The organism is Vibrio sp. 5S239 (genome assembly GCF_041439575.1).
Lineage (GTDB): Bacteria > Pseudomonadota > Gammaproteobacteria > Enterobacterales > Vibrionaceae > Vibrio > Vibrio kanaloae.
The window spans coordinates 57,672-173,014 of the sequence record NZ_JBGOOM010000004.1 but is presented as its reverse complement, the minus strand read 5'-3'; the positions used below and the strand labels follow the sequence as shown (position 1 = coordinate 173,014).

99 protein-coding genes, 1 tRNA gene and 1 other RNA gene (2 of these 101 cut by a window edge) are annotated in these 115,343 nt (G+C 44.6%); 62 read left to right on the top strand and 39 right to left on the bottom strand.

What is annotated here, in order from left to right:
* Positions 1–318, bottom strand: the 5' portion of a protein-coding gene (locus ACED48_RS05370; RefSeq protein ID WP_017055955.1) for a PhoH family protein. The gene continues 1,062 nt to the left of window position 1, outside the view; 318 of the gene's 1,380 nt are visible here — the first part of the coding sequence; it begins with the start codon at positions 316–318; its stop codon lies beyond the left edge, outside the window.
* A gap of 467 nt (positions 319–785) precedes the next feature.
* Here ACED48_RS05370 and rapA point away from each other — a divergent pair, with 467 nt between their 5' ends.
* Entirely contained in the window at positions 786–3,695 is a 2,910-nt protein-coding gene (rapA, locus tag ACED48_RS05365; RefSeq protein ID WP_017055956.1) for an RNA polymerase-associated protein RapA, read from the top strand.
* A gap of 92 nt (positions 3,696–3,787) precedes the next feature.
* Here rapA and ACED48_RS05360 read toward each other — a convergent pair whose 3' ends face one another.
* Positions 3,788–5,065 (bottom strand): NRAMP family divalent metal transporter, encoded by a 1,278-nt coding sequence (locus ACED48_RS05360; protein WP_017055957.1) that lies wholly within the window; start codon positions 5,063–5,065, stop codon positions 3,788–3,790.
* Between the two features lie 159 nt (positions 5,066–5,224).
* On the opposite strand from ACED48_RS05360, the gene ACED48_RS05355 reads away from it, so the two are divergent.
* Positions 5,225–5,959 (top strand): pseudouridine synthase, encoded by a 735-nt coding sequence (locus ACED48_RS05355; protein ID WP_017055958.1) that lies wholly within the window; start codon positions 5,225–5,227, stop codon positions 5,957–5,959.
* Between the two features lie 37 nt (positions 5,960–5,996).
* Positions 5,997–6,959 (top strand): D-2-hydroxyacid dehydrogenase, encoded by a 963-nt coding sequence (locus tag ACED48_RS05350; RefSeq protein ID WP_017055959.1) that lies wholly within the window; start codon positions 5,997–5,999, stop codon positions 6,957–6,959.
* 165 nt (positions 6,960–7,124) lie between these two features.
* On the opposite strand, the gene ACED48_RS05345 is transcribed toward ACED48_RS05350, so the two are convergent.
* From ACED48_RS05345 to argR, 4 genes are all read right to left on the bottom strand, one after another.
* Positions 7,125–7,562: a universal stress protein gene (locus ACED48_RS05345; protein WP_017055960.1), complete on the bottom strand. Its 438-nt coding sequence runs from the start codon at positions 7,560–7,562 to the stop codon at positions 7,125–7,127.
* Between the two features lie 110 nt (positions 7,563–7,672).
* Positions 7,673–10,252, bottom strand: coding sequence for a TRAP transporter permease (locus tag ACED48_RS05340; protein WP_017055961.1), 2,580 nt, complete (start codon positions 10,250–10,252; stop codon positions 7,673–7,675).
* A gap of 246 nt (positions 10,253–10,498) precedes the next feature.
* Positions 10,499–11,467, bottom strand: coding sequence for a TAXI family TRAP transporter solute-binding subunit (locus ACED48_RS05335; protein WP_017055962.1), 969 nt, complete (start codon positions 11,465–11,467; stop codon positions 10,499–10,501).
* 332 nt (positions 11,468–11,799) lie between these two features.
* On the bottom strand, positions 11,800–12,270 hold the full coding sequence (gene argR / locus ACED48_RS05330) for a transcriptional regulator ArgR (protein WP_017055963.1): 471 nt from the start codon (positions 12,268–12,270) through the stop codon (positions 11,800–11,802).
* Positions 12,271–12,602: 332 nt separating this feature from the next.
* Between argR and mdh the strand changes: the two genes are divergently transcribed.
* Positions 12,603–13,538: a malate dehydrogenase gene (gene mdh, locus ACED48_RS05325; RefSeq protein WP_017055964.1), complete on the top strand. Its 936-nt coding sequence runs from the start codon at positions 12,603–12,605 to the stop codon at positions 13,536–13,538.
* A gap of 128 nt (positions 13,539–13,666) precedes the next feature.
* Complete coding sequence (locus ACED48_RS05320; protein WP_017055965.1) at positions 13,667–13,861, top strand: hypothetical protein; 195 nt, start codon at positions 13,667–13,669, stop codon at positions 13,859–13,861.
* Positions 13,862–13,970: 109 nt separating this feature from the next.
* Here ACED48_RS05320 and ispB read toward each other — a convergent pair whose 3' ends face one another.
* On the bottom strand, positions 13,971–14,942 hold the full coding sequence (ispB, locus tag ACED48_RS05315; RefSeq protein WP_017055966.1) for an octaprenyl diphosphate synthase: 972 nt from the start codon (positions 14,940–14,942) through the stop codon (positions 13,971–13,973).
* A 268-nt stretch (positions 14,943–15,210) separates the two neighbouring features.
* On the opposite strand from ispB, the gene rplU reads away from it, so the two are divergent.
* The 6 genes from rplU (at position 15,211) to folA (ending at position 19,220) form a co-directional block, all read left to right on the top strand.
* The gene (rplU, locus tag ACED48_RS05310; RefSeq protein ID WP_004740823.1) at positions 15,211–15,522 is read left to right on the top strand and encodes a 50S ribosomal protein L21; all 312 of its coding nucleotides are present in this window, start codon (positions 15,211–15,213) and stop codon (positions 15,520–15,522) included.
* Between the two features lie 19 nt (positions 15,523–15,541).
* Entirely contained in the window at positions 15,542–15,799 is a 258-nt protein-coding gene (gene rpmA / locus ACED48_RS05305; RefSeq protein WP_004735905.1) for a 50S ribosomal protein L27, read from the top strand.
* A gap of 324 nt (positions 15,800–16,123) precedes the next feature.
* Entirely contained in the window at positions 16,124–17,296 is a 1,173-nt protein-coding gene (cgtA, locus tag ACED48_RS05300; RefSeq protein WP_017055967.1) for an Obg family GTPase CgtA, read from the top strand.
* A 167-nt stretch (positions 17,297–17,463) separates the two neighbouring features.
* On the top strand, positions 17,464–18,231 hold the full coding sequence (locus tag ACED48_RS05295) for a threonine/serine exporter ThrE family protein (protein WP_017055968.1): 768 nt from the start codon (positions 17,464–17,466) through the stop codon (positions 18,229–18,231).
* On the top strand, positions 18,231–18,704 hold the full coding sequence (locus ACED48_RS05290; protein WP_017055969.1) for a threonine/serine exporter family protein: 474 nt from the start codon (positions 18,231–18,233) through the stop codon (positions 18,702–18,704). The genes ACED48_RS05295 and ACED48_RS05290 overlap by 1 nt, the downstream gene beginning before the upstream one ends.
* Before the next feature lie 36 nt (positions 18,705–18,740).
* Positions 18,741–19,220 (top strand): type 3 dihydrofolate reductase, encoded by a 480-nt coding sequence (folA, locus tag ACED48_RS05285; RefSeq protein ID WP_017055970.1) that lies wholly within the window; start codon positions 18,741–18,743, stop codon positions 19,218–19,220.
* 79 nt (positions 19,221–19,299) lie between these two features.
* On the opposite strand, the gene ACED48_RS05280 is transcribed toward folA, so the two are convergent.
* From ACED48_RS05280 to lptD, 6 genes are all read right to left on the bottom strand, one after another.
* Positions 19,300–20,103, bottom strand: a complete 804-nt coding sequence (locus tag ACED48_RS05280) for a symmetrical bis(5'-nucleosyl)-tetraphosphatase (protein WP_017055971.1) — start codon at positions 20,101–20,103, stop codon at positions 19,300–19,302.
* Between the two features lie 157 nt (positions 20,104–20,260).
* Positions 20,261–20,641 carry a Co2+/Mg2+ efflux protein ApaG gene (gene apaG / locus ACED48_RS05275; protein ID WP_017055972.1) on the bottom strand — a complete coding sequence of 127 codons (381 nt, stop codon included), beginning with the start codon at positions 20,639–20,641 and terminating at the stop codon, positions 20,261–20,263.
* A 96-nt stretch (positions 20,642–20,737) separates the two neighbouring features.
* Positions 20,738–21,553, bottom strand: coding sequence for a 16S rRNA (adenine(1518)-N(6)/adenine(1519)-N(6))-dimethyltransferase RsmA (gene rsmA, locus ACED48_RS05270; protein WP_017055973.1), 816 nt, complete (start codon positions 21,551–21,553; stop codon positions 20,738–20,740).
* A complete protein-coding gene (gene pdxA / locus ACED48_RS05265) occupies positions 21,550–22,539 on the bottom strand; it encodes a 4-hydroxythreonine-4-phosphate dehydrogenase PdxA (RefSeq protein ID WP_017055974.1) in 990 nt (329 codons plus the stop codon). Before pdxA ends, rsmA begins: the two co-directional genes overlap by 4 nt.
* A complete protein-coding gene (gene surA / locus ACED48_RS05260; RefSeq protein ID WP_017055975.1) occupies positions 22,529–23,824 on the bottom strand; it encodes a peptidylprolyl isomerase SurA in 1,296 nt (431 codons plus the stop codon). The genes pdxA and surA overlap by 11 nt, the downstream gene beginning before the upstream one ends.
* A gap of 43 nt (positions 23,825–23,867) precedes the next feature.
* Complete coding sequence (lptD, locus tag ACED48_RS05255; RefSeq protein ID WP_032547886.1) at positions 23,868–26,216, bottom strand: LPS assembly protein LptD; 2,349 nt, start codon at positions 26,214–26,216, stop codon at positions 23,868–23,870.
* Positions 26,217–26,365: 149 nt separating this feature from the next.
* Here lptD and djlA point away from each other — a divergent pair, with 149 nt between their 5' ends.
* Both djlA and ACED48_RS05245 read left to right on the top strand, forming a co-directional pair.
* Positions 26,366–27,220 (top strand): co-chaperone DjlA, encoded by an 855-nt coding sequence (djlA, locus tag ACED48_RS05250; protein WP_017055977.1) that lies wholly within the window; start codon positions 26,366–26,368, stop codon positions 27,218–27,220.
* A 57-nt stretch (positions 27,221–27,277) separates the two neighbouring features.
* The gene (locus ACED48_RS05245) at positions 27,278–27,823 is read left to right on the top strand and encodes a DUF924 family protein (protein ID WP_017055978.1); all 546 of its coding nucleotides are present in this window, start codon (positions 27,278–27,280) and stop codon (positions 27,821–27,823) included.
* A gap of 100 nt (positions 27,824–27,923) precedes the next feature.
* On the opposite strand, the gene ACED48_RS05240 is transcribed toward ACED48_RS05245, so the two are convergent.
* The 5 genes from ACED48_RS05240 to leuA all read right to left on the bottom strand — a co-directional run bounded on the left by ACED48_RS05240 (position 27,924) and on the right by leuA (position 33,747).
* Positions 27,924–28,706, bottom strand: a complete 783-nt coding sequence (locus tag ACED48_RS05240) for a DUF547 domain-containing protein (RefSeq protein WP_017055979.1) — start codon at positions 28,704–28,706, stop codon at positions 27,924–27,926.
* Between the two features lie 156 nt (positions 28,707–28,862).
* Positions 28,863–29,465, bottom strand: coding sequence for a 3-isopropylmalate dehydratase small subunit (gene leuD / locus ACED48_RS05235; RefSeq protein WP_017055980.1), 603 nt, complete (start codon positions 29,463–29,465; stop codon positions 28,863–28,865).
* Between the two features lie 14 nt (positions 29,466–29,479).
* The gene (gene leuC / locus ACED48_RS05230) at positions 29,480–30,892 is read right to left on the bottom strand and encodes a 3-isopropylmalate dehydratase large subunit (protein ID WP_017055981.1); all 1,413 of its coding nucleotides are present in this window, start codon (positions 30,890–30,892) and stop codon (positions 29,480–29,482) included.
* 118 nt (positions 30,893–31,010) lie between these two features.
* Positions 31,011–32,102, bottom strand: a complete 1,092-nt coding sequence (gene leuB, locus ACED48_RS05225) for a 3-isopropylmalate dehydrogenase (protein ID WP_017055982.1) — start codon at positions 32,100–32,102, stop codon at positions 31,011–31,013.
* Positions 32,103–32,199: 97 nt separating this feature from the next.
* On the bottom strand, positions 32,200–33,747 hold the full coding sequence (leuA, locus tag ACED48_RS05220) for a 2-isopropylmalate synthase (protein WP_017055983.1): 1,548 nt from the start codon (positions 33,745–33,747) through the stop codon (positions 32,200–32,202).
* Positions 33,748–34,315: 568 nt separating this feature from the next.
* Here leuA and ACED48_RS05215 point away from each other — a divergent pair.
* From ACED48_RS05215 to ilvN, 9 genes are all read left to right on the top strand, one after another.
* Positions 34,316–34,975 carry a TetR/AcrR family transcriptional regulator gene (locus tag ACED48_RS05215; protein ID WP_029626927.1) on the top strand — a complete coding sequence of 220 codons (660 nt, stop codon included), beginning with the start codon at positions 34,316–34,318 and terminating at the stop codon, positions 34,973–34,975.
* Positions 34,975–36,312: an efflux RND transporter periplasmic adaptor subunit gene (locus tag ACED48_RS05210; RefSeq protein ID WP_017055985.1), complete on the top strand. Its 1,338-nt coding sequence runs from the start codon at positions 34,975–34,977 to the stop codon at positions 36,310–36,312. The genes ACED48_RS05215 and ACED48_RS05210 overlap by 1 nt, the downstream gene beginning before the upstream one ends.
* Complete coding sequence (locus tag ACED48_RS05205; protein ID WP_017055986.1) at positions 36,309–39,416, top strand: efflux RND transporter permease subunit; 3,108 nt, start codon at positions 36,309–36,311, stop codon at positions 39,414–39,416. The genes ACED48_RS05210 and ACED48_RS05205 overlap by 4 nt, the downstream gene beginning before the upstream one ends.
* Before the next feature lie 210 nt (positions 39,417–39,626).
* The gene (locus tag ACED48_RS05200; RefSeq protein WP_017055987.1) at positions 39,627–40,151 is read left to right on the top strand and encodes a phosphatase PAP2 family protein; all 525 of its coding nucleotides are present in this window, start codon (positions 39,627–39,629) and stop codon (positions 40,149–40,151) included.
* A 53-nt stretch (positions 40,152–40,204) separates the two neighbouring features.
* A complete protein-coding gene (locus ACED48_RS05195) occupies positions 40,205–41,260 on the top strand; it encodes an MJ1255/VC2487 family glycosyltransferase (protein WP_017055988.1) in 1,056 nt (351 codons plus the stop codon).
* A gap of 346 nt (positions 41,261–41,606) precedes the next feature.
* On the top strand, positions 41,607–42,566 hold the full coding sequence (gene leuO / locus ACED48_RS05190; RefSeq protein WP_017055989.1) for a transcriptional regulator LeuO: 960 nt from the start codon (positions 41,607–41,609) through the stop codon (positions 42,564–42,566).
* 200 nt (positions 42,567–42,766) lie between these two features.
* Positions 42,767–44,575: a long-chain fatty acid--CoA ligase gene (locus ACED48_RS05185; RefSeq protein WP_017055990.1), complete on the top strand. Its 1,809-nt coding sequence runs from the start codon at positions 42,767–42,769 to the stop codon at positions 44,573–44,575.
* A gap of 459 nt (positions 44,576–45,034) precedes the next feature.
* Positions 45,035–46,774 carry an acetolactate synthase 3 large subunit gene (locus ACED48_RS05180; protein WP_017055991.1) on the top strand — a complete coding sequence of 580 codons (1,740 nt, stop codon included), beginning with the start codon at positions 45,035–45,037 and terminating at the stop codon, positions 46,772–46,774.
* A 1-nt stretch (position 46,775) separates the two neighbouring features.
* Positions 46,776–47,270 carry an acetolactate synthase small subunit gene (ilvN, locus tag ACED48_RS05175; RefSeq protein WP_029626929.1) on the top strand — a complete coding sequence of 165 codons (495 nt, stop codon included), beginning with the start codon at positions 46,776–46,778 and terminating at the stop codon, positions 47,268–47,270.
* A 675-nt stretch (positions 47,271–47,945) separates the two neighbouring features.
* Here ilvN and pykF read toward each other — a convergent pair.
* Positions 47,946–49,358, bottom strand: coding sequence for a pyruvate kinase PykF (gene pykF, locus ACED48_RS05170; RefSeq protein WP_017055994.1), 1,413 nt, complete (start codon positions 49,356–49,358; stop codon positions 47,946–47,948).
* Positions 49,359–49,787: 429 nt separating this feature from the next.
* Between pykF and ACED48_RS05165 the strand changes: the two genes are divergently transcribed.
* On the top strand, positions 49,788–50,558 hold the full coding sequence (locus ACED48_RS05165; protein ID WP_029626931.1) for a DeoR/GlpR family DNA-binding transcription regulator: 771 nt from the start codon (positions 49,788–49,790) through the stop codon (positions 50,556–50,558).
* A gap of 101 nt (positions 50,559–50,659) precedes the next feature.
* Positions 50,660–52,492: a glutamine--fructose-6-phosphate transaminase (isomerizing) gene (gene glmS, locus ACED48_RS05160; RefSeq protein ID WP_017055996.1), complete on the top strand. Its 1,833-nt coding sequence runs from the start codon at positions 50,660–50,662 to the stop codon at positions 52,490–52,492.
* Positions 52,493–52,596: 104 nt separating this feature from the next.
* Here glmS and ACED48_RS05155 read toward each other — a convergent pair whose 3' ends face one another.
* From ACED48_RS05155 to rpsU, 6 genes are all read right to left on the bottom strand, one after another.
* Positions 52,597–53,865, bottom strand: coding sequence for an O-acetylhomoserine aminocarboxypropyltransferase/cysteine synthase family protein (locus tag ACED48_RS05155; protein ID WP_017055997.1), 1,269 nt, complete (start codon positions 53,863–53,865; stop codon positions 52,597–52,599).
* Between the two features lie 204 nt (positions 53,866–54,069).
* Positions 54,070–54,145 (bottom strand) — tRNA-Ile (locus tag ACED48_RS05150).
* Positions 54,146–54,310: 165 nt separating this feature from the next.
* The gene (gene rpoD / locus ACED48_RS05145) at positions 54,311–56,152 is read right to left on the bottom strand and encodes an RNA polymerase sigma factor RpoD (protein ID WP_017055998.1); all 1,842 of its coding nucleotides are present in this window, start codon (positions 56,150–56,152) and stop codon (positions 54,311–54,313) included.
* 99 nt (positions 56,153–56,251) lie between these two features.
* On the bottom strand, positions 56,252–58,003 hold the full coding sequence (gene dnaG / locus ACED48_RS05140; protein ID WP_017055999.1) for a DNA primase: 1,752 nt from the start codon (positions 58,001–58,003) through the stop codon (positions 56,252–56,254).
* A gap of 119 nt (positions 58,004–58,122) precedes the next feature.
* The gene (locus ACED48_RS05135; protein WP_017056000.1) at positions 58,123–58,566 is read right to left on the bottom strand and encodes a GatB/YqeY domain-containing protein; all 444 of its coding nucleotides are present in this window, start codon (positions 58,564–58,566) and stop codon (positions 58,123–58,125) included.
* Between the two features lie 25 nt (positions 58,567–58,591).
* The gene (rpsU, locus tag ACED48_RS05130) at positions 58,592–58,807 is read right to left on the bottom strand and encodes a 30S ribosomal protein S21 (protein ID WP_004396009.1); all 216 of its coding nucleotides are present in this window, start codon (positions 58,805–58,807) and stop codon (positions 58,592–58,594) included.
* Positions 58,808–59,065: 258 nt separating this feature from the next.
* On the opposite strand from rpsU, the gene tsaD reads away from it, so the two are divergent.
* Positions 59,066–60,085, top strand: coding sequence for a tRNA (adenosine(37)-N6)-threonylcarbamoyltransferase complex transferase subunit TsaD (gene tsaD, locus ACED48_RS05125; RefSeq protein ID WP_017056001.1), 1,020 nt, complete (start codon positions 59,066–59,068; stop codon positions 60,083–60,085).
* Between the two features lie 98 nt (positions 60,086–60,183).
* Positions 60,184–60,999, top strand: a complete 816-nt coding sequence (locus tag ACED48_RS05120) for an alpha/beta fold hydrolase (RefSeq protein WP_017056002.1) — start codon at positions 60,184–60,186, stop codon at positions 60,997–60,999.
* A gap of 92 nt (positions 61,000–61,091) precedes the next feature.
* On the opposite strand, the gene plsY is transcribed toward ACED48_RS05120, so the two are convergent.
* The gene (gene plsY, locus ACED48_RS05115; protein ID WP_017056003.1) at positions 61,092–61,688 is read right to left on the bottom strand and encodes a glycerol-3-phosphate 1-O-acyltransferase PlsY; all 597 of its coding nucleotides are present in this window, start codon (positions 61,686–61,688) and stop codon (positions 61,092–61,094) included.
* 138 nt (positions 61,689–61,826) lie between these two features.
* Here plsY and folB point away from each other — a divergent pair, with 138 nt between their 5' ends.
* Genes folB through ACED48_RS05100 form a run of 3 tightly spaced genes read left to right on the top strand, consistent with a single transcriptional unit; the run spans position 61,827 to position 63,483 of the window.
* Entirely contained in the window at positions 61,827–62,186 is a 360-nt protein-coding gene (gene folB, locus ACED48_RS05110; RefSeq protein WP_017056004.1) for a dihydroneopterin aldolase, read from the top strand.
* A complete protein-coding gene (gene folK / locus ACED48_RS05105) occupies positions 62,183–62,665 on the top strand; it encodes a 2-amino-4-hydroxy-6-hydroxymethyldihydropteridine diphosphokinase (protein ID WP_017056005.1) in 483 nt (160 codons plus the stop codon). Before folB ends, folK begins: the two co-directional genes overlap by 4 nt.
* Before the next feature lie 14 nt (positions 62,666–62,679).
* Positions 62,680–63,483 carry an undecaprenyl-diphosphate phosphatase gene (locus tag ACED48_RS05100; RefSeq protein WP_017056006.1) on the top strand — a complete coding sequence of 268 codons (804 nt, stop codon included), beginning with the start codon at positions 62,680–62,682 and terminating at the stop codon, positions 63,481–63,483.
* 100 nt (positions 63,484–63,583) lie between these two features.
* Here the strand turns inward: ACED48_RS05100 and ACED48_RS05095 are convergent, their stop codons facing one another.
* The gene (locus tag ACED48_RS05095) at positions 63,584–64,900 is read right to left on the bottom strand and encodes a multifunctional CCA addition/repair protein (RefSeq protein WP_017056007.1); all 1,317 of its coding nucleotides are present in this window, start codon (positions 64,898–64,900) and stop codon (positions 63,584–63,586) included.
* A 36-nt stretch (positions 64,901–64,936) separates the two neighbouring features.
* Here ACED48_RS05095 and ACED48_RS05090 point away from each other — a divergent pair, with 36 nt between their 5' ends.
* Complete coding sequence (locus ACED48_RS05090) at positions 64,937–66,607, top strand: ExeA family protein (RefSeq protein ID WP_198928345.1); 1,671 nt, start codon at positions 64,937–64,939, stop codon at positions 66,605–66,607.
* Positions 66,607–67,551, top strand: coding sequence for a general secretion pathway protein GspB (locus tag ACED48_RS05085; protein ID WP_017056009.1), 945 nt, complete (start codon positions 66,607–66,609; stop codon positions 67,549–67,551). Before ACED48_RS05090 ends, ACED48_RS05085 begins: the two co-directional genes overlap by 1 nt.
* A gap of 120 nt (positions 67,552–67,671) precedes the next feature.
* Here the strand turns inward: ACED48_RS05085 and ACED48_RS05080 are convergent, their stop codons facing one another.
* The 3 genes from ACED48_RS05080 to ACED48_RS05070 all read right to left on the bottom strand — a co-directional run bounded on the left by ACED48_RS05080 (position 67,672) and on the right by ACED48_RS05070 (position 70,561).
* The gene (locus ACED48_RS05080) at positions 67,672–68,283 is read right to left on the bottom strand and encodes a TIGR04211 family SH3 domain-containing protein (RefSeq protein ID WP_017056010.1); all 612 of its coding nucleotides are present in this window, start codon (positions 68,281–68,283) and stop codon (positions 67,672–67,674) included.
* Positions 68,284–68,488: 205 nt separating this feature from the next.
* Positions 68,489–69,751, bottom strand: coding sequence for an inorganic phosphate transporter (locus tag ACED48_RS05075; protein ID WP_017056011.1), 1,263 nt, complete (start codon positions 69,749–69,751; stop codon positions 68,489–68,491).
* A gap of 129 nt (positions 69,752–69,880) precedes the next feature.
* The gene (locus ACED48_RS05070; RefSeq protein WP_017056012.1) at positions 69,881–70,561 is read right to left on the bottom strand and encodes a TIGR00153 family protein; all 681 of its coding nucleotides are present in this window, start codon (positions 70,559–70,561) and stop codon (positions 69,881–69,883) included.
* Between the two features lie 207 nt (positions 70,562–70,768).
* Here ACED48_RS05070 and ACED48_RS05065 point away from each other — a divergent pair, with 207 nt between their 5' ends.
* A complete protein-coding gene (locus tag ACED48_RS05065) occupies positions 70,769–72,286 on the top strand; it encodes an inorganic triphosphatase (protein WP_017056013.1) in 1,518 nt (505 codons plus the stop codon).
* Positions 72,287–72,325: 39 nt separating this feature from the next.
* Here ACED48_RS05065 and ACED48_RS05060 read toward each other — a convergent pair whose 3' ends face one another.
* The gene (locus ACED48_RS05060) at positions 72,326–73,075 is read right to left on the bottom strand and encodes a potassium channel family protein (RefSeq protein ID WP_017056014.1); all 750 of its coding nucleotides are present in this window, start codon (positions 73,073–73,075) and stop codon (positions 72,326–72,328) included.
* Between the two features lie 97 nt (positions 73,076–73,172).
* Between ACED48_RS05060 and ACED48_RS05055 the strand changes: the two genes are divergently transcribed.
* The 3 genes from ACED48_RS05055 (at position 73,173) to hldE (ending at position 79,048) form a co-directional block, all read left to right on the top strand.
* Positions 73,173–74,429: a methyl-accepting chemotaxis protein gene (locus tag ACED48_RS05055; protein ID WP_017056015.1), complete on the top strand. Its 1,257-nt coding sequence runs from the start codon at positions 73,173–73,175 to the stop codon at positions 74,427–74,429.
* 218 nt (positions 74,430–74,647) lie between these two features.
* Positions 74,648–77,497 carry a bifunctional [glutamate--ammonia ligase]-adenylyl-L-tyrosine phosphorylase/[glutamate--ammonia-ligase] adenylyltransferase gene (gene glnE / locus ACED48_RS05050; protein WP_017056016.1) on the top strand — a complete coding sequence of 950 codons (2,850 nt, stop codon included), beginning with the start codon at positions 74,648–74,650 and terminating at the stop codon, positions 77,495–77,497.
* A gap of 120 nt (positions 77,498–77,617) precedes the next feature.
* Entirely contained in the window at positions 77,618–79,048 is a 1,431-nt protein-coding gene (gene hldE, locus ACED48_RS05045) for a bifunctional D-glycero-beta-D-manno-heptose-7-phosphate kinase/D-glycero-beta-D-manno-heptose 1-phosphate adenylyltransferase HldE (RefSeq protein WP_017056017.1), read from the top strand.
* Between the two features lie 136 nt (positions 79,049–79,184).
* Here the strand turns inward: hldE and tolC are convergent, their stop codons facing one another.
* Positions 79,185–80,510, bottom strand: coding sequence for an outer membrane channel protein TolC (gene tolC / locus ACED48_RS05040; protein ID WP_017056018.1), 1,326 nt, complete (start codon positions 80,508–80,510; stop codon positions 79,185–79,187).
* A 227-nt stretch (positions 80,511–80,737) separates the two neighbouring features.
* Here tolC and nudF point away from each other — a divergent pair, with 227 nt between their 5' ends.
* The 6 genes from nudF (at position 80,738) to parC (ending at position 87,715) form a co-directional block, all read left to right on the top strand.
* A complete protein-coding gene (gene nudF, locus ACED48_RS05035) occupies positions 80,738–81,367 on the top strand; it encodes an ADP-ribose diphosphatase (protein ID WP_017056019.1) in 630 nt (209 codons plus the stop codon).
* Positions 81,368–81,371: 4 nt separating this feature from the next.
* Positions 81,372–81,812 carry a DUF1249 family protein gene (locus tag ACED48_RS05030; RefSeq protein ID WP_017056020.1) on the top strand — a complete coding sequence of 147 codons (441 nt, stop codon included), beginning with the start codon at positions 81,372–81,374 and terminating at the stop codon, positions 81,810–81,812.
* A gap of 59 nt (positions 81,813–81,871) precedes the next feature.
* Positions 81,872–82,696 (top strand): 3',5'-cyclic-AMP phosphodiesterase, encoded by an 825-nt coding sequence (cpdA, locus tag ACED48_RS05025; RefSeq protein ID WP_017056021.1) that lies wholly within the window; start codon positions 81,872–81,874, stop codon positions 82,694–82,696.
* Between the two features lie 31 nt (positions 82,697–82,727).
* Complete coding sequence (yqiA, locus tag ACED48_RS05020; protein ID WP_017056022.1) at positions 82,728–83,333, top strand: esterase YqiA; 606 nt, start codon at positions 82,728–82,730, stop codon at positions 83,331–83,333.
* A 239-nt stretch (positions 83,334–83,572) separates the two neighbouring features.
* Positions 83,573–85,453, top strand: a complete 1,881-nt coding sequence (parE, locus tag ACED48_RS05015) for a DNA topoisomerase IV subunit B (protein WP_017056023.1) — start codon at positions 83,573–83,575, stop codon at positions 85,451–85,453.
* 3 nt (positions 85,454–85,456) lie between these two features.
* Complete coding sequence (parC, locus tag ACED48_RS05010) at positions 85,457–87,715, top strand: DNA topoisomerase IV subunit A (RefSeq protein ID WP_017056024.1); 2,259 nt, start codon at positions 85,457–85,459, stop codon at positions 87,713–87,715.
* Positions 87,716–87,868: 153 nt separating this feature from the next.
* Here the strand turns inward: parC and degS are convergent, their stop codons facing one another.
* The 3 genes from degS to zapG all read right to left on the bottom strand — a co-directional run bounded on the left by degS (position 87,869) and on the right by zapG (position 91,081).
* Positions 87,869–88,933 carry an outer membrane-stress sensor serine endopeptidase DegS gene (degS, locus tag ACED48_RS05005; RefSeq protein ID WP_017056025.1) on the bottom strand — a complete coding sequence of 355 codons (1,065 nt, stop codon included), beginning with the start codon at positions 88,931–88,933 and terminating at the stop codon, positions 87,869–87,871.
* Positions 88,934–89,143: 210 nt separating this feature from the next.
* The gene (locus ACED48_RS05000; RefSeq protein WP_017056026.1) at positions 89,144–90,499 is read right to left on the bottom strand and encodes a DegQ family serine endoprotease; all 1,356 of its coding nucleotides are present in this window, start codon (positions 90,497–90,499) and stop codon (positions 89,144–89,146) included.
* Positions 90,500–90,625: 126 nt separating this feature from the next.
* Entirely contained in the window at positions 90,626–91,081 is a 456-nt protein-coding gene (gene zapG, locus ACED48_RS04995) for a Z-ring associated protein ZapG (RefSeq protein WP_017056027.1), read from the bottom strand.
* Between the two features lie 219 nt (positions 91,082–91,300).
* Between zapG and zapE the strand changes: the two genes are divergently transcribed.
* The 8 genes from zapE (at position 91,301) to sspB (ending at position 97,640) form a co-directional block, all read left to right on the top strand.
* Positions 91,301–92,404 (top strand): cell division protein ZapE, encoded by a 1,104-nt coding sequence (zapE, locus tag ACED48_RS04990; RefSeq protein ID WP_017056028.1) that lies wholly within the window; start codon positions 91,301–91,303, stop codon positions 92,402–92,404.
* A 247-nt stretch (positions 92,405–92,651) separates the two neighbouring features.
* On the top strand, positions 92,652–93,080 hold the full coding sequence (gene rplM / locus ACED48_RS04985) for a 50S ribosomal protein L13 (protein ID WP_017056029.1): 429 nt from the start codon (positions 92,652–92,654) through the stop codon (positions 93,078–93,080).
* A 13-nt stretch (positions 93,081–93,093) separates the two neighbouring features.
* The gene (gene rpsI / locus ACED48_RS04980; protein ID WP_004740758.1) at positions 93,094–93,486 is read left to right on the top strand and encodes a 30S ribosomal protein S9; all 393 of its coding nucleotides are present in this window, start codon (positions 93,094–93,096) and stop codon (positions 93,484–93,486) included.
* 331 nt (positions 93,487–93,817) lie between these two features.
* Positions 93,818–94,408: a ubiquinol-cytochrome c reductase iron-sulfur subunit gene (gene petA / locus ACED48_RS04975; protein WP_017056030.1), complete on the top strand. Its 591-nt coding sequence runs from the start codon at positions 93,818–93,820 to the stop codon at positions 94,406–94,408.
* Positions 94,408–95,673, top strand: coding sequence for a cytochrome bc complex cytochrome b subunit (locus ACED48_RS04970; protein WP_017056031.1), 1,266 nt, complete (start codon positions 94,408–94,410; stop codon positions 95,671–95,673). Before petA ends, ACED48_RS04970 begins: the two co-directional genes overlap by 1 nt.
* The gene (locus ACED48_RS04965; RefSeq protein WP_017056032.1) at positions 95,670–96,407 is read left to right on the top strand and encodes a cytochrome c1; all 738 of its coding nucleotides are present in this window, start codon (positions 95,670–95,672) and stop codon (positions 96,405–96,407) included. The genes ACED48_RS04970 and ACED48_RS04965 overlap by 4 nt, the downstream gene beginning before the upstream one ends.
* Before the next feature lie 97 nt (positions 96,408–96,504).
* A complete protein-coding gene (gene sspA / locus ACED48_RS04960) occupies positions 96,505–97,140 on the top strand; it encodes a stringent starvation protein SspA (RefSeq protein ID WP_017056033.1) in 636 nt (211 codons plus the stop codon).
* A gap of 5 nt (positions 97,141–97,145) precedes the next feature.
* Positions 97,146–97,640, top strand: coding sequence for a ClpXP protease specificity-enhancing factor (sspB, locus tag ACED48_RS04955; protein WP_032547888.1), 495 nt, complete (start codon positions 97,146–97,148; stop codon positions 97,638–97,640).
* Between the two features lie 90 nt (positions 97,641–97,730).
* Here the strand turns inward: sspB and ACED48_RS04950 are convergent, their stop codons facing one another.
* Genes ACED48_RS04950 through ACED48_RS04935 form a run of 4 tightly spaced genes read right to left on the bottom strand, consistent with a single transcriptional unit; the run spans position 97,731 to position 101,148 of the window.
* Positions 97,731–98,336 (bottom strand): BON domain-containing protein, encoded by a 606-nt coding sequence (locus ACED48_RS04950; RefSeq protein WP_017056035.1) that lies wholly within the window; start codon positions 98,334–98,336, stop codon positions 97,731–97,733.
* 16 nt (positions 98,337–98,352) lie between these two features.
* Entirely contained in the window at positions 98,353–98,943 is a 591-nt protein-coding gene (locus ACED48_RS04945; RefSeq protein ID WP_010434705.1) for a phosphoheptose isomerase, read from the bottom strand.
* A 2-nt stretch (positions 98,944–98,945) separates the two neighbouring features.
* The gene (locus tag ACED48_RS04940; protein WP_017056036.1) at positions 98,946–99,344 is read right to left on the bottom strand and encodes a YraN family protein; all 399 of its coding nucleotides are present in this window, start codon (positions 99,342–99,344) and stop codon (positions 98,946–98,948) included.
* Positions 99,331–101,148 carry a penicillin-binding protein activator gene (locus ACED48_RS04935; protein ID WP_017056037.1) on the bottom strand — a complete coding sequence of 606 codons (1,818 nt, stop codon included), beginning with the start codon at positions 101,146–101,148 and terminating at the stop codon, positions 99,331–99,333. The genes ACED48_RS04940 and ACED48_RS04935 overlap by 14 nt, the downstream gene beginning before the upstream one ends.
* 61 nt (positions 101,149–101,209) lie before the next feature.
* Between ACED48_RS04935 and rsmI the strand changes: the two genes are divergently transcribed.
* The 13 genes from rsmI to ACED48_RS04870 form a co-directional block, all read left to right on the top strand.
* Complete coding sequence (gene rsmI / locus ACED48_RS04930; RefSeq protein ID WP_017056038.1) at positions 101,210–102,076, top strand: 16S rRNA (cytidine(1402)-2'-O)-methyltransferase; 867 nt, start codon at positions 101,210–101,212, stop codon at positions 102,074–102,076.
* 182 nt (positions 102,077–102,258) lie between these two features.
* An RNA gene (rnpB, locus tag ACED48_RS04925) (RNase P RNA component class A) lies at positions 102,259–102,698 on the top strand.
* A gap of 227 nt (positions 102,699–102,925) precedes the next feature.
* On the top strand, positions 102,926–103,876 hold the full coding sequence (gene rsmH, locus ACED48_RS04920; protein ID WP_017056039.1) for a 16S rRNA (cytosine(1402)-N(4))-methyltransferase RsmH: 951 nt from the start codon (positions 102,926–102,928) through the stop codon (positions 103,874–103,876).
* A 3-nt stretch (positions 103,877–103,879) separates the two neighbouring features.
* The gene (gene ftsL, locus ACED48_RS04915; protein ID WP_017056040.1) at positions 103,880–104,197 is read left to right on the top strand and encodes a cell division protein FtsL; all 318 of its coding nucleotides are present in this window, start codon (positions 103,880–103,882) and stop codon (positions 104,195–104,197) included.
* The gene (locus ACED48_RS04910; RefSeq protein WP_017056041.1) at positions 104,194–105,951 is read left to right on the top strand and encodes a peptidoglycan glycosyltransferase FtsI; all 1,758 of its coding nucleotides are present in this window, start codon (positions 104,194–104,196) and stop codon (positions 105,949–105,951) included. Before ftsL ends, ACED48_RS04910 begins: the two co-directional genes overlap by 4 nt.
* Before the next feature lie 18 nt (positions 105,952–105,969).
* Positions 105,970–107,454 carry a UDP-N-acetylmuramoyl-L-alanyl-D-glutamate--2,6-diaminopimelate ligase gene (gene murE / locus ACED48_RS04905; RefSeq protein ID WP_017056042.1) on the top strand — a complete coding sequence of 495 codons (1,485 nt, stop codon included), beginning with the start codon at positions 105,970–105,972 and terminating at the stop codon, positions 107,452–107,454.
* Positions 107,454–108,827 (top strand): UDP-N-acetylmuramoyl-tripeptide--D-alanyl-D-alanine ligase, encoded by a 1,374-nt coding sequence (gene murF, locus ACED48_RS04900; RefSeq protein ID WP_017056043.1) that lies wholly within the window; start codon positions 107,454–107,456, stop codon positions 108,825–108,827. The genes murE and murF overlap by 1 nt, the downstream gene beginning before the upstream one ends.
* Positions 108,824–109,906 (top strand): phospho-N-acetylmuramoyl-pentapeptide-transferase, encoded by a 1,083-nt coding sequence (gene mraY, locus ACED48_RS04895; protein ID WP_017056044.1) that lies wholly within the window; start codon positions 108,824–108,826, stop codon positions 109,904–109,906. The genes murF and mraY overlap by 4 nt, the downstream gene beginning before the upstream one ends.
* Positions 109,907–109,968: 62 nt before the next feature.
* The gene (murD, locus tag ACED48_RS04890; protein ID WP_017056045.1) at positions 109,969–111,285 is read left to right on the top strand and encodes a UDP-N-acetylmuramoyl-L-alanine--D-glutamate ligase; all 1,317 of its coding nucleotides are present in this window, start codon (positions 109,969–109,971) and stop codon (positions 111,283–111,285) included.
* A gap of 22 nt (positions 111,286–111,307) precedes the next feature.
* Positions 111,308–112,504, top strand: coding sequence for a cell division protein FtsW (gene ftsW / locus ACED48_RS04885; RefSeq protein ID WP_017056046.1), 1,197 nt, complete (start codon positions 111,308–111,310; stop codon positions 112,502–112,504).
* A 12-nt stretch (positions 112,505–112,516) separates the two neighbouring features.
* A complete protein-coding gene (gene murG, locus ACED48_RS04880; protein WP_017056047.1) occupies positions 112,517–113,578 on the top strand; it encodes an undecaprenyldiphospho-muramoylpentapeptide beta-N-acetylglucosaminyltransferase in 1,062 nt (353 codons plus the stop codon).
* A 13-nt stretch (positions 113,579–113,591) separates the two neighbouring features.
* A complete protein-coding gene (gene murC / locus ACED48_RS04875; protein WP_017056048.1) occupies positions 113,592–115,052 on the top strand; it encodes a UDP-N-acetylmuramate--L-alanine ligase in 1,461 nt (486 codons plus the stop codon).
* Positions 115,053–115,243: 191 nt separating this feature from the next.
* Positions 115,244–115,343, top strand: the beginning of a protein-coding gene (locus ACED48_RS04870; protein ID WP_029626943.1) for a cell division protein FtsQ/DivIB. Its footprint extends 680 nt past the window's final position; the window shows 100 of its 780 coding nt (coding positions 1–100); the start codon lies at positions 115,244–115,246; its stop codon lies off the right edge, out of view.

The window sequence follows — 115,343 nt, the reverse complement described above, 5'->3', positions numbered from 1 at the left end:
GGCGAAGGCCTTAATGCTTTCTTGAAGTTCGTAGTCAGCGAGTATGGAAATACTGCCGGATGCGTTTATTTCTTTAGAGAAAGGAATGCCTTCCGAGATTTGATCGGGTGTGGTTTCCCTGAACAGATCTTCGAGCGTGCGAATCGCAATTCTCGCATCTCGAGCAACGTCTCTTTTACTGTCTTTGATTCTGTCGAGTTCTTCTAGCACTGTCATGGGGATAACGACATCGTGCTCTTGGAAAGAAAATATAGCGAAGGGTTCGTGAAGTAGGATATTGGTGTCTAAAACAAATAGCTTCCGGTTGGTCTCGCCCATAGCATCTCCTTGCCGACGTGCGGCTTGCCTTGCATTCATTGAACGTAGATAAAGCTCATATAAAGATTAGTATCTGATTCTGCAGATAGTCAACTACTTACCTAAACTTCATCTTGAGGAACAGCGCCATATCGTTGTCGATGGATATGACGTATTCGTCTGAGAGCAGCAATCTGCTACCTATAGATTAACCATGATTTTTTTACAGTTTGATTGCACTAGCGAAAACAGAAAAAAAGCATGAAATCATTGCCTTTAGGCGTGACCTAAATCACAGCATCGAGTAAGATTAGCGACCTTTTTCTGCACCATTTCCTCAAGATATTTATTATCTAGAGCGCACTTAAAAAGTGGCTGCAAACTAGGCGTTTTTGGCTATATTTTCAGTTCGGGAGTGAGAACGCTCGTGTTTAAAAATGCAGTTAAAAAAGACCAAATTCCAACTATAAGATTGAGGTAGTCGATTCATGACATTTGCTTTGGGGCAACGCTGGATAAGCGATACGGAGAGCGATTTAGGTTTAGGTACCGTTGTAGCAATGGATGCTCGCACAGTGACACTAATGTTTGCAGCGTCAGAAGAAAACCGTGTTTATGCACGTACTGATGCTCCCGTAACCCGAGTAACGTTTAATGTAGGCGATGTCATCGAATGCCAAGAAGGTTGGTCTCTGTCTGTCGAGGAAGTTATCGAAGACAAAGGGCTGCTAACCTACTTAGGTACTCGCGAAGATACCCAAGAAACAGAAGTCACCCTGCGTGAAATCTTTTTAAGCAATCAGATCCGCTTTAACAAGCCACAAGATAAGCTGTACGCAGGTCAAATCGACCGTATGGATAATTTTGTGTTGCGTTACCGTGCGCTGAGCAACCAGTACAAACAACACAAGAGCCCTATGCGTGGCTTGTGTGGTATGCGTGCTGGCTTGATCCCTCACCAACTATACATCGCCCATGAAGTGGGTCGTCGTCACGCTCCGCGTGTTTTACTGGCTGATGAAGTTGGCCTAGGTAAAACCATTGAAGCGGGCATGATCATCCACCAACAGGTGTTGTCTGGCCGTGCTGAACGTATTCTGATTGTGGTTCCTGAAACTCTACAACACCAATGGTTAGTCGAGATGATGCGCCGTTTCAATCTGCACTTCTCTATCTTTGACGAAGAGCGTTGTATTGAAGCGTTTGCTGAATCGGACAATCCATTTGATACCCAGCAATACGTTCTGTGTTCTTTGGACTTCCTACGTAAGAGCCGTAAGCGCTACGAGCAAGCACTTGAAGGCGAGTGGGACTTGTTGGTTGTCGATGAAGCGCACCACCTTGAGTGGAGCCAAGACAAACCAAGCCGCGAATACCTAGTGGTTGAAGGATTAGCTGAAAATACTTCTGGCGTACTGCTACTGACAGCAACCCCTGAACAACTAGGTCGTGAGAGTCACTTTGCGCGTCTACGTCTGCTTGATCCTGACCGCTTCTACGATTACGAAGCATTCGTTGAAGAAGAAGACCAATACGCACCGGTTGCTGATGCAGTAACGGCTCTGTTTTCTGGCGTGAAGCTTGAAAACAGCGCGAAAAACCAGATTACGGAACTGCTTTCTGAGCAAGATGTTGAGCCTCTGTTCCGTGTGATTGAAGGTGATAGCAGCGAAGAAGAGCAAGCGTTAGCTCGCCAAGAATTGATTGATAACCTTATGGATCGCCATGGTACAGGTCGTGTTCTTTTCAGAAACACACGTGCAGCAATCAAAGGCTTCCCCAAGCGAAATGTAAACCTACTGCCGATGGACATTCCAACGCAGTACACAACCTCAATGCGTGTATCTGGCATGATCGGTGGCAAGATGGCTCCAGAAGCTCGTGCAATGAAGATGCTGTATCCAGAAGAGATCTTCCAAGAGTTTGAAGGTGAAGATTCAAGCTGGTGGCAGTTCGACTCACGTGTTAACTGGTTGATTGAAAAGATCCAAGATAAGCGCAGCGAAAAGATCCTAGTGATCGCATCACGTGCAAGTACTGCTTTGCAATTAGAGCAAGCACTGCGTGAGCGCGAAGGTGTACGTGCAACCGTATTCCATGAAGGCATGTCGATTCTAGAGCGTGATAAAGCGGCGGCTTACTTTGCTCAAGAAGAAGGCGGCGCTCAGGTTCTTATCTGTAGTGAGATCGGTTCTGAAGGCCGTAACTTCCAATTCGCTAACCAATTAGTGATGTTCGATCTACCGTTCAACCCTGACTTGCTTGAGCAACGTATTGGTCGTTTGGACCGTATCGGTCAGCTACGTGATATCGACATTCATGTCCCTTACCTAAAAGGCACATCACAGGCGATCCTTGCGCGTTGGTTTGATGAAGGTCTGAATGCGTTCGCTGAGACCTGTCCAACGGGGCGCACGGTTTACGACAAGTACTCTGATGTACTTATCGAAATGCTGGCTTCTGGTAATACAGAGCAGCTTGATGAAGTGATTGAAGAGTCTGCCAAGCTAAACCAAAGCCTAAAAGCGGATCTAGAGAAAGGCCGAGATCGCCTGCTAGAGATGCACTCAAACGGTGGCGACAAAGCGCACGACATTGCAGAGATGATTGCATCGACTGATGGCGATACTAACTTAGTAACGTTTGCACTGAGCCTGTTCGACACGATTGGTTTGAACCAAGACGACAAGGGTGAAAATGCGCTAGTTGTGACACCATCTGAGCACATGATGGTACCAAGCTACCCAGGTTTACCTTATGAAGGCGCAACCATCACGTTCGACCGTGATACCGCCCTTTCTCGTGAAGACATGAACTTCATCAGCTGGGAACACCCAATGATTCAAGGCGGTATCGATCTGCTACTGAGTGAAGGTGTTGGTGCGTCAGCGGTATCACTGCTGAAAAACAAAGCGTTGCCTGTAGGTACTATCCTGCTTGAACTGGTTTACCTTGTGGATGCGCAAGCACCGAAACGCAGCGGTATCAGCCAGTTTTTACCTAAAACGCCAATTCGCTTGATGATGGATGGCCGTGGTAACGATTTATCTGCTCAGGTTGAATTCGATAGCTTTAACCGTCAGTTAAGCCCGGTAAACCGTCACTTAGCAAGTAAGCTAGTAAATTCGGTACAAGGTGAGATTCACAAGCTTATCGAAGCGGGTGAGACGCATGTACTTCCGAAAGTGGAAGAAGTGCGTGAACAAGCTCAACGAGACATGCAGACTAATCTAAACGGTGAATTAGAGCGTTTACAAGCGCTTAAAGCGGTTAACCCTAATATTCGTGATGAAGAGCTAGAGGTTATCGAAGCTCAAATCAATGAACTGACCGGTTACATCAGCAAAGCTCAAGTTCAGCTAGATTCATTACGCTTGATTGTGGTTTCTCACAACTAATTTTGAATCAGCGAAATGCTTTAACAAAAGAAGGCCTTCATGATGAAGGCCTTCTTTTTATCTCGCGTTTGAAAGGTGTAAGAGCCGAGGAATTACATTAACCACTTCCACCAAACAAATACCGCTAGGAAGCCAAATAGGTAAACAAGACCCGCAACTGACAACCATTTCAGTTTTGCACCAATCGCCAGCGCTTCTGGTAGTTTGGCTTTGCTTACCAAAATGAAGTTAAGCAGAGCGAAGAAGGGTGTCGTTGCAAACGCAAGCACCATCGCAAAATCAAGCATTGTCATCAATGCGGCACTGAAGAACATCACAATTGCGAGTGCTGTGATAGATACGATAACGATCCAACCCTGTAGCATTTTTGGGCTGCTTTCTTTTTTAAGCAATAGACGTTGTGATTCAGCAAGCACGCGTGAGTAGCCGTCGATAACGGTAATCGTACTACCAAAGATACAGAAGAAAGCGATAAGAGCGATCAGTGGGCGAGACCATTCCCCAATGGTAGAGGCGTAAATGCCGACTAATTGATGAGTGAAGCCAACGCCAGAACGAGACAATTCAACACCTGAACCGTGAAGGACCAGAGCGCCTAAAGCAACAAATACCAGTGCCAGCAATGCCGTGCCAATATAACCTATATTGAAGTCGAACAGCGCTGATTGAGCGGTTACTTCTTGTTTCTCTTTTTGGCTCTTTAGCCACATTGAAGTGATGCTTGAGATCTCGATAGGCGCCGGCATCCAACCCATGATTACCACGATAAAGCCGATAGCAGCCAATGACCAAGGCGACGGTGGAACAAAAGCCGCGTCAGGCTCGACTGGAGATCCGATAGCAATGGCAACCGCGGCTAAGGTTGTGATGGTCAGGATCGCCATGATGGCCTTAGATAGGGTGTCAAGCGCACGATAATGGCCAGCAAACAGAATGATCAAACAGGTTGCTAGTACGATCATGCAAAGCGTGCTAGTCGCTAGATCAAAAGGAACAAAGTAGCTAAGTAGGCTCGCACTGAATAGTAACAAAGCAGCCGTGTTCACGACGGCGGAAATGGCGCTCAGCATCGAAAAGATCACTAGATATGGACGGCCTAGGTTAGAGTAACCTTCAACTAAACTTTGACCTGTGCCTAGAGTATATTGAATGCCAGCTCTAAAAAATGGGTACTTAAATATATTAACGAGGATAATAAGAGCAGCGAGCTGCCAGCCATAAATGGCACCAGCTTTGGTTGAGGCTACTAAATGAGAGCCTCCCACCGCCGCCGCAGCCATCATGATACCTGGGCCAAGAGACTTAATTAAGCTTGATAGGGGAGTAGAGGTTTGTGCTTTTTTTGTGGTTGTTTTAACCGTACTTTCCATTATTTTTCCTTTAATGCTGACTTCTTATTTTCCATTCCCCCTATCAATACCATGTTTTGTAAAGTCGTCAACTTTTATGTACGAAAATGTTGAAAATCGTATTTATTAATAAACGGGTTAACCATAAGTTATTTATTCACCAGCAATTAAGAGGCTCCAATGGCGTTAGAAGAGTACACACCACCACGTGAACCGTGGATTGATATTGTTTATCAAGATGACGATATTCTTGTGGTGAACAAGCCAGCAGGTCTGCTTTCTGTGCCGGGGAGATTACCAGAGTATTACGACAGTATGTGGAGTCGGCTTGTTGAGGAGTTTGCTGATATTCAAGTCGTGCATCGATTGGATATGTCGACATCGGGCTTGATGCTGCTCGCTAAACACAAACAAGCTGAGTGCCATTTGAAGAAGCAATTCCAATATCGGCTGACCCATAAGCTCTATTACGCACGAGTATGGGGAAAGGTAGAAGGAAGGGAAGGCGTGATCGACCTTCCGCTTATTTGTGATTGGTCAAACCGCCCTCGTCAGAAAGTGTGTTTTGACGAGGGAAAACCATCACAGACTCGGTATGTGGTGGAGCAAGAAGAGGCTCAAACGACCTTATTGAAGTTATTGCCGATTACCGGTCGTTCTCATCAGCTGCGTGTGCATTGTATGGAAATAGGTGCGCCTATTGTTGGCGACGAGTTTTATGCAACGCCAGAAGCGTTTGAGTATAGCGATCGGCTGGCTTTGCATGCGTCTGAACTGAGCTTCTATCATCCAGCGACTAATCAACGCTTCAAAATCTTTGTTCCTTGTGAGTTTTATCCTCAAGCTTTACCACAAATTGAACAGCACTTTGAAATTGCGCCAGAGCTTCCAGACTACAGTAAGCTAAAAGCTTAGAATAAGACCATTCAATCGACTGAACCAAGGAAGTACAATGCCGAAGTTGAAAGTGGTTTTTCTCGACCGAGCCACCATCCCATCTCAAATTATTTTAAAACCTCTTAGCTTTGACCATCAGTGGGTTGAGTATAATTTCACCGCGCCAGAGCAAGTGTCTGAGCGAATTGAGGGAGCGGATATCGTGATCACCAATAAAGTGGTGCTCAGTGAATCGAATTTGGCTCAAGCACAACAGCTTAAGCTCATAGGCGTTTCAGCGACGGGTGTGAACAATGTCGATGTTGGCTACTGTAAAAGTAACAACATCGCAGTGGCTAACGTACAGGGCTACGCGACTCAATCGGTACCGGAACATGTTATCGCGATGCTATTTGCGTTAAAGCGTAACCTCGTTGGTTATCATCAAGATATTGAAGCGGGAGAGTGGCAAAAGGACAAGCAGTTCTGCTTTTTTACTCATCCGATTCAAGATGTGGCGGGCAGCACATTGGGTTTAATCGGTAGTGGTAGCTTAGGGCAAGCGACTGCGATACTGGCTAAAGCGATAGGTATGAACGTCATCTTTGCTGAGCGTAAAGGGGCTGAATCTTGTCGAGAAGGGTACCTGCCTTTTGAGACTGTGTTGCAGCAAGCGGATGCGATCAGCTTACATTGTCCGTTGACCGAAGCGACTCGAAACCTGATTTCAGAGCGAGAGTTAGCAATGATGAAACCAAGCGCGGTACTAATTAATGCTGGGCGTGGTGGGTTAGTGGATGAGCAAGCCTTAGTTGAGGCTTTGAAAAATCATGAGATAGCCGGCGCGGGGATGGATGTGTTCACACAAGAACCGGCAGACAACTCGAATCCACTGTTAGCTAACAGTCGCTTACCTAATTTACTGCTGACACCTCACGTGGCATGGGGGAGCGATAGCTCCATTCAAAAGCTGTCTGATATCTTAATGGATAACATAGATGGGTTTGTTGCGGGTAAGCCACAAAATCTCGTTGGTTAATTGAGATTGTATTCAGCACTCTGTGCTTGATGAAGTAGAAATAAAAAAGGTTGGCTTTTAGGCCAACCTTTTTAAGTCTTTTATTTCAGCTCGACAGGGCTTATTAGCTTATTAGCTTATTAGCTTATTAGCTTATTAGCTTATTAGCTTATTAGCTAGGAGCCATTAGCCTTGAGGCTTAACTACCAATACATTGATTGGCGAGTTCTGTACTACTTTGCTCGCAACAGAACCAAGCATAACTTTGTCAATTTTTGAACGCTTATGACTTGGCATCACGATAAGGTCGGCGCCAAGCTTTTCTGCGTAATCTAGAATTGTTGTGTAAGCCTTGCCTTCTGCAACGTGAACCTTATACACCACATTATCGTCGATGTGTTTGTTTGCAAACTCTTTGAGCTGGTTTTTAACATCAATCTTCATTTGGTTCGCCGCATCTTTCGGGAAGTAAGATGCAACCATTGACATGTGAATGCCCGGTAGTACGTTTAAAATATGTATTTCAGCATTACTGTGTTTTGCGTGCCATACCGCTAGCTCGACTGCTTTATCAGAAAAGCCTTTGTCGTTAAGATCGACAGGAACAAGGATTTGTTTATACATGTCTTCGTCTCATTTTAAGCAGCGCCCAGTCGTATTCCCCAAGCGCTGTCATTATCTTTTCCATGTAATCAAAAAGCCAAATAGAGTTGAGCGCTACCTGGCTCTATCCATTACGCGCTAATCTCATCCTTACGAGCACGTCGTCTTTGGTTCATCGCTAAACCAATTAAAATGAGTAGGGCCGGTAAGAATACCCACTCTTTCATTGGTCGTTCTGCATCTTGGATTACAGATTTAATTTCCCAATCAAAGTCAATTCCAGCGGCTTCAGCTGGGCTACCAAATTCAACCATATCGACAATCATCTTGCCTTCAGTTTCTGTCAGCATTAAGCCCATTGAAGCGATGCGGTCTTCACTTGTTGTTGCAGAATCTTCAAATGGAAGACGAACTGTTTTCTCAGAATAGTCACCTTCTAAGTTCTCGCCACCCACTCTTAACTCCACAGATTGTCCCACAGATAGGTTTTCTGTGATTTGAGCTATCTCAACTCCAGGTGAAAGAACTTTCGCTGGATAGATCATGTCCCACCAGAAACCAGGGCGGAAGAACGAGAAAGTCAGAACCAACAATAGTATTGTTTCCCACAACTTGTTTTTGGTAAACCACCAACCTTGTGTAGCTGCGGCAAAGATAAGTACCGCAGTCACAGAAGATAAGATGGTTAGCGCTAAATGCCACCATGAGTCAATGCCCATCAATAGTAGCTGAGTGTTGAAAATAAACATGAATGGTAAGATCGCAGTACGGATATCGTAGGTGAAACCTTGAATACCTGTGCGAATTGGATCTGATTTCGCAATCGCTGCCGCTGCAAAAGCAGCGAGACCAACCGGAGGCGTATCATCCGCAAGAATCCCGAAGTAGAACACGAACAAGTGAACGGCAATCAGTGGAATGATTAGGCCGTGTGCTGCGCCTAGGGTAACAATTACTGGGGCCATCAGTGTTGATACAACGATATAGTTTGCTGTGGTTGGTAAGCCCATGCCTAAGATTAAGCTGATTACCGCAGTAAATAGCAGCATAAGAATGATGCTACCACCTGAGATAAATTCAACGAAGTCGGTCATCACAAGGCCGATACCGGTCAGCGTTACCACACCAACAACCGTACCAGCAGCCGCTGTTGCGACACCGATACCTATCATGTTACGTGCGCCTGAAACTAAACTCTCTGCTAAGTCAACGAAGCCCGCTTTAGTTTGTTCAGCAAGATCGTTTGATTTGTTCATCAGAGTCATTAAAGGACGTTGAGTGAGCAAAATAAAGATCATGAATACCGTTGCCCAGAAGGCAGAAAGACCTGGAGAGAATCGCTCTACAGTCAGACACCAAACAAGAACCACGATAGGCAGTAAGAAGTGCAGGCCAGATTTAATGGTTGGGCCTGGATCTGGTACTTCGGTTAGTTCGGCATCGATGTCCATGCCGCCTTCAGCGGCGTATTTTGCAGATACACGAACTAGAGCAACATAAGCAATCAATAGCGCAACTGTCACTATTGGTGTCGCTGCATCGCCAAAGACATCTTTTGTCCAGCCGACACCGTAGTAAACAGCAGCACTGATCACACATAGCCCAAGAATGGTACCTGTGAACGAAAGCAGGCTGTGCAATATCGTTGGCGTGTGGCGGCGAGGTAGGCCTGTCATACCTGCTTTACATGCTTCTAAGTGAACAATGTAAATTAGGGCGATGTAAGAAATAAGAGCGGGTAATAGCGCTGCTTTAATAACCTCGACGTATGAGATACCTACATATTCGACCATTAAGAAGGCCGCGGCACCCATGATTGGCGGGGTTAATTGACCATTGGTTGAAGCGGCAACTTCTACAGCTCCGGCTTTTTCACCTGAGAATCCTACTCTTTTCATTAGAGGGATCGTGAAAGTCCCCGTCGTTACCACGTTAGCAATAGATGAGCCAGAAACTAGACCGGATAGGCCAGATGCTACAACGGCTGCTTTTGCTGGGCCTCCTTTCATGTGACCAAGCAGTGAGAATGCAACCTTGATGAAGTAAGCACCAGCGCCAGCACGTTCTAGCATTGCACCAAACAGTACAAACAAGAATACAAATGACGTTGATACGCCAAGAGCTACACCGAATACACCTTCTGTTGTTAACCACAAATGCGACATCGCCTTATTTAGGCTCGCCCCTTTATGGGCAATAACGTCTGGCATGTGTGGACCGCCAAAGGTGTAAAGTAGGAATACTGCTGCCACAACCATAAGAGGTGGACCCAAAGCGCGTCGTGTTGCTTCCAGCAGTAGAACCATACCAATGACAGCCGCAACAATATCGAATGTTGTCGGGGCCCCCGAACGACCGGCAAGCTCAGTATAGAAAATATAAATATAAGAAGCTGAAAAACTACCAGCAAGTGCTAATACCCAATCGACTGCAGGGATGCGATCCCGAGGCGAGTTCTTCAAAGCTGGGTAAGCGGTAAAAGCTAGAAAAATAGCAAACGTCAGGTGAATTGCTCGAGCTTCGGTATCATTTAAAATAGCGAAGTTAAAAATAAACGGTAGCGGAGATGCATACCAAAGTTGGAACAGTGACCAACATAAAGGCACAAACCATAAAATACGGCCTTGGATACCGCGAGGGCTACGCGCACCAGTGTCTGATTGTGCCACCATTTCTTGCACATCTGGAGACGGTGATGTTGTCTGCGTCATGTACTTTATCCTTATTATTGATGGTCTGCCTTTCTTGAGAACAATGAGACGTTACTTACTCCCTATCTAGTGTAGTGAACTGGTAGGGAAATGCGTCTTTGTTTGTCTTAGGCTTGATATGAAGGTAAGTCCTCCAATTTGGAGAAACTTAAAGGCTTGTCATTTTTCTCTTAGGTTATTTTTATAAACATGAAAAGCCAATAAGGAGGGCGTGCCTCCTTATTGGTTGAGTAGGTTTAAGTAGAGTTACTTAAGAAGACCTACTTCTTTGTAGTATTTTACTGCACCAGCATGAAGGGGGATGGAGATACCCGCTTTAACCATGTCTTCTTTCTTCAGGTTTGCAAATGCAGGGTGTAGGCGCTTGAAAGTGCTGAAGTTTTCAAATACAGCCTTAGCAACGTTGTATGCCACTTCTTCAGAAACGTCTGAAGTTGTTACCATAGTTGCAGCAACACCGAAGCTATTTACGTCAGCGTCTGTACCACGATACATACCTGCTGGAACTGTACTGTATGCGTAATATGGGTTTTCAGCGACGATTTTGTCGATCTGAGGACCAGTTGCTGAAACCAATTTTGCATCACAAGACGTTGTTGCTTCTTTGATTGATCCGTTCGGGTGACCAACCATGTAGATGAATGCATCAATCTTGTTATCACAAAGTGCTTGTGAACGCTCAGAACCTTTCAGTTCAGAAGCAAGTTTGAAGCTGTCATTAGTCCAACCCATAGCGTCCATTACAACACCCATGGTTGCACGGTCACCAGAGCCTGGGTTACCAATGTTTACACGCTTACCAGCTAGGTCAGACACATTGTTGATACCAGCATCGGTACGAGCGATGATGTTGAACGGTTCTGTATGTAGAGAGAACATAGCGCGAAGTTTCTTGTATTCGCCCTGATCTTTAAATTTACTTGTACCGTTGTAGCCGTGGTATTGCCAGTCCGATTGAACAACACCGAAATCTAGTTCACCAGCACGGATAGTGTTAACGTTGTATATTGAACCACCAGTAGACTCTACAGAACAACGGATGTTGTGGTCTTTGCGGCCCTTGTTCACTAGTTTACAAATTGCACCACCAGTAGGGTAGTAAACACCTGTAACTGAACCAGTACCAATTGTGATGAACTCTTGAGCGTTAACTGCGCCAGCGCCCATTACAGCTGCTGCAATAGCACCAACTTTAACAAGTTTGGTAAATGCCATGAATTTCCCTTCCTTTACTCATTATTAACCCTGAAACAAGTGTAGTCGTTTCTGGAGTTTCCTATTTGGAAACGGCATCTTTTTCAATCCATGTGATGAAAAAGTGTCTGAATAATATCAAAAATTGGCAGAAAATTACTCAAATGTTAAAAGATATAGCTAAAAAATCTAACAAATGATGCATAGATCTCATGTTTAATTTGCTATTGAGCTTTTTAAAATCAATGACTTAGTGTTATTGGCTTAGGGGGAGGTAGATATTCTAGGATGTGATTCGGATCACGAAGTAGATAGATATTCGTGATCCATTAATGCAATTGATAGCTGTGAAATTACCCAGCGTATTCAAACAGTTCGCAAACGGAATCAAACAGTTGCTTAGTCGTCACTGCTAAGGTTGGAGTAATAAAGATAGTGTCATCGCCCGCAACTACGCCCAGTATGCCTTCTGACTTACCTAATGAGTCTAGCAAGCGAGCAATAAGTTGTGCGGCACCAGGACCCGTGTGTATCACAACTAACGCATTGTTGTGATCAATATCCAGTACTAATTCTCTAAGAGAGCTAGAAACGGTTGGAACCCCAAGCTCAGCAGGAAGGCAGTAAACCATTTCCATTTTTGCGTTACGAGTTCGAACTGCACCAAACTTGGTTAACATACGCGAAACTTTAGATTGATTGATGCTTTCAAAGCCTTCGTGTTTGAGGGCATCAACAATTTCACCCTGCGATCCAAAACGTTCTTCTTTTAATAACGATTTAAAAGCGCGAACTAAGTTGTCTTGTTTTTCTGTATTGCGCATATGTAATTCTTATTCATTAACAAATATATTTGCATATTCTCGCATACATATTCAGATTTAGCCAAAATATCCCAACGATTTGTTAGTCATATCACTGTAAATATTTAATAGAATAATGTGTTATTTACGGCGGCTTATTTTGTTATTTCAGTCAATTATCGCCATAATGCGAATTCGCTGTGTAGCACGGTTTTATTGACTTGCGCGAAGTCGCAAAGCTGGCGTTAATTGATTGTAATCACTTTGTGATTAATATAGCTTTTTAACGATAATTTAGCTCAAGCACTACCCTACCAAAAATTTATAAGAGAAAGCTCTCAAGGAGAATAACAATGAAAGTAGCTGTTATTGGTGCCGCTGGTGGCATCGGTCAAGCCCTAGCCCTACTACTTAAGAACCGCCTACCTGCTGGTTCAGATCTTGCACTTTACGACATTGCACCGGTTACTCCGGGTGTCGCTGCTGATCTTAGCCATATCCCAACGCCTGTTTCGATCAAAGGTTATGCGGGTGAAGATCCAACACCAGCACTAGAAGGTGCGGATGTTGTGCTTATTTCTGCGGGTGTTGCTCGTAAGCCGGGTATGGATCGTGCGGATCTTTTCAATGTGAATGCTGGTATTGTTAAGTCTCTTGCAGAGAAAATTGCAGTTACTTGTCCTACTGCTTGTGTTGGTATCATCACTAACCCAGTAAATACTACAGTGCCAATTGCTGCTGAAGTTCTTAAGAAAGCGGGCGTTTACGATAAGCGCCGTTTGTTCGGTATTACGACTCTCGATGTGATCCGCTCTGAAACGTTTGTTGCTGAATTGAAAGGTAAAGATCCAAGCGACATCCGTGTTCCTGTTATCGGCGGTCACTCTGGGGTTACGATCCTTCCTCTGCTATCTCAAGTTGAAGGTGTAGAGTTCACAGACGAAGAAATTGCAGCGCTAACAACTCGTATCCAAAATGCGGGTACTGAAGTAGTTGAAGCTAAAGCTGGCGGCGGCAGTGCAACTCTATCGATGGGTCAAGCAGCTTGTCGCTTCGGTCTTGCTTTAGTGAAAGCGCTTCAAGGCGAAGAGAACGTAATTGAATGTGCATACGTTGAAGGTGAAGGCGAGCACGCACCGTTCTTCGCACAACCAGTGAAACTAGGCAAAGAGGGCGCAGAAGCGATCCTTAGCTACGGTGAGTTGAGCGACTTCGAGCGTAATGCATTAGATAGCATGCTAGAAACGCTAAATGGCGATATTGAGATTGGTGTTGAATTCGCTAAGTAAGCGATACAGCATTTAATTCAGTTTAAAATCGTTAGTTAATAGAGCCGATCATTATGGTCGGCTTTTTTGATCTTAGCATTTGTCCCATTCGTAAATAGTGTTTTAAAGATACGAGTGGAGCAACAGCGATGAGCCGTATTCAAAAAGGAATGAACGTACATTTTCATTTAGGTCGTTTGGGAAAGATCCTAGTTATAGATGAACAAGAACAATTTGCCTTGATCGAGTCTTATAACAGCCACGAGCAGTATGCTGTGCCGCTGGCAGAGATAGAAGAAGTTGAAGCTCAGCTTCCATTGTCGCTAGAATCGAGTCGCTATTGAAACTGGTTCGGATACCAATTTTGTTAGGATAAAAAAAAGAGCCCTAAGGCTCTTTTTGTCTATCTATATAAGACAGTGCTTTTAAGATGGAGTATTCATCTTAACTCGGTTACTTACTGCGTTTAACGGCCAAGTGTGCGAGGGTTATTAGGGCTTGCTTATATTCGGAATCAGGAACTACGGATAGTTCAGCAATCGCTTTATCTGCTTCTTCATACGCCTTATTTGTCGTGTATTCCAAAGAGCCTGTCTCTTTCATTACAGACATAATGTCGTCGAGACGTTCCATCCCGTTGGCTTTTTCAATCGCTTCACGAATCATACTCGCTTGTACTGGAGCAGCGTTGTGCATAGCGTACAATAGAGGCAGTGTTGGTTTGCCTTCAGCAAGATCGTCACCAACGTTTTTACCCATCTCTTTACCATCAGCAGTGTAATCCATCACATCATCAATCAGTTGGAATGCAGTGCCTAGGTATTTACCGTAGTTTTGCATTGCCGTTTCGACTTCAGGTGAAGATTCTGAAAGAATTGCGCCGATTTGTGTCGCAGCCTCAAATAAGCGAGCGGTCTTAGAGTAGATCACCTGCATGTAGCTTTCTTCTGTGGTATCCGGATTGTTGCAGTTCATCAATTGTTGAACCTCACCCTCGGCAATCACGTTTACCGCTTCACTCATTAGCTCAAGGATCTTTAAGGATCCTAAGGTTGTCATCATTTGGAACGAACGAGTGTAAATAAAGTCACCAACCAAAACACTAGCGGCATTACCAAAAGCGGCATTGGCTGTGGCTTTACCGCGTCTCATATCCGATTCGTCGACGACATCATCATGAAGCAGAGTCGCGGTGTGAATAAACTCAATAAAGGCTGCAGAAGTAATATGAGCTTCACCTTGATAACCAAGTGCGCGAGCAGATAAAAGAGCAAGCAAAGGGCGTAGGCGCTTGCCACCACCGCTAACGATATAAAAACCAAGCTGGTTGATTAAACTTACGTCAGAATTAAGTTGGGCTTGAATTGTTTCATTCACTTTTGCCATTTCATTGGCAGTAAGCGTTTGGATAGCTTTAAAATCCATTGTTCATCCGGCTGAAGTTAGACCCTGTAAGGCTTATACGTTGTGTTTAATTGTTGAATAATACACTAAAAAACGTTGATTAATACATCACTTAAAGGCATGATTGCCGCACTTTTCTTTGGCGAACAGGTTTTCGCCAATTTTTTAAAAATATGGCTTGTCATAGCGGCATGATTCCCGTAGAATCTGCGCCCTATTGATTAGTTTAGCGCACACCCGAGTTGTACAAATAACAACCATAGGCTGTGCGGAAAAAGCGGAGTAAAATATGTACGCTGTTTTCCAATCTGGTGGCAAACAACACCGAGTAAGCGAAGGTCAAACACTTCGTTTAGAGAAATTAGACGTTGAAACTGGTGCAACTGTTGAATTTGATAAAGTTCTTCTTGTTGCTAACGGCGAAGAAATCGCTGTTGGTGCACCTCTTGTTGAAGGTGGCAAGGTTACTGCAGAAGTAGTACAACACGGTCGTGGCGATAAAGTAAAAATCGTTAAGTTCCGTCGTCGTAAGCACTCGCGTAAGCAAGCTGGTCACCGTCAGTGGTTCACTGAAGTGAAAATCACTGGCATTAACGCTTAAGTATTAGGAGAGTTTAACAATGGCACATAAAAAAGCTGGCGGTTCTACTAATAACGGCCGCGATTCAGAAAGCAAACGTCTTGGTGTTAAGCGTTTTGGTGGTGAATCTGTTCTTGCAGGTAACATCATCGTTCGTCAACGTGGTACTAAGTTCCACGCTGGCACAAACGTTGGCATCGGTAAAGACCATACTCTTTTCGCTCTTACTGAAGGTAAAGTGAAATTTGCAGTAAAAGGTCCTAAAAACCGTAAGTTTGTAAGCATCGAAGCTGAGTAATTTAATCTTTAACTAGATTATTTTATTAGCTTTCAAGCTGAATTCAAAAGCCCTGCCGATTCGGCAGGGTTTTTTATTTATAGCGAGAATAAAAAAGTAGATGCTCTTGCTTTGGTTTTGAGAAGTCGTTTGATTTTTGATAAACAGTTTGGTTTGTTAGAAGTCACTTGTTTTTTTTATAAACAGAAAGCAAAGAACCTCTCCTTATTTGTTCCCTGATTGCAGATCGATCTAGATCTTAGGTGATCGATCTAAACTCGGATCTGCTAGAATTTATATCACTCCTTGGTGAGTGGTAACGCAACGTAAGTGCGGAGTTGAAAAATGAAATTCGTTGATGAAGCGGTAGTAAAAATAGAAGCCGGTGATGGCGGTAATGGTACAGTAAGTTTTTGGCGCGAAAAGTTCGTCGCTAAAGGTGGCCCAGATGGCGGTGACGGTGGCGATGGTGGTGATGTCTACATCCAAGCAGATGAGAACTTAAATACACTGATCGATTATCGCTTCCAACGCTTCTACAACGCAGAACGTGGTGAAAACGGTCGTGGTGGTAACTGTACGGGTAAACGTGGTAAAGACACGACACTGAAAGTGCCTGTAGGTACTCGTGCCGTTGATATCCACACTAATGAAATTGTTGCTGAAGTTGCTGAACACGGCAAAAAAGTAATGGTGGGTAAAGGTGGTTGGCACGGTCTTGGTAATACGCGTTTTAAGTCGTCTGTTAACCGCGCCCCTCGTCAAAAGACAATGGGTACTAAAGGCGAAGTTCGCGAACTACGTTTAGAGCTTCTTCTGCTCGCTGATGTTGGTATGCTTGGCCTACCAAACGCAGGTAAATCTACCTTTATTCGTTCAGTATCTGCAGCGAAACCAAAAGTAGCGGATTACCCGTTCACCACTTTGATCCCAAGCTTGGGTGTGGTGAGTGTGGTGCCTGAGAAGAGCTTTGTCGTTGCCGATATCCCAGGTCTGATCGAAGGCGCAGCCGATGGCGCTGGTCTTGGTATTCGCTTCTTGAAGCACCTTGAGCGTTGCCGTGTTCTGCTACACATGATCGACATCATGCCTATCGATGGTTCTGATCCTATTCAGAATGCGCTGACGATTATTGATGAGCTTGAACAATACAGTGAGAAAGTGGCACAGAAGCCTCGTTGGTTAGTGTTCAACAAAGTTGACCTAATGCCTGAAGAAGAAGCAGACGAAAAGATTCAAGAAATCATCGATGCTTTGGGTTGGGAAGACGAGTACTTCAAGATCTCTGCTGTGAACAAAATCGGCACCAAAGATCTTTGCTTCAAGCTCGGTGAGTTTATGGAAAACCTACCTCGTGAAGCTGTAGAAGTGGAAGAAGAAGAAAAAGTGGACTTTATGTGGGATGACTACCATAAAGATGCAATGAGTGGTAAGAATGTCGTTACTGAAGATGGTGATGACTGGGATGATTGGGATGACGAAGAAGATGACGGCCATGTTATCTATGTTCGTGACTAATCCTCGTCGTTTCTTATGAGCACTTTGGGCACTTTTTCTCAGATAGGCTGATAATTTTATTAAACCGCAATGAAAATTGCGGTTTTTTTGTATCTGCATCATTATGTACTTCCTATTTTTAATGCAAAATTTATCTCTATATATTTAACGCCTATGGGAAGGGAATCATGGCATCAAAGCAAAGAGCGATCTCAAGACTCGTCGCTCAATCAGGACAAATGCTACTAGCACATGGTGCCGAAAGCACACTGGTTGGCGATATCATGCGTCGTATTGGTATCGCTTGTGGAGTAGATGAAGTAGAAGTCGCACTGTCAGCCAATGCGCTTGTTGTGACAACGATGATGGATGATCACTGTATTACCACCACTCGAAGCTGTGCTGACCGTGGTCTCAACATGCAGGTGATCACTGATATTCAGCGAGTTTGTATCATGATGGAGAAGGGGATTCTCGATTATGGACTGGCCTATAGAAAGATCCAAAAAATTAGCCCTGAACGCTACAATCGCTGGTTAGTTGTCATTATGATAGGTTTTTCGTGTGCTTCTTTTAGCCGCCTTGCTGGTGGAGATTGGCAGGTATTCATGATGACTTTTATTGCTTCAGCCTGCGGTATGATCGTCAGACAAGAGATCGGTCACCGTCACTTCAATCCGTTATTGAACTTCGCTATCACAGCCTTTGTTACTACTACGATTTCTGCTCAAGCGGTGCTTTATAATATTGGAGGCCAACCCACAATAGTGATGGCATCTTCAGTATTGATGCTAGTGCCGGGTTTTCCTCTCATTAATTCTGTTGCCGATATGCTTAAAGGTCATATCAATATGGGGTTAGCCCGTTTTACCATGGCCAGTTTATTAACTCTGGCAACCAGTTTAGGTATTGTCGCAGCGATGAGCCTGTCAGGCGTATGGGGGTGGGTGAGTTAATGAGTCTTTTTGAATTGTTGGTTGGTTTGCTCAATGATATGTTTTTTGCGGCGGTACCAGCGGTAGGGTTCGCTCTGGTCTTTAATGTTCCGCAGAGAGCCTTAATTTATTGTGCGTTAGGAGGCTCTATTGGCCATGGTAGCCGTTATTTGATGATGCACTTCGGTATTCCTATCGAATGGGCGACATTCTTTGCCGCGACATTAGTTGGCATGATAGGGGTACAGTGGTCGCATAAACTGTTAGCGCACCCTAAGGTATTTACGGTTGCAGCCTTGATTCCTATGGTCCCAGGTGTGTTTGCCTTTAAGGCTATGATTGCGATGGTTGAAATTAACCGAGCTGGGTACAGCCCTGAATTACTCGCTATTTTGATGGAGAACTTTTTGAAATCGATGTTCATTATCGCTGGGCTGGCGATTGGCTTAGCGGTGCCTGGGCTGTTATTCTACCGCCGTAGACCTATCGTTTAGCGTTAATTTTCCTTTTAAGAACAGGACTTTCGATTTATGATCATCAGTATGATAGCAGCAATGGCAGACAATCGTGTCATTGGTAAAGACAACCAGATGCCATGGCATTTGCCTGCGGATTTCGCATGGTTTAAACGCTCTACAATGGGAAAACCAGTAGTGATGGGGCGTAAGACCTATGAGTCGATTGGACGACCTTTACCTGGTCGATTGAATGTTGTAATCAGTCGTGATGAGAATTTGAAAATTGAAGGTGTGACGACCGTTACTTCGATAGAACAAGCTTTAGAGCTAGTCAGTGAGGTTGAAGAGGTAATGATCATTGGTGGTGGTTCGATTTATGAAACTTGCTTACCTAAAGCTGACAAGCTGTACCTGACCTATATCGATTTTGATGTCGATGGTGATACTCAATTCCCAGATTGGGGAGAAGGTTGGAAGCAGAGCTTTCATGATACCTATCAAGCGGATGAGAAAAACAAACACAACATGGAGTTTGTGATCCTTGAGCGTTAACTGTGGTTATTAATAGTTAGGTTCTGAAAAATACTTGCGTTACTGGTTCAGTAGCGCAAGCTTATCGTAGTTCGTGCTTCTATAGCGCAGCTTGAGTGAAAAACTGTTTGTCCTCCCAACGAAGTGCCGTTAGCTCTCCGCCCCAAACACACCCCGTATCAAGTCCAATAACGTCTTTTCCGTTATAGCCTTCAAGTGCTGCCCAGTGGCCAAATAATACGGTTTTATCTAGCTGAACTCTTTGAGGAAGGTCGAACCAAGGGATGTATTCGTGGTCGGCCACCTCTTTTGGAGGAAGCTTGCAGCCCATATTTAAACGTCCGTCAGGAAAGCAGAAGCGCATGCGTGTAAAACTGTTGATGGCGTATCGATAGCGCTCTATATCGCTCAATTCTTTTGACCACAAGTCAGGAGAATTGCTGTACATGTTCTCAATCAACCACTTCCATTTTTTTGAACGCAATAGTCCTGTGACCTTTTTGTTCTCTTTACGCGCTCGCTTGATTGTCCATTGTGGAGAAATACCAGCATGGGTCATGACAAATTGGTCATGCTCTTGCATTAAAGGCTGTTCTCTAAGCCATTCAAGCAACTCGTCTTTGTCATCAGCATCTAAAATAGGCTGAGTTTGATCTTTCTTCTTTGCTGGAAAAAGACCAAGCGAAACTGCGAGCAGGTGTAAGTCATGATTGCCCAATACTACCTTCGCGGACTCTCCTAAAGACCGGATAAATCTGAGTGTCTCAAGTGACTTAGGGCCTCTTGCGACCAAGTCACCAGCGACCCACAAAGTATCTTTTTGCTTATCAAATTTGACGGTTTCAAGTAAGAGTTGAAGTTCGTCGAAGCAGCCTTGGATGTCTCCGACAATATAATTCGACAAAGTAATTTCCTATAGATGCTGATGTATGTTCTTTATACTTGAAGCTGCAGCGTCGTTAACGGCGCAAGTTCATCCTAATCACATAGAAAGAATACCGATGATCATAGATATTCTTTCTTGTTACCTAACAGCAACTCCAATTATTTTTAGTATATAGCTAATTAAGAATGTTGGGGATCGCTAGCCTGAAAGGCTCGACTTCGGCTATAAAATCAATACCCTTGTGGTCCGTCATAACATAATGGCCTTGCATAACGCCTACAGGGGTTTCGATGACGGTACCACTTGTATAGGTGTATTCGTCGTTGGCTTCAATAACAGGTTGCTGCCCAACGACACCATCACCTTCTATGGTGAGTTGCTTACCGTTAGAGTCGGTAATCAACCAGCGGCGAGACATCAGTTGCACTGTTGTTTTGCTGAGGTTTTTTATCGTAATAATGTAGGCGAAGACGTAACGATTCTTCGTTGGCTCAGATTGCTCTGGTATGTATTTAGAGTGAACCTGGCATTTGATACAAGGCGTAGATATATCCATATTCGCACCTTTTATTGTTGGTATGCTGAGGGCGAAAGCCCCTAGAAGTGTTAAATAAAAAACAGGCTCCTTACCGAAGTGTAGGAGCCTTTTTATTTATTTGTCAGCGTTGTGGCTGTCGTACAACCAGTTCGCCATATCGACAAATTGCTCGAGCGTTAAATTCTCAGGGCGCATGCTTGGGTTGATACCTAGCTCTTCAAGCACTTCCTTATCGATTAAGCTCTTGTAGCAGTTACGAACCGTTTTACGGCGTTGGTTGAAGCCTTCACGACAGACTCGCTCTAGCCACTTGAGATCTTTTGCAGGGTAAGGTAGCACTTCGTATGGCTGAAGGCGCACGACTGCAGAATCTACTTTCGGTGGCGGAACGAAGGCTGTTGGCGGCACTTCGAGCACAGGAGTCACTTTACAGTAGTATTGAGCCATGACAGTAAGACGACCGTAAGCTTTGCTGCCAGGCCCCGCTGCTAAACGGTTAACTACTTCTTTTTGAAGCATAAAGTGCATATCTTGTATGTCTTTATGGAATTCAAAAAGATGGAACATCAAGGGGGTAGAGATGTTGTATGGCAAGTTACCAAAGATACGAAGCTTGTTGTTGGGTTTCACGAGTTGTTCGAAGTCGAACTTCATCGCATCGCCTTCATGGATCGTTAACTTATCAGTAAGATCCGGATGGTTGCGCAGACGTTCCGCTAGATCTCTATCTAGCTCAATTACCGTGAACTTGTCGACAAGTTTACCAACTGGCTCTGTAATGGCACCAAGACCTGGGCCGATTTCAACTAAATTCTGACCTGGTAGTGGGTTAATGCCCGATACGATTCCATCAATAATGTATGGGTCGTTAAGGAAGTTTTGACCAAAACGTTTACGCGCTTTGTGCCCTAAGTGGACATCATTTTTCATTGCTTTTTCTCTACTAATTCAATGGCGTGCGTGAGCGCTGTTCTAAAGCTCCCTGTATCGGCTTGGCCTGTCCCTGCCAAGTCTAAGGCAGTACCGTGATCGACTGATGTGCGAATAAACGGTAAGCCAAGTGTGATGTTCACTGAGCGACCAAAGCCTTTGTATTTCAGTACTGGGAGCACTTGGTCGTGATACATACCTAAAACAGCATCTGCATCTTGCAAATATTTTTCATTAAAGATGGTGTCTGCTGGCAATGGGCCAACTAAATTAATACCATCTTTTTGGCGAATTTTTTCTAGCGTAGGAGTAATAGTTTCTATCTCTTCGTGACCTAAACAACCATCTTCGCCCGCGTGCGGGTTCAAACCACACACATAAATAGTTGGTTTCTCTATAGCAAATTTTTCGACCAAATCTTTATTCAGAATCGCAATAACTCGCTCTAATCTGTCTTCGGTCACGGCTTGAGATACATAAGCTAGTGGGATGTGTGTTGTTACTAGTGCAACACGCAGCCCTTCAGTTGCCAACATCATCACCACGAGCGGTGTATTGGACTTCTCTGCAAAAAACTCGGTATGGCCACTAAAAGCAACGCCAGCCCGGTTAATTACACCCTTGTGAACAGGGCCGGTGACAATAGCATCAAATTCATCATTCATACAGCCAATTGCTGCGGTTTCTAAAGTATTTAATACGTAATGGCCGTTGGCCTCGTTGAGTTGACCTGCAATGGTGCTTTCAGATAATGGAACGTGTTTCACAACCAGTGTGCCAGAGCGTTGAGGCTCCTTAGCTGCGGTTGCGTCGTAATCCAGAAACTCTACTTTGATACCGAGGAGCTTAGCTCGCTCCGCAAGTAGTGTCTTATCGGCACAAACCACAAGTTGATGTGGCCAGCTTTCTTGAGACAAGGCCAGAGTTAAATCTGGGCCTATTCCAGCAGGTTCACCCGCGGTAATGACAATACGTTTAGTTGTCATCTTGGTCTTCCTCAACTATTTCAACAAAGGCACTGGCTCTTATTTCTTGTAGCCAAGCGCCTGCTTCTTCATTGAACTTACGGTTAAATAGAATTTGGTAAGCTTTGTTTTTTAAAGCTGAATCGGTACGGTCAACTTCTCGACGGTCGAGTACTTCGACGATGTGCCAGCCATGAACCGTTTTAAATGGTGCACTGATTTTGCCTTCAGGCAATGTTTCTACTTGGTGTTTGAATTCAGGCACGTACAAATCAGGTGTCTGATAGCCTAATTCACCATCTTGAACTGCTGAGCCTGGATCTTGACTGTATTGCTGAGCGAGATCACCAAAGCTAGCTTCACCAGCGTTGACACGACGAGTGATCTCCTCAAGTTGCTCCTTTGCCCCGTCGTCACTTAAGATGACGGTCGGTTTAATCAATATATGGCGCGCATTCACTTCGGTAACGGCAACAGTCTCTAAGCCTTTTACATCTTCAATTTTCAGGATATGGAAACCCACACCGCTGCGGAAAGGACCGATGATGCTGCCTTTATTCTGCATTTTGATTTGGTCTGCAAAAATGGTTGGCATTTCTTCTTTACGCATCCAACCCCAGTCACCGCCTTGCAGTGCTTTAGGACCTTTAGAGTAAGTATAAGCCATGGTGCTGAAATCTTTGCCTGAGTTGAGTGCTTCAACTAGCTCTTTAGCTTGAACTTCTAGCTCTTCTTTTGTTTGCTCGTCATTGAAGCGTAGTTGAATGTGTCCAATTTGGTATTGAACAGTGGCATTGGTCTCTTGCGCTAAGATATCCGTTAGGTTATCCACTTCTGCTGGAAGAATATTGATACGGCGACGAACTAAGGCGTTACGAGCTTCGCTTGCTGCAATCTCTTTTCTTACTTGTTCACGAAATGCATTGTAGCTCAGGCCTTCTTCGGCAACTGACGCGGTAAGTTGTTCTACCGTTTGGTTGTTGTTTTCCGCGATGCCTACAATTGCTTGATCAAGTCGAGCATCATCAATACGAACACCGATACGCTCCGCTTCTTGAGTCTGAATGGTATCGATAATCAGCTTTTCCAGTACTTGCTCATTGAGTACATCTTGTGATGGTAATGTTTGACCGCTTTTCTTAGCGTTTGCGCGCAGTGTCTTCATCGAAGCGTCGATATCGCTTTGTAAGATCACGCCTTCGTTCACGATCACTTTTACGCTGTCGAGTTCAACCGGGGCTGCGTAGCTTGTTGATAAAGTACAAGCCGCTGCGATAGCAATTAATGTGCGTTTCCACAATGTCATGTGTAATCCTTTAAATTTATTGATGTTTTATCAATAAAGAAAATTAGTTGTTTAAGAAGAATGGACGGCCATAGCTCAATGCGTTATCAGAGCTGCTTTCACCGACAGCGCCAGAATCTGAGCCAATGTTGGTACCAAAGCCGACAATACCGAAGTTCACGCTGAAGTTGTTTTCATAAACGGGTGACGCGTTCGATGTGTTGATGTAATCGCCTTCCCAGCTGCGTAATTGGTTGCTGTAGGTAAAGCCAATGTACCAACAATCTGATTTATAATTGATTCGAGCTAACCATTCGAGCTCTTCTTCGGTGGTCAAGTCATAGAAGTATTGAGCGCTTGCGTTCCATTTAGGTGAAATTTGGTAAGCACCGAGTAAACCAGCTTGAGAGATACCATCTTTAGTAATTGAGCCAATATTAAAATCAACGGTGTCTTCAATGTACTCTTTGGTTACATAGCGGTAGTTTGTTTGTATGTAACCGCCAGTAAAGCGATATTCAATAGTACTATTCGCAAGCTGCATTGCAGAGGTATCAATATCGTACTGTACACCACCGTGATAGAACAGGTAATCGTCGTAGTTAAAGTCAACCTCTACCGCCCAAGATGAATAATTGGTATTTTTACTTGAGTCATCATCATTTAAGTTTTGTTTAGTATCTTTATCGATATAAAAGATCTGCCCAAAAGAGATGTTAAGACGTTCTTTATACTCATCATCAAAAAAGCGAGATGATGCTCCGTAACTCACCTGATTTGCTGATGCAATACGGTCTACACCACTGTATTTACGGCTTCTGAATAGACCGTAATAATCAGTTTGCAGTAAAGTGGTGTCGTAACGACCAATGTTAGATTGATCTTCTTTCGGGACATAAAGGTACTGGACTTGTGGTTCGAGTGTTTGAGTGTAGTTGCCAACAATCGTGGTATCTCGTTCCAGAACGATACCAGCATGGCTTCTAAATTCAGGGATAACTCGACTTGCTGACTCTTCTAAGCCTTCATAATCAGACCCCGTACCAGTATCAACGCCATCAAGATCTTGTTGGTAGTATGTACCCAGTAATCGCGCTTCTGTTGTCCAAGTTCCCCAGGTATTTCCGACTGGGATAGTAATGCCAGGCTCAACGTGAACACGAGTAGCTGAAGGCTTACCTTTTGCGTCAGTGTCAAATATCGAGACGTGGCTGATCATGTCGAAGTCTAAATATTCCATTACTTCAGGAGCATAATAGTTATACTCGAGTTGTGGCATGAGACGATAAGGCAAGTTATTGGTGGTTGTAAGGACTTGGAAATCTCGGACAAGTATAGAAGCATCCCAATTTTGAGAACGATAGGTAGCTTGGCCTTCTTGAAGTAGTTGCCCATCTTCACGGTTACCAATACTGCTTGAGTTGACGTCGGTAAAGTAATCGATATCGCTCACTTTGGAGTAATCGAGTTCAAATAACCAAGACTGTTGGAATATTCCAGAGTGCTCTAATTGAGCGCCCCAACGGTCGCCTTTCTCTTCGTACTTTTTATCATTAGGTAGGTATTCTGACTTGATACTACCCGAACCAAAGTCGCTCAAATATCTGAATTTACTGTTTAGTTGAGTACCGCGCTCTTGCATGTACTTGAGTGTGGTTTCCAAATCGTAGTTTGGTGCCAAGTTCCAATACACCGGGACTTCAGCTTCGAAACCATCGCTTGAACCATACGAAACGGTTGGATACAAGAAGCCGGTTTTACGGGTATCGCCGACTGGTACGGTCAAATACGGTAAGTAAAAAACGGGAACACTTTGGATCTCAAAACGAGGGTTGTAAAAAGTGGCTTGTTCTTCGTCTTGGTCGACACTGATACTTGAGGCTCTTAGGCGCCAAGCGTTGTCGCCAATAGGGCAAGAGGTGATTGAGCCATCTTCAATTTCATAAACCGCTTTACCAGTCTTAGACACGTAAACCGCGTTTCCGCGACCTGGTTCACAAAGAAATTCGTAATCGGTATTTTCTAATGTCATTTCGTCGGTAGTCAGATTGTTGGTTGCTCTGTCCGATACTGACTTTATTTGACCATCACTAAAGTTTACGTTGCCTTCAGCTACAACGATGTTTTCTTGTTGGTGCAGGGTTACGTTATCAGCAAGGATGGTCTTGTTCCCTTGCGTAACTTTTACGTCACCTGAATATATTGCCTTGTCACCATTGATAGCTTCTAAGCGATCTGACTCAACATGTGCGGGTAGCTGCGTCTCGTTTTCTGCAGCGGGCTCGATCAAGCATTGATCTATAGAGGGCATTTCCTGCACACTACTATCGGTGATTGTTTCAGCTTGAGTTGTCGACACGTATAACGCCGTACTTATAGACGCGGCTAACAAGGTGCGGGAAAAAGATTGCATGAAGTTGAACTATCCTGTGTCACTAGATGAAGGGTTGATCTAGTATCAATCCAATTAATAAAGCATTTTCCTTATGATAAAGGAAATATTAGCATTCAGCATCATCAGACAGCATTACTCAGATAAAATTCATAGATAGAGAACACATAATGCAAATATTTGGCAAAATTTTGGGCGCTTTTTTTGGCTTTTTATTTGGAGGTCCGCTTGGTCTGATTTTTGGCCTATTTTTAGGACACCAGTTCGATAAAGCTCGTCGGTTGAACCAATCGGGTTTTAATAGTTCTGGTTTTGGCCGAGGGCCAAGCCAAGTAGAAAGGCAGAATGAGTTTTTTAAAGCCGCTTTTGCGGTTATGGGGCATGTCGCTAAAGCTAAAGGTCAGGTAACACCTGAAGAAATTCAGTTAGCTTCCACTATGATGGAGCGCATGAATCTGCATGGTGAACAACGTCAAGCCGCGCAAGATGCTTTCCGTGATGGTAAAGAGAGCGACTTTCCGTTAAGTGATGCGCTTGAACGCGTGAAGATTTCATCAGGCGGTCGTTTTGATCTATTGCAATTCTTCTTAGAACTGCAAATTTCAGCAGCGTTTGCTGATGGGAGCTTGCATCCAAGCGAGCGTCAGGTTCTCCATAAGATCGCTCAAGGGCTTGGTTTTTCTTCGGAACAACTAGATCGCCGCCTACAGATGCAAGAAGCGGCATTCCGCTTCCAGCAGCAAGGTGGAAGCTTTGGTGGTCAGCAAGGTCACGGACAGTCATCAGGTTGGCAACAGGCTTCGCAACAGAACCAGCTTGGCGATGCATATAAGGTTCTTGGTGTGAGTGAAAGTGCTGACGGTAAAGAGGTGAAGAAAGCCTACCGTAAACTGATGAATGAACATCACCCAGATAAACTGATGGCGAAGGGCTTACCGCCTGAGATGATGAATGTTGCGAAAGAGAAATCGCAAGAAATTCAGAATGCTTATGATCTGATAAAGAAGGTCAAAGGCTTTAAGTAGTTGAACACTAAACCGAGTAATAACAAAGTTACTCGGTTTTTTATTAAAAGGAATTATATGACGGTAACGTATCAGGATGTTCTAGAGTTTTGGTTCGATGAATTAACGCCTAAAGATTGGTTTACTGGCGGCGCCGAGATTGACGTTGTGATTGAGTCTCGATTTGCTGAACTGCATAAAGCAGCCGTTCAAGGTGAGCTATTTGAATGGCGACAAAGCGCACACGGGCGTTTAGCTGAGATTATCGTGCTTGATCAGTTTTCTCGAAATATTGGTAGAAACAGTCCGACAGCTTTTTCGGCTGATCCGATGGCGTTAGCTCTAGCTCAAGAGGCGGTAGCGGGTGGTTTTGATCACCAGCTTAACGAGCAACAAAAAAGCTTCCTGTATATGCCTTATATGCACAGTGAATCTTTGTTAGTCCATGAACAAGCCGTGGAACTCTTTTCTCAAACGGGATTAGAACATAATCTGGATTTTGAGTTTAAGCACAAGGTCATCATTGAGCGTTTTGGTCGCTACCCTCATCGTAATGAGGTGCTAGGGCGAGCTTCGACTCCCGAAGAAATTGAATTCTTGCAGCAACCGGGCTCAAGTTTTTAATCGTAGAAATACCCTCAAAGAATTGAGAAGAGGCTAGTGGTTAATCAAAACCTCTAGCCTCTTTTTTATTTCTCTTTAATGATGAACTTTAGCGTTAGCGCTAGTTTGCTTGGTTGAGCGACCAGTCGTAGTCATAACTGATGTTTTGAGTATTGGTTACTGCTTCAGTTCGATACTGGTCTAAGTGCTGAATAAGTTGTTTCTTCGTACCAAAATCCACAGCAAACCATTCGTAAATTGATGATAGTTGAAGCTTATTATTTGTAACCAGTACGCCTTTATCACTGTTTACAAACTCAGAGGCTGCTTGTTCGAGTAAAGCTTCGGTGTTGTCAGTCGTAAAGGCTTGAAGTTGTAGGTTAGGACAACCTAGGCTGGCACAGTTCACTGCATAATGAGTGCGTGGGTCTTGCCAAATAGGTCTTAGGATCCGGTGTTCAATATCATTGAGTGTCAGTGATTTACCATTGACGACGACTACATCATCTCCCCACGGCCCGAAACTAAATAGTCCGCCAAGTTTAGTTATGGATTTGATCGGGTAGGCATCAAGAATCAAATCGACAGTCACGGCGTTATATAGATTAACCCAGTAGGCATACTGCTCCGCTTTTGAATAGTCGAGCGGATTCACCTGTTCGAGTTGCTTGATGTATTGCTTAAGTTTGGTCTTATCGGCAGTGTTCACCGCTTTATATCTAACTAACGTATTTTGCCCCTGTTTAACCAAGTAGCTATCGAGGAATTGCTGCCAATCTTGATGAGATACCTGTTCTAGATTGGTTTCGTCGCTTTGGTTCCAGTATGGCCAAAGATCGGATTTAGGCGCAGACCAAGTTAAGGTTGAGAAAAGTAGGCTGACAATAAAAAGTAGTTGTTTCATGGCATTCTCCTGATGACTGACTACTAAGACCTTATGGCTTACCATTTTCTTTCATTGCTCTTCATTTAAATAAACATATGAAGTTAAGTTAAAAGCTTAGCCAAATAAAAAAGGTTGGCACTTGGCCAACCTTTAGATTTATTCAGAAACGTCTCATTATTTTAGGAAGCTAGGAATCTTAGCTTCAAACTCTGAAATCTTATCGGCGTGTTGAAGTGTAAGGCCGATATTATCTAAACCATTCAGTAAGCAGTGACGACGGAACTCATCAATTTCAAACGAGTACTCTTTGCCGTTCGCGCTGACTTTCATTGCTTCTAGATCAACCGTAATTTCTGCACCTTCATTCGCTTCAACGAATTGGAATAGCTCATCCACTTCTTGCTCAGTCAATCGAACTGGCACCATTTGGTTGTTGATCGAGTTACCGTAAAAAATGTCGGCAAAGCTTGGTGCGATCATTACTTGGATACCATAATCGGCAAGCGCCCAAGGTGCGTGTTCACGAGATGAGCCACAACCGAAGTTTTCACGAGCTAGAAGAATTGAAGCGCCTTGGTAGCGAGCTTCGTTCATTACAAACTCAGGGTTTGGTTGTTGGCCTGCATCATCTAGGAAGCGCCAATCGTGGAACAAGTGCTTACCAAAACCAGTACGGTTTACTTTCTGTAGAAACTGCTTTGGAATGATTGCATCAGTATCGATGTTGGCCGTATCTAGAGGAACGACTAATCCGGTGTGTTGTTGAAAACCTGACATGTTAAATCCTCTAATTAAAGTTCACGAATATCGACAAAGTGACCAGCGATCGCTGCAGCGGCAGCCATTGCAGGGCTAACTAGGTGCGTACGACCATCACGGCCTTGGCGACCTTCAAAGTTACGGTTTGATGTAGAAGCACAGCGCTCTTGTGGACCGAGACGGTCGTTGTTCATTGCAAGACACATAGAACAGCCTGGTAAACGCCATTCAAAGCCGGCTTCGATGAAGATCTTATCTAGGCCTTCAGCTTCAGCTTGTGCTTTAACTTGCTCTGAACCCGGAACGATCAATGCTTGAACGTGTTTCGCTACTTGGCGACCTTTCGCTACCGCTGCTGCTGCACGCATGTCTTCGATACGAGAGTTAGTACAAGAACCAACGAACACTTTATCGACGTTGTAATCCGATAGAGATTTACCCGCTTCAAGACCCATGTAAGCCAGCGCTTTTTCAGCCGACGCTTTTTCTACAGGGTCAGCGAAGCTTTCTGGTGCCGGGATTGGCGTGTCTACCGAGATAACCTGACCTGGGTTAGTGCCCCAAGTAACTTGTGGTTTGATGTCTGCTGCTTCTAGTGTAACAACCGCATCGAATTCTGCATCAGCATCGGTTTTTAACGTATCCCAGTATTCGATTGCTGCTTCTAAGTCTTCACCTTGTGGAGAGAACTTACGACCTTTAATGTACTCGTAGGTGATTTCATCCGGTGCTATTAGGCCTGCTTTAGCGCCCAACTCGATAGCCATGTTACACACCGTCATACGACCTTCCATCGTAAGGTCGGTAATCGCCTCACCACAGAATTCCACTACGTAGCCTGTACCGCCAGCGGCTGTTGTCTTGCCGATGATCGCTAACACGATATCTTTTGCAGTGATGCCTGGAGCAACCTTGCCTTTTACTTCGATCTTCATCGTTTTAGCACGAGCTTGTTTTAGTGTTTGCGTAGCTAGAACGTGCTCAACTTCTGAAGTACCGATACCGAATGCAAGAGAACCAAATGCACCGTGTGTTGCCGTGTGCGAGTCACCACATACGATGGTCATGCCCGGTAGCGTAATACCCAGTTCAGGGCCCATTACGTGCACAATACCTTGGTATTTGTGGTTTAGGTCGTAAAGCGTGACACCAAACTCTTCACAGTTCTTCGATAGCGTTTCCATTTGGATACGAGCCATCTCGCCAGAAGCGTTGATGTCTTTAGTTTGTGTCGATACGTTGTGATCCATGGTCGCGAAGGTTTTGCCTACTTGGCGAACTTTACGGCCTTTTTCTCGAAGACCATCAAAGGCTTGTGGCGACGTTACTTCGTGGACAAGGTGACGATCGATGTAAAGAATGGGAGTTTCGCCTTCTGCTGCTACTGCAACGTGAGCGTCATACACTTTCTCGTATAAGGTTTTTGCTTGCTGGTTTGTCGACATAGCTTTTCTTCCTTGGGAGCATCAGTCCCAGTGTGTGTTTCGAGCCAAGTCATGTGATTTAAGCTGACTTGGCTTGATATTATTCTTATGTACTTGCTTTAATTCTAGAGCGTCTAGCTTATGAAGCTAAGATATACTCTGCAATCTTGTCACCCATTTCAGATGTCGTCAGCGCCTGGTTGCCGCCTGCTAGGTCTGCTGTTAGCTCGCCTGCTGAAAGCGCTTTAGATACCGCAGTTTCTATATCTTGTGCTGCCGCTTCTTCGCCTAGGCTGTAACGAAGCATTAGCGCGGCAGAAAGAATCTGTGCGACTGGGTTAGCGATGTTCTTGCCTGCGATATCTGGTGCGCTGCCACCTGCAGGTTCGTATAGGCCGAAGTTGCTTTCATTTAAGCTTGCAGAAGGAAGCATACCCATAGAGCCTGTGATCATTGCGCACTCATCAGAGATAATGTCACCAAAGATGTTTGAACATAGCATTACGTCAAACTGAGATGGGTCTTTGATTAACTGCATGGTCGCGTTGTCGATGTACATATGGTTTAGCGTGACATCTGGGTAATCTTTTGCGATCTCTTCAACTACTTCACGCCATAAGATAGAGCTCTGTAGAACGTTTGCTTTGTCGATTGAGTAAACATTTTTGTTACGTAGACGTGCAGATTCAAACGCAATTTTTGCAATACGTTCGATTTCGTAACGGTGGTAAACCTCTGTATCAAAAGCTTTTTCAGTTGCGCCTTCACCTTCACGACCTTTAGGTTGGCCGAAGTAGATGCCGCCTGTTAGTTCACGAACTACAACGATGTCGAAGCCGTTACCTGAGATGTCAGCACGCAAAGGCGAGAAAGACTCTAGACCTTTATGGATTTGTGCCGGGCGTAGATTACAGAACAGTTGGAAGTGTTTACGCAGAGGAAGTAGGGCACCACGCTCTGGTTGATCGTTTGGTGGAAGGTGCTCCCACTTAGGTCCGCCGACAGAACCAAAAAGTACCGCGTCAGATTCTTCACAGCCTGCTACTGTTGCTTCTGGAAGTGGACTGCCGTGATTATCAATCGCAATTCCACCAACATCATACTCTTCGCGAGAAAAGCTAATCGCGTGCTTCTTTTCGATCGCGTCTAGCACTTTATGTGCTTGTTGCATTACTTCTGGGCCAATGCCATCACCAGGTAGTACGGCAATTTTGTATGATTTATCTGTCATGTTAATCCTTTAATTCTTGTTACTGAGCTATGACAGCTCTTTAAAATTTTGTCCCTAAAGCCAATAACATCGGCTCTAGGGCTCTGTTATTGGGATATTAAACTGTCGCGATTCTTTGCTGTTTCATTTCTGCGATGGTGTCTGCGCGCTGAATGCTATTAATAACGTGCAGTAGCGCTTGACCAGAAGCTTCAACGATATCGGTTGAAACGCCCGTACCGTGGTACTTGCGGCCTTTATAGTTCGCAATAATATCGGCTTGGCCTAAACCATCTTCGCCTTCACCTTTTGCGGTTAGGTCGAATTTGTCTAGCACGATTTCATAACCCGTTAAGCGGTAGATGCATTGGTATAAGGCATCAACAGGGCCGTTACCAACAGCCGCTTCGCATTTCTCTTCATCTCCACATTGCAGTTTGATGCTGGTGGTGGACATAACACTACCAGATTGTACGCTTAGGTAATTCAGTTTATAGAAGTCGTCTTCGTCACGTAGATTTGCGAAGTGCATTAGTGCTTCTAGGTCGTAATCGAACACTTGGCCTTTGCGATCAGCCAGTTTCAAGAAGTCTTCGTACAATGAATCTAGGTTGTACTCATTGTCTTTGTAGCCCATTGCGTCCATGTGGCTCTTAACGGCAGCACGGCCACTGCGGCTTGTTAGGTTCAATGCCTTGTTTTTCAAGCCAATAGACTCAGGCGTCATGATCTCGTAAGTGTTTTTGTTCTTAAGCATGCCATCTTGGTGGATACCTGAAGAGTGGCTGAATGCGTTAGCACCAACGATTGCTTTGTTGTCTTGAATTGGCATGTGGCAAAGCTGGCTAACCAACTTACTGGTACGGTGAATTTCTTTGTGGTCCAAACCAGTATGAACACCTAATAGCTCTTGACGAGTTTTGATGATCATTGCGATTTCTTCTAAAGAACAGTTACCCGCACGCTCACCAATACCATTGATTGTGCCTTCAATTTGTCGTGCTCCTGCTTGAACGGCAGCAATTGAGTTAGCAACCGACATGCCTAAGTCATCGTGACAGTGAACAGATATGATCGCTTGATCGATGTTTGGTACGCGATCAAATAGCGTTTGGATAATGCCGCCGAATTCATTTGGTACTGTGTAGCCTACGGTGTCTGGAATGTTGATGGTTTTTGCGCCAGCGTTGATAGCGGCTTCAACCATACGACATAGGTTGTCGATAGGGGTACGACCGGCATCTTCACAAGAGAACTCAACATCATCGGTATAGTTACGCGCATGCTTTACCGCTTTCACTGCCATCTCGACAACATCGTCATAGCTGCGACGTAGTTTATCTTGTACGTGAACCGTTGAGGTTGAAATGAAGGTATGGATACGGAATTGATCTGCTACTTTTAGTGCTTCTGCTGCGGCGTCTATATCCTTGGCAACGGCACGAGAAAGTGCACAAATTCGGCTATCTTTGATGTGTTTCGCAATAGTTTGAACTGATTCGAAATCACCGGGAGAAGAAACTGGGAAGCCAGCCTCAATAACGTCCACACCCAGTCTCTCGAGAGCGTAAGCGATCTGTAACTTCTCTTTTACCGTGAGACTTGCTGCAAGAGCTTGCTCGCCGTCACGTAAGGTCGTATCAAAAATTATTACTTGATCGTTCATGGGTGCTTCCTTATATCGACAATAAATCGATTGCTATCCAAATTATTATTAAGAATGATGTTCTTTTAAAAGTGCCAGTTACAAAAAAACCCGCTCAGCGCGGGTTTTAATATTTGTGTAGTTCTTGACCCACAACTTACCCGCGCGATTGGTTCACGATAAGGAGAAGTTTCAGCAGTAGAGAAGAAGAAAAAATCATTACACAAATATCCGTAAATAAACTGTTAACACCATATTTACCGTAATTTATTCTGAGCGTCAAACAAGAAAATCCAATATCAGTGTGCTTTGGTGGTGTTTTTGTTTGGCTTGTGCTGTTTTTTGTTTTTATATTGGATTTATCAACTGATTGGTGGTTTTGTACTGGCGGGTTAGTTTATCGATTGGCTTATGTATAGGTTAAAACTTTGTAGTAAATCTTTTTGTCGGAACGATTCATCAACTAAATCGAATGTATGGGCAAATTAATTAATCAATCGATTAAATAGTGAGTAATTAATGTTCTACTACTGTGTTGATTTATCCCTATAATTAATCGTGTGATTAATTATAGGGATAGGTCTCAATGATGGCAGCGCGTAAAGCAGGGCGACCTCAACAAAACCTTGATGTCAGGCAGCTACTCATCGAGCACGCTCGAGATCTGTTCGTTATTCAACCTTACGATAAAGTTTCGACACGTTTAATTGCAGAGCGTGCTGGAGTAAACATTGCGATGATCCGTTACTACTTTGGCAATAAAGCCGGATTGTTTGAAGCGATGCTGCGTGAAACGCTACGTCCGATGCAAATACAGATGCAGAAGTTGGTGGCAGAGAGCAGCCATGAGAACTTTCTTGATTTAATGCGAACTTATTATAAAGAGATGGTTAAGGTGCCTAAGTTTCCTCGCTTGATTGCCCAAGTGATGAATATGCCTCCCTCAGAGGTTCAAAGAGAGTTGTTAGAAAAAGTATTTCAGGATGTGGCTAAGCCTGCCCAAGATGTCATCTTTGAAAAGTTAGTCGAGCAGGGCATATTGAAGAAGAACATGGATCCAAAACTGTGTCGCGTTTCGTACATTAGCCTAATGGTATTTCCTTTTATTGCACCGCCACCTTTGTTAGCGATCCATGGTATTGAGCTTAACGAAGCCTTTCTTAATCGTTTAATCGAACACAACATTCAATTGATGACCGAAGGCTTTATCAATGTATCTAGCGCTACTCCCTTGCAGGAATCAAGATAATGAAAATAAGTAAAAAACTCCTCTTTTTTCCAGCACTAGCGGTTGGTGTTATTGGTTTGGTGGTTGCGATTAATTTTAAGCTTGATCTGCCGACTAAACCCGCGGGAGATAGGGCTCGTTTAGTCGAAACGGTCAGCTTAGAACAACAAATGATCGCGCCGTTGGCGGTGGGCTTTGGCAGAGTGGTGCCTAAGGTTGAATGGAAAGCGATTGCCGAGGTGACAGGGCAGATCGTGTACCGTCACCCCGATCTAGAAAAGGGCCAAATTATTGCCGCGGGTACTGAGGTACTAAAGATCGATCCTTTGGATTATGAATTGAAGTTAGTGCAAGCTGAAGCGGATCTTAAATCAAGCCAGACCTCACTCGCGAAGTTGAATCAAGAAGAAGACAACCTTAAGCAGACTCTTAAGATCGAAAAGAATCGTTTAGTGATCAGTAATAAAGAGCTACAACGTAAACAAGATCTGCGTAAGAAAGGGCTGACTTCTCAATCGGATGTCGACCTACAACAACAAAGTGCATTGTCTCAGCAGAAATTGGTATTAGATATTGCGAACCAAATTGCCTTAATGCCAGATGAAAAGCGTGTCGCGGAGGCGGTGATTAAGGTCAACGTGTCTAAGGTAAAAGAGGCGCAGCGCTCTCTCGATAAGACCACTATCACTTTGCCAAGGGCAATGCGAATCGCTCAGGTTGATATTGAACAAAACCAAGTGGTTAATCTTCAGCAAGAGATGTTTGTTGCTCATGGGATTGACGTTATGGAAGTTGAGGCACAACTCTCTATTCACGATATGCAAACTTTAGCCTCCAGTTTCAACCAGTTCCCTCGCGATGCTGCTGGGATCCCTAATCCTTATCAAGCGCCAATCAAAGCGACGATCCAGATGAACAGTGGCAGCTTGAATCTGAGCTGGCCAGCGAAGGTAGCAAGAATCAGTGAAACCGTTGATGAACACCAAGCCACAGCGGGGGTTATTCTTGAAATCGCTCAAGATTATGCTGAATTACAGCCAGGCAGTGCGACGCCGCTGGTGAATGGTATGTTTGTAAAAGCTGAAATTGAAGGTATGGCGAACCTTAATTGGATTGTACCAGAGCGAGCATTGCACGGTGACAAGGTTTACCTTATGGATAACAATCAGCGCTTGCAAGTGGTGAATGTTGAAGTGCTGTATCGCAGAGACAACCAAGTGGTTGTGAGTGGCGAGCTACAAGCCGGAGACAAGCTGATTCTTAATGATGTTCTGCCTGCTATTGAAGGTATGTTATTGAAAGAGTCTCGCTCAAATGATGATGAGCTTTCCGCTGATACTGAGGAGATCTCCTCATGATCAAGTTCTTCTCTAGGCACCCAACAGCAGCCAATTTGTTGATGCTTGGGTTGCTGATCATGGGTTTGGCTTCTTTGTCTACCATCAAGCGTGAAACCTTCCCCGCGTATGATCCACCTTATATTATGGCGGCGATCGTTTACCCCGGCGCTTCGCCACAAGAAGTAGAAGAGAGTTTGTGTGTAAGAATGGAAGACGCGGTCGATGGATTAGCTAACATTGAAGAGACTCAGTGTGAAGCGATCGAAGGCAGTGCGCGTTTAATCCTCAAGTTGAATGAGAAAGCAGATATCGGTCGAATGCTGGTGGACGTGCAAACTCAGATCAACTCGATCAATGATTTCCCAACTGAGATTGAATCGCCTGTTGTTCAAGAGCTAGATTGGAACGAACCGGTTGTTGATATCGCTATAACAGCTGAAACGTCATGGCCAGAACTTAAGGCCTACGCGGAAAATCTTAAGCGCACCATGAAGCTTGATTACGATGTCTCATTGGTCGAGGTCAGTGGTTTCTCTGATCATCAATATCGTGTGGAACTGGATACCCAAGCCATTCGTCAGCTCGGTCTGAGTGTTGGAGATATTGCCGATCAGATTGGTCGTCAGAACGTAAAACTACCGAGTGGTAACGTTGAAACACCAGACAAAAACTTCCTGATTCGTTTTGATGAAAGACGTATCACTCCGGTTGAACTAGAGAGTATCGTGGTTGGATCGGCGCCGAATGGCTCTGTGATCCGCTTGAGGGATATTGCCAAGATAACCGATCGCTTTGAGCTGGATGAACAGAAGATTCTATTTGATGGCAAACCTTCTGCACTCTTGAAGATCAGCAAAAATAAAGAAGATGACGCGTTGCGAATTAAAGAGAACGTGACCAGATTCGTGGAAGACCAGAGCGCAATTGCCCCTGATGGCGTGACACTGCAAATGACCAATGATCTCTCGTCTGTACTTTGGGATCGTCTAACCATGATGGTACGCAATGGCTGGCAAGGTATTGTGCTAGTGTTTGCAACTATGTGGCTGTTCTTCAGTTTACGCTATTCATTCTGGGTGGCGGCTGGCTTACCCGTTGCCTTCCTAGGTGGTTTATTCTTAATGGCTAACCTTGGCTTGTCGATCAACATTATGTCGCTGGTCGGCTTGTTGATGGCGATCGGTATTATGATGGATGACGCCATAGTAATAGCCGAATCGATCGCCTCCCATTTAGAGCGGGGACAAAACGTTGATGACGCGGTATACAACGGCGTTAAGAAAGTGCTCCCCGGTGTGTTGTCTTCTTTCCTAACCACAGTCTGTATTTTCGGTAGTTTACTATTTCTTGATGGAGAAATTGGAGCGGTGCTTAAAGCCGTACCTCAAGTGCTTATTTTAGTGCTGTCGTTGAGCTTGATTGAAGCCTTTCTTATTCTGCCAAACCACTTATCTCATTCATTACATAAAGAAAAAAATGACAAGCCAGCGCTGCGCTTCAAAGTGGTGCTGCTAGAGAAATTCGAGAACTTCCGTAATACCACTTTGATGAACATGGTCGAGAAGGTCGTGACCTTCCGCTACGCCTTTATGGGCGGGGTAATTACCTTATTGCTTTTATCTATCTCTTTGATTGCTGGTGGGGTTGTGAAATTTCAGCCTTTCCCTGAGTTGGATGGCGATATTGCCGAGGCGCGTATCATTCTTCCTCCGGGGGCATCACTGTCTCAAACCGAGAGAGTGGTTGACAAAATAGTCGCGTCTGCTGAGCGTTTGAACAAGCAATGGAGCGAAGAGGTCGAAGAAGGCAACACACTGGTTGAGCACATCACTAGCCAATTTAATGCCAACGCCGATGCCAATGAATCGGGCCCGCACTTAGCCACTGTGCGTTTAGATTTGCGTGGTGCAGAGAGCCGTAACACGGTTATCGATGACTTCATTGATGCATGGCGCGAAGACATTGGTAACTTGGCAGATCCTATCTCGTTAGTGTTCAAGCAACCTACAATGGGGCCGGGCGGTCGTGCTATTGAAATTCGCGCCAAACATGATGACCTGAGTGCGTTGAAATCGGCATCTTTGGATATTCAGGCATACCTCAATCAGTTCGATGGGGTGCACGGCGTGCTGGATGACATGCGCATGGGTAAAGAAGAGATCTTGGTGAAGCTGCGCCCTGGAGCCGAAACTTACAATGTGAATGGGCAAATGATCGCTTCCCAATTGCGTGCGGCTTTCTTTGGTCAGACCGCAGATGAGATTCAAATTGGGGTTGAGAATATCTCGATCGAAGTTCGTCTTGATAAAGAGCAAGCCGGTGATTTACAACAACTGGCTAACTTCCCAATCATTACCGCAGATGGTAGTCAGATCCCGCTAGCAACGTTGGCGACATTAGATTTCCAACGTAACTACGTGCGAATTCAACGTATTGATGGGCTGAGAACGATCAGTATCTTTGGTGATATCGATAATAAGAAAGCGAGCTCTTCCGCGATTTTGGCTCAGTTCCAAAAAGAAGAAGCGGCTAAGCTCAGTCAAAAATACCCGGGCTTACGTTTTGATTTCGAAGGCGAAGCCAAAGATGCGGCTAAGACTGGAGCCTCGATGGGCAAAGGCTTTTTACTCGGCTTATTCGGTGTGTTTGCGATTCTTAGTTATCAATTCAGGAGCTACCTAGAACCTGTGGTCGTAATGTTGGCAATTCCACTGGCTTTTATTGGTGTCGTTGTGGGTCACTGGTTGTTAGGGCACGCGTTAAGTATGCCAAGCATGATGGGCTTTGTGTCGCTTGCTGGGATCGTGGTCAATGATTCCATCTTGTTGGTGCAATACATTCGCCACCATGTCGATGAGGGTGATAGCGTGCATGACTCGGTTGTTAAAGCCAGCCGCGAGCGGTTCCGTGCGGTATTTTTAACGTCAATGACCACAGCAGCTGGTTTATTACCACTATTGACGGAAACCAGCTTGCAGGCTCAGGTTATTCAGCCTCTGGTGATTTCGATTGTGTTCGGCATATTTGCCTCAACTTTGTTGGTACTGTTTATGATCCCTGCGGCCTATTCGATATTGGCTGATTTTGGTTTGGTTAAGAAGCACGAGCCCCTTTCGCTATAGAGCTTTGAAGCCAGAAAGTAAGCAATAAATGATAAAGCGGCCTAGAGTCGCTTTATTTTTATGATAGATGAGTAAGCCATCCGATACAGCTGAATCAGCTACTTCTCAACCATGGAAAATTTCATTTTAGTTCATTCAAAACGTCACTTAACTGTCATTTGTTGGGCATAACTTGATCCTTAACTGAATAAGGATTGTTAAGGAGATCGTATGCGTACAATCGAACCTATTGTCCGCTGGGATGTGGCATTTTCTATTTTCTGTTTAAAGAGTCGTTATAGCGGACAACATGCAGCACTCAGTAAAGCAGTGTCTCATACTGGAGATGGACACCTTTACGTTTTCATCGCTCTGATTGCATTACTGGCTGATGGCTATACGGGGCGACAGTTTTTAATGGTTGGCTTGGCGGCCTTTGCTATTGAACTGCCTATCTATTGGTTAGCAAAAAATACTCTGAAACGACGCCGACCAGCGGAATTCTCCTCGTTACTTCATTCTCACATTGTGCCGTCAGACAAGTACAGCCTGCCATCAGGGCATGCCGCAGCTGCTTTTGTGATGGCGACCTTAATTGGGCACTTTTATCCAAGTCTATACTTATTTAGCTTGAGCTGGGCTGTCGCGATTGCTGGTTCTCGAGTCTTACTTGGTGTGCACTTTTTAACGGATATATTAATTGGCGCAGCCTTAGGTATTGCTTGTACCAGTCTCGCCATTAACTTCATTTTGTAAGTATTTCGTTGGTAACAACGATGAGTTTGAGTGACCAAGTTAAAGGAAGATTCATGAAAATCTTATATGGCGTACAAGGCACAGGTAATGGTCATATTGCGCGCGCACGAGCAATGGCTGTGGCTTTTCGTCAACATAATATCGATGTTGATTTTCTCTTTTCAGGGCGTGAAGAGAGTCAGTACTTCTCAATGGAAGCGTTTGGAAACTATCAAACTCGACATGGTCTAACTTTTTACAGTGAGCAGGGGAAGGTTAAATACGGCAAGACATTGATGAAAAATAATATCTGGCGATTTCTCAGTGAGACTAACCAGCTCGATCTGACACCGTATGATTTAGTGCTTAACGATTTTGAGCCTGTGACCGCTTGGGCCGCAAAAAGACAGGGCGTACCTTGCATAGGAATAAGTCACCAGAATGCGTTCCGTTATGATGTCCCAAAAGAAGGAGGAAACTGGATAGAACACTCCGTGATCCGACATTTCGCACCAACAGAGCACAGCATTGGGCTGCATTGGTATCACTTTGAACAGCCAATATTACCCCCTATCGTTCACACGTTAGCTCGTCATGAAAAAACGATAGATCGACAACACTTCACTTTGGTCTACTTGCCATTTGAGAATCTGGATGCGATCTCTGAATTACTAATGAAATTCATTTCTCACAATTTTGTCTGTTACCACCCGAGCGTAATTGAGCCTAACCGAATCGAAAATATTGAGTTCAAACCACTCAGTCATACAGGCTTCCAACTCGACCTAAATCGCTGTTCTGGTGTGGTAGCCAATGGTGGGTTTGAATTGCCATCTGAGGCTTTAACGTTAGGCAAGAAATTACTCCTTAAACCGCTCGAAGGGCAGTTCGAACAACAGAGCAATGTGGCGACGCTAGAGGCGCTTGGATTAGCTCAAACAATGAGTTTTTTAGACGCCGCTATCTTACGTGGATGGCTCAGCGAAAAGCAGGCTGAAGTGGTTACTTATCCAGATGTCGCAAATGCGCTCGTTGAATGGATATTGGCGGGAGATTGGTCCCATCAAGATGACTTAAGAAAACAACTTTGGGACAAGGTGGACTTCCCTAGTTATGTCTCGCTCACCTAACTCATAAGTGGTGTTTTTGATTGTACTGGTTAAATAATTCATGACTTCAATGGGTGGTGGAAAATGTAGCCAAACGATAGAACAGCTAAATAAGTAGCAATGATACTCATAAACACAGTATTTTATGTTTTTTTATAATTATGCAATCATTTGATTTTTAAGCACTATTTAATTATGGAGGTAAAATAAAATTATTCTTTATCAATCTTGTTGTTAGCTCGAGATGTATTGGTTAATAGTAGTGGTAATTCGAAAAATATCGATATGATAAATATAAGAACTGGTGGTTATCTATTCCCACACTATTACCAATTTAACGCTGTCGAACTGACCAGAGGCAATTTGAATGTTAGAGAAAAAAGACGCAATGAGTGCAATTGCAAGCTACAGAATGGAAAGCACACTTCGTGGAGTAGATTTAAACCTTTTGACTGTATTTGATGCCGTAATGCAAGAGCAAAACATTACGCGTGCAGCTCATAACCTGGGAATGTCTCAGCCTGCTGTAAGTAATGCGGTTGCTCGCCTAAAAGTGATGTTTAACGACGAACTATTCATGCGCCAAGGTCGTGGTATTCAACCGACTCAACGTGCTCGTCAATTGTTTGGCCCAATCCGTCAAGCGCTGCAGTTAGTGCGCAATGAATTACCAAGCTCGGTATTCACTCCAGAATCGTCTTCTCGTTTGTTTAAACTGGCAATTTGTAGCCCTTGTGATATGCGTTTTGCTCCTAAGATCATGTCGAGAATCCATGGACAAGCGCCTAGCGTTAAATTGCACATGGATGCCGAATTTGATCGTCAGCTCTCTGAGCGTATGCGTTACCAAGAAATCGACTTCGTGATTGATTACGCTCGTTTTGATGAGCAGGGCTTCTCAAGTACTGAAATCTTCCAGGATGAGTTGGTTGTTGTTGCATCTGTTTCTCACCCTCGTATTAAAGGTGAAGTAACAGCGGCTGAGTTACTTAATGAAAAGCACGCTAAACTGTCTCGTATTCATGGTCAACGTAGCTTCTCAGAGCAAGCGTACCGTGACCTAAATTGTATGCCTTTTTACGAAGGTACGAGCTTGAGTAACGTTCTATATGTTGTTGGTCAATCGGAACTTGTCACGATTGCTCCACGCTGGATGGTTGAACATGCAGCGAATAAAGAGCAGCTGCAGATCCTAGACTTCCCATTCAATAATGCAGCGATTTCTGGCTTCCTTAGCTGGCATGAGTCAAGTGAGAAAGACAAAGGACACATTTGGTTACGAGATCAGTTAATGATGATCTGTGGCGAAGTCGTGGCACTTAACTAGCATTAATGCCATGATTTATCAGCCCTAAGCTAGGAGTCTGGCTTGGGGCTTTTTTGTACCTACTATTTTTTGTTGATAGAAAACTTAGCGTGAGACGTACTATTACTGATAACTTTGAGCTTCATCAGTTGCCTTTTCCATGATCAGAGGTACACTTGTGCGCTCAAAAAAGCTTACAGGTGTAAGCCAAAGGTAAAGAGATGGCCAATTTAGATTTTCATATCGTAAAAAGACTGCGTGACCAAGTAGCCCAAGGCGGCAACCGTATAGCTTTGAAGCATAAAGTAGACAATGTATGGCAAGGTATTAGCTGGGAACTGTTTGGACAACAAATCGATACGCTTTCATTAGCACTATTGGCTCAAGGACTGAGAGTTCAAGATAAGATCGGTATCTATTCAAACAATATGCCTCAGTGGACAGTGGCAGATTTTGCCTCTTTACAAGCCCGTCTTGTGACCGTTCCGATTTATCCAACCAACACCGCGGCGCAATCTTCTTACATTATCCAAAATGCGGATGTGAAGATCTTATTTGTTGGCGAACAAGTTCAGTTTGATGCGGCAGTGAAGCTCTTTGATGAATGTGAACAACTTGAAGTCGTTGTTGCTATGTCTGACAATATCGACCTTCAAAACCACAGCTTTGCTGTCTCTTGGAAAGAATTCATGGCTCGCGGTGTTGAATCACAGCAAGCTGAACTTGATACTCGTCTTGCCGATGCAAGCATGGACGACTTACTGACCCTTATTTATACCTCTGGCACCACTGGCCAACCAAAAGGCGTAATGCTTGATTACACCAATATTGGCTATCAACTAGAAGGCCACGATGAGCGTCTTAGTTTAACGAAAGACGATGTCTCATTGTGTTTCTTACCTTTATCTCACGTATTTGAGCGCGCTTGGACTTTTTATGTCCTTTATAAAGGCGCAACCAACTGTTACCTGCAAGACACCATGCAAGTTCGTGATGCGTTGAGCGACGTTAAACCAACGGTTATGTCTGCGGTTCCTCGCTTCTACGAGAAGATCTTTTCAGCGATTCACGAGAAGGTATCCAAAGCACCGTTTATCCGTAAAGTGCTCTTTACTTGGGCGGTGAACATGGGGGCTAAGCTCTCTGTTTGTCACCAAGAAGGTCGTACGCCATCGTTGCTCCTTAAGAAGAGTCATGCGCTAGCCGATAAGCTTGTACTATCGAAACTACGTGCATTGCTAGGTGGCAACATCAATTTCATGCCATGTGGCGGTGCGAAGCTGGATGAAACCATTGGTCGTTTCTTCCATGCTATCGGTATCAACGTAAAACTTGGCTACGGCATGACAGAAACCACGGCTACAGTATCGTGTTGGGATGATCGTTGCTTTAATCCTGACTCTATTGGTATGTCGATGCCGGGCGCAGAAGTAAAAATTGGTGCTAAGAACGAGATTCTTGTTCGTGGACCAATGGTGATGCGCGGTTACTATAAAATGCCAGAAGAAACGGCAAATACTTTTGACGAGCACGGCTTCCTGAAAACCGGTGACGCGGGCCATTTTGATGAAAACGGTAACCTGTTCATTACCGATCGCATTAAAGAGTTGATGAAGACCTCTGGCGGTAAGTACATTGCCCCACAAGTGGTTGAAGGTGCGATTGGTAAAGATCACTTTATCGAACAGATAGCTGTTATTGCTGACACGCGTAAATTCGTTTCTGCATTGATTGTGCCTTGTTATGACTCGTTAGAAGAGTATGCCAAAGAGCTTAATATCAAATATCACGACCGCGTTGAGCTGGTTAAGCATCACCAAATCGTCGAGATGCTAGAGAAGCGTGTGAATGACCTGCAACAAGAACTGGCTAAGTTTGAGCAAGTGAAGAAATTCAAACTACTGCCAAAAGCGTTTTCTATGGATGATGGCGAGCTGACGCCAACTCAGAAATTGCGTCGTAAGGTTATCAATGATAAGTATCAAGACGAGATCGAAGAAATGTACACTGAAAAGCCGAAAGATAAGTAGTTTTCTACTTAGATAAATTTTCAGTTGTTTAAAAATCCCTCTACGAATGTGATTGCATTTTTAGGGGGATTTTTGGATCTATGGCCTCAGTATAATGTGCGAAAGCGCACACCAATAAGGTTGTCATTTATAGATAAATAGCGAACTTTTTAAATATTAAGTGCTTTTTTTTTATTATCAATGAGTGTTTTAAACTGATTGTTGAGCTTGGTTTGGATTTTATTTGTTGTTTTCAGCTAATAGTTGGTTTTTTGGCATAATTGACGAATAACAGCGGTTAGACCCGATGATAATAAAGCGTTAAAGTTGTTTCGTATTACTGTTTGTTGTTATCACGATAGACAGACATAGCCGAAAAAGTGGAAGTATTTCGAATTAGGCTACGAATAAGCCCTAGACTATGAAAAACCAGACCAACATGTTAACCAAATGTGATTGGAAACTGGTGAGGAGAGCAATATGACAACAAAACCTGAAACAGCCATGTTATCCGGAGCTGAGATGGTGGTGCAGTCTCTAATTGAAGAGGGTGTAGAACAAATCTTTGGTTACCCAGGTGGTTCTGTACTTGATATCTATGATGCCCTGCATGCTAAAACTGCTAAAATTAAACACGTATTGGTACGACACGAACAAGCCGCGACCCATATGGCCGATGGTTATACTCGTTCTACCGGTAAACCCGGTGTAGTACTTGTATGTTCTGGTCCTGGCGCAACCAATACCGTTACTGGTATTGCTACGGCCTACATGGACTCAATCCCAATGATCGTTATTTCTGGTAACGTACCAAATAACCTTATTGGTAACGACGCCTTCCAAGAGTGTGACATCGTGGGTGTATCCCGTCCGATTGTTAAACACAGCTTTTTAGTAAAGAAAGCGGAAGACATTCCAGATGTCGTTAAAAAAGCATTCTATATTTCAACGACAGGACGTCCTGGTCCTGTGGTTATCGATTTGCCAAAAGATATCCTAAATCCACAAATCAAACTTCCTTATGAATACCCAGAAACCATCAAAATGCGTTCGTACAATCCAACGCTTACTGGGCACAAAGGACAGATCAAGAAGGCATTAAAGGCACTTCTTGAAGCGAAAAAACCGGTACTTTACGTCGGTGGTGGTGCTGTTATTTCTGAGGCAGATAAACCGCTGTTAAAATTAGCAGAGGCACTGAATTTACCTGTTGTCAGTACTTTAATGGGGCTTGGCGCTTTCCCTGGCACTCATAAGAACTCTTTGGGTATGTTGGGTATGCACGGTTTGTATGAAGCCAATATGGCGATGCACAATGCCGACTTGATCTTTGGTATTGGCGTACGTTTCGATGATCGAACGACCAATAACCTAGATAAGTACTGCCCGGATGCGAAGATCATGCACATTGATATCGACCCATCTTCTATCTCTAAGAACGTAAAAGTGGATCTGCCGATTGTAGGTTCAGCAGAGAAAGTATTAGAGAGCATGGTCAATCTGCTTGTTGAGCAAGGCGGAACCAACGACGCGCAAGCGATGGAAAGCTGGTGGAGCGAAATCAAGCAATGGCAAGATCGTGATTGCTTAGCGTATAACAAATCTTCTGAGCGCATTAAGCCACAACAAGTTATTGAAACACTGCATAAAGTAACTAATGGCGATGCGTATGTTGCTTCTGATGTAGGCCAACACCAAATGTTTGCTGCATTGTATTATCCATTCAATAAGCCACGCCGTTGGATTAACTCGGGTGGCCTAGGCACGATGGGCTTTGGTCTACCTGCTGGAATGGGTGTTAAGTTTGCGAAGCCAGATGAAGAAGTGGTTGTAGTAACCGGTGACGGTAGTATTCAAATGAACATCCAAGAGCTGTCGACTGCGCTGCAATACAATATCCCGGTTAAGATTATTAATCTTAATAACCGTTTCTTAGGCATGGTAAAACAGTGGCAAGACATTGTTTATCAAGGTCGTCACTCTAACTCATATATGGACTCTGTTCCTGATTTTGCTGCTATCGCTGAGGCTTATGGCCACGTTGGTATGCGCATTTCATCTCCGGATGAACTGGAATCAGGTTTGGAAAAAGCACTGGCGATGAAAGACCGTTTGGTATTTGTCGATATTAGTGTGGATGACACCGAGCACGTATACCCAATGCAAATCAAAGGCGAGGGTATGGATAACATGTGGCTAAGCAAAACGGAGAGAACATAATATGAGACACATCATTTCACTATTAATGGAAAACCAACCCGGTGCGCTTTCTCGTGTGGTTGGCTTGTTTTCTCAGCGTGGCTACAACATCGAGTCGTTGAACGTATCTCCCACTGACGATCCAACGCTTTCTCGCTTGAACGTAACGACTAACTCGAACGAAATGCAGCTAGAGCAGATTCAGAAACAGCTGCACAAGCTTATCGACGTACTTAAGGTACAAGAAGTTTCTGAGTTTGAGCACATCGAGCGTGAATTATTGATGGTAAAAGTACGTGCGAGCGGCTTTGCTCGTGCTGAAGTGAAACGTACCGCAGATATTTTCCGTGGCCAGATTGTGGATGTGACGGCTTCGCAGTATACGGTGCAAATGGCCGGTACCAGTGAGAAGCTGGATGCTTTCATTCAGGCGTTGTCTGAAGTAACGGAAGTACTTGAAGTGGCTCGCAGTGGGGTTGTTGGCATCGCACGTGGTGAACGAGCGTTAAAAGCATAAACAAGAATTATTTAAGAGATAATGTTAAAGCCGCTTTTTTAAGCGGCTTTTATTTTGTCAACTTTGTCACTTTTCTATCTGAACAAAGCAAGATACTGCTGTTATTCCATGTACCTTGCCCCTTTCTAAGCAGCTCTAAAGTAAGAGCAAGAGCCAGTTGCGCCTCCTAATATTTTATTAGGAAGGGTTTTTATCCATATGCTACGGTTTTTGTAGCATTAGACTAAAGTCTAATGCTGATGATAATTTGAGCTAAACTGAAAAATAAGGAAACGAGCTTGCTTCACATTGCACCGTATTAAATGGTGCAACAAATTAGAGTGTTTATTAGATGTAAGAGGACGACACCGGTAACTTAGTTTAACTAGTTAGCTATATTTATCAACAACTTGAAAGGTAGCTTTCGAATTAGGCGAGTTGGAGCAAGAGTTTGAGGATCATACTGTCTGGTTAAAAGAGGCGTGGTATGTTTGTCGATTTTTTAGTGAGGTTAACCATAGGCATATTAGTCATTCTTGGCTTTCAACTGAGTGCACTGTACTTTTTACCTATGGTTGTGCTACTCAATACACATCATAAAGAGTTTTTTGGGTGGTAGTTCAGTCGTCATGCTGGATGCAAAAAAAACGGAGCTATCAAGCTCCGTTTTTATATTTTATGCGAATCGGTTCATTCTTATAGAACGTGAACAGATGCCGTGTTTGTAGTACCAGAAGCGACTAGAGCACCAGAAACCATTACTACGATGTCGCCTTTGTTACCTAGGCCAGATTGTAGAGCGATTTCTTTACCGTTGATGTAAAACGCGTCTGTGTTCTCGATAGAGTCAACAAGAACTGGCTTAACACCTTTAGTAAGAACTAGCTGTGCAGCTGTCTTTTCGTTCGTTGTTAGAGCAAGGATGTTTGCAGTTGGGAAGTACTTACGTACTGAACGTGCAGACTTACCGCCTTCAGTTGCAACAACGATTAGAGGAGCAGCTAGCTTCTCTGCTGTGTCTACCGCGCCTTTACATACTGCTTCAGTGATGCGTAGACGTGGGCTGTCTAGACGAGAACCTAGCTCAGCTTTAAGCGCTGAATCAGTGCGGTTCGCGATTTGAGCCATGATAGTAACAGCTTCAACTGGGTACTTACCTTTAGCCGTTTCACCAGAAAGCATTACTGCATCAGTACCATCCATGATTGCGTTAGCAACGTCACCCGCTTCAGCACGAGTTGGACGTGGGTTGCTGATCATAGAGTCAAGCATTTGAGTTGCAGTGATAACCATCTTACGTGCGCGGTTACATTTCTCGATCATCATCTTCTGAGCGAAGATTACTTCTTCAGCTGGGATTTCAACACCTAGGTCACCACGAGCAACCATGATGCCGTCAGAAGCTTCAAGGATTGAATCGAAGTTATCGACACCTTCTTGGTTTTCAATTTTAGAAATGATGTGGATGTTCTCGCCGCCGTTAGCATTTAGCAGCTCACGGATTTCTTTAACGTCTTCTTCTTTACGGATGAAAGAAGCAGCAACGAAGTCAACGCCTTGCTCACAACCAAACTTAAGGTCAGCTTTGTCTTTTTCAGAAAGAGCTGGAAGTTGAACAGAAACGCCAGGAAGGTTAACACCTTTGTTTTCGCCTAGAGCACCGTTGTTAAGAACTTTACACTTAACTTCAGTTTCAGTTGTTGCGATAACTTCCATTTCGATTAGGCCGTCATCAACAAGGATAGTGTTACCTGCTGCTAGGTCTTTAGCAAAACCTAGGTAAGTTACAGCTACTACGTCTTTGTTACCAACAACTGTTGCGTCAGTTGTGAAAGTGAACTCTTGACCAGCTACTAGATCTACGTCGTTACCATCTTCAAGTTTGATAGTACGGATTTCTGGACCTTTAGTATCTAGAAGGATAGCAAGTTGCTCACCTTTGTTTTCCATTACTTTACGGAAATTCGCGATACGAGTGCCGTGCTCTGCGAAATCACCGTGAGAGAAGTTAAGACGCATAACGTTCATGCCAGCATCTACTAGTTCAGTTAGCTTCTCTACAGATTCAGTTTTAGGGCCAATCGTACATACGATTTTGGTCTTTTTCATGGAAGGTACTCTCCGGTAAGTATTGTTACAATTTGAAATTTATTTAAGTTCTGAAGATTGGTCCGCTACATCAACATTTTGTGCCTGTTGAGTAAAAGCGCGGGACTTTCAATATGTCCTTCAGAGTTGTAAGTCTTTCATCAATTTTAGTCATTTTATGACCAAAAGATTTTGATTCAACATCGGGTTTCTGTGACTTACGCCAATATATCAGGGGTAAGTTGCAAAAAAATAACGGTCAGTTCTGTAATTTTTTTTCTTTTAGGGTGCGGATTCTACCACCTAATGAGTTCAATATCACTGCTTAACAATTGTCTTAGGACAAGGTTTTATCTCTATTTATTAATTTTTTAGATCAAAATAAATGGACTAAATGGTTTCGTTGTAATTATAATATGTTTCATATCGAAACTTTGTGGCTTTTATTTAATGTCGAAACGAAACACTCAGCTCAGAAGGCATGCGATTTCTAACCTAGTGAATGAAAAAGGGGAGGTTAGTGTTGATGAATTATCCGCTAAGTTTGAAACCTCAGAAGTCACGATTAGAAAGGACCTTGCGTCTTTAGAGAAAAACGGTCAGCTTTTACGCCGTTATGGTGGTGCGATTTCTCTTCCGAAAGAAGTTGTGAACGAAGAGCTAGGTCAACAAGTTTCGACTCGAAAGGTTTTATTAGCAAAAGCCGCTGCAGATTTAATTCGCGACCATAACCGTATTGTTATCGATAGCGGAAGCACTACTGGCGCCCTAATTCAGCAACTCAATAGCAAGCGTGGTTTAGTGGTGATGACCAACTCATTGCACGTTGCTAATGCGCTTAATGAACTTGAAAGTGAACCGACATTATTAATGACGGGTGGTACTTGGGATACCCATTCGGACTCTTTCCAAGGAAAAGTCGCGGAGTCTGTACTTCGAGCTTACGATTTTGACCAGCTGTTTATCGGGGCTGATGGTATCGACCTAGATAGAGGCACAACTACGTTCAATGAATTGGTTGGCCTGAGTAAAGTTATGGCTGAAGTGTCACGAGAAGTTATTGTGATGGTTGAGTCGGAAAAAGTGGGGCGAAAGATCCCTAACTTAGAACTGGCATGGGAACACATCGACATTCTGATTACCGATACAGACTTAGGCGAAGAATCCCAAGCATGTATTGAATCACATGACGTTCGAGTGATCTTAACCGATCCAGCTTAAAAACAAATTTTAAGTATTTACCTTCCTATTATTGATCTTAATAAAGATATGGCCTTTGCTTGCTGCCAATAGGAATAAAACAAAATTGATGGAGTAAAAATATGTGTGGAATTGTTGGTGCAGTAGCACAGCGTGATGTAGCTGAGATTTTAGTAGAAGGCTTACGTCGCCTAGAATACCGAGGTTATGACTCCGCGGGTGTGGCTGTGGTTGATAATGAATCCAACTTAACTCGTGTACGCCGCCTTGGTAAAGTACAAGAGTTAGCCGATGCAGTAGAAGAGCAACACGTGACGGGTGGTACGGGGATCGCTCATACACGTTGGGCGACACATGGTGAACCATCTGAAGCGAATGCTCACCCACATATGTCTGGTGATATTGCTGTTGTGCACAATGGCATTATTGAAAACCATCAAGCACTACGCGCTATGCTACAAGAACGTGGTTACGAATTTACTTCACAAACCGATACTGAAGTTATCGCTCACCTAGTTGAGTGGGAACTTCGTACATCGGCTTCTCTCGTTGAAGCGTTGCAAAAAACAGCAAAGCAGTTAGAGGGGGCATACGGCACGGTAGCGGTTGATCGTAAAGATCCTAGCCGTATCGTTGTTGCTCGTTCTGGTAGCCCGATCGTTATCGGTTTTGGTGTCGGTGAGAACTTCTTAGCATCAGACCAACTTGCACTGCTAAGCGTCACTCGCCGTTTCATGTATCTAGAAGAAGGTGATGTTGCCGAGGTGACTCGTCGTGATGTCACGGTATTTGATGTTGCGGGCGAGCGTGTTGAGCGTGAAATCGTTGAATCAAACGCTGAACATGACGCTGGTGATAAAGGTCAATACCGTCACTTCATGCAAAAAGAGATCTTCGAACAGCCAACCGCGCTAATCAACACAATGGAAGGTCGTATCTCTGAAACTTCGGTTACCACTAACGCAATTGGTGTTAAAGCTGAAGAGATCCTAAGCAAAGTTGAACATGTTCAGATCATCGCATGTGGTACGTCTTATAACTCAGGCATGGCTGCGCGTTACTGGTTTGAATCTCTAGCGGGCGTAAGCTGTGATGTAGAGATTGCTTCTGAATTCCGTTACCGTGATTTCGTTGTTCGTCCGAACAGCCTATTGGTAACTCTGTCTCAGTCTGGTGAAACGGCGGATACGCTTGCTGCACTTCGTCTTGCAAAAGAGAAGGGTTACATGTCAGCAATGACTATCTGTAACGTTGCAGGTTCTTCGCTGGTTCGTGAGTCTGATTTTGCCTTCATGACTCGCGCAGGAACGGAGATCGGTGTTGCTTCTACTAAAGCTTTCACAACTCAACTAGCAGCGATGCTGATGATGGTAACGTCAATTGGTCGTCTACAAGGTCGTATCAATGAAGAGAAAGAAGCGGAAATCGTTCAAGCACTTCACCAACTGCCTGCTGATATCGAGAAAGCATTAGCGTTTGATAAAGAAATTGAAGCGCTAGCCCCTGACTTTGCCGATAAGCACCACACATTGTTCCTAGGTCGTGGCGAGTTCTACCCAATCGCAATGGAAGCGTCTCTTAAGTTGAAAGAGATCTCTTACATTCACGCAGAAGCCTACGCGGCAGGTGAGCTTAAGCACGGTCCTTTGGCTCTTATCGATGCAGATATGCCTGTAGTCGTTATTGCACCAAGCAACGACTTGTTAGAGAAGCTGAAATCAAACGTTGAAGAAGTACGTGCTCGTGGCGGTCTACTTTACGTATTTGCAGACCAAGATGCTGGCTTTGAAAGCGATGAGAACATGAAGATCATCAAGATGCCTCACGTAAATGAAGTAACAGCACCTATCTACTACACAGTACCGATGCAGTTGTTGTCTTACCACGTGGCACTAATCAAGGGTACCGACGTTGACCAACCTCGTAACCTTGCGAAAGCGGTAACGGTTGAGTAATCGTTAGCCTATCTAAGAAAATTAGATAATAAGAAGCCCATCCTGTGATGGGCTTTTTTGTGTCTGTTAGCTAACGATCAGCGTTAGATCTAGCTTTAACGGCGTTAAGCATTAAGTGCTTGCTCTAGGTCAGCCAAGATATCGTCAATGTGTTCAATACCAACTGAGAGGCGAATCATCTCTGGTGATACACCAGCTTGCTTTTGTTCCGCTTCGCTTAATTGACGGTGTGTCGTCGAAGCTGGGTGACAAGCGAGAGATTTCGCATCGCCAATGTTTACTAGGCGCTTGAAGATTTGCAGCGCATCATAGAAGCGAACACCGGCTTCATAACCGTCTTTTAAACCAAAAGATAGAATGGCCGATGGCTTACCTTGCATGTACTTTTCAGCGAGTGGATAGAATTCTGAATCAGGCAGGCCAGCGTAACTTACCCAACTGACTTTCTCGTGTTGCTTGAGATATTCCGCCACTTTCAATGCGTTCTCTGTGTGTCGCTCCATACGTAACGACAACGTTTCCAAGCCTTGCATTAACATGAAAGCATTCATTGGTGACAGTGCTGCACCTGTATTACGCAGGGGAACCGTTCTAGCTCGACCAATAAACGCAGCCTCACCAAAGGCCTCAGTATAAACCACACCATGGTAAGAGGGTTCTGGCTGATTAAATACAGGGAAGCGGTCTTTGTGTTGTGCCCATGGGAATTTTCCTGAGTCGACAATAACACCACCCAACGTTGTGCCATGGCCACCAACGTACTTTGTTAGTGAGTGCACCACGATGTCAGCACCAAAATCGATAGGTTTACACAACACAGGCGTCGCCACCGTATTATCAACAATCACAGGTACACCTTGTGCGTGAGCAAGCTCTGCCACACGTTCTAAGTCGATGATATTACCAGCAGGGTTACCGATACTTTCACAATAAACCGCCTTGGTTTTTTCATCGATTAATGCCGCTAAGCTTTCTGGTTTGTCGTCCTTGGCAAAGCGAACTTCTATCCCTTGGTTTGGCAACATATGAGCAAATAGGGTGTAAGTACCACCGTAAAGCTGAGGCGTTGAAACAATGTTGTCACCGATTTGCGCCAAGGTCTGAATCGCGTAGTTGATCGCCGCGCTGCCTGCACTCACGACTAAGCCTGCAATCCCACCTTCTAAGGCCGCCATGCGTTTTTCCAGCACATCATTGGTCGGGTTCATTATACGAGTGTAGATATTACCTGGCACTGCAAGGTTGAATAGGTCGGCACCGTGTTGTGCATCATCGAACTCATACGCGACGGTTTGATAAATAGGTGTCGCAACTGATTTAGTTGTTGGATCGGTTTCGTAGCCGAAGTGAATCGAGAGTGTTTCGTCTTTCATGAGTCTTCCCTGAACTATTGAACGATTTGTGTACGCTCATATTGCCGATTTTTTTATAAAAGAAAAGTAAGCTTAGTCACAGAGAGACAATTGGAATTGTGTGCGGGACGATTCGTTTGTAGTTAGGAAGTGCAGGGCGCGATTGGTACTGAACCAGAAAAGCAAAAAGCCAGAGCAGTGTGAACTGTTCTGGCTTTTCTAATTTGGTGGCCCCTCCCAGATTTGAACTGGGGACCGAACGATTATGAGTCGTGCGCTCTAACCACTGAGCTAAGGGGCCGTATAGGGCATAGATTATAGGGGAACCGTTCAATGGTGTCTAGACTCTATCGGGGCCAATTCCGCTTACATCTTAGCCACTTAAATCATACAGGCACAAAAAAGGTGAGCCAACGCTCACCTTTTCTATTTTAAGCTTAAAAGCTAACCACATTAAAGCGTGTGATTATTCGTCTAGGAAGCTACGCAGAGTTTCTGAGCGGCTTGGGTGGCGAAGTTTACGTAGTGCTTTTGCTTCGATCTGACGGATACGTTCACGAGTAACATCGAACTGTTTACCCACTTCTTCTAGAGTGTGGTCAGTGTTCATGTCGATACCGAAACGCATACGCAGTACTTTAGCTTCACGAGGTGTTAGGCCCGCAAGAACGTCTTTCGTTGCACCGCGTAGGCTTGTTGCCGTTGCAGAGTCTAAAGGTAGCTCAAGAGTCGTATCCTCGATGAAATCACCTAGGTGCGAATCTTCGTCGTCACCGATTGGTGTCTCCATTGAGATTGGCTCTTTAGCGATTTTCAGTACTTTACGGATCTTATCTTCAGGCATTTGCATGCGCTCAGCCAGTTCTTCCGGTAGTGGTTCACGACCCATCTCTTGTAGCATTTGACGAGAGATACGGTTTAGTTTGTTGATCGTTTCGATCATGTGAACCGGAATACGGATAGTACGAGCTTGGTCAGCAATCGAACGAGTGATTGCTTGACGGATCCACCACGTAGCGTAAGTAGAGAATTTGTAACCACGACGGTATTCAAACTTATCTACGGCTTTCATTAGGCCGATGTTACCTTCTTGGATTAGATCCAAGAATTGTAGGCCACGGTTTGTGTACTTCTTAGCAATCGAGATTACTAGACGTAAGTTCGCTTCAACCATCTCTTTCTTCGCACGACGAGCTTTCGCTTCACCGATAGACATACGACGGCTGATATCTTTAATGCTTTGAACCGTTAGAGACGTTTCACGCTCGATCATATCCAGTTTTTGGATAGAACGACGGATGTCGTGCTCGTTACGTTTGATCTTTTCAGCGTATGGCTTGTCTGAAGCAAGAACTTCATCCAACCATGCTTCGCTAGATTCATTACCAGTAAATAGAGCAATGAAAGATTTCTTCGGCATTTTGCCGTACTCAACGGTTTGACGCATGATTAGGCGTTCTTGAGTACGTACTCGATCCATTGACGTACGAAGCTCATTTACTAGGTAGTCAAACTGTTTTGGCGTCAGACGGAATTCTTTGAATACGTCTTGCATCATTGTTGTTGCAAGTGTTGCTTTCGGGCTCTCGTGGCCGTATTCATTGATTGCTAGCTGACGGTTTTGATAGCTAGTACGAAGTGCTGTAAACTTCTCAAGAGCAAGTTCAGGATCGATACCTGTATCTTCTTCCTCTTCCTCGTCGTCTTCAGCGTCTTCTTTGTCTTCGTCTTCCAGATCTGTTTTAGCTAGCTCTGAACCGATGTGTGTTGCCGTTGGCGCTGCAGTGCCATCGTCATCAGGGTCAACAAAGCCATTGATCAGGTCTGTTAAGCGAATCTCTTCTGCTTGTACGCGGTCAAACTGTTCCAAAATGTATGGAATGGTGCCTGGGTACTCAGCAACAGATAGTTGAACCGTATTGATACCATCTTCAATACGTTTCGCAATGTCGATTTCGCCTTCACGAGTCAGTAGTTCAACGGTACCCATTTCACGCATGTACATACGAACTGGGTCTGTAGTACGGCCAATCTCGCTTTCTACGCTTGAAAGCGCAGCAGCAGCAGCTTCAGCTGCATCTTCATCTATATTGGCATCGTCATCATTCAATGCTAGATCATCAGCATCAGGTGCAGTTTCTACTACCTTAATACCCATGTCGTTAATCATTTGAATGATGTCTTCTACCTGCTCAGAATCCACGATTTCTGCAGGTAGGTGGTCGTTTACTTCGGCGTAGGTCAGATAGCCTTGTTCCTTGCCTTTAATAACAAGTAATTTAAGCTGTGACTGCGGATTTTGATCCATAGATGATATCCAACTTCAGGTCTGGTGAAGGACGTTGCATTCTCAAATGCAAACCAATTATGTTAACAAATTTATTAAATGCTGACTAATCAAACAGGGTTACGCTTTTAGATCTAGCATTAAAGCTAGCAGCTCCCTTTTTTCTTCGGCTGATAAACCGACACTTCTTGCTTTGGCCTGCAGGTTTTCAATTTGTTTTTCAACGCACTGGGCAAGGATGTTGTCCAATGAATCTAAAAATATGTCTTCTTGGTTGTCTTCAACGAGGGGGATTTCCCAACTCGCGAGACGAGACAGAAGAGCGTCATGTTTGCTTTCTCGCCAATTTTCTAATAATTGGCCTGTGCTGATATGGGGGTTCACTTGGCAGATATCAAGTACTTCGACGAATAAACTTAGTCCCGGCAGTTGTAAGCCTTTGACACTTGATAAATCCGGCACCATATCAGCATAGCTCGGATTTTGGATAAGCAAAGCGATAACTTCACGCATCGGAGTGCGCTTGAGCTCTTTATGCGGTTGAGGTGTCGTGTTCTGTGTATGAACACGCGCACGTCTCAATTGGTTATCAAATCCAGTTCGCTCATCGAGCAGTTTTTCGAGCAGTTCTTGGAAGTAACTGTCAGGAATTTTGTTAATCAAGGCGCTGGCGTGTGCACGCAGTGCTGATTTCCCTTCGGTTGTTCCCAAGTTCAACTTGTGTATTTCAATCAGGTTATCGAACAAATAGGCCGAAAGCGGCGTCGCATTGTGGACCAGTTGTTCAAAAGCGGCTTTACCATGCTCTCTAATATAGCTGTCTGGGTCTTCACCGTCGGGCAAGAACAGAAACTTAAGCGTGTTGCCGGTTTTTAGGTACTCAAGGGCATTTTCTAGTGCGCGCCATGCCGCTTCTTTGCCTGCTCGGTCACCATCGTAACAACAAACCACAGTACTGGTTTGGCGGAACAACATTTGAACATGGTCACCAGTTGTCGAGGTGCCCAGTGATGCCACTGAGTAATCTACACCATATTGCGCGAGTGCCACGACATCCATGTAACCTTCAACCACAAGTATTTGCGGCGGTTCACGGTAGGCTTGCAGCACTTCGTAAAGGCCGTAAAGCTCTTTACCTTTATGGAAGATCGGCGTTTCTGGTGAGTTTAGGTATTTCGGTGTGCCATCTTCTAAAACACGACCACCAAACCCGATTACTCGGCCGCGACGATCGCGAATCGGGAACATCACGCGTCCACGGAATCGGTCGTATCGGTTGCCTTTATCGTTCTCTATTAACATGCCGCCAGTGACAAGCATGTCTTGGGCTTCTTTTTGCTGCCCAAAATTTTTACGAACCAAGTCCCACTCGTCGGCAACGTAACCAATACCAAACTTCTGGACGATTTCGCCAGACAGACCACGATTTTTTAGGTATTCAATCGCAGGTTTGTTGGCTGATATTTTGAGTTGTGAGCGATAGAACTGGCTGATGCCGCCCATCAAATCATAGAGGTTACGTTTTTGTTCGCTGTTGGCTCTTGGTGTTGTTGATATTTCGCCGCTGCGTTGCTCTCTTGGCACATCTAAGCCTAGAAATGAAGCAAGTTCTTCAATCGCCTCTACAAAGTCGAGGCGTTCGAACTCCATCATGAAGTCGATGGCATTACCATGCACGCCACAACCAAAGCAGTGATAAAACTGTTTTTCTTGGCTTACGCTGAAAGAGGGAGTTTTTTCGTTGTGAAATGGGCAACAAGCACCATAGTTTTTGCCTTTTTTCTTAAGTTTCACGCGTGCGTCCACAATATCGACAATGTCGAGACGCGCTAGGAGATCATCGATGAAACTACGCGGGATGTGTCCTGCCATAAAACCTTAGAAAAATGCACTAACTGAGAGTGTGGATCATAATAGTGTGAATAGGTTATAGATACAAACAAGCCGTGCGTTCCGAAGGATTGCACGGCTTGTTGCAATTTGATTTGGGATTAAGCGAGTTTAGAGCGAACTAAACCACTAACTTTACCCATATCTGCACGCCCTTGAATTTGTGGTTTCAAGATAGCCATTACTTTACCCATGTCTTGCATGCCCGCTGGTTGAGCTTCAGCGATTGCGCTATCAAGTAGTGCAATAACTTCTTCTTCTGTTAACGGTTGAGGCATAAAGCCTTCAAGTACAGCAATTTCTGCTTGTTCCACATCAGCAAGATCTTGACGATTTGCTAATTCATATTGAGCAACAGAATCGCGACGTTGCTTAACCATTTTAACTAATACAGCAAGGATGTCGTCGTCGTTCAGAGTGATCCGTTCGTCAACTTCACGTTGCTTGATTGCTGAAAGAGCTAAGCGGATAGTACCAAGGCGCGGTTTGTCCTTGGCTTTCATCGCTAATTTTTGCTCTTCTTTGAGTTGTTCAATAAGAGCCATAACTCAGTCCTTATGGATTAAGTTATTAGTACAGGCGAACGCGACGTGCGTTTTCGCGAGCTAGCTTCTTAGCGTGACGCTTTTGAGCTGCTGCTTTAGCGCGTTTGCGAACTGTAGTTGGCTTTTCGTAATGCTCGCGACGGCGAACTTCAGAAAGGATACCTGCTTTTTCACAAGAGCGCTTGAAACGACGTAGTGCAACGTCGAACGGTTCGTTTTCACGTACTTTAACTATTGGCATATGCCTTTCACCTCAGGGGTTATTCATTATCGCTGGCCACTCAGTACCAAATCAGAGAAGTTACCCATCGAGCTAACTCTCTATTCGCGTTTGGCCATTAACCAGCTTGATCAAAAATGGTGCGGAATTTTAATCCGATCACAGTGGCTTTGTAAAGCACTTTGTCGATTATAGTCTGTACAATATTTGTTTGAAGCGCTTAGGCAGGGTAATATTGCGCTAATTTCCCATTTTAGACGAAAGCGTGCCGAGAAAATTATGCGCATTATTGGTATTGAAACCTCTTGTGATGAGACAGGAATCGCGATTTATGATGATGAGCAAGGGCTACTTTCTCATCAATTATACAGCCAAGTAAAACTGCACGCCGATTACGGTGGTGTAGTACCTGAGCTTGCTTCACGTGACCACGTGAAGAAAACAATTCCTCTTATTAAAGCGGCATTAGCAGAAGCAAACCTAACGTCGAAAGACATTGACGCTGTGGCTTACACGGCTGGCCCAGGTTTAGTGGGCGCACTGCTTGTAGGTGCAACCATTGGCCGCAGTATTGCTTACGCTTGGGGTGTGCCTGCGGTGCCTGTTCACCACATGGAAGGTCACCTTCTTGCGCCTATGCTAGAAGATAACCCGCCACCATTCCCATTTGTAGCGTTGCTGGTTTCTGGCGGTCATACGATGATGGTTGAAGTGAAAGGTATTGGCGAGTATCGAATTCTTGGTGAATCGATTGATGATGCGGCGGGTGAAGCGTTTGATAAAACGGCGAAGTTGATGGGCTTAGATTACCCAGGTGGTCCGTTGCTATCTCGACTCGCAGAAAAAGGCACACCAGGTCGCTTTAAGTTCCCTCGTCCAATGACAGACCGCCCGGGCCTAGACATGAGTTTTTCTGGTCTGAAAACCTTTGCAGCGAATACGATTCGTGACAACGACAATGATGATCAGACTCGTGCGGATATTGCGTACGCGTTCCAAGAAGCGGTTTGTGCCACCTTGGTCATCAAATGTAAGCGTGCCTTGGTAGAGACGGGCATGAAACGTATAGTGATTGCCGGTGGTGTAAGTGCCAACAAACAACTGCGTGTTGAGCTTGAAGCACTGGCCAAAAAAGTTGGTGGTGAGGTGTACTACCCACGTACAGAGTTCTGCACTGATAACGGCGCCATGATTGCTTACGCAGGTATGCAGCGCCTGAAAAATGGTGAAACAGCCGATTTATCCGTTCACGCTACACCGCGTTGGCCGATTGATCAACTTGAGCCAATTGCTGAATAAAGCAGAGTGTTTAACATGCGGTCGCCTTGTGCGGCCGTTTTTATGTATCGTCGATTTATATACTTGAACGATATGCGTAGTAGAGATTAGGGAAGAAGATGAACAAGTTCACAGTAGACAATCAATCGATGGCGTACCTAGATGAAGGTGAGGGCCCGGTTGTTGTATTGGGTCACAGCTACCTTTGGGATAGCGCGATGTGGAAGCCACAGATTGAGGCGTTGAAAACTCAGTACCGTTGTATTGTGCCAGAATTTTGGTCTCATGGTGAGTCTCAAGCTGCACCGAACTCGATGCGTAACTTGAAGGACTACGCTCAGCACGTGTTGTCATTGCTGGATCATTTGGACATCGAAGAGTTCTCTGTTGTTGGCTTATCGGTTGGCGGCATGTGGGGAGCCGAGTTAGCGGAGCTAGCACCTGCGCGAATCAAGTCTTTGGTTCTAATGGATACTTTCGTTGGTCTAGAGCCAGAAGTCGCTCACGCTAAATACTTCCACATGTTAGATACCATCACCCAAACAAAGATGGTCCCTCAACCGATTGTAGAAGCGGTTGTGCCATTGTTTTTTGCTAACGATGCTCAAACAAACACACCCGATTTGGTTGTAGGCTTTACTCAGCAGCTATCGGCTCTTGAAGGTGAGCAAGCTGAAGAAGTCGCGCGAATTGGTCGAATGGTGTTTGGTCGCCGAGATATGATTGAAGCTGTAGAGAATTTTGCTCTGCCGGTTTTGATTGCCGTTGGACAAGAAGATAAACCGCGTCCGGTACTTGAGTCTTACTTAATGCATGATTGCATTACTGGCAGTGAGCTGGTGGTGATTCCTGATGCTGGCCATATTAGCTCGCTAGAGCAACCAGAGTTTGTGAATAAGATGTTGAAAGGCTTTTTAGACAAGCACCTACTTTAATCTATTCAGAGTCGAGTATCATTACTTGGCTGTAACTTTGTTCGACTTACACTTGTTTCTTCTGCTTGCTTCGGCTAGACATATAGAACGGTTTAAGTCGATTTTTTTTGTCCAATTTTTGGTTCACTGCCATCAAGTAGGCGACGGATATTCTGGTGATGACGCAGTACGATCAAGCAACATAGCATGGCAACTGGCAGCGTATATTGAGGTTTGACTAACCAAGCGTAAAATGGGGCAAGTAGCACAGTGACTATTGCTGCTAAAGAAGAATAGCGAAACAAAAACGCCATCACTAACCAAGTCGCCATGATCATTCCCGTTAGATCGAATCCAATTGGGGCGATGGCTCCGAGTGCCGTTGCGACGCCTTTACCACCTTTAAAGTGGAAGAATATTGGGTACATATGGCCAAGGCATGCCGCAATCGCCACAACTCCTAAAATGATCGGATCGATCTTGAGATAGTAACCAAGCCAGACGGGGATAGTGCCTTTAAGCATGTCACAGAGTAGTACTGATGCCGCGGCACCTTTGCCTCCGACACGTAACACATTGGTTGCTCCGGGGTTATTCGAGCCCACCGTTCTTGGATCTGGGAGCCTTAAGACTCGGCATATCAAGACCGCACTAGAGATTGAGCCTAGCAAATAGGCTGCAATGATCATGATTAGTGCCAATGGGGTCATGTCTTTCCTTAAACGGTTATAAGCTTAACGGTGGGAAAATAATGCTCAATCTAAGAGTAATTGGTATCATATCTGGAATTACGCTAATAATACGTTTTTTTCCCCAATATGGGTATCCGACCTCTAAAAGGACAAGTCATGGCACTGGATAAAGTTTTCATTGAACAGCTAGAAGTAATTACAACGATCGGTGTTTACGATTGGGAGCAAGAGATTAAACAAAAACTTGTGCTCGATATTGAAATGGCTCATGACAACCGCCCTGCTGGCAAGAGTGATGATGTGGTTGATGCTTTGGACTACTCGACAGTGAGCACGGCCGTACTTGAACATATTGCTAATGGCCGATTCCTATTGGTTGAACGTGTAGCAGAAGAAGTCGCTGAATTAATTATGACTCAATTTTCAGTGCCGTGGATTAAGATCCGTTTAGCGAAGCCGGGCGCGGTACCACAAGCAAAATCCGTTGGCGTGATCATCGAAAGAGGTCAGGCATGACAATAGCCTATGTTGGTGTTGGCACGAACATAGACCGCGACAAGCATGCAAGGGTGGCATGGACAGAGCTTCAATCGTTAGGGACTAACCTTAAATGCTCTAAAATCTATCACTGTGAGCCTGTCGGTTTTAATAGCCACTCGTTTTATAACTTTGTGATAGAACTCGACACATCACTCTCATTGACTGAATTTTCACAGCAACTGCGTAAAATTGAGTTTAAATGGGGTCGTTCTCAAGATGCGCATAAACTTCAAGATCGAAAGCTCGACCTTGATATTGTGCTGTTTGGAGAGGTGGTTTCTGAGAGTGATCCAGAATTACCACGCAGTGATATCTATAAATACCCTTTTGTAACACAACCACTTTATGATCTCTGTCCTGCGAGAGTGATCCCGCAAGACGGAAGAACTGTCCGTGAAATATGGCAGAAGATGCAGCAATTAGACTCGCTCTCTGTCGTAAATATAAAATTATAATTTTAAGGTAAGTAATGAGTTATTTTGAAGCGTTTATGTTGGCGTTGGTACAAGGCTTTACTGAATTTCTACCTATTTCCAGTTCCGCACACTTAATCCTTCCTTCGGCTGTATTAGGCTGGGAAGATCAAGGCTTGGCTTTTGATGTCGCTGTCCATGTCGGTACTTTGGCGGCTGTGGTGATCTATTTCCGCAAAGAAGTTGTGTCTCTTTTGAGTGCTTTCTTTGGCTCGGTATTTAAGGGCGATCGCAGCAAAGAAGCGAAGCTGGCGTGGATGATCATTCTCGCGACGATTCCAGCCTGTATCTTTGGTCTGCTGATGAAAGATATTGTCGAGCTTTATTTACGCAGTGCGTGGGTCATTGCCACGACCACAATTGTCTTTGGTCTGTTGCTATGGTGGGTCGATAAAAACTCAAGTCTGCGTGATGACGAATATCAAGCCGGTTGGAAAAAAGCGTTGTTTATTGGCCTCGCTCAGGCAATGGCGATCATTCCGGGTACGTCGCGTTCTGGTGCGACAATTACCGCAGCGCTTTATCTTGGTTTTACTCGTGAAGCCGCGGCTCGATTCTCATTCTTAATGTCTATTCCAATCATCACTTTGGCTGGTGGTTACTTAGGTCTGAAGCTGGTGACGAGTGGTGACCCAATCCATGTAGGCACCTTGCTTACGGGTATCGCGGTTTCTTTCATTAGTGCTTATATCTGCATTTACTTTTTCTTGAAGCTTATTTCGCGGATGGGCATGACGCCGTTTGTTATCTACCGCTTGATTCTCGGTTTTGGTCTGTTTGCTTTCTTAATGATGCAGTAGCACTCGACTTACATAGGCAAATGTTGCGTCCTAAAGATTGAAACGAAAAAACCCGCTTAGTCGCGGGTTTTTTAATGCATGGTAATTAGCGTTATGAAGATTAATGATATGCAAGTTCTGATAGGGCATTTTCAATCGCGGCAGCTCTGCGCTTCTCTTGCTCTTCTCGAATATCTTTACCTTGAAAACCATCGGCAATGATCGCTTTTACTTCGACTTGTAACGCGGCTTGATAAGCTGCCTCAAAACGCGCTTTCTGAGGATAAGGCTGATCTTCTAATCCTTTACGACCAGCATGGTCGGCTTGGCAGCAAAGCAATATGTCGTTGAGCCTCTCAGGCTTGCGCCAAACATCAAACTTGTTGAGAACCTTGAGAAAGGTCGTCGGTTTGAGTTCACCCGCACGGTGAATATTAGAGTGTTGCTCACAGACTAACAGTGCGAGATCTCTAAATTCATTAGGCACTCTTACTCTGTCACATAGCTTCTTAATGATCTTCAAGCCAGTATGACAGTGCATTTTGTGGCTTGGCCACTCGCTTTCTGGCGTAATACCTTTACCTAAATCATGCACTTGAGCGGCAAAACGCACGGGTAACGATGGGCTTAATAGCGCAGCTTGCTGAGCCACCATCAGAGTGTGAATCCCCGTGTCGATTTCTGGGTGCCACTTTTCAGGTTGAGGTACACCAAACAAGGCATCAATTTCTGGAAGAACGACCGCTAATGCACCGCACTCTCTTAAAACCGAGAGGAACACTTCAGGGTGTGGTGTACTGAGTGATTTGTGCCACTCTTGCCAAACTCGCTCTGCGGTAAGGTGTGCCAGTTCACCAGATTGCACGATCTCACTCATCATCACCATGGTTTCAGGTGCGACTGTAAAGTTGAGGTGGTGAAGTTTGGCAGCGAAACGCGCAACACGCAGCACACGAAGCGGGTCTTCAACAAAAGCATCGGAAACATGTCTTAAAATGCGATTTGAGAGATCTTGTTGGCCGTGGTAAGGATCGTAAAGCTGGCCTTTGTCATCTTGAGCGATGGCGTTGATCGTCAGATCTCGACGCATCAGATCTTCTTCTAGGCTTACGTCTGGGGCAAAGTAACATTCGAAGCCGGTGTAACCAGAGCCTGACTTTCTTTCGGTACGAGCCAGTGCGTGTTCTTCTTTAGTTTTTGGATGCAGGAATACGGGGAAGTCTTTACCTACAGCCGAGAAACCAAGGCTTTTCATCTCTTGAGGGGTACTTCCTACCACGACCCAATCTCTATCATAACTGTCAATATTAAGCAGTTTATCGCGCACTGCTCCACCGACAAGATAGCGTTGTAGGCCATTACCTTTTGGTAGGCTATCGTATATTTGCAACTTATCACCTCGAAATGTTTTATCACTGCTGGACTTTACGGCAAGCAATGGTACTTTCCATTAATCGTAATTATAGGGCAGCACATGTATAAGGAATATTTTGGCTTCGTTGAGATGCCATTTTCGATTGTACCAAATTCTCGCTATTTGTTTTTGAGTCAGCGCCACCAAGAGGCGATGCAGAACCTACAAGCCGGTTTAGGCGAGGGTGGGGGCTTTGCAATGCTTACTGGTGAAGTTGGTACTGGTAAAACAACGGTCGCTAAAGCGATGTTGTCTTCACTCGATAATCAGACTCAAGCAGGCCTTATACTCAACCCTACGTTTTCGAATACCGATTTGCTTGAAGCTATCTGTGATGAGTTTGAGGTGGAATACCCTGAACAAGCATCGCTCAAGCAACTGAGTCAGGCGATTCATCATTTTCTGCTTGATAGCCATGCAGACGGTATTCAAACCTTATTGGTCATTGATGAAGCTCAGCACCTCGCTGCCGATGTGTTGGAGCAGTTACGCCTTCTAACCAATTTGGAAACCGACAGTCGCAAGTTGTTAAAAGTGCTGTTGGTTGGCCAACCGGAATTGCAGCAACATCTACAGACCACGCAATTGCGTCAGCTTGCTCAGCGCATTACTGGTCGTTATCACTTACTGCCTCTTAATACTGAAGAAACGGGTAAGTACATCGCGTTTCGTTTGGAAACCGCGGGTGGTGAGCAGATGTTGTTTTCCAACCGTTCTATCAAGCTGATCGCCCAATATACTCATGGTATTCCAAGGTTGATTAACTTGGTGTGTGATAAAGCACTGCAGTTAGCTTTCCATGATGGTGAGCAAACGCCCTCAAATGAGACGGTTAACCGAGCTTGTCAGCAGATTATGGCTTTTCAAGCTGAGGTGTATCATGTTGAAAGCCCTCGAGTCACCCACGTAGCAGCTAAATTATTTCAATACGTAGGAATTGCCACGTTAAGTGTTGGCCTCGCGGTAGCGACGTTTAACTTTGCCCCAGCATACATAGATTCATGGTTACCGCCTAAAAGTTCCAACGAAGCACAACTTCCAGTATCTGTAGAAGCTCAGCGCTCTTTGTTAGCAGAGGCTCCTAAATTAGTCGTTGAGCCTGAACCTTCTAAGTTTGAATTACCCAAACACATTCAGCAGCACTTGATGCTGGGAACTAACCGATCTCTTGCTATTCAGGATCTTTATACCCTGTGGGGGTATCAATCTTCCCTGCGAGATGGTTTGTGCTTAAGTGAGCCACAAAGTGTCTTTGTGTGCGAGCAGCAGCAGGCCAATTTAGATACATTGTTAGAACTTAGTGTACCTGTGGTACTTAATCTCGACATAGACCAAAAGCCAGTGTTTGCTGTGCTGTATGGTGTGTCTGAGGATTCTGTCGAGTTACTGGTGAATGAAAAGCTCTTGGTGATGCCGAAGCAATCCTTAGAGAAAATTTGGCAAGGCGATTATGTCGCGATTTGGAAACAGCCGCTAAGAGAGATGCTTAAACAAGGCCATCGAGGTGAGGCGATTGCGTTGCTTGATCTGTTACTGTCTGAAGTATTGGGTGAAGGTGTCTCTGGAAGTGATGTGTTCGACGATGAGTTAAAAATGAAAGTTGAAGCTTTTCAGGCTTGGCAGGGGATATCTGTAGACGGCATCGCTGGAAAACAGACGTTAACAAGATTACAAAGATTAGCTCAACTTGACTCTCCCAAGTTGATGTCACTAGAAGGGGGCGAAAGCTAATGTCACGTATTATGCACGAACTTAAACCGTCGTCTCACAAACAATCTTCTATTAATAAACCCGCCTTCAAAGGCTACCAGAATCATCATGTTTCTAATTCTGCAAAAGGGGTTAGCAACAAACGAGGTTCATCGTTAGCGATGGGGTTGCTCTTAATCTTGGTTCCTTCTTTGTTGGTGGGTGGCGTTCTGGCTTATCAATCGTATAGCCAACAACAGGTGTTGGCCAATCAACCCGTCAGTCTCGTGCAACCAGAGTCAAAGATTCAGCCTGAGCTTGAAACTCAAAGGATTGAAACCAGAACACAGACTGAAGCTACAGCGGTGGAAGCTGATGAAGCGTTGTTTGCTGTTCGTGTAGCGCCGACAAGTAAAACGTTAAAAGTATTACCTCGCCAAGAAATGTATGCGCCGATTGAGCTGGAAAGTACCAATGTCGCAGCTGACACAGCAGTAGTGATGGCCAATACTAATAGCACAACGCAAACAACAGCCAGTGCTGAGTCAGGTCGTGCTCAACCAACGGTTCAGTCAAGTATGACCGGTGAGAGTAACGAGTTGCAATCGGATAGTGACTTGCTGAAAGGGTTAGACTTCAGTGAGTTACCACCTGAATTGGCATTGAAGCTTGAATCCATCATGGGCGAGCAACAAAGCGCGCCCATGATGGGTTCTAGACCCGCAGGGAAAACGGGTTCTCAGGTCATTGAGTTGGAAACGCATACCAATAGCTTATCTGGAGTGTTGCCTAAGTTAGACCTACAAACTCATATGTACTCGAGTAGTGAAACCAAACGCTGGGTCAAAGTGAATGGCCAAGAAGTGGCTCAAGGAGATTGGATAGGACAAGACATTCAGCTGTTAGAGGTTAAGCCTCAATCGGTGATTATTGAGTTCAACCAGCAGAAGATAGAGATCCCAGCCCTGTACGAATGGCAAGGCTAGTGGAAAAGCGAGATTGTTTGAATTGATGACCAAAGTGACAGGCAAATAAAAAGGAGCCCCGCGGTGCTCCTTTTTGATATTTGATACTGAGTTCACTGTACCTGACACAAAACGATAAGCTTACGCCCAACCGTTTGGCGACTTTCTGCGACGAGGCATAATGTGTGGCAGGATAAGGCCAAGAAGTAAACCAACACCAGCAACACCACCACCGTACATGAAGTACTTCAATAATAGGTCATCTTTCTGAGTATCTAGTTTAGCACGCAGTTCACGGTTTTCTGTTTGAGAGCTCGTGAGCTGTTGGCTAATCTCGCTGTAGTTTTGCTCAAGTTCAGCAATTTGCTTGTTACGAGACTCTAGAGAGCTGGCTAGACCTGCTTTTTCACTGTCAGCACTTTGGCGTGCATTGGCTAGTTTGCCCTTTACCTCTGTTAACTCTTTCTCTAGTTTCGGCATGCGCAGTGCCATACTTTCTTGAGTGCTTACAAACTTACTCTCAACCCAACCTTTACGGCCACGGTTATCTTGGATCTGAGTGTAACCCGTGCTCTTGTTTGTTTGTAGATATGTAATCTTTTCACCAGCATCAACACTACCGATAATACGGTAAGTATTGTTTGGGCCAGAATGCATATAAGTAAACAGTTTGTCAGCAATATAACGGTCTTGTGCAAAGGCAGCTGGAGCCGCAAGCATTGCGAACAAAACTAAGCTAATCAGTTTTTTCACAGTAAATCCCTTAACGATTCAAATTGGGTAGGCGTATGAGTCTGCCTCAATCAGCAAATGATATTTAGTTTTTTTATGTGGTGCAACAAAGAAGGGAGGCAAAGCCTCCCTTTCTGTGCGTTTGAGTCAATAATGACATGACATTTACATATCATTACTGAAACTTACCGTTTTCTGACGCTAGTGCTTACTAGCGCAAGGGCTATTACATGGTAAACATAGCCTGAATTGCATAAAAGAATACAACAGCAAGTAGAGCACCTGCAGGTAGCGTTACAATCCACGAAGCAACGATGTTACGCACAACGCCTAGGTTGAGTGCTGCGATACCACGAGCAAAACCTACACCTAAAACCGCACCAACCAATGTTTGCGTGGTTGAAATTGGAAGGCCAGTACCAGAAGCCAGTACAACCGTACATGCCGTTGCTAGTTGAGCGGCAAAGCCACGGCTAGGTGTTAGTTCTGTAATACCGGTACCAACCGTTGCCATTACTTTATGACCCATGGTAGCAAGACCAACAACGATACCAATACCACCGAGTGGAAGAATCCACCATGCGATAGTGCTCTTACCTGAGATTTCACCCATGTGCTCAACGGTTGAAACAACCGCAGATAGAGGACCAATCGCGTTAGCTACGTCGTTTGAACCGTGTGCGAATGCCATGGCACAAGCTGTGATAACCATTAGTACGCTGAAGATACCTTCAACGCCAGCAAAGCCATGGTCTTCTTCACGGTTAGCAAATTTCTTTTGAATGTATAAGTAACCGCCAACCATGACGACAGCAGAAACACCTGCCGCCCATAACCATGCTTCAGTACCGCTTAGGTGAAGGCCAACGTGTTTAAGACCTTTCTTGATCGTTACAAGTGCAATAACCATTGTCGTAATGAACATGTACACAGGTACAAAACGTTTAGCGTTAAACAGCGGGTTTTCTGTATCGAATATCAGTCGCTGAGCACTTACAAAAATGAGATAGGCAAAGATACCGGAAATCAACGGTGTGACAATCCAACTCCCCACAATACCTTGAACGCTGTTCCAGTCTACAGCTTCAGTACCTACAGACACACAAGCAAAACCGATGATTGCACCGATGATAGAGTGAGTCGTTGATACTGGCCAGCCCATGTATGATGCTAGAAGCAACCATGTACCAGCAGCCAGTAGCGCAGACATCATACCGTACACAAGTACATCCGGTTGATGAGCGAAGAGAGATGTTTCGATAACACCTTTACGGATAGTGTCAGTGACTTCGCCACCCGCAAGGTAAGCACCTGCGAACTCAAAGATCATTGCGATAATGATCGCTTGTTTTACAGTTAGAGCTTTAGAGCCTACTGAGGTGCCCATTGCGTTCGCAACGTCATTTGCACCAATACCAATAGCCATCAAGAAACCGAAAGCTGCTGCAACAATAATCAGGACAGTGCCGTAGTTAGCAAGGATATCCATCGTAATACCTAGTTGTTTGATAACAAGCGGAGCAAATTTAGACGCAAAAAACCGCTCAGCGAGAGAAATACTCAGCGCATAAGTGGTTTGGTTGAAAAAGTGCTCTTCGTTATATGGTTAACGTATGATTTAAGATCGAGAAAGCATTACTTCAAGACGAGCGCCAACACGCTGTGCTTGATCTGCAATACCACCAACCCATTCAAGAATCTTGTATAAGAACATGATGTCAACTGGATTCAGATCGCCTTCAATCGCCATTAGCTGCTGGCGTAGTTCGATCTGCATCGCGTCGGTATCATCTTCAATAACATCTAATTGATGAATCATTTCAGCAACGAGTGTTACTTCACGGCCTTTAAAGCCAGTTTCAAGTAATTCGTCTAGTTCGTTGATTACTTTTTGTGCTTGGTTCGCTGCGTCTAGGCAACGTTTAACGTAAGCGATGAAGTTCTGTTGCATTGGCGCTGGAATGACAAGTTGGCGACCATATACACGGCCAGCAATGTCTTTCGCTAGGTTTGCAAGTTTGTCTTGTTGAGTTAATAGCTCCAACATATCGGTGCGATCAACTGGCATAAACAAACCGCGAGGAAGTTTCAGGCGAATTTCACGTTTTAGTACGTCAGCTTCTTTCTCAAGGTGAGAAATTTGAGCTCGAATTTCTGATGCTTTTTCCCAATCACCTTTTGAAGATACTTCAAAGAAATTAATCAGGTGAGAACAACATTCGTTCACGCATACCACGTGACGCTGCAAAGGTTTAATTGGGGACTTTGCAAATAACCCCATAATTGTATTTACTGGCATGGTCATCCAACCTAATAAATAATAACCTTAAAACAACATACACCATATTCACGGTGAAATGTTAAGCGATGGCTACAAAGTCGCGCATGTTAACCTAATCAATCTCTCATTAAAACTGTTTTAGATCATCATAAGGGCGATATTTCTGACTTGCCGAGTGTTCAAATTGGCAATATCCTGTCCCTATCTTCACAGAAAGGTATAACTATGGAAACCGAGATAGAACTGAAGTTTTTTGTTTCGCCTGATTTTTCAGAGACTTTACGCAATAAAATTTCTGAAACTAAAGTACTTCAGCACAGTTGTCGTGAGCTAGGTAATATCTACTTTGACACCCCTGACAACTGGTTACGTAAGCACGATATCGGCTTGCGCATTCGACGCTTTGATGACGTATTTGTACAAACCGTAAAGACTGCAGGACGTGTCGTTGCTGGCTTGCATCAAAGGCCTGAATACAATGCCGAACACGACAATAACGAACCTAAGTTATCTTTGCACCCTGAGGACATTTGGCCAGAGGGGAAAGATATCGACGCGCTGCAAGCTGAGCTTACGCCTCTTTTCTCTACTAACTTCACTCGTGAACAATGGTTGATTGGCATGCCTGATGGTAGCCAGGTTGAGGTTGCGTTCGACCAAGGCTTTGTTGAGTCTGGTGAACTGCAAGAGCCTATTTGTGAAGTTGAGTTAGAACTTAAATCAGGCCAAACGGACGCTCTGTTTACTCTATCCCGCCAATTTTCTGAGCATGGTGGCATGCGCCTCGGTAACCTCAGTAAGGCAGCCAAAGGGTATCGTCTTGCTCAAGGTTATCAAGGAGATGAAGTGACTCCTTTAACCTTAGTTGATACCGACAAAAGTGACACCGTTGAATCGTGTTTTATTCAATCGTTAGAGCATGCTCTCGCTCATTGGCATTATCATGAGCAGATTTTCACAGAACGCCAATCAATAGAAGCACTGCATGAGATCAGTCATTCGCTGAGCTTTATTCGTCAAACCTTCACCATTTATGGCGGTATTGTACCAAGACGTGCAAGTGCTATTTTACGCCAAGAGCTTAAGTGGCTTGAGCAAGAACTCGACTGGCTAAAAACCTATGACCACTTTGAAGATTTGCTAGAAGATAAAGGCCATGTCCTGCGTAAGTTAGATGCCCGTAAGTTTTTAGTGACTGAGCTGAAAGAGATGCAAGATCAACTGCCAGACCGCGAAGAGCTTCTTACCTTACTGAGTTCTTCTCGCTACACAGGGCTATTATTAGACCTAAGCCGTTGGATTTTATCTCGTGGTTGGCAGCCGTTTTTAGACGATAAAGCTCGTGAGCAAATGGCTCGTGGTATTGAATGGTTTTCGGTGCAACAGCTTGATCGTACGTGGGCAGATCTCATGGAAGTTTTTCCACCAGAACGAGTGATGACGAGCCAAGCGTATATTGACCAACAATACCGTTTGATGCGCAGTCTATATACCGGCGTCGGTTTTGCGAGTTTATACGACGATGTTGAACGTAACAGTTTCCGCTTACCGTGGGCCGACATGGTACAAGGGATTGATGATTTGCTGATGCTAAGAACGCTAGAGCCGCTGACTGAAAAGTTGGAAGGTGATGAGAAAGTTCAATTGGAACGTTGGTTAGCTCGCCAAGAAGTGTCCATTTTGCATGCAATGGAGCAGACGCGCCAAATCAGTGTAGAAGTTGAGCCGTACTGGCAAGACTAAACCCCACACCAATATGAATGATAAAATAGGGCTTCGGTCCTATTTTTTTGTTTGTTGCTCAAGCCTTTCTAGCCGTTCGAGTATCAATTGTTGCTGCTCTAGAATCTTATCCAGTTTACGTTCTTTATTCTCCAATTGCTGATTTTGTAAATCGGTTGGAGAAGTGATGAGTGAGGTTATCAAACCTGAAATCATACCAAAAACACCTACCCCACAAACGATAACTAGAGAAGCAACCAGTTTTCCTGAATTGGTCACTGGAAAGTGATCGCCGTAACCAACGGTACTGATTGTTACGAAAGCCCACCACAAAGCATCATAGCCGGTAGTAATGTTTGCGTTAGGAGCTTTGTGTTCTAACAACAGAATGGTACCGGCGCCGATAGTAAGCAAAATTACCAATAACAGAATGATTGAGGCGAGAGTGGTCTCTCTGCGGTTGCGAAACAGTTCTCTGAAAATGCGCTTGCTGGAGCGTAATACCAAGATGACACGCAATATCTGAAATATACGAGCAAAACGAAGCGGTTCGATCATTGGAATGCTCGCCAAAAAGTCGATCCAATGAACTTTTAAGAATTCGGTTTTGTTTTGTGATCTGAATAGGTCTATTGTGAGCTGAAAAAGAAAAACACTACAGATTATAAAATCGAGGCCGATAAGGACTTGTTTCGATTCTTTATCAATTGGTGCAAACAATAAGCCTGAGATCACAAATAACGCTAGGAAAGAGAGAATCAGTGATAATAAGCTCATCGGCTTGGCTGTGTCTTTGATACTATTTAACATTCATACGAGGCTCAAAATAAATTGCGAATTTTGACTGACATAGCCATGTCGCGGATATAGAAGCCATCAATATATAAGAGTTAATGGAGAACTGACAATGACTAAAGTGTCATTCAAGCCGTGGGAAAGGGTAATCTCTGACGTTCGTCTCGTTCCGAAAATGATCATGCTGATGGTATTCAGCACGATTTTGATCATTTCAAAGCAGCTATGGGACGCAAGTACGTTTTACGATTCATTGCTTGCAGCAACAAACAATACCCAAGTTGCCCAGCAGCATTATGAAACTTACCTCGTTCAAGTAGCTTGGCAAACCGCCTTGATGATCATTGTATTTGTGGTTCTTCTATTAGCAGCAGCTCGCGTTATGCTCCGTCAAACGCAATACTTGAATGATGCAATCAAAACGATGGCAGACAAGAATCTGTCAGTGCCAATTCATATGGATTGTAAGGATGAATACGGCGATGTGGCACGCGAACTCGAAAAAACGCGAGTTCAATTGAACGACATGATCAAAACTCAGGTAGCCTCTTCAGATGAGTTATTTGCTTTGACAGAAGTGATGACCATCAGCATGTCGGAAACCAAAGATTCGGCTCAAGAAGAGTTCAATGAGATCGATCAGCTTGCGACAGCAATGAGTGAGATGACGTCAACGGTACAAACCGTAGCCGAACATGCACAAAGTGCCTCTTCTCTAACAGAGCAGGCATCAGGCCAAGCATTGACAGGTCAGAAGTTCGTGCAGGGATCGGTTTCTAAGATGAGTGAGCTGTCTTCCGACATCGCAGCTTCAGCTGCGGCGGTAAACCAAGTTGAAGAGCGCGTTGATTCAATCGGCAGCGTGGTTGGTACTATCCAAGGTATTTCAGAACAAACCAATTTACTGGCCTTAAACGCAGCGATTGAAGCGGCGCGTGCAGGTGAGGCGGGTCGCGGTTTTGCTGTTGTTGCCGATGAGGTTCGTAATCTTGCACAGCGTACTCAGCAAGCGACAGTAGAAATCCAAGACATGATCAGCCACCTGCAAAGCAGTGCTAACTCCGCGGTTGGGCTGATGGAGAAAAGTGTTGTGGAAGCAGCAGAAGGCGTTGATCTGGTGACTAATGCAGGCTCTGAGCTTGATGGTATCGTCAGCCAAGTCAACCAAATCAATGATATGAACTTCCAGATCGCAACCGCTGCGGGCCAACAAAGCAGTGTTGCTGAAGAGATGAGCGTTAACCTGACCAATGTTCGTGAACTTGTTGAAGCATCTGTAGTGGTGGTTGGCGAGCTTCTTGAGACTTCCCAGCTTATGGAAAGCAACGCGCAAGAGCTCGACGGTAAGATTAAGCAGTTTAAGGTTTAGCCTTTAAAGCCTAATCTTTACCTCTAAGAGTTATGTCTTAGAGACAAAGGCTTAACTCGATAAGTTCACCGATAAAACGCCCACATTACTCATGTGGGCGTTTTTTATTGGCGTAACTTTGGTATAACTTATCTTTAGTTATTAATACTCTGCTGTTAATACTATTTATTTAAGAGCAGAACTGACTGTTCAGCGCGCAGCTAATACAAGGAAGAAACATGCTATTGCCTTCTCAACTCGTCACTCATTCGCAGTCTGCTTTTGAGCAATTGTTAGAACATCAAAGTGAAGCCATTAATCATTGGCCCGAGCCATTGATTGACGACCTTAAGTATGTATTGGGTTTGAGCTGTTTTATTGGTGATAGCTTACAACGTGATACGATTTTATCTAACACCTTACCGGCCATGTTGTCATGTGAAGAGCGAGCTGAAGGCTATCGTGAGCGATTGGCCGAATTGTTGTCTGGTTGCGCAGATGAAATGAGTGGTCAACATGTGTTGCGTCAGTTCCGTAATCGAGAAATGACTTATATCGCCTGGCGTGACTTCATGGGGTCTTGGGAGTTAGAGCAGAGCTTAAATCATTTATCGATGTTGGCTGAGGCGATGATCTTCGAAACCTATCAATGGCAGTACGATATTTGCTGTAAGGAGTGGGGGACGCCTTGCAACGAACAAGGTGAAGCGCAGCCGATGCTGATCATTGGTATGGGCAAGCTAGGTGGCGGTGAGCTCAACTTCTCTTCTGATATCGACCTGATTTTTACTTACCCTGAAAATGGTGAAACGCAAGGCGCAAGACGTAGTATCGCCAATGCGCAGTTTTTTACTCGTTTAGGCCAGCGTATTATCAAGGCGCTTGATCAGCAAACATTTGATGGATTCTGTTATCGAGTTGACATGCGTTTGCGTCCGTTTGGTGAGAGTGGCCCATTGGTGATGAGCTATGCCGCACTTGAGGACTATTATCAGGAACAAGGCCGTGATTGGGAACGTTATGCGATGGTTAAGTCGCGAGTGATGGGTAGTGAAATGTACCCCGAATACCAAGAATTACGCCAGATGATGCGGCCATTTGTGTTCCGTCGTTATATTGACTTTAGTGCGATTCAGTCTCTTCGCCGGATGAAGTCGATGATCAGCAGTGAAGTACGTCGTCGTGGTTTATCAAACAATATTAAACTTGGTTCTGGTGGTATTCGTGAAGTTGAGTTCATTGCTCAGGTCTTTCAGTTAATTCGTGGTGGGCGCGAACCGAGTCTTCGTAGTCGAGGCTTGTTGAAAACGTTAAGTGCTATTGAATCTCTTCAGTTATTAGAGGCCGAAGAGGTTGACCATTTACGCAATGCTTATGTGTTCTTGCGTCGACTTGAAAACCTATTACAAGCGATGGCTGACAAGCAAACTCAAACCTTACCAGATAGTGAGCATGAACAACTGCAGCTTGCTGTTGCGATGCAATTTGCTGATTGGGATAGCTTGATTACTGCAACTCGTGCACATATGGCGAATGTACATACCGTATTTGAAGATCTTATTGGGATGGAAGAAGAGGATGCGAACCCCGTCGCGAGTTACTTCAGTGAGTTGTGGGATATGGCTCATAAACCCGATGTGATTGAGCATGTCTTAGAACACGACATCGCAGTAGTTAGCCCACCAGAAGCGGCGAAAACGATCATTCAGTTTAAAGCTGACCTTGCTAAGAAAACCCTTGGTCCACGTGGGAGGGAGGTCTTAAATCGTTTAATGCCTAAAGTCTTTCAAGCTCTGTATACCAATAAGTATGCAGAGTTTGGTTTGTCTCGGGTATTGCATTTATTGCACAAAATAGTCACGCGTACCACCTATCTCGAGCTATTAGATGAACACCCTGCTGCACTGACTCAGTTAGTTCGATTATGTACCGCCAGCCCAATGATCTCTGAGCAGCTTGGACGTTACCCAATCCTGCTTGATGAACTTATCGACCCTCAGCAGCTCTATAACCCAGTGCCGCTTGAGTCTTACAAGACAGAATTACGTGATTATCTTGCTCGTATTCCTGAAGATGATATGGAGCAGCAGATGGAAGGCCTGCGTCAGTTTAAGCAGACCTGTATATTGAGAATTGCAGCCGCGGATATTGCGGGTGCTCTACCTGTCATGAAGGTGAGTGACCACTTGACGTATTTAGCAGAAGCGATTGTCGAAGCGGGTGTCAATCAAGCTTGGTTACAGGTGTCAGCGAAGTTTGGTGAACCAACTCATGTGAAAGACCGCGAAGGTCGTGGGTTTGCAGTTATTGGCTATGGCAAAGTGGGAGGCTGGGAACTTGGCTATAATTCCGATCTCGATATCGTATTCATGCACGACTGTCCTGTTGATATCTATACTGATGGTAAGAAAGAGATCGATGGACGTCAGTTTTACCTTAGGTTGGCACAGCGTATTATTCATATTTTCTCAACCAGAACCGCTTCTGGGATTTTATACGAAGTGGATACTCGCCTGCGTCCTTCGGGTGCCTCTGGTCTAATGGTTAGCCCAACAGATGCCTTTGATGAGTACCAACACAAGGACGCTTGGACCTGGGAGCATCAAGCTTTGACTCGCGCCCGTATGATTTTCGGAGATGAACGGTTGGCTACAGCGTTCAATAAAACGCGTCATGAGGTGTTGTGTCTTCCACGTGACGAAGCCACTTTAAAAAAGTCGGTTGTTGATATGCGTGAAAAAATGCGTGGTCATCTAGGTGGTAAAAAATCCGGTCGTTTCATGCTTAAGCAAGATGCGGGTGGGATTACTGATGTTGAGTTTTTAGCGCAATACTTAGTGCTGCGATACAGTAATGAAAAGCCGAAACTCACTCGCTGGTGCGACAATGTGAGAATCTTTGAAAGTTTGCTGTCGCAAGGGATTATGGACGAGCAACAAGGTATGGCACTGATCAATGCCTATACAACGTTGCGTGATGAAATTCACCATCGAAACTTACTTAACCTGGATGCAGACGTAGCGATTGATAAGTTCGAAATGGAAAGAGAACATGTGGTTCAAGCTTGGAAGCAATGGATGGAAGTATAAGTTGTCTTTTGCTTATCTTTCGCAGTGCCTATAGAGATAGGCTTTACTCATTTTTATATGTTTTAGCCACTGTAATCGGTGTGCTAGACTCTAGCCAGATTCGATTTTTGGAGTTCAACAATGAAACCAATTCTACCTGACTACAGCCAATCAGGTGTTCTTATTGTCGGTGACGTAATGCTTGATCGTTACTGGTATGGCCCAACTGGCCGTATTTCACCAGAAGCACCTGTCCCTGTTGTAAAAGTAGAAAATAACGAAGAGCGTCCAGGTGGTGCTGCCAACGTTGCAATGAATATTGCTTCTCTTGGTGGCCATGCTCATGTTGTTGGCTTAACTGGTAAAGATGAACCAGCCGAGGTGTTAAAAGATACCTTGGCTGCTTTAAAGGTTAAGTGTGATTTTGTTGAGTTGAAAGATTACCCAACGATTACCAAACTGCGCGTGATGAGCCGTGGTCAGCAGTTGATTCGTCTTGATTTTGAAGAGAAATTTGAGAACACGGATCCTGAACTTATTTTGTCTCGCATGGAACAAGCACTTCCTAATGTACGTTCGGTAATCCTATCTGACTACGCAAAAGGCGCTTTGGAGCATGTGCAGAGCTTTATTCAAAAAGCACGTGCTGCGAACGTTCCGGTTTTTATCGATCCCAAAGGTGCCGATTTAGAACGCTACCGTGGTGCGACTCTGCTTACGCCAAATATGTCGGAATTCGAGCTGGTGGCAGGAAAGGTTAAGTCAGAAGAAGATCTCATCGAGAAGGGTATAGCCTTGATTGAGAAGTATGACTTTGAAGCCTTGTTGGTGACTCGTAGTGAGCATGGTATGACACTGCTGCGTAAAGGTCAGGCACCATTCCACTTGCCGACTCAAGCGAAAGAAGTGTATGACGTGACGGGGGCTGGCGATACCGTTATCTCGGTATTGGCGGCTTCAGTTGCTGCGGGCAAACCACTGGATGAGGCGTGTGCGTTAGCAAATGCGGCAGCTGGAGTGGTAGTCGGTAAGTTAGGTACATCGACGCTGTCGACGATTGAGTTAGCGGAAGCGATTCACGGTAGCCAAGATACAGACTACGGCGTGATCTCTGAAGCTGCATTGGTTGAAGCGGTGAAACGTGCTCGTGCGAAAGGCGAGAAAGTGGTTATGACCAATGGTTGCTTTGATATTCTGCATGCCGGCCATGTTTCTTACATGAACCATGCTGCTGAATTGGGTGATCGTTTGATCGTTGCAGTAAATACTGATGAGTCAGTGAAACGCTTAAAAGGGCCAGGTCGCCCTGTCAATCCAACTGATCGTCGTATGGCGGTATTGGCTGGCTTAGGCGCGGTTGATTGGGTGGTTCCGTTTTCTGAAGATACACCGCAACGTTTGATCTCTGAGGTACTACCAAGCATTCTAGTGAAAGGTGGCGATTACAAACCTGAAGAGATCGCGGGTGGTGCGGAAGTGATTGCGGCTGGTGGTGAAGTGAAAGTGCTTAACTTTGAAGATGGTTGCTCTACGACTGAAATCATCAAAGCGATCAAAGGTGGTCGAGGCTAACGTTCTGTCTTTTAGCTTCTAAGCTATAGCTTTTTATCAATAAAAAAAATGCCGCTCAATGAGCGGCATTTTTGTAACTGTAATCTAATCACTTTATTAAAGACTCTCATTAGAGTCTTTAATTAGGGTTTTATAATTACTTGCTTGCTACTTTTAGACCTGCATTTACATCAACAATGTCTTGTTCGCTTAGCGTACCAACCGCTTGGCGAAGCTGAAGTACACTTAGGATGTAGTTGTAACGAGCATCTGAAAGGTTTTTGTTCGCATCGTATAGACGACGAGTCGAATCCAGTACGTCAACGATAGTGCGAGTACCAACATCAAAACCGGCTTCTGTTGCTTCTAGAGCAGATTGAGCTGAAACCACAGATTGTTCGTAAGCGCGCAGAGCACCAATTGAAGCACTGATGTTGTTATTGAATGCACGTACGTCTTTTACAACGCTACGGTAAGTTGCTTCTAGATCTTCACTTGCTGCAACGTAGTTGTATTCAGCCTGTTTAGTCAAAGAAGTTGTGTTACCACCCGTGTATAGAGGCACAACTAAGTTTAAGCCTAGATTTAGGTTGTCTTGATCATAATTTTGAGAGCTGTTTGATTGATCTGACAGGGAGTAGCTACCATCTAACGTTAAGCTTGGTAAGTGACCTGAGCTTGCTAGAGAAATGTTATCTTTTGCTACGTCTTGAGAGATACGTGCAGCGAGTAGGCTAAGGTTCTTTTGTTCAGCTTGTTCTACAAGTGCCACTGCAGAGTCAGAAGATTTGCTTGCTGAGAAGCGATCCGTATCTAGGATGCTTAGGTTAGCGTGTTCCTGACCTGTAATCTCACGTAGACCTTCGTAACTATTCGTTAAGTCGTTTTCTGCAAGAACTTCATCAGCTAAAACGCCATCGTATTGAGCTTGCGCATCATGTACATCGGTAATTGCTGAAAGACCCACTTCAAAACGCTGCTTAGTTTGTTCTAGTTGACGAGCAACTGCTGCTTTTTCTGCACGAACAAACTCTAGGTTATCTTGAGCTCGAAGTACTTCGAAGTATGCTGTCGAAACACGAAGGATCAAAGCTTGTTGTTCGGCCGCGTAAGCTGAATCAAATTGACGAGCCGTTTTTTCTGCTGTATCTAGCGTGATCCATGAAGAGCGTTGATAAAGCTCTTGAGTGAAGCCGATCGCTGCTCCCCAAGTGTTGTTATCAATACTTGAGCTACCTGTACCAGAGGTATCTCTATCACCACGGTTAATGTCGTAGTTCGCTGTTAGATTAATTTGTGGTAACAAATCACTACGGCTTGACGTTACTGCTTCAAAAGCGGCATCGCGCTGCGCTGCTGAACGAAGAAGTTGTGGATCGTTCTGTTTTGCTTGGTCGTAAACTTCAGCTAGCGTATCAGCGAAAGCTGACGAACTCAGGCTGCCAATTGCTGCACTGATAAATAGTGGAAGCAGTTTTTTCATTTTCCCATTCCTGCCTTTCATAGAATTTTCTTTAAAAGAGTTTAACCCAGTTTGGTGGTGATTTACTCGAAACTTTGCACATTTTTACAATTAACTGTCCACTTGTGCAATATTTATTTTTTTAAACTTAACTTTAATTATAAATTTTATACAAAAAGTTGAACCTTATCCTTGGTAGTTAACTCGGACAATGAGTAAACTGTAAAGATCACTTAGCGAGGTACCAAATGCAACAGTATGACAAGCAACGACATGAGTTTACTCCGCAAGATGTGGAAATAGTCTCAAAAGAGACGCTGTTTCGTGGTTTTTTCAAAATGGTTAAATATACATTTAGACATAGACTGTTTGAGGGAGGCTGGAGCCAACCAATAGAACGTGAGATGTTTGAGCGTGGTCATGCTGCCGCTTTGCTACCTTATGATCCTGTGCGCGATGAAGTCGTGATCGTTGAACAGATTCGCGTTGGTGCTTTAGAGCATGAGACCCCATGGCAATACGAAATCGTTGCTGGAATTATTGATACGGATGAGCCTCCGCAAGACGTTGCTCGTCGAGAAGCGATGGAAGAGGCGGGAGTCGAAGTCGGATCTGTACTACCTATTACTTCGTATTACCCTTCATCTGGTGGCTGCTCAGAAAAGCTCGATGTTTTTGTTGGCTGTGTTGATGCAACCACAGCCAAAGGGGTACACGGGTTGGATTACGAAGGTGAAGACATTCGTGTACAAGTGATGAGTCGCGAAGCCGCTTATCAGTTAGTAAAAGACGGTGTGTTTGAAAATGGAGCCACGATCATTGCGCTACAGTGGCTGCAATTGAACTACCAAGAATTACAGTCAGAGTGGGTAGATTAACGTCATGCCAAATATAGCGGTCAAAAAGCCGTATCATGTTGATCTTGCTGAGTTGATGCGAGTTTATGAGACGAACTACGCCAAGCTCAATGCTCTGTTACCGGTAGGGCATGAGGTTGGTGACGTTCGCTGCTATCAAGCCGTTAATATGGTTTATCAGTTGACAGTGAATGAGGTCACAAAATACACCACATTAATAGACATATGTCAGAGTGACGCGATGCCAGTGTTTCCTTTGCCAAAAATGTCTGTCAGGCTATATCACGACGCTCGAGTTGCAGAAGTGTGCGCTAGTGGAGACTTTTCACGAGTCAAAGCGAAGTATGACTACCCCAACGCTAAGCTTCTGCAAAAGGATGAGAAGTTCCAATTGAATAAATTTCTTGGGGAATGGTTAACGTTTTGTTTAAAAACCGGTATCAGTCGAGCCCCAATTACTTTTTAATTGAGCCTATTTAAAGCACACTTTAAAGTCTAAACAGTAACGTATCTGGATTTGTTATTTTGGAATTATCACACACTTCAAAATTTGATGAGAGCAGTATTAAGCTTGTTCAGCTAACGGACACGCATTTGTTTGCACCGAGCAACGGCAGCTTATTAAGCATCAACACTCAAGATAGCTTTCGTGCTGTAGTCGATGGCATTGTTAGTCAAGGCTTTGACTATCAAGCGATTCTGGCAACCGGTGATATATCTCAAGATCACAGTGCTGAATCGTACCAGAAATTTGAGTCAGGAATTCAGCCTTTGGAAAAGCCATGTTACTGGCTGCCAGGAAACCATGACTTCAAGCCTAATATGGGCAGTGTTTTACCATCACCACAAATACAGTGTGTTGAGCACGTCTTGCTAGGCGATAACTGGCAGATGGTGATGCTGGACTCACAAGTGGTTGGTGTGCCGCACGGGCGCCTCAGTGATCAGCAACTTGATCTGCTAGAGCGAAAATTGTCGGAATTCCCTGAACGTAATACCTTGGTTCTTTTACACCACCATCCGCTATTGGTTGGCAGTGCATGGCTGGATCAACATAACCTGAAAGATGCAGAGCAATTTTGGGATGTGGTCCAACAGCATACTAATGTGAAAGCCGTACTTTGTGGACACGTTCATCAGGACATGAATCGAGATCATCATGGTGTACAAGTTATGGCAACCCCGTCGACTTGTGTGCAATTCAAACCCAACTCGAATGACTTTGCGGTGGATACTTTGTCTCCAGGCTGGAGAGAGATTGAATTACATCAAGACGGCACGGTAAGCACGCAAGTTCGTCGCCTGCCTCATGGACAATTTTTACCTGATTTCGATGCGGCTGGTTATTGATGCCAGTGACTAACGATGTAGGAGGCTATTAATGTCTGATTCTAATCAGCAAACAGCTAAGCCACCGCTGCTTCTCTATATTCACGGATTTAACAGCTCATCACGTTCTCACAAGGCGACAGTGATGGCTGACTACTGTGCAAAGCATCGTGCTGATATTAAGGTGATTGCACCTCAGCTGCCGAGTTTCCCTCAGCAAGCAGCACTTCATTTGCAGCAGTTGGTGGAACAGTATAAAGATCAATACCAGATAGCATTAGTCGGCAGTTCGTTGGGGGGCTACCTTTCAACATGGCTTAATAGTCACTATGGTTTTAAAGCGGTGGTTGTTAACCCTGCGGTGAGACCTTATGAGCTTCTTGCTGATTATTTGGGTGAGCAAGTAAATCCTTACACAGATGAACGATATGTACTGGAAGCAAAACATATCGAGGAATTGAAGGCGTTAGAGGTTCCGGCTCTCGAAAAACCGAGTGACTTCTGGTTACTTCAACAAACGGAAGACGAAGTTCTGGATTACCGACAAGCGATAGAGAAGTACCAAGGTGCAACACAAACAGTAGAAAAGGGTGGAGATCATAGCTTTGTTGATTTTGAGCGCTACCCACAACAAATTATCACCTTTCTAAAGCTATAATCTGCTTCACTGGCTGATCGATTTTCTCTTGTTTGCCTGTTATTTCATCTATCAATGGTGAAATATCATAGTTTGATGTCTTAGTTTTTGAACTAGCTTGACATCATTACTCAGCTTCCAGACTATATTCCCCAATACTTCGCTCGTTCGCTCTACTATGACGGTTCATAGTAATGATTCTGCTTTAGTGAAACTAGAGCCAGTGAACTGACGCAAACTTTTTGAGTAAACTCCGTATTATGACTGAACAATATAATGCAAAAGACCTCGAGGTACTTGAAGGTCTCGATCCTGTGCGACACCGCCCGGGAATGTATACCGAGACAGAAAGACCGAACCACCTTGCCCAAGAAGTCATTGATAACTCGGTCGATGAAGCATTAGCAGGACACGCTAAGAAAATTAAAGTTGTGCTTCATGCAGACCAATCGCTAGAAGTTACTGATGACGGCCGTGGTATGCCCGTTGATATTCACCCTGAAAAAGGGATTTCTGGTGTTGAGTTGATCCTAACTAAGCTCCACTCCGGCGGTAAATTCTCAAACAATAACTACAAGTTTTCTGGTGGTTTACACGGTGTCGGTATCTCGGTTGTAAACGCACTTTCAAAACGCGTTGAAGTGACTGTGCGCCGAGAAGGCCAGGTTCACGAGATCGCACTTGAAGGTGGTCATGCCGTAACAGAACTGACCGTAACAGGTACTTGCGGCAATCGTAACAGTGGTACATCCGTACATTTCTGGCCTGATCCTAAATACTTCGATAGCCATAAGTTTTCGACACTTCGCCTTATCAACAACCTACGAGCGAAAGCAGTACTTTGCCCTGGTTTAGAAATCACCTTTGTCGACAAAGTGGGTGGTGAAGAACACAAATGGTTCTATGAAGATGGTTTAAAAGATTATCTTGCAGAGGGAGTGAAAGGTTACACCTTACTGCCTGAAGACCCGTATGTCGGTGAGTTTGTTGCTGAAACGGAAATGGCGAATTGGGCGATCATCTGGCAGCCAGAAGGCGGTGAAATGATCACCGAGAGTTACGTGAACTTAGTACCGACCAAACAAGGTGGTACACACGTAAACGGTCTCCGCCAAGGCCTGCTTGATGCAATGCGTGAGTTCTGTGAATTCCGTAACCTTCTGCCTCGTGGCGTGAAGTTAACCGGTGACGATATCTTCGACCGTTGTTCGTACGTACTATCGGTGAAGATGCAAGATCCGCAGTTTGCTGGTCAAACAAAAGAGCGTCTATCTTCTCGTCAAACTGCAGCTTTTGTTTCTGGTGTCGTAAAAGACGCGTTTAGCCTCTGGTTGAATGAAAAGCCACAATTAGCAGAACAACTAGCTGAAGCTTGCATTGCTAATGCGCACCGCCGTATGCGCGCGAGCAAAAAGGTTGTACGTAAAAAGATCGCGTCAGGCCCAGCACTGCCGGGTAAGCTTACCGACTGTTCGGTTCAGGATTTAAGCCGCACTGAGATCTTCTTCGTGGAAGGGGACTCTGCGGGTGGCTCTGCGAAACAAGCGCGTGACCGTGAGTTCCAAGCAGTGATGCCACTTCGCGGTAAGATCTTAAATACATGGGAAGTATCTGCTGACCAAGTATTGGCTTCACAAGAAGTACACGACATCTCGGTTGCTTTGGGTATTGATCCTGACAATGATGATTTGTCAGGCCTGCGTTACGGTAAAATTTGTATCCTTGCCGATGCAGACTCGGATGGTCTTCATATCGCGACACTGCTCTGTGCACTGTTTACTCGCCATTTCCCTGCTTTGGTTGCAGAAGGGCACATCTATGTGGCAATGCCCCCTCTGTATCGTATCGATTGCGGTAAAGAAGTGTTCTACGCACTTGATGACGCAGAGAAAGATGGTGTGCTTGAGCGACTATCGCAGAAGAAAGCCAAAATTAACGTGCAACGATTCAAAGGTCTGGGTGAAATGAATCCACTTCAGTTGCGCGAAACCACCATGGATCCAAATACTCGTCGCCTTGTTCAATTAACCATTGATGACAGCGAAGCGACCAATGAGATGATGGACATGCTGCTTGGTAAGAAACGTGCAGATGATCGCCGTACATGGCTACAGACTAACGGTGATATGGCCGAGGTATAATGGATGTCTAACGAAATTACATTTGATGGCGTTGAACAATTGCCTATGCGCAAGTTCACCGAAGACGCTTACTTAAACTACTCAATGTACGTGATCATGGATCGTGCATTGCCTTATATCGGCGATGGCTTGAAGCCCGTTCAGCGCCGTATTATCTACGCGATGTCTGAGCTTGGTCTATCGGCCGCATCGAAATATAAGAAATCGGCACGTACCGTTGGTGATGTACTAGGTAAGTATCACCCACACGGTGACTCTGCTTGTTACGAAGCGATGGTATTGATGGCACAGCCGTTCTCTTACCGCTACCCATTGGTAGACGGTCAAGGTAACTGGGGTGCTCCGGATGATCCGAAATCATTTGCCGCAATGCGTTATACCGAAGCGAAACTGTCTAAGTTTGCTGAAGTTTTGCTGAGTGAGTTAGGCCAAGGTACGGTTGAATGGCAACCTAACTTTGATGGCACGATGAAAGAGCCACAAATGCTGCCAGCTCGTCTGCCTCATATCTTACTGAACGGTATCACGGGTATCGCGGTAGGTATGGCAACCGACATTCCACCACACAATGTGCGTGAGATTGCCGAGGCAACCATTAAGTTGATCGATAGCCCTAAATCTGAGCTATCGGACATCATGGAAAGCGTGCAGGGTCCTGACTATCCAACGGAAGCAGAGATTATCTCGCCGAAATCGGATATTGAAAAGATTTACCGTACTGGCCGAGGCAGCATCAAGATGCGCGCTGTTTGGCACAAAGAAGGCTCTGATATTGTTATCACCGCTCTGCCTCATCAAGTGTCAGGCGCTAAGCTACTTGAGCAAATCGCTAACCAGATGCGCGCTAAAAAGCTACCAATGGTTGACGATCTGCGTGATGAGTCGGATCACGAGAACCCAACGCGTATCGTCGTGGTTCCTCGTTCGAACCGTATCGACTGTGATCAACTGATGAGTCACTTGTTCGCTTCGACGGATCTAGAGAAGAACTTCCGCGTTAACTTGAACATGATTGGTTTAGACAGTCGCCCTCAAGTTAAAGGTCTGGTTCAAATCCTAAAAGAGTGGATTGAATTCCGTCGTACAACGGTTCGCCGTCGTTTGCAATACAGACTCGATAAGGTACTCGCTCGCCTGCACATCTTAGAAGGCTTGCTGGTGGCTTACCTGAATATTGATGAAGTGATTGAGATCATTCGTACAGAAGACGAGCCATGTCCTGTATTGATGAGCCGCTTCAATATTACGGAAACACAAGCGAATGCTATCTTAGATATAAAACTTCGTAACTTAGCCAAGTTAGAAGAGTTTAAGATTCGTGCCGAGCAAGAAGAGCTAGAAGCAGAGCGTGATAAGCTTGAAAAGCTATTGGGTTCTGAGCGTCGTTTAAACACGCTGATCAAGAAAGAAATTCAAGCGGATGCTGAAAAGTATGGCGATGACCGTCGCTCACCATTGATTGAGCGTGCAGAAGCCAAAGCACTAACAGAGCGCGACTTAGTACCAAGCGAACCAATCACGGTTGTGTTGTCTGAGAAAGGCTGGATTCGTCATGCTAAAGGGCATGAGGTTGATGCTGAAGGCTTAAACTATAAGTCTGGTGACAAATTCTTAGCAAGTGCTAAGGGTAAGAGTAACCAACAAGCGGTGTTCTTGGGTAGTGACGGCCGAAGTTACTCCCTTGAGTCACACTCATTACCGTCGGCACGAAGCCAAGGTGAGCCTATTACTGGTCGCTTGAACGTTAGCCCTGGTACCTCTATCCGTCAAGTGGTGATGGGTGAGGATGAGCAGCTCTGGTTAGTCGGTTCCGATGCCGGATACGGTTTTGTTTGTAAGGGGGGCGATCTGCTTTCTAAGAACAAGAGCGGTAAAGCGTTGGTGAACTTGCCACAAGCTTCTGAAGTGATGATGCCAAGTCCGATTGCTGACTTGGACAGTAACCAGATCTTAGCGATTACGAACCAAGGGCGTATGTTGTTGTTCCCGATTAAAGACTTACCTCAACTAACTAAAGGTAAGGGTAATAAGATCATCAATATTCCTTCTGCGAAAGCAAAAGAGCGCGAAGAGTTTGTATCGCATTTGATGGCTATCCCAGAGAATGCAACGCTGACAATCTACGCGGGTAAACGTAAGCTTGGCTTAAAACCTGCGGATCTTGAAAACTTCCGAGGTGAGCGTGGTCGTCGTGGCGGCTTATTGCCGAGAGGATTGCAGAGAGTGACTCGCATCGATATCGATGACCCAAGCGAGTCATAAAAAAATGGCCGTGTGATGTCATGATTGATAAAAGAAAACCCAGCTTGAGCTGGGTTTTTTGTCTATGTGTTCTAGCTCATTAAGCTGTGTAGATAAAACAAACTCTATAGATAAGACAAACCGTGTAGACAGCGGCTAAGTGTGATACTTGATTTACAGGCGCGTGTCTTCGGCTATGGTGACCTTAAGTGTCTTGCTTTCACCTTGTCGTAATACGCCGACATCGATGACTGTGCCCGGTCGCAGATCAGTCACGATGTCCATAACACTCTGACGGCCATTAACTTGAGTATTGTTGATACTGACAATAATATCTTGTGCTTCAAACCCAGCATCGGCCGCTGGGCCGTTCGGATCTATGCCTAATACAACAATCCCGCCAATATTCTTAGTTCCAAGCAAACGTGATGTGACTGAATTGATGTCTTGCCCATCGATGCCGATATAGCCACGAATGACACGACCATCAGCGATGATCTTCTCCATGATTTTATTAGCAAGTGGATAGGGGATCGCAAAAGAGATTCCGTAGGTTTCCATATCGGTGGCTTGTTGGAAGGAAGCTGTATTAATGCCGACTAGTTCACCTTGTGAGTTCACCAATGCCCCACCTGAGTTACCTTCGTTAATTGCCGCATCGGTTTGAATAAAGGCTTGGTGACCGTCTGCACTGATTGACGATCGGCCTGTTGCCGAGATGATACCAAAGGTTGTCGTTTGACCTAGGTTGTACGGATTGCCGATAGCCAGTACCACATCCCCGACATTCGCGTTGTAATTGGGGTTAAGTGGAATCACCGGTAGGTTATCACCGCTGACTCTAAGTATCGCGATATCGGTACGTTTGTCTGAACCGACAAGTTGCGCGGCGGCTACGCGTCCATCTTGAAGTGCTACTACAATTTGGTCAGCCTGAGCAACAACGTGGAAGTTGGTAATGATGTAACCTTTTTCGCTGACAATAACTCCAGAACCTAAACCTTGAGTGAGCAGCTTACTGCGATCGCTTTCTGCATACTTACGGCTATAAATATTTACTACCGCAGGTGCTGCGCGGCGTACAGCTTGGTTAAACGAAATCTGAAGCGAGGTAATATTATCGACTTTAGGGCTTGTAACATCAGAAACAATCGCTGGCCTTAAGCTTGGAAATACGAGAAGAATAAGCACCGCTGAAACGAGTCCAAGGGAAATAGAACGAAATAGAAAGGACAGCATGTTTCCCTCTTCGACAAGTAAGGTATGAAGCATCCGTAGATGGATGACTGACTTGATTACTAGGGCGTGTCGGTCTTTCGCTGTCAAAATCAGCTAGAAAGATCACACATCCTAATGAAGCATAGCATTTTGATTCATCTAAAGAAAAGGGAGACTGAGTAAGTTTAAAGCAAACTTACTGAGCCTCCCTGTTATTACGCTGACGTATAACTATCGAATAACGAGGTAAATAGTCCTATCGCCTCGCTGGATATTAAGCGCCAATATGCCTGGTTGTTTCTCAAGGAGCTCTCTAAATTCAGCAAGATTCTTAATTGGTTGACGGTTTACGCCAATGATGATGTCGCCTTTGAGCAGTTGGTACGCTTCTGCTGGTGAGCCCTGAGCTACACTCGATATTTTAACGCCCGTTGCTGAGTCACTTTCTGTTGTGTTAGTAAGCTCTGCACCGGCAAGTCCTTCATGGAGCTTTTCTGCTTGTGTTTTACTATTGCTCGATTCACCAAGGGTTACATCAAAGCTCTTACGCTTTCCGTCACGAACTACACCAAGTTCAATCTGCTTGCCTGCACCTAAGGTTGCCACTTTAGCTCTTAACTCACTAAAGGTATCAATACGCTTGCCATTGATAGAAACAATAATATCGCCCGCTTTGAGACCTGCTTTGTCTGCGGCGCTGTCGGGGATAATTTGGCTGACAAAGGCACCTTTACTGGATTCATACCCTAGCGCTTCTGCTAACTCAGAGGTGATTTCTCCGCCTTGAACACCAAGCATGCCGCGTTTTACTTCACCGAAATTGAGGATCTGTTCTGTTAGATTTTTCATCATATTGGATGGAATAGCAAAACCGATACCGACATTACCTCCATTCGGACCAAGGATGGCGGTGTTAATACCAATCAGTTCACCGTTAAGATTCACCAGTGCACCACCAGAATTACCACTGTTTATCGCGGCATCCGTTTGGATGAAGTTTTCAAAGTTTTCTAGGTTTAGACCGCTACGACCTAGTGCAGAAACAATACCTGATGTCACCGTTTGCCCAAGTCCAAATGGGTTACCGATCGCCACACTAAAGTCACCGACTCTCAACTTGTCTGAGTCTGCGACTGTTATTTGGGTGAGATTCTTGGCTTTTTCCAATTTGAGTAATGCTATATCAGACATTTGGTCGCCACCGATGAGCTCGGCATCGTACTCTCGGCCATCATGAAGTTTTACTTTGATATCGTCGGCACCATTAATTACATGGTAATTGGTCACGATATGGCCTTTCTTAGCATCAATGATGACACCAGAACCTAACCCACGGAACTGCCGCTCTCGTGTTTGTTCTGGACCAAAAAAGAATTGAAATTGTTCAGGGATTCGCTGACGTTGTACCTGTTTGCCTTTGACGGCAATACTCACTACAGCGGGGGTAACTTGCTCAAGCATAGGAGCCAAACTCGGTAACTGTTCATTACCGACATTTAGGGGAAGTGCAGCTGTCGCTTGAATTGGGGTGATGATTGAACTTAAGCTTAAGGTCAGTACTGATAAAGCAAGCAAAGGTTTTTTCATCATAAACTCCTCTCTAGTTAAGGTCTTACATCTCTCATATTTGGTATAAGTATGAGAAGTTTCAAGTGACCTGAGTGAAAGTTATGACTCAAAAACCTTTGTAAAGTTCACTGAAGTGTTAAATGTTTACGATGCTTTTGCAGTAACAACATCTGGAGTATCAATGATCTCTTTCTTTTGTTCTTTAAATAAACCCGTTGCACCATTGGCGTAATCTTTAGGTTGTTCCTCAAGTGTCGCTTCCTTAATTGAAGGCTTATCTTGTGGTCTATCCGAATGAGCAGCGGCTGTTTTTACAAATGGGTTGTCTTGTTCGGGCATGTTTGGGATTAGCTCTGAGCTTGTTTTCTCCATGTGTTGATACAGTTTCGTGTAGTCCTTACCTAAGGTATCTAACATTTCTGCTGATTTCGCAAAGTGATCAGCAAGCTCTTGTCGTTGCTGTTCAAGGGCAAACTTTGCGCTATCTAATTCTTTCTGTACGTTCTTTTGCTTTTTGTATTCCGGTGTCATAAAACGAGAAATAGCGACTCCTAAAATAACTCCTACTAGTAAACCGGCAACGGCATACATCCAAGACATAACAGCTCCTTATTATTGTTTTTTAACATGTTTATTACTGCTTGGTTACACGTGATACTGCTCCATGGTACTATGAGAAAGCCGCAGTATAAAGAGAAATGCGTGTGCGCTACCTAGCAGTTTTATGCTGATTTATTCGCCGCATATCATGGTCTCTCATACTGTTTAGGTGCATTTTTCTTCGCTGTCTGATGTCGCTTTCATTGTGGAAATATCGTCATGAATCCCGTTAAAAAATACGAACAAGATATAAAAGAACATGGATTTCAAAGAGATCCAGCACAAGAGCAAGCTGTTAAATCTTTAGATGAACTTTTTCATCAATTCCAAAATTACATGAATACGCCCATTCCTCAACTGACTCGATTTCAAAAATTACTGGGCAAAAAAACAGAATTACCACAGCCACCTAAAGGTCTCTATTTTTGGGGCGGTGTCGGGCGTGGGAAAACTTATCTAATGGATACGTTTTACGACGCACTACCAACCACTAAAAAAATGCGAGTTCACTTCCACCGTTTTATGTATCGCGTACATGACGAGTTAAAAGCGCTCGGGAATGTCAGTGATCCATTGCCTTTAGTTGCGGATAAGTTTAAGCAAGAAGCGGATATTGTCTGTTTCGATGAATTCTTCGTTTCAGATATTACGGATGCCATGATCCTAGGCACCTTGTTCCAAGAGTTATTTGCTCGAAATGTTATTTTGGTTGCTACCTCAAACATTCCGCCTGCGGATTTGTATCGTAATGGCTTGCAGCGAGCACGTTTCCTACCTGCTATCAAACTTATTCAAGATAACTGCCACATTCTTAATGTTGATAGCGGCATTGATTATCGTCTACGTACTTTAGAGCAGGCTGAAATTTATCATTACCCGCTGGATAGCCAAGCGAATATCAATCTCGAAAAATATTACGCCCAGTTAGTTGGCGACGATAAAGAAAAGTTCACACAGATTGAGGTCAATCACCGTCAACTGGATGTCATTAAAGTGAGTGATGGCGTTTTACACGGCACTTTCGCTCAGCTTTGTCAGTCGGCTCGTAGCCAAAATGACTATATAGAACTATCTCGGGTTTATCACACCGTTCTGTTGGCGGATGTTGTGCAAATGGGCGCGACTTCAGATGATGCAGCAAGACGCTTTATTGCGTTAGTGGATGAGTTCTATGAGCGCAACGTGAAATTGATTATTTCAGCGGAAGTGGAGCTAGAAAAATTGTATACCCATGGCCAGCTAGAGTTTGAATTTAAACGTTGTCAGTCGCGTTTAATCGAAATGCAGAGCCATGAATATTTGGCAAAAGAACACTTAAGTTAGCTCTGATTATCTCGAATAAGAAATAGAATTAAAAAAATCGTGATTTTGTTCAAAAAGAGGTGATTTTTTCTTCGCTCTTCTCTATAATCCTGCGACCTACCGTTACTGCGGGCCTCTAGCGATGAGTAAAATCACGTTATGCCAAGAGTTTTCCAACACTCGAAGGGGTGATGAATGGTAACTCTTAGACAGTGGGAATACGCGAGTATTCCTTAAGTGTAAATTTTTTAAATAGGTAATTATTAGCATGAAAACTTTCGTTGCTAAACCAGAAACTGTAAAACGCGACTGGTATGTTGTAGACGCTGAAGGCAAAACTCTTGGCCGTCTAGCAAGTGAAATCGCTTCTCGCCTTCGTGGTAAGCATAAAGCAGAATACACTCCTCACGTAGACACTGGTGATTACATCATCGTTGTTAACGCTGAGAAAGTTGCTGTAACTGGTAACAAAGCTAAGGGTAAGGTTTACTACCGTCACTCTGAGTTCCCAGGTGGTCTTAAGTCTATCACTTTTGAAAAGCTGATCGACAAGAAGCCAGAGATGGTTATCGAACTAGCTGTTAAAGGTATGTTACCACGTGGTCCTCTAGGCCGCGCAATGTACCGTAAGCTAAAAGTATACGCTGGTGCTGAGCACAACCATGTTGCTCAACAGCCACAAGTACTAGACATCTAAGGGGATTAAGACAATGGCAGAGAATCAATACTACGGCACTGGTCGTCGCAAAAGCTCAGCAGCTCGTGTTTTCATCAAACCAGGCTCTGGTGAGATCGTAATCAACAAGCGTAGCCTTGATGTTTACTTCGGTCGTCCAACTTCTCGTATGGTTGTTAAACAACCTCTTGAGCTAGTTGAACTAACTGAGAAACTTGACCTTTACATCACCGTTTCTGGTGGTGGTATTTCTGGTCAAGCTGGCGCAATCCGCCACGGTATCACTCGCGCTCTTATGGAGTACGATGAAACTCTACGTCCTGCTCTACGTGCAGCTGGCTATGTTACGCGTGACGCTCGTTGCGTTGAACGTAAGAAAGTTGGTCTACGTAAAGCACGTCGTAAACCTCAATTCTCTAAGCGTTAATTTTTCTTTACGAAAAAGCACACGCTCTCAGTTTTATTACTGGAATTGTGGTTCAAAGCTCGGCTATATGCCGGGCTTTTTGTTTTTATACCCCCCTCTAAATGCTTTCCATCCCTCGTTTTATTTCCAAATTCTTATATTTTGAAAGCTTTTGTAACCCAATGTGCGCTTTGCCTCATGATTGTTACAAAAAGGTAGCTTTATCTTGTCAAAAAGTAGGGTTTTATTTATCATTTGCCGTCAATAAATAGAACTAAATACATATTTTGTTAGCCATGCTCTTTAATCGGAATGATTTCAATCCATAAAGAGCAAATGGGAGAATGTTTGGATGAGCAACGCGCCTTTAAATAACGGTCGCAGGCGTTTCTTAACCGCAACAACAGCCGTTGTTGGTGGTTTAGGAGCAGCTGCTGTAGCCGTGCCTTTTATAAAATCATGGAACCCGAGTGCCAAGGCGAAAGCTGCAGGTGCACCGGTGGAAGTGGAAGTCAGTAAGTTAGAACCGGGACAAATGGTTCGTGTCGAGTGGCAAGGTAAGCCTGTATGGGTTGTACGCCGAGCTGAATCGGTACTTGAGAACCTAAAGTCGATCGGTGGTCAACTTCGTGATCCTCAATCTGAAACTGAACAACAACCAGAATACGCACAGAACGAGTTCCGTTCGATTAAGCCGGAATTCTTCGTTGCTGTTGGTTTCTGTACACACTTAGGTTGTTCTCCTACTTATTTGCCTGATTCTTTCGCAGAGCAAGTTCAGGGTGTTAAGTCTGGTTTCTTTTGTCCTTGTCATGGTTCAAAGTTTGATATGGCAGGCCGAGTATTCCAAGGTGTACCGGCACCGTTGAACCTTGTGGTGCCAAAGCATATGTATTTGAGTGACACTAAGATCATGATCGGTGTGGACGAGGGAGACGCATAATGCAAGGACTTCTTGATTGGGTAGAGAAACGTCTACCCGCGATGAATGCTTATAAAAAGCACTTATCTGAATACCCAATGCCTAAGAACTTTAACTTTTGGTACCTTTTTGGTTCTTTAGCAATGTTGGTACTGGTTAACCAAATCCTTACCGGTATTTGGCTAACAATGAACTACGTACCATCTGGCGATGGCGCATTTGCATCTGTTGAATACATCATGCGTGATGTGGAATACGGTTGGTTACTGCGTTACATGCACTCGACGGGCGCTTCGGCATTCTTCGTCGTTATCTACCTGCATATGTTCCGTGGTCTAATCTACGGTTCTTATCAAAAACCTCGTGAGTTACTTTGGATCTTCGGTATGTTGATCTTCTTAGTACTTATGGCTGAAGCTTTCATGGGTTACTTACTACCATGGGGTCAAATGTCTTACTGGGGTGCTCAGGTAATCATATCTCTATTTGGTGCAATCCCTGTTATTGGTGATGACCTAACGCTGTGGATCCGTGGTGACTACATCATCTCTGGTGCAACGCTGAACCGTTTCTTCGCACTGCACGTTATCGCTCTACCAATCGTACTATTGCTGCTTATCGTACTTCACGTACTAGCGCTGCACGAAGTTGGTTCGAATAACCCTGACGGTATCGAAACTAAGCTTCCTAAAGGTACAATGGGCGACGACTATAAAACTCAGTTCCCATTCCACAAGGATTACACGAAGAAATACGACATCATCGACTCTATCCCTTTCCACCCATACGGGACTGTGAAAGATATGGTTGGTGTTGCTGGCTTCCTATTCTTGTTCTGTTATGTACTGTTCTTTAACCCAGAGATGGGTGGGTACTTCCTTGAGCCGCCTAACTTTGAAGCTGCAAACCCACTGAAAACACCAGAGCATATTGCTCCAGTTTGGTACTTCACACCGTTCTATGCTGTACTTCGTGCTGTTCCTGATAAGCTGATAGGTGTTTTAGCAATGGGGGCATCTATTGTGGTGCTATTCCTACTGCCATGGTTCGACCGTTGTAAAGTGCGTTCTTACCGTTACCGTAGCAAACTGCATTTAATTAATATCATCCAATTCACAATAAGCTTTATTGCCCTTGGTATACTTGGTGCGCTTCCAGCAACGCCAACGTATACGTTACTGGCTCAAATATTTAGCTTAGGTTACTTCATGTTCTTCGTTCTACTGTGGTTCTACAGTAAAAATGAAGTGACGAAACCATTACCAGAAAGGGTGACATTCAAATGAAAAAGTGGATTGTAATTTTATTTGCTATGTTGCCGTCACTGGCGATGGCAGCGGGTGCAAACGTACCATTAGACAAAGCGAACAATGATTTAACTGACAAAGCTTCATTGCAAAACGGCGCTAAGCTGTTTATGAATTACTGTTTCGCTTGTCACTCAACGCAGTACCAACGCTATGAGCGTGTTGCGAATGATTTAGAGATCCCTGTCGATCTAATGAAGGAAAACCTGATTTTCGATCCGGAAGCGAAAGTCGGTAGCTTAATGATTAACGCTATGCCATCAGAACAAGCGGCAAGTTGGTTTGGTGCTCCGCCACCTGACCTAACCTTGGTGGCTCGTGTGCGTGGTGCTGACTGGCTATACACATACCTTCGTACTTTCTATGAAGATCCGTCTCGTCCATTTGGTGTGAACAACATTGTTTTCCCAAGTGTTGGTATGCCGCATGTTCTTGAAGAGCTGCAAGGTATTCCAACGCCAATCTACGATACTCATATGGTAGATGGCGAAGAGGTAACAGTGGTTGTTGGTACTGAAACTGACGGCTCTGGCGAACTCAGTACTGGTGAATACGACGAAGCAGTTCGTGATCTTGTTAACTTCTTGGTTTACTCAGGTGACCCTGTTCAACTTGAGCGTCACGCTATGGGTTGGTGGGTAATGGCCTTCTTAGTAATCTTCACTATCATCGTGATTTTGCTGAAGAAAGAGTATTGGCGTGATGTGCACTAATTGTGCTATAATGCCTCGCTAATTTCCAAATTATGTTAATGTTCAATGGAGGCTTTAGGCCTCCATTGTTTTTATTTAAAGTGTACTGGAGGGCTCCATGGCTGTAGCTGCCAATAAACGTTCTGTGATGACTCTTTTCTCAAGTGCCTCTGATATGTATAGCCATCAGGTGCGCATTGTTCTTGCTGAAAAAGGCGTAAGTGTTGAAGTTGAGTTGGTTGATGAGAAAAATCTCCCAGCAGAGCTTGTTGAATTGAACCCGTACAAATCAGTACCTACTCTTATTGATCGTGAGCTTGCTCTATATGACTCAAAGATCATTATGGAATATCTTGATGAGCGTTTTCCTCATCCACCATTGATGCCTGTATACCCGGTTGCTCGTGGTAATAGCCGTCTAATGATGTACCGAATTGAGCGTAACTGGTATTCAGTTGCAGAGAAGGTAGTTAAAGGCAATGCTGAAGAATCTGAAGCAGCTCGCGTTAAACTGCGCAACGACCTACTGACTCTTGCTCCTATCTTTGCTGAATATGAGTATTTCATGAGCGAAGAGTTTAGCTTAATTGATTGTTACCTAGCTCCGCTACTATGGCGTTTACCCGAGCTTGGTATCGAACTGATTGGCCCAGGTTCTAAAGAGCTTAAAGTGTACATGAACCGCGTCTTTGAACGTGATTCATTCCTAGCGTCTTTAACTGAAGCTGAGCGTGAGATGCGACTGGTTCGCTAAGCGTTATGGATATTTCAAATATGACACCACGCCGACCATATATGCTTCGTGCATTTTACGACTGGCTGGTTGATAACGAACTGACTCCACACCTTGTTGTTGAAGCAACCTTGCCGGGTGTACGAGTTCCAGAAGAGTTTGTTCAAGATGGTCAGATCATTTTGAACATTGCGCCTCGTGCGGTTGGACAACTCGAACTGGGTAATGAAGCTGTGACATTTAGTGCTCGCTTTAGCGGTCGTCCACACTCTGTGATTGTGCCACTTTACGCAGTACAAGCAATTTATGCTCGTGAGAATGGTGCTGGTACCATGTTTGAACCTGAAGAGGCCTACATGGAAACGTTTGAAGAAGGGATTGAAGAAGCTCCTTTTGAAGAGGCAGAAAAAGGACCATCTTTGAGCGTAGCGACGGCAGACGTAGATGCTGAAGAGCCTGACTCAGATTCTGAGCCACCTCGCCCAGCAAAAGGCCGTCCAAGCCTTCGTGTTATCAAATAGCGTTAGTTAAATAGCGACCAAATAAAAAAGCAGCGACTCGTCGCTGCTTTTTCTTTTCTGCTATATAGCATTCAATTGACTGGCTTAAGGCTAGTTAACGGCCGTCTCTTCGTCACCATATTCAAAGGCGCGTATTACCTGTTTTACCCCTGAGATATTGCGTGCGACTTCTGTCGCGATATCTGCATGTTCTCGGGAAACCAATCCAAGCAGAAATACTTCTGAATCTTCAGTAATTACCTTCACTTTTATACCGTTTAGCTCTGATTTAGCCAACAATGCTGATTTCACCTTAGTGGTAATCCAGCTGTCGTTACTGATGGCACTGATAGACAATGGCTGCTTAACGCGAACCTGATTATGGATGCTCTCTACACCAGCCACATCTTTAGCTTGGTTTTCAAAAGCACGACGCTCAGCGTCTGTGGTCGCTTGTCCCATCAATACCACTGAACCTCGGTAAGAGCTAGCGGTGATGCGAACATTGCCACGGTAGGGTTGTTTGTTGGTAATAGCTGCTACTTCAAATTCGATATTGTTGTCGTTCCAAATCTCTTTGGTTGTTCGAGTATCTGTGACTAAGTTCGCAGTGGTTGCTGCACCAGCAATGAAAAGGCCAGCACAACCAGATAGGGATAGTGTAAGTAGCGAAACACTAATCAGCTTAAATAGCTTCATAGAGGTTAATGACTTCATTGTGATGCTCCGTATATCACTCTTCGTGGGCTGGGAAGAGTACTTGATCGATTAGGTCACATAGGCAGTGTAGTGTCACCATGTGTACTTCATGAATGCGCGCGGTACGGTGTGAAGGGATACGAATCTCGACATCGTGTTCACCAAGCAGGCCAGCCATCTCGCCACCATCTTTACCCGTAAAGGCGATGATTGTCATGTCTCGAGTAACCGCCGCTTCCATTGCCTTAATGATGTTCTTGCTGTTACCGCTGGTCGAGATTGCCAGTAAAATATCACCGGTTTGACCAAACGCGCGTACCTGCTTAGAGAAGATCTCTTCATAGTGGTAGTCGTTGGCCACTGCCGTTAGGGTAGTGTTGTCTGCCATTAGTGCCATAGCTGGAAGGCTAGGGCGCTCGGTTTCAAAGCGATTGAGCAGGCACGATACAAATTGCTGAGCATTCGACGCCGAACCACCATTACCACAACAAAGAATTTTGTTCCCGTTCAGCAAGGTCGCAACCATGGCTTGAGCGGCATGCGTGATTGCGTCTGGCAGAGCTTCTGCAGCCGCAATTTGGATTTGAATACTTTCTGTAAAACTTTCTTTAATGCTGTCTAGCATGTTTATCCTTGGGTAATCGCGTTTTGAATCCAGTTGATATTGTCATTCGGCCCTTCAATGGCAACGATATCAAACCTGAAATCTGTAGAGTGCACCGACAGGCCTTGCTTCATCAGCCAGATATTAGCTGTTTTGAGCAGCTTCTGTGACTTTTTGGCTGTTACCATTTCAGCGGCATGTCCGTAGCGGGTCTGCTTGCGGTATTTTACCTCAGCAAACACAACCGTGTTGTTATGGCGCATTATAAGATCAATCTCACCACATTTTGCTATGAAGTTTTCTTGAACTAACGATAAACCGTGGTTTATCAGATAAGATTTTGCCATAGCCTCGTATTTATCACCCACTTGTTTGTGGGTGATTGTTGGTTTAGTTAAACATTTTCGGCTAAAAAGCCCCATGTTCTGCCCAACTGATTTCACGTTGTACAACGCAGTTATTATCGATGGTCAATACACCTGTTTCACCTGGAATACTGTGCCCCTGAACGGCTTTCATCAATGGCAGTGCACCCATCAGGTAGTAAGCATCCATCCCTAGCGCTTGTAGACGCTTTTGGCCGTTTGAGTTGGCTGGCCATAGGTCATTTAGCTCTTTGTTCAGTTCGTTTTTGTTGTCAACTAACAGAGGAATGTCGCTGTAAAAAACACCTGTTAGATCTTCATACTGCCTATCACCGCTATTACTACGTGAGTTTGAGAACAATGCGGGTTGGTCTGCATCAGGATTAATTGCAACCTCGATGAAAGGTTTGATCAGCGTGAGTTCTGAGTTTTTAGCCACAATGTAGACTGAATCTATATCGCGACGACTGCGAGGCTCGGTTTCTAGGTCTAGGTTCAGTAGTCCATCCATTTGAGCGATACGCTGCTGGCTTTCTTGTAATCCGAATACCTGATTCACATTGCGTTGTAATTGGCGTTTGTCAGAGAAAAAGCTCATGGCGACATCGTTGTTGCTGTATTTTTTCCACTCTTTCTTAAACGCTTGCTCAACTCTGTCACCTAGGCGCCCTTTCGGAGCTAGGATTAGCGGGTACTTATAGCCTTGAGAAAAAAGGTGTTTCGCGGCTTGAGCGACTTCTTGCTCTGGCGACAAGGCGAGATAGCAAATATTGCTATTCGGTTCTAGTTGAGTTGGGATGTTTAGCGCAAGTGCTGGGATAGCCTTTTCATGATCTTGTTGTGCTTCTTGAAGCTTGACTATGTTGTTCTTAATTAGCGGGCCAACAATAAAATCCACGTTGTTTTCTTCCAACGTTGCTTTTATTTCAACGATGCTTTGGATGTTGGTGTCCAACACAGTCAGCGTTGCGTCTTCTTCACGTTCTTTGTCATTCATCATAGCGAAAATGAAGCCATCACGGACGAGTTGTGCTTGCTTACCGTACTTGCCAGTTAATGGTAGTAACAGAGCTGTGCTGGTTGGTTTACTGATCTCTAAAGCTACAATGTCATTGATTGCTTGGGGTGTGTAGGTCGCGGCAGGATGACGCGGGTTCTCTGCCAACCAATCAGACAGTGTTTTCTGTAGTTCAGGAAGGTTAGCATTCAGTGTTTTAGTATAAATAGACAGTTGCAACCAACCTGCAAGAACGTCTTCTGTAGGCGACGTTTTGAGTTCAAGAATCTCGTATTGAGAGTAGCTATTCAGGTTTTGCCAAATACGGTCGGCGGTTTGCTGTTGGCTTTCGTCGTCGCTGTCAGCGTATTCAGAGTAAAGGACTAGCTCACGAGCCGCTTCGAAATATTCGCTTTTCATCTCTAAAAGATCCGCGCGTAGCTCGTGATAATCTTTCCATTGCTCGTTGGGAAGCTTCCACCAAGGCTGAAAGTTCAATTGTTTATAGGCTTGACCTGGTTGCGAGTTATTAACCAACAGCTGCGCTCGAGCTAGCTGCCATTCGGCTTGCTGGATTTCACTCAGCTCTTGTCTCGCTAAGCGTTTGATAAGTAGAGTCGCTTGATCGGTTTTTCCTGCTTGCACAGAAGCTTTAAGCGCCATGATTAACCAGTCGTTTTGTAGACTACCTTTGCTACTATCTGCTTGGATCATGTAACTTTCAGTTGATTGCGCTGGATCGAGTGTGATATCAACACGCGTTGGTGCTTGAGGACCTGAAGAACAAGCCGCCAATGTAATTGCTAATGCAATTGGAGTGAGTAAGCGTGGTACACTGAGTCTCTTATGGTTCATCGTTGCCATGAGTTCTTTAAATTCCGTATAAATTTGTATCTATATTAATCGTTGAAGTGATGGTAAACAAATGACAGATAACAAAACCTTGCTCACAGAGAGCCCAACTCTCTATATTGTGCCAACCCCCATCGGAAATTTGGGAGATATCACTCAAAGAGCAATTGAAATTTTATCAAGTGTCGATGTTATTGCAGCCGAAGATACACGTCACACGGGTAAGCTTCTCGCTCACTTCAATATACCGACCAGAACGTTTGCTCTACATGATCATAATGAACAAACCAAAGCGCAAGTTCTAGTTGAAAAGTTATTAGAAGGTCAGTCTATCGCATTAGTCTCTGATGCGGGAACCCCTTTAATCAGTGACCCAGGTTACCATCTTGTATCGCAATGTCGTCAAGCGGGTGTGAGAGTTGTGCCACTTCCTGGTGCTTGTGCTGTGATTACGGCGCTCAGTGCTTCTGGTTTGCCATCTGATCGTTTCAGCTTTGAAGGCTTCTTACCGCCAAAGAGCAAGGGTCGTAAAGACAAGTTCTTAGAGATTTCAAAGGCCGAGCGCACGTGTATCTTCTATGAATCACCGCATCGTATTTCCGACTCTCTGCAAGACATGCTAGAGATTCTAGGCCCCGACCGTGAGGTTGTGTTGGCGCGTGAGTTGACTAAGACCTTTGAAACGATTCAAGGTCTGCCATTAGGTGAGTTGATTGAGTGGATTGAAGAAGATTCGAACCGTAAGCGCGGTGAAATGGTGCTACTGATTCATGGTCACCGTGAAGCAGCAACCACAGAGCTGCCTGATGAAGCGACTCGCACATTGGGCATTCTAACCAAAGAACTGCCCCTTAAAAAAGCAGCGGCGATGACGGCCGAGATCTATAACCTGAAAAAGAACGCTTTATACAAATGGGGCTTAGAGCATCTAGACAACTAGAGTGCGCTTTATATTTTATAGAGTAGCTAACTTGTATTGAAAGGTTCTAAGGAGTGAAGGTGATACCGTCGCTCCTTTTTTTGTGCCTAAATTGTGTGAAATTCGTGCACTTGCTTAACGGTTTGCAGCATATTTGTGATCTCGCTAGACACTGCACATTAATCTCTATACAATCCGCCCTCGGAGTTGAACGGGTAATCGCTGCTTTATTGATGTCCTTCGGGAGACTGACATTGAGGTCCTTCGGGAAACTGATGTTGAAGTCCTTCGGGAGACTGGTAAAGGGGAGGAACGTCCGGGCTCCATAGAGCAGGGTGCCAGATAACGTCTGGGGGGCGCGAGCCCACGACAAGTGCAGCAGAGAGAAGACCGCCGATGGCCTCATTTCTTCGGAAGAGGCACAGGTAAGGCTGAAAGGGTGCGGTAAGAGCGCACCGTGCGACTGGCAACAGTTCGTAGCAAGGTAAACTCCACCCGGAGCAAGATCAAATAGGCCCTCACATAGCATTGCTCGTGTTTGGGGGCGGGTAGATTGCTTGAGCCTGTGAGCGATTGCAGGCCTAGACGAATGGTTACCACCGCGCAAGCGGAACAGAACCCGGCGTATGTGTCAACTCCACCTATATAAAGAACCCATCATTACTTAACGGTAGTGATGGGTTTTTTGCTTTATATTGACGTAAATGATTTAGATTTCCTTAAAATCTTTCATCCTGATATAAATTTGGGGCAAAAATTCCAAAGCCTGTACACAATATGGTGGAGATACAGTGTGAAATCAGTACACTAAAACGTTAATAGAACCAATTATTGCCGAACTAATGGCTCAATCCACTCACTGAGAAGACTATGACAGAAGCATTCAAACATATTTCAGTATTGCTTAACGAATCTATTGACGGACTTGCGATAAAACCTGACGGTACCTACATTGATGGTACCTTTGGACGTGGTGGTCATAGCCGTACAATCCTGTCTAAACTGGGCGAGAATGGGCGACTCTTTAGTATCGACCGCGATCCACAAGCGATTGCAGAAGCACAAAAGATTGATGACCCTCGTTTTACGATTATTCACGGCCCATTTTCAGGTATTGCTGAATACGCAGAGCGTTATGATTTAGTCGGTCAAGTGGATGGTGTTTTATTGGATTTGGGTGTCTCTTCACCGCAGTTGGATGATGCTGAGCGTGGGTTTAGTTTTATGAAAGACGGCCCATTGGATATGCGTATGGATCCAACTACGGGTATTCCGGTATCTCAATGGTTAATCGAAGCGGATCTTGATGACATCACATGGGTTATCCGTGAATTCGGTGAAGATAAACACGCTCGTCGTATCGCGAAAGGCATCATTGCTTATCAAGAGAACGAAGAGAACGAACCGTTAACGCGTACTGGCCAATTGGCTAAGCTTATCTCTGATGTAGCGCCAAAAAACTTCAAAGAGAAAAAGCACCCAGCCACCCGTGCTTTCCAAGCATTCCGTATCTACATCAACAGTGAGCTTGAAGAAATTGATACGGCACTAAAAGGTGCGGCAAGCATCCTTGCTCCAGAAGGTCGACTGTCGGTGATCAGCTTCCACTCACTTGAAGACCGCATGGTGAAACGCTTTATTCGCAAAGAGAGCCAAGGCCCTCAAGTACCTCATGGCCTGCCACTAACAGAAGAGCAGATCAAAGCGCTAGGTAGTGCTGACCTTAAGCCTGTTGGTAAAGCGATTAAACCATCGAAAGATGAAGTGGATGAGAACACTCGTTCACGTAGTTCAGTACTACGAATTGCAGAAAAACTTTAGTCAATGAAGACCTCTAAGCCTAATTTAGCCAAGATAATATTTTTTGATTTGATCTCTGTGGGCAAGGTCCCATTGGTGCTTCTTATCTGTATCTTCGCGAGTGCGATGGGGGTCGTTCTCACAACACATATGTCACGTCAGGCGATCACGCAAAAAGACACGGCATTGGTAGAGCGAGAGCAACTTGATGATGAGTGGCGTAATTTAATGCTTGAAGAGACAGCACTGGCTGAACATAGTCGTGTTCAAGCATCGGCAAAAAGAGAGCTAGACATGAAACGTCCAGACTCTGACAAAGAAGTTGTGATCACACTAAAATGACCGCTAAAAAGGAAAAAGCACGCACGAGAGCTGTTAATAAATCAACGAAAGAGCGTGTGAAGAGCGAAAAGGATTCTAATCCAACTCTAATTAAATGGCGTTTTAACGTAGTTATTGCTTTCGTGTTCCTTGCCTTTGCGACATTGGTTGCCCGTGTGGCCTATATCCAAATCATTGAACCAGATAACTTGATTCGCCAGGGCGACCTTCGTTCTGTACGTGTGAAGGCAATTCCTTCTGCTCGCGGTATTATCTCAGACCGCAATGGCGAACCGCTTGCGGTTAGTGTTCCGGTTGAAGCGGTATGGGCTGACCCAAAAACTATTTTCGATAAAAATGGCATGGCCCAAATCGATCGTTGGTATGCGTTAGCGGATGTACTTGGTTTAGAACGACAATCGATGATCGATAAAATTTCTAGTAACAAGTCCCGTCGATTTATTTATCTGCAAAGGCAAGTTAGCCCAGCAATGGCTAAGTATATCCGAGATCTAAAGCTGGTCGGCGTTGGCCTTAAAGCTGAATCTCGTCGTTATTACCCTGCGGGGGAGATCAGTGCGCACTTGATTGGTGTGACGGGTATCGATGGTCATGGGCTTGAAGGCGTAGAGCGCAGCTATGATCAATGGCTCACTGGTGAGGCGGGTAAGCGAACAATACGTAAAGACCGTTATGGCCGTGTGGTAGAGAATATTGCATTAGAGGAGCGCGAACAAGGTAAGCAATTAGAGCTCACCATTGATCAGCGTTTACAAGCAATAGCCTATCGAGAAATTAAGCAGGCGGTCGCTGATCATAAAGCGACTTCGGGTTCTGCAATTTTATTGGATGTAAAAACTGGCGCTGTTTTGGCGATGGTTAATGCTCCTTCGTATAACCCGAATAACCGTGCTGACCTGCAAAGTTTTAAGATGCGTAACCGTGTCTTAACCGATGCGATGGAACCGGGTTCGACAGTGAAACCTTTCGTGCTTTTAGCCGCACTAGAAAATGGCACAGCTAACCCTGATACGGTTATCAATACTGGTAATGGCATCATGCGTATTGGTGGTAGCCGTGTTCGTGATACATCGAAAGTTGGCAAAGCTGATTTAGCAACGATTTTAAAGAAGTCGAGTAACATCGGTGTAGCAAAATTAGCGCTTGATATGCCACTAGAAGCCTTGCTTGGGATGTATAGTTCTGTCGGACTGGGTGAAATGTCTGGTCTAAACCTAGTAGGGGAAACCAGTGGTATCTTCCCGAATCGACGCCGTTGGTCTAAGTTTGAAATTGCCACCTTATCATTTGGTTACGGCCTATCTGTGACGCCGCTCCAGCTAGCGCATGCTTATGCGACACTGGCGAATAAAGGCATGTATGAGCCGATTCATATTATTAAGAGTAACGATCGAAGTTTCTCTAAGCAGATCATCAAGCGCGAAAATGCTGAACTGGTCCTGCAAATGCTAGAAGGGGTAACCCAAAAAGGCGGTACGGCAACAAGAGCCGCAGTGCCTGGTTACCGAGTGGCAGCCAAGACGGGTACATCTCGTAAAGCCGAAGCTGGTGGTTATAGTGATGAGTATATCGCTGTTACATCAGGTTTTGCCCCGGTTAGCGACCCAAGAGTTGCACTGGTTGTGGTGGTCAATGAGCCTCAAGGCGATCTTTACTACGGTGGTTCGGTAGCCGCTCCCGTTTTTTCTGAAATCATGAAGGGTGCACTGCAAATACTGAATGTCCCTGCTGATGAAAACAAATTTCAAGAATAGAGCCAATCAGGATTCAATATGAGTAATAGCCTCACGCTGTCATCTTTACTTTCTCCTTGGGGGGATTTTAGTTCACCTGAACTGGATGCGATTACGGTTGAGCAGTTGGAGTTGGATAGCCGTGTAATCAAAGACGGTGATATTTTTGTTGCCATCGTTGGACATGCCGTTGATGGTCGTCGCTTTATTGACAAAGCCGTTGCGCAAGGTGCGAAAGCCGTCATTGCACAGTCTGGTGATGGCAAAGCTCATGGCTTGATTGAGTGGTTAAATGCAGTTCCTGTTGTTTATGTAGCAGAGCTAAATTCAATTCTCTCTGAACTGGCTGGCCGAGTTTATTCTTCTCAAGCGACTAAGCTGATTGGCGTTACAGGTACTAATGGTAAAACCACCATCACTCAATTACTTGCTCAGTGGCTTGATCTTGTTGGTCAACGTTCTGCGGTAATGGGTACCACAGGTAATGGCTTTTTAGACAATCTAAAAATCGCGGCGAATACCACCGGCAGTGCTATTGAAATACAACGCACACTGAGTGAGTTAGCGGAAGAAAACGCAGCTTACACAGCAATGGAAATATCTTCTCATGGTTTGGTGCAAGGTCGCGTTAAAGCCTTGGACTTCGAAGTTGGTGTATTTACTAATTTGAGTCGTGATCATCTTGATTATCACGGCACGATGGAAGAGTACGCATTGGCTAAGAAGAGCCTGTTTACTCGCCACAAATGTAAGCACGCAGTCATTAATGTGGATGACGACGTGGGTAAAGCTTGGGTGTCAGATTTATCTAATGCCATAGCCGTTTCATTGTCACCGCTAACGGGCTATCAACAATCGGTATGGGCATCTGATGTCGCTTATGCAGAAACCGGTATTCAACTGTCTTTCGATGGTAGTTGGGGACAAGGGAAGCTTTCTGTTCCACTGATTGGTCAGTTCAACGCATCAAATGTACTGGTTGCTTTTGCGACTTTGCTTTCGTTAGGTATCGACAAGCGAACCTTGGTCGACACTGCGCCTCAGCTTCAACCTGTCATTGGCCGTATGGAGCTTTTCCAAACTCCGAATAAGGCAAAAGTGGTTGTCGATTACGCTCATACACCAGATGCACTAGAAAAAGCGTTGGCGGCACTGCGCGTGCATTGCTCTGGGCAACTGTGGGCAGTCTTCGGTTGTGGTGGTGATCGCGACACCGGTAAGCGTCCAATGATGGCGGTAACGGCAGAGCAGTTCGCCGACAAAATTATTATTTCAGATGACAACCCTCGCAGCGAAGACCCAGCCCTTATTGTCAAAGACATGCTTGCTGGTTTAAATGAACCAGAATCGGCGTTCGTCGAGCATGATCGCTATCAAGCGGTTAAGTTTGCTTTAGAGCAAGCGTGTAGCAATGACATTATTCTTTTGGCTGGCAAAGGCCATGAGGATTACCAAGTATTGAAAGACGAAACGATCCATTACTCAGACAGAGAGTCTGCGCTTCAACTTTTAGGTATTTCATAATGATTGATGTATCACTCGAGCAGATTTGTTCTGCTGTCTGCGGTGAGCTAATTGAGGCTGGTAAGTCAAACAATAGCGTAATTAATGCCGTTTCTACTGATACTCGCACCGTCGAAGAAGGCGCACTGTTTGTCGCTATCGTTGGTGAACGTTTTGATGCGCATGATTTTTGCCATCAAGCGGTGGAGGCAAATGCGAGCGCGTTGTTAGTTGAACGAAAACTTGACCTAAATATTACTCAAGTCGTTGTCGAAGACACTAAACTGGCTTTAGGTCAGCTAAGTGCTTGGATTCATGAACAATGTAATGTCCCAACTATGGCGATTACAGGTAGCTGCGGTAAGACGACCGTTAAAGAGATGGTCGCAAGTATTCTACAACAACGTGGCAAGGTGCTATTTACGGCGGGTAACTTCAATAATGATATTGGAGTCCCACTAACCTTGCTGCGCAGTGAACCAAATGATGACTATGCTGTGATAGAACTGGGCGCGAACCACATTGGTGAAATCGCCTATACTACGCAGCTTGTGAAACCACAGGTGGCGTTGGTTAATAACGTTGCTGCCGCACATCTAGAAGGCTTTGGCTCAATTAATGGTGTTAAACAAGCGAAAGGTGAAATCTTTCAGGGGCTTGCTACCGGTGATACTGCTATTGTTAATTTAGAGAGTAACGGTGGCGACTTTTGGAGTGAAGTACTTGCAGATAAAATGGTACTGACATTTTCAGAAAACGACAACACGGCGGATTACTTTGCTAAGAATATTCGCATTAATGATCTGGGCGAAGCTTGCTTTGAGATGCAAACACCGCAAGGCGCTATGCCGATTGAGCTTGGCATTATTGGTCAGCATAACGTAGCGAATGCGTTAGCTGCTTCAGCGTTGAGTATTCAATTTGGTGCCACGCTGGATGAAGTGAAAAATGGTTTAGCGAATCTTATCTCGGTTAAAGGACGAGTTGAGGTTCAACAATTAAGTCAGAATATCAAGCTGATAGATGACAGTTATAACGCCAGCGTGCCAGCAATGAAGGCGGCAGCTAAATTGCTGTCAAGTTTCAAAGGTCAACGTTGGCTAATTTTAGGCAATATGGCTGAATTAGGTGATGAAAGCCTTGCACTTCACCGTCAAGTCGGTGAATATGCTGCCCCATTCGCTTTTGAGCATGTACTCACTTACGGTAATGATACCAAAGTGATTAGTGAGATCTGTCATGGTACTCACTTTGACACGCATCAAGCGATGATCGCGCACATAGAGCAGCACTTATGCTTGCCAGAAAACGCGTCACATACCTTGTTGGTAAAAGGCGCAAATAGTGCAGGAATGAGTAAAATAGCCGCTGCTTTAAAGGAGAACTTTTCATGATAATTTGGCTTGCAGAGCTACTACAGCCACACTTTTCTTTTTTCCGTTTGTTCGAATACTTATCGTTTCGTGCAATCGCGAGTATTTTGACTGCTTTGTGTCTGTCGTTGTGGATGGGACCTCGTTTAATTGAGCGTCTGCAAATGCTACAAATTGGTCAAGTTGTTCGTAATGATGGACCTGAATCCCACTTTAGCAAACGTGGTACACCGACCATGGGTGGTGTGATGATCTTAGCTGCGATCATTATTACGGTATTGATGTGGACTGATCTTTCAAACCCTTACGTTTGGGCGGTATTAGTTGTACTTGGTGGTTACGGTGCGGTCGGTTTTGTTGATGACTATCGTAAGGTTGTTCGCAAGAATACCGATGGCCTGATTGCTCGTTGGAAGTATTTTTGGCAGTCGGCTATTGCATTGGTTGTGGCGTTTGCTCTGTATGCTCACGGGCAAGATACCGCGGCAACACAACTGGTTGTTCCTTTCTTCAAAGAAGTGATGCCACAGTTAGGCTTGTTATACATAGTACTGACGTACTTTGTTATTGTTGGTACCAGTAATGCGGTAAACCTAACAGACGGTCTAGATGGCTTAGCTATTATGCCAACGGTTATGGTTGCGGCTGGTTTTGCTGTGATTGCTTGGGCTACGGGTAACGTTAACTTCGCGGCATACCTACACATTCCATACATCCCATACACATCTGAACTGGTTGTGGTTTGTACGGCAATTGTGGGTGCTGGGCTTGGTTTCTTATGGTTCAACACATACCCTGCTCAAGTATTTATGGGCGATGTTGGCTCTCTAGCGCTGGGTGGTGCATTGGGTGTCATTGCTGTGTTAGTCCGCCAAGAGTTGGTACTGGTTATTATGGGTGGTGTTTTTGTTATGGAAACCTTGTCCGTTATTCTGCAAGTGGGTTCTTACAAACTGCGTGGTCAGCGTATTTTCCGAATGGCACCGATTCACCACCATTATGAACTTAAAGGTTGGCCGGAGCCGCGCGTAATCGTACGTTTTTGGATCATCTCAATGGTATTAGTACTGATTGGTCTAGCGACATTGAAAGTCCGTTAACCCTAAGCGAGCCTCTCAACTCGTAGAGGCTCTTTCAAACTATTAAGAGCGTCTTGTTTAAAATGGAACGTTGGCAGAATATTCAAAATGTAGTGGTTGTAGGGCTCGGTATTACCGGGCTCTCTGTCGTTAAACATCTCGTAAAATATCAGTCTCATACTCATGTTAAGGTGATTGATACTCGTGAGCTACCACCGGGCAGAGAATCATTACCTGAATCGGTGAAACTGCATTCTGGAAGTTGGAACAGCCAATGGTTAGCGGAAGCTGACTTGGTAGTTGCTAACCCAGGTATCGCCTTAGCGACGCCAGAAATTCAAGATGTTGTTCAAGCGGGCACGCCTGTTGTTGGTGACATCGAGTTGTTTGGCTGGGCGGTGAATAAACCTGTTGTGGCAATTACAGGTTCAAATGGCAAGAGTACGGTGACCGATCTAACAGGTGTGCTTGCTAAAGCCGCTGGTCTTAACGTTGGTGTCGGTGGCAACATTGGCATCCCAGCTTTAGACCTTCTTGAGCTCGATGCCGATTTGTATGTCCTTGAGCTATCAAGCTTTCAATTAGAGACAACATCGAATCTAAAGCTAGTGGCGGCAGCGTTTTTGAACCTGTCAGAAGATCATATGGATCGCTATCAAGGTATGGACGATTATCGTGATGCCAAGTTAAGAATTTTTAATCATGCTCAGTGTGCGATTGTAAACCGCGAAGACAAAGAGACTTATCCAGAGCATACGATGCCGTTGGTGACATTTGGTCTCGATGACCAAGAGTTTGGTGTTGCAACGAGTAGTGGCATCGAATGGCTAGTGGATAACAATGAACTGATAATTCCTACCCAAGATTTAACATTGGTTGGACGTCATAATGTGGCGAATGCGTTAGTCTCTTTAGCACTATTGAAGCAAGTTGGTATTGATTACAGAAAGAGCCTTGAAGCTCTGAAAGTCTACAATGGTCTAACTCATCGTTGCCAAGTGGTGGCTGATAAACGCGCGATCAAGTGGGTCAATGATTCAAAAGCGACCAATGTGGCCAGCACATTAGCGGCTCTTACTGGTTTAGAGTGTCAAGGTACTTTGTATCTCTTGGTAGGCGGTGTAGGGAAAGGAGCCGATTTTAGTGAGCTTAAACCTGTGTTATCAGAACTAGAGCGTGTTCAGCTATGTTGCTTCGGTGAAGATGCGATACAGTTTATGCCTCTGCATCCATCGGCTAAGACGTTTGAAACTATGCACGATATTATTGAGAGCATTTCTAAACAGCTCGCTCCGGGGGATATGGTGATGCTGTCTCCTGCTTGTGCAAGCTTCGATCAGTTTAATAATTTCATGGCGAGAGGTGATGCGTTCACTGAACTTGCTCATGAGTATGCTTAACGTGTTGAAGGACTAACATTTAGTGCTAAGAGTGAAAGAGATTAACCAATTCATTTGGCAGTGGCTGAACCGAGCCACACCAGAGGCACTTTACGATCGTCAATTGGTATGGATTGCTCTTGGGTTAATGTTAACGGGGTTGGTGATGGTAACGTCGGCTTCGTTTCCTATCAGCGCTCGCTTAACCGATCAGCCATTTCATTTTATGTTTCGCCACGCCATCTTCCTTGTTTTGGCGTTAGGCGTATCCAGCGTGATCCTACAGATACCGATGAAGCGCTGGTTTCAATACAGCACGTATCTACTGGGTTTATCATTCTTTCTACTGATCGTGGTATTGGCCGTAGGTAAATCGGTTAACGGTGCATCGCGTTGGATTCCACTTGGGCTGTTTAACTTACAACCTGCCGAAGTCGCTAAACTATCGCTGTTTATCTTTATGGCTGGCTACTTGGTTCGAAAACAAGATGAGGTGAGAAAAACCTTCTTTGGTGGCTTTGCTAAGCCCATCATGGTGTTCGGTGCCTTTGCAGTGTTGCTACTGGGTCAACCTGATTTGGGAACGGTCGTCGTAATGTTGGTGACCTTGTTTGGTATGTTATTCATAGCGGGGGCTAAGCTCTCACAGTTTATCGCACTGATGGTTGCTGGTATTGCAGCTGTGGTAGGTTTGATTGTAGTTGAACCTTACCGTGTTCGACGTGTGACCTCTTTTTGGGAACCTTGGAATGACCCGTTTGGCAGTGGTTACCAGTTAACTCAATCACTCATGGCGTTTGGCCGTGGTGACTGGATGGGGCAAGGTCTCGGCAACTCAGTTCAAAAGTTAGAGTATCTTCCAGAAGCACATACCGATTTTGTATTTGCTGTATTGGCTGAAGAGTTGGGTTTTGTTGGTGTTACTTTAGTGCTAATTCTTATTTTTAGTTTGGTATTTAAAGCGATCCTAATTGGGAAAAAAGCCTTCGAAAGCGACCAATTGTTCAACGGCTATCTTGCCTTTGGCATTGGTATTTGGTTTGCCTTTCAGACACTTGTTAACGTCGGCGCTGCTTCAGGTATCGTTCCAACGAAAGGTCTAACATTACCGTTGATCAGTTATGGTGGTTCAAGTCTCATTGTGATGTCAGTTGCTGTTTCCATGTTGTTACGTATCGATCACGAATGTCGATGGGAAGAAAAAGAACAAACAGATAATCAAAACGAATCAATAGAGTAAGAATCTAACGTGATGAAACAAAATAAAAAACTCTTAGTGATGGCTGGTGGTACTGGCGGTCACGTTTTCCCAGGGTTAGCCGTAGCTAAAAAGCTTCAGCAACAAGGCTGGGAAATTCGCTGGTTAGGTACGGCGGACAGAATGGAGGCTGATTTAGTGCCAAAGCATGGTATTGAGATCGACTTCATCAAAGTTAAAGGCCTTCGAGGTCAAGGCATTAGCAAATTAATTAAAGCACCATTTCAGATTATTAATGCCATACTTCAAGCAAGACAGCACATTAAAGCGTGGCAGCCAGATGTGGTGCTTGGCATGGGCGGGTACGTCAGTGGGCCTGGCGGTATTGCAGCTTGGTTGTCTGGTATTCCAGTGGTTTTGCATGAACAAAATGCGGTAGCAGGTTTAACCAACCAATGGCTTTCTAAAATCGCGAAAAAAGTCTTTCAAGCTTTCCCTGGCGCTTTCCCTACAGCAGAAGTAGTGGGTAACCCAGTACGTGAAGATGTTGTGAGTCTTCCTGATCCAGAGCAACGCATGGCAGATCGTGATGGCGATATTCGCATCCTCGTGATGGGCGGTAGCCAAGGGGCTAAAATACTTAACGATACTCTGCCAATGACCTTGGCTCAGTTGGGTTCTGGTTTTACTGTGATGCACCAAGCCGGAAAAAATAATCAACAGCAAGTTATTGAGCAATACAAATCATATTCTGTTGATAATGTTCAAGTGACTGAATTTATTGATGATGTGGCGCAAGCTTATGAGTGGGCAGATCTATTAGTGTGTCGCTCAGGTGCATTAACCGTATCAGAAGTGTCTGCGGCAGGTGTCGGATCTATCTTCGTTCCGTTTATGCACAAAGACAGACAACAAGCGTTGAATGCCGACCATTTAGTTGAATGTGGCGCCGCGTTAATGATTGAACAGCCTCAACTAACGGCTGATAAGCTAGCGAACACTATCGCGCAGCTTGATAGAAATGAATTAAAAATGATGGCAACAAAAGCTCGTCAAGCCGCCAAGCTTGATGCTGATGTGACCGTCGCTGAAGCGATTAAAGCTTTAGCAAAATAATGAGATTGAATTGATGACGATTGAACATACCCAAGACTTAGCGCAAATCCGTGCAATGGTGCCAGAGATGCGCCGTGTTAAATCTATCCACTTCATCGGCATTGGTGGCGCCGGAATGAGCGGGATAGCTGAAGTCTTGCTCAATGAAGGCTACCAAATTACCGGGTCTGATATTGCTCAAAATCTAGTGACTGAGCGTTTGATTAGCAAGGGCGCGACCATTTATATCGGTCACCAAGCAAGCAATGTTGCTGATGCAAGTGTGGTGGTGGTTTCAACCGCTATTAACGAAGAGAACCCAGAAATTATTGCCGCTCGTGAAGCGCGTACACCGATCGTTCGTCGAGCAGAAATGCTGGCTGAGCTGATGCGTTTTCGTCATGGTATTGCTGTGGCAGGTACGCACGGTAAAACAACGACTACAGCGCTAGTGACACAGATTTACTCGGAAGCGGGTTTAGATCCAACCTTCGTAAACGGTGGTTTGGTGAAAAGTGCGGGTACTAATGCTCGCCTAGGTTCAAGCCGTATACTTATCGCTGAAGCTGATGAAAGTGATGCGTCATTCTTACATCTGCAACCAATGGTCAGTATCGTAACGAATATTGAAGCTGATCACATGGACACCTACGGCGGCGATTTTGAAACGCTAAAGCAGACGTTTATTGATTTCTTACACAACCTACCATTCTACGGTCAGGCTGTGATGTGTGTTGATGATCCAGTAGTGCGTGAGCTTATTCCTCAGGTAAGTCGCCAGGTGATTACTTACGGTTTCTCAGAAGATGCGGATATTCGTATTGAGAACTACGTACAAGAAGGTCAACAAGGTAAGTTCACGGTAGTACGCGAAGGTAAAGCTAACCTTGATATCACGTTAAACATTCCGGGTCGTCACAATGCACTGAATGCATCAGCGGCGATTGCTGTAGCAACAGAAGATGACATCAGCGATGAAGCGATTCTCAAAGCGATGGCGGGAACGGAAGGTACTGGCCGTCGTTTTGATCACCTTGGTGAATACGAAACAGGGAACGGCGTGGCAATGTTGGTCGATGATTATGGCCATCACCCGACTGAAGTGAATGTAACCATTCAAGCGGCTCGCAGTGGCTGGACTGATAAACGTCTTGTGATGATTTTTCAACCTCATCGCTACAGCCGAACGCGAGATCTGTACGATGACTTTGCAAACGTTCTTGATCAAGTTGATGTATTAATCTTATTAGATGTTTATTCAGCAGGTGAGAAACCTATTGCTGGTGCTGACGGGCGTTCATTGAGCCGAACTATTCGCGGGCGTGGTAAGATTGATCCAATTTTCGTGGCTGATATCAATACTCTGCCATCGGTTTTAGCAAACGTAATTCAAGGTGGAGACCTTGTTTTGACGCAGGGTGCAGGTGATGTTGGTCGTGTAGCCAAGCAGCTTGAATCGTTACAATTAGATATAAATAAGATGTTGAACGCGTAACAAAATACTGTTTACAGACTGTGGTTGATCGCTCACTTCTTGCGATTGACCTAAAATTGACCAAAAATCTTCTTATCAACGTTTGATAGTTTGATTTTGCTCAGTATAATTCATAGGTTAAAGTAAGTACTTTTACCTCTATTATGAAGATAGGGAATAGAATTGCGAACCAACTACAGGGAATGCGGGCTTTGGTAGAAAGTACTTTTAGCGAAAACCGCCACCTATTCAGTTTACCATCGCTCAAGAAACATGCCCTAGAAGGGTCTTTTTTTGTAATGGTATTGCTAT

Coding starts and splice junctions, on each gene's coding strand:
- rapA (WP_017055956.1), top strand. CDS start 786: ATGACATTTGCTTTGGGGCAACGCTGGATAAGCGATACGGAGAGCGAT.
- ACED48_RS05360 (WP_017055957.1), bottom strand. CDS start 5,065: ATGGAAAGTACGGTTAAAACAACCACAAAAAAAGCACAAACCTCTACT.
- ACED48_RS05355 (WP_017055958.1), top strand. CDS start 5,225: ATGGCGTTAGAAGAGTACACACCACCACGTGAACCGTGGATTGATATT.
- ACED48_RS05350 (WP_017055959.1), top strand. CDS start 5,997: ATGCCGAAGTTGAAAGTGGTTTTTCTCGACCGAGCCACCATCCCATCT.
- ACED48_RS05345 (WP_017055960.1), bottom strand. CDS start 7,562: ATGTATAAACAAATCCTTGTTCCTGTCGATCTTAACGACAAAGGCTTT.
- ACED48_RS05340 (WP_017055961.1), bottom strand. CDS start 10,252: ATGACGCAGACAACATCACCGTCTCCAGATGTGCAAGAAATGGTGGCA.
- ACED48_RS05335 (WP_017055962.1), bottom strand. CDS start 11,467: ATGGCATTTACCAAACTTGTTAAAGTTGGTGCTATTGCAGCAGCTGTA.
- argR (WP_017055963.1), bottom strand. CDS start 12,270: ATGCGCAATACAGAAAAACAAGACAACTTAGTTCGCGCTTTTAAATCG.
- mdh (WP_017055964.1), top strand. CDS start 12,603: ATGAAAGTAGCTGTTATTGGTGCCGCTGGTGGCATCGGTCAAGCCCTA.
- ACED48_RS05320 (WP_017055965.1), top strand. CDS start 13,667: ATGAGCCGTATTCAAAAAGGAATGAACGTACATTTTCATTTAGGTCGT.
- ispB (WP_017055966.1), bottom strand. CDS start 14,942: ATGGATTTTAAAGCTATCCAAACGCTTACTGCCAATGAAATGGCAAAA.
- rplU (WP_004740823.1), top strand. CDS start 15,211: ATGTACGCTGTTTTCCAATCTGGTGGCAAACAACACCGAGTAAGCGAA.
- rpmA (WP_004735905.1), top strand. CDS start 15,542: ATGGCACATAAAAAAGCTGGCGGTTCTACTAATAACGGCCGCGATTCA.
- cgtA (WP_017055967.1), top strand. CDS start 16,124: ATGAAATTCGTTGATGAAGCGGTAGTAAAAATAGAAGCCGGTGATGGC.
- ACED48_RS05295 (WP_017055968.1), top strand. CDS start 17,464: ATGGCATCAAAGCAAAGAGCGATCTCAAGACTCGTCGCTCAATCAGGA.
- ACED48_RS05290 (WP_017055969.1), top strand. CDS start 18,231: ATGAGTCTTTTTGAATTGTTGGTTGGTTTGCTCAATGATATGTTTTTT.
- folA (WP_017055970.1), top strand. CDS start 18,741: ATGATCATCAGTATGATAGCAGCAATGGCAGACAATCGTGTCATTGGT.
- apaG (WP_017055972.1), bottom strand. CDS start 20,641: ATGGATATATCTACGCCTTGTATCAAATGCCAGGTTCACTCTAAATAC.
- rsmA (WP_017055973.1), bottom strand. CDS start 21,553: ATGAAAAATGATGTCCACTTAGGGCACAAAGCGCGTAAACGTTTTGGT.
- pdxA (WP_017055974.1), bottom strand. CDS start 22,539: ATGACAACTAAACGTATTGTCATTACCGCGGGTGAACCTGCTGGAATA.
- surA (WP_017055975.1), bottom strand. CDS start 23,824: ATGACATTGTGGAAACGCACATTAATTGCTATCGCAGCGGCTTGTACT.
- lptD (WP_032547886.1), bottom strand. CDS start 26,216: ATGCAATCTTTTTCCCGCACCTTGTTAGCCGCGTCTATAAGTACGGCG.
- djlA (WP_017055977.1), top strand. CDS start 26,366: ATGCAAATATTTGGCAAAATTTTGGGCGCTTTTTTTGGCTTTTTATTT.
- ACED48_RS05245 (WP_017055978.1), top strand. CDS start 27,278: ATGACGGTAACGTATCAGGATGTTCTAGAGTTTTGGTTCGATGAATTA.
- ACED48_RS05240 (WP_017055979.1), bottom strand. CDS start 28,706: ATGAAACAACTACTTTTTATTGTCAGCCTACTTTTCTCAACCTTAACT.
- leuD (WP_017055980.1), bottom strand. CDS start 29,465: ATGTCAGGTTTTCAACAACACACCGGATTAGTCGTTCCTCTAGATACG.
- leuC (WP_017055981.1), bottom strand. CDS start 30,892: ATGTCGACAAACCAGCAAGCAAAAACCTTATACGAGAAAGTGTATGAC.
- leuB (WP_017055982.1), bottom strand. CDS start 32,102: ATGACAGATAAATCATACAAAATTGCCGTACTACCTGGTGATGGCATT.
- leuA (WP_017055983.1), bottom strand. CDS start 33,747: ATGAACGATCAAGTAATAATTTTTGATACGACCTTACGTGACGGCGAG.
- ACED48_RS05215 (WP_029626927.1), top strand. CDS start 34,316: ATGGCAGCGCGTAAAGCAGGGCGACCTCAACAAAACCTTGATGTCAGG.
- ACED48_RS05210 (WP_017055985.1), top strand. CDS start 34,975: ATGAAAATAAGTAAAAAACTCCTCTTTTTTCCAGCACTAGCGGTTGGT.
- ACED48_RS05205 (WP_017055986.1), top strand. CDS start 36,309: ATGATCAAGTTCTTCTCTAGGCACCCAACAGCAGCCAATTTGTTGATG.
- ACED48_RS05200 (WP_017055987.1), top strand. CDS start 39,627: ATGCGTACAATCGAACCTATTGTCCGCTGGGATGTGGCATTTTCTATT.
- ACED48_RS05195 (WP_017055988.1), top strand. CDS start 40,205: ATGAAAATCTTATATGGCGTACAAGGCACAGGTAATGGTCATATTGCG.
- leuO (WP_017055989.1), top strand. CDS start 41,607: ATGTTAGAGAAAAAAGACGCAATGAGTGCAATTGCAAGCTACAGAATG.
- ACED48_RS05185 (WP_017055990.1), top strand. CDS start 42,767: ATGGCCAATTTAGATTTTCATATCGTAAAAAGACTGCGTGACCAAGTA.
- ACED48_RS05180 (WP_017055991.1), top strand. CDS start 45,035: ATGACAACAAAACCTGAAACAGCCATGTTATCCGGAGCTGAGATGGTG.
- ilvN (WP_029626929.1), top strand. CDS start 46,776: ATGAGACACATCATTTCACTATTAATGGAAAACCAACCCGGTGCGCTT.
- pykF (WP_017055994.1), bottom strand. CDS start 49,358: ATGAAAAAGACCAAAATCGTATGTACGATTGGCCCTAAAACTGAATCT.
- ACED48_RS05165 (WP_029626931.1), top strand. CDS start 49,788: ATGTCGAAACGAAACACTCAGCTCAGAAGGCATGCGATTTCTAACCTA.
- glmS (WP_017055996.1), top strand. CDS start 50,660: ATGTGTGGAATTGTTGGTGCAGTAGCACAGCGTGATGTAGCTGAGATT.
- ACED48_RS05155 (WP_017055997.1), bottom strand. CDS start 53,865: ATGAAAGACGAAACACTCTCGATTCACTTCGGCTACGAAACCGATCCA.
- rpoD (WP_017055998.1), bottom strand. CDS start 56,152: ATGGATCAAAATCCGCAGTCACAGCTTAAATTACTTGTTATTAAAGGC.
- dnaG (WP_017055999.1), bottom strand. CDS start 58,003: ATGGCAGGACACATCCCGCGTAGTTTCATCGATGATCTCCTAGCGCGT.
- ACED48_RS05135 (WP_017056000.1), bottom strand. CDS start 58,566: ATGGCTCTTATTGAACAACTCAAAGAAGAGCAAAAATTAGCGATGAAA.
- rpsU (WP_004396009.1), bottom strand. CDS start 58,807: ATGCCAATAGTTAAAGTACGTGAAAACGAACCGTTCGACGTTGCACTA.
- tsaD (WP_017056001.1), top strand. CDS start 59,066: ATGCGCATTATTGGTATTGAAACCTCTTGTGATGAGACAGGAATCGCG.
- ACED48_RS05120 (WP_017056002.1), top strand. CDS start 60,184: ATGAACAAGTTCACAGTAGACAATCAATCGATGGCGTACCTAGATGAA.
- plsY (WP_017056003.1), bottom strand. CDS start 61,688: ATGACCCCATTGGCACTAATCATGATCATTGCAGCCTATTTGCTAGGC.
- folB (WP_017056004.1), top strand. CDS start 61,827: ATGGCACTGGATAAAGTTTTCATTGAACAGCTAGAAGTAATTACAACG.
- folK (WP_017056005.1), top strand. CDS start 62,183: ATGACAATAGCCTATGTTGGTGTTGGCACGAACATAGACCGCGACAAG.
- ACED48_RS05100 (WP_017056006.1), top strand. CDS start 62,680: ATGAGTTATTTTGAAGCGTTTATGTTGGCGTTGGTACAAGGCTTTACT.
- ACED48_RS05090 (WP_198928345.1), top strand. CDS start 64,937: ATGTATAAGGAATATTTTGGCTTCGTTGAGATGCCATTTTCGATTGTA.
- ACED48_RS05085 (WP_017056009.1), top strand. CDS start 66,607: ATGTCACGTATTATGCACGAACTTAAACCGTCGTCTCACAAACAATCT.
- ACED48_RS05075 (WP_017056011.1), bottom strand. CDS start 69,751: ATGGATATCCTTGCTAACTACGGCACTGTCCTGATTATTGTTGCAGCA.
- ACED48_RS05070 (WP_017056012.1), bottom strand. CDS start 70,561: ATGCCAGTAAATACAATTATGGGGTTATTTGCAAAGTCCCCAATTAAA.
- ACED48_RS05065 (WP_017056013.1), top strand. CDS start 70,769: ATGGAAACCGAGATAGAACTGAAGTTTTTTGTTTCGCCTGATTTTTCA.
- ACED48_RS05060 (WP_017056014.1), bottom strand. CDS start 73,075: ATGTTAAATAGTATCAAAGACACAGCCAAGCCGATGAGCTTATTATCA.
- ACED48_RS05055 (WP_017056015.1), top strand. CDS start 73,173: ATGACTAAAGTGTCATTCAAGCCGTGGGAAAGGGTAATCTCTGACGTT.
- glnE (WP_017056016.1), top strand. CDS start 74,648: ATGCTATTGCCTTCTCAACTCGTCACTCATTCGCAGTCTGCTTTTGAG.
- hldE (WP_017056017.1), top strand. CDS start 77,618: ATGAAACCAATTCTACCTGACTACAGCCAATCAGGTGTTCTTATTGTC.
- tolC (WP_017056018.1), bottom strand. CDS start 80,510: ATGAAAAAACTGCTTCCACTATTTATCAGTGCAGCAATTGGCAGCCTG.
- nudF (WP_017056019.1), top strand. CDS start 80,738: ATGCAACAGTATGACAAGCAACGACATGAGTTTACTCCGCAAGATGTG.
- ACED48_RS05030 (WP_017056020.1), top strand. CDS start 81,372: ATGCCAAATATAGCGGTCAAAAAGCCGTATCATGTTGATCTTGCTGAG.
- yqiA (WP_017056022.1), top strand. CDS start 82,728: ATGTCTGATTCTAATCAGCAAACAGCTAAGCCACCGCTGCTTCTCTAT.
- parE (WP_017056023.1), top strand. CDS start 83,573: ATGACTGAACAATATAATGCAAAAGACCTCGAGGTACTTGAAGGTCTC.
- parC (WP_017056024.1), top strand. CDS start 85,457: ATGTCTAACGAAATTACATTTGATGGCGTTGAACAATTGCCTATGCGC.
- degS (WP_017056025.1), bottom strand. CDS start 88,933: ATGCTGTCCTTTCTATTTCGTTCTATTTCCCTTGGACTCGTTTCAGCG.
- ACED48_RS05000 (WP_017056026.1), bottom strand. CDS start 90,499: ATGAAAAAACCTTTGCTTGCTTTATCAGTACTGACCTTAAGCTTAAGT.
- zapG (WP_017056027.1), bottom strand. CDS start 91,081: ATGTCTTGGATGTATGCCGTTGCCGGTTTACTAGTAGGAGTTATTTTA.
- zapE (WP_017056028.1), top strand. CDS start 91,301: ATGAATCCCGTTAAAAAATACGAACAAGATATAAAAGAACATGGATTT.
- rplM (WP_017056029.1), top strand. CDS start 92,652: ATGAAAACTTTCGTTGCTAAACCAGAAACTGTAAAACGCGACTGGTAT.
- rpsI (WP_004740758.1), top strand. CDS start 93,094: ATGGCAGAGAATCAATACTACGGCACTGGTCGTCGCAAAAGCTCAGCA.
- petA (WP_017056030.1), top strand. CDS start 93,818: ATGAGCAACGCGCCTTTAAATAACGGTCGCAGGCGTTTCTTAACCGCA.
- ACED48_RS04970 (WP_017056031.1), top strand. CDS start 94,408: ATGCAAGGACTTCTTGATTGGGTAGAGAAACGTCTACCCGCGATGAAT.
- ACED48_RS04965 (WP_017056032.1), top strand. CDS start 95,670: ATGAAAAAGTGGATTGTAATTTTATTTGCTATGTTGCCGTCACTGGCG.
- sspA (WP_017056033.1), top strand. CDS start 96,505: ATGGCTGTAGCTGCCAATAAACGTTCTGTGATGACTCTTTTCTCAAGT.
- sspB (WP_032547888.1), top strand. CDS start 97,146: ATGGATATTTCAAATATGACACCACGCCGACCATATATGCTTCGTGCA.
- ACED48_RS04950 (WP_017056035.1), bottom strand. CDS start 98,336: ATGAAGTCATTAACCTCTATGAAGCTATTTAAGCTGATTAGTGTTTCG.
- ACED48_RS04945 (WP_010434705.1), bottom strand. CDS start 98,943: ATGCTAGACAGCATTAAAGAAAGTTTTACAGAAAGTATTCAAATCCAA.
- ACED48_RS04940 (WP_017056036.1), bottom strand. CDS start 99,344: ATGGGGCTTTTTAGCCGAAAATGTTTAACTAAACCAACAATCACCCAC.
- ACED48_RS04935 (WP_017056037.1), bottom strand. CDS start 101,148: ATGGCAACGATGAACCATAAGAGACTCAGTGTACCACGCTTACTCACT.
- rsmI (WP_017056038.1), top strand. CDS start 101,210: ATGACAGATAACAAAACCTTGCTCACAGAGAGCCCAACTCTCTATATT.
- rsmH (WP_017056039.1), top strand. CDS start 102,926: ATGACAGAAGCATTCAAACATATTTCAGTATTGCTTAACGAATCTATT.
- ftsL (WP_017056040.1), top strand. CDS start 103,880: ATGAAGACCTCTAAGCCTAATTTAGCCAAGATAATATTTTTTGATTTG.
- ACED48_RS04910 (WP_017056041.1), top strand. CDS start 104,194: ATGACCGCTAAAAAGGAAAAAGCACGCACGAGAGCTGTTAATAAATCA.
- murE (WP_017056042.1), top strand. CDS start 105,970: ATGAGTAATAGCCTCACGCTGTCATCTTTACTTTCTCCTTGGGGGGAT.
- murF (WP_017056043.1), top strand. CDS start 107,454: ATGATTGATGTATCACTCGAGCAGATTTGTTCTGCTGTCTGCGGTGAG.
- mraY (WP_017056044.1), top strand. CDS start 108,824: ATGATAATTTGGCTTGCAGAGCTACTACAGCCACACTTTTCTTTTTTC.
- murD (WP_017056045.1), top strand. CDS start 109,969: ATGGAACGTTGGCAGAATATTCAAAATGTAGTGGTTGTAGGGCTCGGT.
- murG (WP_017056047.1), top strand. CDS start 112,517: ATGAAACAAAATAAAAAACTCTTAGTGATGGCTGGTGGTACTGGCGGT.
- murC (WP_017056048.1), top strand. CDS start 113,592: ATGACGATTGAACATACCCAAGACTTAGCGCAAATCCGTGCAATGGTG.